Annotated in this window: 111 protein-coding genes, 2 tRNA genes, 1 other RNA gene, 1 pseudogene, 1 riboswitch and 5 other annotated features (2 of these 121 cut by a window edge); of the genes and pseudogenes, 9 read left to right on the top strand and 106 right to left on the bottom strand. The window is 39.1% G+C overall.

Annotated features, from left to right (window positions below):
- From BM098_RS00320 to cymR, 26 genes are all read right to left on the bottom strand, one after another.
- Nucleotides 1-583, bottom strand: the start of a protein-coding gene (locus BM098_RS00320; protein WP_089829218.1) for a DNA internalization-related competence protein ComEC/Rec2. The gene continues 1,670 nt to the left of window position 1, outside the view; the window shows 583 of its 2,253 coding nt (coding positions 1-583); its start codon is at nucleotides 581-583; its stop codon lies off the left edge, out of view.
- A gap of 36 nt (nucleotides 584-619) precedes the next feature.
- Nucleotides 620-1,081 (bottom strand): ComE operon protein 2, encoded by a 462-nt coding sequence (locus BM098_RS00325; protein WP_089829221.1) that lies wholly within the window; start codon nucleotides 1,079-1,081, stop codon nucleotides 620-622.
- Between the two features lie 27 nt (nucleotides 1,082-1,108).
- Complete coding sequence (locus BM098_RS00330; RefSeq protein ID WP_089829223.1) at nucleotides 1,109-1,741, bottom strand: helix-hairpin-helix domain-containing protein; 633 nt, start codon at nucleotides 1,739-1,741, stop codon at nucleotides 1,109-1,111.
- A 173-nt stretch (nucleotides 1,742-1,914) separates the two neighbouring features.
- The gene (locus tag BM098_RS00335) at nucleotides 1,915-2,652 is read right to left on the bottom strand and encodes a class I SAM-dependent DNA methyltransferase (protein WP_089829225.1); all 738 of its coding nucleotides are present in this window, start codon (nucleotides 2,650-2,652) and stop codon (nucleotides 1,915-1,917) included.
- A gap of 2 nt (nucleotides 2,653-2,654) precedes the next feature.
- Nucleotides 2,655-3,008 (bottom strand): ribosome silencing factor, encoded by a 354-nt coding sequence (gene rsfS / locus BM098_RS00340; protein ID WP_089829227.1) that lies wholly within the window; start codon nucleotides 3,006-3,008, stop codon nucleotides 2,655-2,657.
- 32 nt (nucleotides 3,009-3,040) lie between these two features.
- A complete protein-coding gene (gene yqeK / locus BM098_RS00345; RefSeq protein ID WP_089829229.1) occupies nucleotides 3,041-3,604 on the bottom strand; it encodes a bis(5'-nucleosyl)-tetraphosphatase (symmetrical) YqeK in 564 nt (187 codons plus the stop codon).
- A complete protein-coding gene (locus tag BM098_RS00350; protein ID WP_089829230.1) occupies nucleotides 3,597-4,160 on the bottom strand; it encodes a nicotinate-nucleotide adenylyltransferase in 564 nt (187 codons plus the stop codon). Before BM098_RS00350 ends, yqeK begins: the two co-directional genes overlap by 8 nt.
- A 12-nt stretch (nucleotides 4,161-4,172) precedes the next feature.
- On the bottom strand, nucleotides 4,173-4,463 hold the full coding sequence (gene yhbY, locus BM098_RS00355; RefSeq protein ID WP_089829233.1) for a ribosome assembly RNA-binding protein YhbY: 291 nt from the start codon (nucleotides 4,461-4,463) through the stop codon (nucleotides 4,173-4,175).
- 34 nt (nucleotides 4,464-4,497) lie between these two features.
- The gene (gene aroE / locus BM098_RS00360) at nucleotides 4,498-5,328 is read right to left on the bottom strand and encodes a shikimate dehydrogenase (RefSeq protein WP_089829236.1); all 831 of its coding nucleotides are present in this window, start codon (nucleotides 5,326-5,328) and stop codon (nucleotides 4,498-4,500) included.
- Nucleotides 5,329-5,340: 12 nt separating this feature from the next.
- Nucleotides 5,341-6,450 (bottom strand): ribosome biogenesis GTPase YqeH, encoded by a 1,110-nt coding sequence (yqeH, locus tag BM098_RS00365; RefSeq protein ID WP_089829238.1) that lies wholly within the window; start codon nucleotides 6,448-6,450, stop codon nucleotides 5,341-5,343.
- Complete coding sequence (locus BM098_RS00370; protein WP_089829240.1) at nucleotides 6,429-6,953, bottom strand: YqeG family HAD IIIA-type phosphatase; 525 nt, start codon at nucleotides 6,951-6,953, stop codon at nucleotides 6,429-6,431. Before BM098_RS00370 ends, yqeH begins: the two co-directional genes overlap by 22 nt.
- Nucleotides 6,954-7,246: 293 nt before the next feature.
- Nucleotides 7,247-7,939, bottom strand: coding sequence for a 5'-methylthioadenosine/S-adenosylhomocysteine nucleosidase (mtnN, locus tag BM098_RS00375; RefSeq protein WP_089829242.1), 693 nt, complete (start codon nucleotides 7,937-7,939; stop codon nucleotides 7,247-7,249).
- Nucleotides 7,940-7,961: 22 nt separating this feature from the next.
- Nucleotides 7,962-8,756 (bottom strand): YrrS family protein, encoded by a 795-nt coding sequence (locus BM098_RS00380; RefSeq protein WP_159430071.1) that lies wholly within the window; start codon nucleotides 8,754-8,756, stop codon nucleotides 7,962-7,964.
- A 155-nt stretch (nucleotides 8,757-8,911) separates the two neighbouring features.
- Entirely contained in the window at nucleotides 8,912-9,388 is a 477-nt protein-coding gene (gene greA, locus BM098_RS00385; RefSeq protein ID WP_089829246.1) for a transcription elongation factor GreA, read from the bottom strand.
- 164 nt (nucleotides 9,389-9,552) lie between these two features.
- Nucleotides 9,553-10,194 carry a uridine kinase gene (gene udk, locus BM098_RS00390; protein ID WP_089829248.1) on the bottom strand — a complete coding sequence of 214 codons (642 nt, stop codon included), beginning with the start codon at nucleotides 10,192-10,194 and terminating at the stop codon, nucleotides 9,553-9,555.
- A 39-nt stretch (nucleotides 10,195-10,233) separates the two neighbouring features.
- Nucleotides 10,234-10,878, bottom strand: coding sequence for an O-methyltransferase (locus BM098_RS00395; RefSeq protein ID WP_234987361.1), 645 nt, complete (start codon nucleotides 10,876-10,878; stop codon nucleotides 10,234-10,236).
- Between the two features lie 60 nt (nucleotides 10,879-10,938).
- A complete protein-coding gene (mltG, locus tag BM098_RS00400; RefSeq protein WP_234987362.1) occupies nucleotides 10,939-12,126 on the bottom strand; it encodes an endolytic transglycosylase MltG in 1,188 nt (395 codons plus the stop codon).
- A 225-nt stretch (nucleotides 12,127-12,351) separates the two neighbouring features.
- A complete protein-coding gene (locus BM098_RS00405; protein WP_089829253.1) occupies nucleotides 12,352-12,633 on the bottom strand; it encodes a DUF1292 domain-containing protein in 282 nt (93 codons plus the stop codon).
- Nucleotides 12,634-12,664: 31 nt separating this feature from the next.
- Nucleotides 12,665-13,078 carry a Holliday junction resolvase RuvX gene (ruvX, locus tag BM098_RS00410; RefSeq protein ID WP_089829254.1) on the bottom strand — a complete coding sequence of 138 codons (414 nt, stop codon included), beginning with the start codon at nucleotides 13,076-13,078 and terminating at the stop codon, nucleotides 12,665-12,667.
- Between the two features lies 1 nt (nucleotide 13,079).
- Nucleotides 13,080-13,346 carry an IreB family regulatory phosphoprotein gene (locus BM098_RS00415; protein WP_062319040.1) on the bottom strand — a complete coding sequence of 89 codons (267 nt, stop codon included), beginning with the start codon at nucleotides 13,344-13,346 and terminating at the stop codon, nucleotides 13,080-13,082.
- A gap of 88 nt (nucleotides 13,347-13,434) precedes the next feature.
- Nucleotides 13,435-16,068 (bottom strand): alanine--tRNA ligase, encoded by a 2,634-nt coding sequence (gene alaS / locus BM098_RS00420; protein ID WP_089829256.1) that lies wholly within the window; start codon nucleotides 16,066-16,068, stop codon nucleotides 13,435-13,437.
- An 88-nt stretch (nucleotides 16,069-16,156) separates the two neighbouring features.
- Nucleotides 16,157-16,364, bottom strand: a binding site (T-box leader).
- Nucleotides 16,365-16,475: 111 nt separating this feature from the next.
- Nucleotides 16,476-18,803: an SF1B family DNA helicase RecD2 gene (gene recD2, locus BM098_RS00425; RefSeq protein WP_234987363.1), complete on the bottom strand. Its 2,328-nt coding sequence runs from the start codon at nucleotides 18,801-18,803 to the stop codon at nucleotides 16,476-16,478.
- 17 nt (nucleotides 18,804-18,820) lie between these two features.
- The gene (locus BM098_RS00430) at nucleotides 18,821-19,483 is read right to left on the bottom strand and encodes a tetratricopeptide repeat protein (protein ID WP_089829260.1); all 663 of its coding nucleotides are present in this window, start codon (nucleotides 19,481-19,483) and stop codon (nucleotides 18,821-18,823) included.
- A 25-nt stretch (nucleotides 19,484-19,508) separates the two neighbouring features.
- Nucleotides 19,509-20,618 carry a tRNA 2-thiouridine(34) synthase MnmA gene (gene mnmA / locus BM098_RS00435; protein ID WP_089829262.1) on the bottom strand — a complete coding sequence of 370 codons (1,110 nt, stop codon included), beginning with the start codon at nucleotides 20,616-20,618 and terminating at the stop codon, nucleotides 19,509-19,511.
- Nucleotides 20,619-20,633: 15 nt separating this feature from the next.
- Entirely contained in the window at nucleotides 20,634-21,782 is a 1,149-nt protein-coding gene (locus BM098_RS00440) for a cysteine desulfurase family protein (protein WP_089829264.1), read from the bottom strand.
- A gap of 17 nt (nucleotides 21,783-21,799) precedes the next feature.
- Nucleotides 21,800-22,219, bottom strand: a complete 420-nt coding sequence (gene cymR / locus BM098_RS00445) for a cysteine metabolism transcriptional regulator CymR (RefSeq protein WP_089829266.1) — start codon at nucleotides 22,217-22,219, stop codon at nucleotides 21,800-21,802.
- A 193-nt stretch (nucleotides 22,220-22,412) separates the two neighbouring features.
- Between cymR and BM098_RS00450 the strand changes: the two genes are divergently transcribed.
- Nucleotides 22,413-23,699 carry a replication-associated recombination protein A gene (locus BM098_RS00450; protein WP_089829269.1) on the top strand — a complete coding sequence of 429 codons (1,287 nt, stop codon included), beginning with the start codon at nucleotides 22,413-22,415 and terminating at the stop codon, nucleotides 23,697-23,699.
- 197 nt (nucleotides 23,700-23,896) lie between these two features.
- Here the strand turns inward: BM098_RS00450 and ssrS are convergent.
- From ssrS to hisS, 3 genes are all read right to left on the bottom strand, one after another.
- Nucleotides 23,897-24,081, bottom strand: a non-coding RNA gene (gene ssrS, locus BM098_RS00455) — 6S RNA.
- 66 nt (nucleotides 24,082-24,147) lie between these two features.
- On the bottom strand, nucleotides 24,148-25,926 hold the full coding sequence (gene aspS / locus BM098_RS00460) for an aspartate--tRNA ligase (RefSeq protein WP_089829271.1): 1,779 nt from the start codon (nucleotides 25,924-25,926) through the stop codon (nucleotides 24,148-24,150).
- Nucleotides 25,927-25,938: 12 nt separating this feature from the next.
- A complete protein-coding gene (hisS, locus tag BM098_RS00465; RefSeq protein WP_089829273.1) occupies nucleotides 25,939-27,204 on the bottom strand; it encodes a histidine--tRNA ligase in 1,266 nt (421 codons plus the stop codon).
- Nucleotides 27,205-27,268: 64 nt separating this feature from the next.
- Nucleotides 27,269-27,490 (bottom strand) — a binding site (T-box leader).
- Between the two features lie 301 nt (nucleotides 27,491-27,791).
- Between hisS and BM098_RS00470 the strand changes: the two genes are divergently transcribed.
- Nucleotides 27,792-28,808 (top strand): N-acetylmuramoyl-L-alanine amidase family protein, encoded by a 1,017-nt coding sequence (locus BM098_RS00470; protein ID WP_234987364.1) that lies wholly within the window; start codon nucleotides 27,792-27,794, stop codon nucleotides 28,806-28,808.
- A 63-nt stretch (nucleotides 28,809-28,871) separates the two neighbouring features.
- Here the strand turns inward: BM098_RS00470 and phoU are convergent, their stop codons facing one another.
- The 22 genes from phoU to nadE form a co-directional block, all read right to left on the bottom strand.
- Nucleotides 28,872-29,531, bottom strand: coding sequence for a phosphate signaling complex protein PhoU (gene phoU, locus BM098_RS00475; protein ID WP_089829277.1), 660 nt, complete (start codon nucleotides 29,529-29,531; stop codon nucleotides 28,872-28,874).
- Between the two features lie 19 nt (nucleotides 29,532-29,550).
- Nucleotides 29,551-30,357 (bottom strand): phosphate ABC transporter ATP-binding protein PstB, encoded by an 807-nt coding sequence (gene pstB, locus BM098_RS00480; RefSeq protein ID WP_089829279.1) that lies wholly within the window; start codon nucleotides 30,355-30,357, stop codon nucleotides 29,551-29,553.
- Between the two features lie 14 nt (nucleotides 30,358-30,371).
- Nucleotides 30,372-31,259, bottom strand: coding sequence for a phosphate ABC transporter permease PstA (pstA, locus tag BM098_RS00485; RefSeq protein WP_089829281.1), 888 nt, complete (start codon nucleotides 31,257-31,259; stop codon nucleotides 30,372-30,374).
- Entirely contained in the window at nucleotides 31,259-32,164 is a 906-nt protein-coding gene (gene pstC / locus BM098_RS00490; RefSeq protein ID WP_234987369.1) for a phosphate ABC transporter permease subunit PstC, read from the bottom strand. The genes pstA and pstC overlap by 1 nt, the downstream gene beginning before the upstream one ends.
- Before the next feature lie 121 nt (nucleotides 32,165-32,285).
- A complete protein-coding gene (locus tag BM098_RS00495; protein ID WP_089829282.1) occupies nucleotides 32,286-33,260 on the bottom strand; it encodes a PstS family phosphate ABC transporter substrate-binding protein in 975 nt (324 codons plus the stop codon).
- A 356-nt stretch (nucleotides 33,261-33,616) separates the two neighbouring features.
- Entirely contained in the window at nucleotides 33,617-34,066 is a 450-nt protein-coding gene (dtd, locus tag BM098_RS00500; RefSeq protein WP_089829284.1) for a D-aminoacyl-tRNA deacylase, read from the bottom strand.
- 12 nt (nucleotides 34,067-34,078) lie between these two features.
- Nucleotides 34,079-36,274, bottom strand: a complete 2,196-nt coding sequence (locus tag BM098_RS00505; RefSeq protein ID WP_089829286.1) for a RelA/SpoT family protein — start codon at nucleotides 36,272-36,274, stop codon at nucleotides 34,079-34,081.
- A gap of 188 nt (nucleotides 36,275-36,462) precedes the next feature.
- Nucleotides 36,463-36,978, bottom strand: coding sequence for an adenine phosphoribosyltransferase (locus BM098_RS00510; protein ID WP_089829287.1), 516 nt, complete (start codon nucleotides 36,976-36,978; stop codon nucleotides 36,463-36,465).
- The gene (gene recJ, locus BM098_RS00515) at nucleotides 36,968-39,271 is read right to left on the bottom strand and encodes a single-stranded-DNA-specific exonuclease RecJ (RefSeq protein ID WP_089829289.1); all 2,304 of its coding nucleotides are present in this window, start codon (nucleotides 39,269-39,271) and stop codon (nucleotides 36,968-36,970) included. The genes BM098_RS00510 and recJ overlap by 11 nt, the downstream gene beginning before the upstream one ends.
- A gap of 60 nt (nucleotides 39,272-39,331) precedes the next feature.
- Nucleotides 39,332-39,655 (bottom strand): LapA family protein, encoded by a 324-nt coding sequence (locus BM098_RS00520; protein WP_089829291.1) that lies wholly within the window; start codon nucleotides 39,653-39,655, stop codon nucleotides 39,332-39,334.
- 74 nt (nucleotides 39,656-39,729) lie between these two features.
- Complete coding sequence (secDF, locus tag BM098_RS00525) at nucleotides 39,730-42,015, bottom strand: protein translocase subunit SecDF (RefSeq protein ID WP_089829292.1); 2,286 nt, start codon at nucleotides 42,013-42,015, stop codon at nucleotides 39,730-39,732.
- A 72-nt stretch (nucleotides 42,016-42,087) separates the two neighbouring features.
- Nucleotides 42,088-42,369, bottom strand: a complete 282-nt coding sequence (locus BM098_RS00530) for a post-transcriptional regulator (protein ID WP_089829293.1) — start codon at nucleotides 42,367-42,369, stop codon at nucleotides 42,088-42,090.
- A 564-nt stretch (nucleotides 42,370-42,933) separates the two neighbouring features.
- Nucleotides 42,934-44,142, bottom strand: coding sequence for an anti sigma factor C-terminal domain-containing protein (locus BM098_RS00535; RefSeq protein ID WP_159430072.1), 1,209 nt, complete (start codon nucleotides 44,140-44,142; stop codon nucleotides 42,934-42,936).
- A 15-nt stretch (nucleotides 44,143-44,157) separates the two neighbouring features.
- The gene (locus BM098_RS00540) at nucleotides 44,158-44,517 is read right to left on the bottom strand and encodes a sigma-70 family RNA polymerase sigma factor (RefSeq protein ID WP_089829297.1); all 360 of its coding nucleotides are present in this window, start codon (nucleotides 44,515-44,517) and stop codon (nucleotides 44,158-44,160) included.
- Between the two features lie 339 nt (nucleotides 44,518-44,856).
- Complete coding sequence (locus tag BM098_RS00545; RefSeq protein WP_089829299.1) at nucleotides 44,857-46,395, bottom strand: hypothetical protein; 1,539 nt, start codon at nucleotides 46,393-46,395, stop codon at nucleotides 44,857-44,859.
- A 228-nt stretch (nucleotides 46,396-46,623) separates the two neighbouring features.
- The gene (gene yajC / locus BM098_RS00550; protein WP_307725223.1) at nucleotides 46,624-46,905 is read right to left on the bottom strand and encodes a preprotein translocase subunit YajC; all 282 of its coding nucleotides are present in this window, start codon (nucleotides 46,903-46,905) and stop codon (nucleotides 46,624-46,626) included.
- A 22-nt stretch (nucleotides 46,906-46,927) separates the two neighbouring features.
- Nucleotides 46,928-48,067 carry a tRNA guanosine(34) transglycosylase Tgt gene (gene tgt / locus BM098_RS00555; RefSeq protein WP_089829300.1) on the bottom strand — a complete coding sequence of 380 codons (1,140 nt, stop codon included), beginning with the start codon at nucleotides 48,065-48,067 and terminating at the stop codon, nucleotides 46,928-46,930.
- Nucleotides 48,068-48,085: 18 nt separating this feature from the next.
- Nucleotides 48,086-49,114: a tRNA preQ1(34) S-adenosylmethionine ribosyltransferase-isomerase QueA gene (gene queA, locus BM098_RS00560; RefSeq protein ID WP_089829302.1), complete on the bottom strand. Its 1,029-nt coding sequence runs from the start codon at nucleotides 49,112-49,114 to the stop codon at nucleotides 48,086-48,088.
- A gap of 56 nt (nucleotides 49,115-49,170) precedes the next feature.
- On the bottom strand, nucleotides 49,171-50,175 hold the full coding sequence (gene ruvB, locus BM098_RS00565; RefSeq protein ID WP_089829304.1) for a Holliday junction branch migration DNA helicase RuvB: 1,005 nt from the start codon (nucleotides 50,173-50,175) through the stop codon (nucleotides 49,171-49,173).
- Nucleotides 50,176-50,188: 13 nt separating this feature from the next.
- Nucleotides 50,189-50,785, bottom strand: coding sequence for a Holliday junction branch migration protein RuvA (gene ruvA / locus BM098_RS00570; RefSeq protein ID WP_089829305.1), 597 nt, complete (start codon nucleotides 50,783-50,785; stop codon nucleotides 50,189-50,191).
- 236 nt (nucleotides 50,786-51,021) lie between these two features.
- Nucleotides 51,022-51,747, bottom strand: a complete 726-nt coding sequence (locus BM098_RS00575) for a YebC/PmpR family DNA-binding transcriptional regulator (RefSeq protein ID WP_089829307.1) — start codon at nucleotides 51,745-51,747, stop codon at nucleotides 51,022-51,024.
- Between the two features lie 73 nt (nucleotides 51,748-51,820).
- Nucleotides 51,821-52,570, bottom strand: a complete 750-nt coding sequence (gene nadE / locus BM098_RS00580; RefSeq protein WP_089829308.1) for an NAD(+) synthase — start codon at nucleotides 52,568-52,570, stop codon at nucleotides 51,821-51,823.
- 254 nt (nucleotides 52,571-52,824) lie between these two features.
- Between nadE and BM098_RS00585 the strand changes: the two genes are divergently transcribed.
- Entirely contained in the window at nucleotides 52,825-53,367 is a 543-nt protein-coding gene (locus BM098_RS00585) for a transcription repressor NadR (protein ID WP_089829310.1), read from the top strand.
- 93 nt (nucleotides 53,368-53,460) lie between these two features.
- Here the strand turns inward: BM098_RS00585 and pheA are convergent, their stop codons facing one another.
- The 30 genes and pseudogenes from pheA to hemA all read right to left on the bottom strand — a co-directional run bounded on the left by pheA (nucleotide 53,461) and on the right by hemA (nucleotide 83,049).
- Complete coding sequence (gene pheA / locus BM098_RS00590) at nucleotides 53,461-54,336, bottom strand: prephenate dehydratase (RefSeq protein WP_089829312.1); 876 nt, start codon at nucleotides 54,334-54,336, stop codon at nucleotides 53,461-53,463.
- 22 nt (nucleotides 54,337-54,358) lie between these two features.
- The gene (locus BM098_RS00595; protein ID WP_089829314.1) at nucleotides 54,359-54,808 is read right to left on the bottom strand and encodes an ACT domain-containing protein; all 450 of its coding nucleotides are present in this window, start codon (nucleotides 54,806-54,808) and stop codon (nucleotides 54,359-54,361) included.
- A gap of 25 nt (nucleotides 54,809-54,833) precedes the next feature.
- Nucleotides 54,834-56,114 carry a GTPase ObgE gene (gene obgE, locus BM098_RS00600; RefSeq protein ID WP_089829316.1) on the bottom strand — a complete coding sequence of 427 codons (1,281 nt, stop codon included), beginning with the start codon at nucleotides 56,112-56,114 and terminating at the stop codon, nucleotides 54,834-54,836.
- A gap of 214 nt (nucleotides 56,115-56,328) precedes the next feature.
- Nucleotides 56,329-56,619 (bottom strand): 50S ribosomal protein L27, encoded by a 291-nt coding sequence (gene rpmA, locus BM098_RS00605; protein WP_062319426.1) that lies wholly within the window; start codon nucleotides 56,617-56,619, stop codon nucleotides 56,329-56,331.
- A gap of 8 nt (nucleotides 56,620-56,627) precedes the next feature.
- Nucleotides 56,628-56,969 carry a ribosomal-processing cysteine protease Prp gene (locus BM098_RS00610; RefSeq protein WP_089829318.1) on the bottom strand — a complete coding sequence of 114 codons (342 nt, stop codon included), beginning with the start codon at nucleotides 56,967-56,969 and terminating at the stop codon, nucleotides 56,628-56,630.
- A gap of 13 nt (nucleotides 56,970-56,982) precedes the next feature.
- A complete protein-coding gene (rplU, locus tag BM098_RS00615; RefSeq protein WP_062318973.1) occupies nucleotides 56,983-57,291 on the bottom strand; it encodes a 50S ribosomal protein L21 in 309 nt (102 codons plus the stop codon).
- A gap of 14 nt (nucleotides 57,292-57,305) precedes the next feature.
- Nucleotides 57,306-57,377 (bottom strand) — a sequence feature (ribosomal protein L21 leader region).
- 43 nt (nucleotides 57,378-57,420) lie between these two features.
- A complete protein-coding gene (locus BM098_RS00620) occupies nucleotides 57,421-58,845 on the bottom strand; it encodes a ribonuclease E/G (protein WP_089829320.1) in 1,425 nt (474 codons plus the stop codon).
- A 235-nt stretch (nucleotides 58,846-59,080) separates the two neighbouring features.
- The gene (gene minD / locus BM098_RS00625) at nucleotides 59,081-59,881 is read right to left on the bottom strand and encodes a septum site-determining protein MinD (protein ID WP_089829322.1); all 801 of its coding nucleotides are present in this window, start codon (nucleotides 59,879-59,881) and stop codon (nucleotides 59,081-59,083) included.
- The gene (minC, locus tag BM098_RS00630) at nucleotides 59,874-60,551 is read right to left on the bottom strand and encodes a septum site-determining protein MinC (protein WP_089829327.1); all 678 of its coding nucleotides are present in this window, start codon (nucleotides 60,549-60,551) and stop codon (nucleotides 59,874-59,876) included. The genes minD and minC overlap by 8 nt, the downstream gene beginning before the upstream one ends.
- 16 nt (nucleotides 60,552-60,567) lie before the next feature.
- Nucleotides 60,568-61,098 (bottom strand): rod shape-determining protein MreD, encoded by a 531-nt coding sequence (mreD, locus tag BM098_RS00635; protein WP_089829328.1) that lies wholly within the window; start codon nucleotides 61,096-61,098, stop codon nucleotides 60,568-60,570.
- Nucleotides 61,098-61,973, bottom strand: a complete 876-nt coding sequence (gene mreC / locus BM098_RS00640; RefSeq protein ID WP_089829330.1) for a rod shape-determining protein MreC — start codon at nucleotides 61,971-61,973, stop codon at nucleotides 61,098-61,100. The genes mreD and mreC overlap by 1 nt, the downstream gene beginning before the upstream one ends.
- 20 nt (nucleotides 61,974-61,993) lie before the next feature.
- Entirely contained in the window at nucleotides 61,994-63,028 is a 1,035-nt protein-coding gene (locus BM098_RS00645; protein WP_089829332.1) for a rod shape-determining protein, read from the bottom strand.
- Between the two features lie 164 nt (nucleotides 63,029-63,192).
- Nucleotides 63,193-63,333, bottom strand: a pseudogene (locus tag BM098_RS13635) (JAB domain-containing protein); the annotation flags it as partial.
- Nucleotides 63,300-64,010, bottom strand: coding sequence for a group II intron reverse transcriptase/maturase (locus BM098_RS13910; protein ID WP_089829334.1), 711 nt, complete (start codon nucleotides 64,008-64,010; stop codon nucleotides 63,300-63,302). The pseudogene BM098_RS13635 and the gene BM098_RS13910, both read right to left, overlap by 34 nt.
- A gap of 424 nt (nucleotides 64,011-64,434) precedes the next feature.
- A complete protein-coding gene (gene radC, locus BM098_RS00660; protein ID WP_234987365.1) occupies nucleotides 64,435-65,004 on the bottom strand; it encodes a RadC family protein in 570 nt (189 codons plus the stop codon).
- Between the two features lie 224 nt (nucleotides 65,005-65,228).
- Nucleotides 65,229-65,786, bottom strand: a complete 558-nt coding sequence (locus BM098_RS00665; protein ID WP_089829336.1) for a hypothetical protein — start codon at nucleotides 65,784-65,786, stop codon at nucleotides 65,229-65,231.
- The gene (locus BM098_RS00670) at nucleotides 65,776-66,315 is read right to left on the bottom strand and encodes a hypothetical protein (protein ID WP_089829338.1); all 540 of its coding nucleotides are present in this window, start codon (nucleotides 66,313-66,315) and stop codon (nucleotides 65,776-65,778) included. The genes BM098_RS00665 and BM098_RS00670 overlap by 11 nt, the downstream gene beginning before the upstream one ends.
- 12 nt (nucleotides 66,316-66,327) lie before the next feature.
- A complete protein-coding gene (gene pilM, locus BM098_RS00675; protein WP_089829340.1) occupies nucleotides 66,328-67,428 on the bottom strand; it encodes a type IV pilus biogenesis protein PilM in 1,101 nt (366 codons plus the stop codon).
- A gap of 24 nt (nucleotides 67,429-67,452) precedes the next feature.
- A complete protein-coding gene (locus tag BM098_RS00680) occupies nucleotides 67,453-68,205 on the bottom strand; it encodes a prepilin peptidase (RefSeq protein WP_089829342.1) in 753 nt (250 codons plus the stop codon).
- 70 nt (nucleotides 68,206-68,275) lie between these two features.
- Nucleotides 68,276-68,620, bottom strand: a complete 345-nt coding sequence (locus BM098_RS00685; protein WP_089829343.1) for a competence type IV pilus major pilin ComGC — start codon at nucleotides 68,618-68,620, stop codon at nucleotides 68,276-68,278.
- A 75-nt stretch (nucleotides 68,621-68,695) separates the two neighbouring features.
- Nucleotides 68,696-68,779: riboswitch (cyclic di-GMP riboswitch) on the bottom strand.
- A gap of 119 nt (nucleotides 68,780-68,898) precedes the next feature.
- Nucleotides 68,899-70,101, bottom strand: a complete 1,203-nt coding sequence (locus tag BM098_RS00690) for a type II secretion system F family protein (RefSeq protein WP_089829345.1) — start codon at nucleotides 70,099-70,101, stop codon at nucleotides 68,899-68,901.
- Between the two features lie 12 nt (nucleotides 70,102-70,113).
- The gene (locus tag BM098_RS00695) at nucleotides 70,114-71,145 is read right to left on the bottom strand and encodes a type IV pilus twitching motility protein PilT (protein ID WP_089829346.1); all 1,032 of its coding nucleotides are present in this window, start codon (nucleotides 71,143-71,145) and stop codon (nucleotides 70,114-70,116) included.
- An 11-nt stretch (nucleotides 71,146-71,156) separates the two neighbouring features.
- Entirely contained in the window at nucleotides 71,157-72,779 is a 1,623-nt protein-coding gene (locus BM098_RS00700) for a GspE/PulE family protein (protein ID WP_089829348.1), read from the bottom strand.
- Between the two features lie 641 nt (nucleotides 72,780-73,420).
- A complete protein-coding gene (locus BM098_RS00705; RefSeq protein WP_089829350.1) occupies nucleotides 73,421-74,830 on the bottom strand; it encodes a PilX N-terminal domain-containing pilus assembly protein in 1,410 nt (469 codons plus the stop codon).
- 2 nt (nucleotides 74,831-74,832) lie between these two features.
- A complete protein-coding gene (locus BM098_RS00710) occupies nucleotides 74,833-75,267 on the bottom strand; it encodes a prepilin-type N-terminal cleavage/methylation domain-containing protein (RefSeq protein WP_089829352.1) in 435 nt (144 codons plus the stop codon).
- Nucleotides 75,260-75,706, bottom strand: a complete 447-nt coding sequence (locus BM098_RS00715) for a type IV pilus modification PilV family protein (protein ID WP_089829354.1) — start codon at nucleotides 75,704-75,706, stop codon at nucleotides 75,260-75,262. Before BM098_RS00715 ends, BM098_RS00710 begins: the two co-directional genes overlap by 8 nt.
- A 203-nt stretch (nucleotides 75,707-75,909) precedes the next feature.
- A complete protein-coding gene (locus BM098_RS00720) occupies nucleotides 75,910-77,187 on the bottom strand; it encodes a bifunctional folylpolyglutamate synthase/dihydrofolate synthase (RefSeq protein WP_089829356.1) in 1,278 nt (425 codons plus the stop codon).
- A 188-nt stretch (nucleotides 77,188-77,375) separates the two neighbouring features.
- Nucleotides 77,376-80,018 carry a valine--tRNA ligase gene (locus BM098_RS00725; protein WP_089829358.1) on the bottom strand — a complete coding sequence of 881 codons (2,643 nt, stop codon included), beginning with the start codon at nucleotides 80,016-80,018 and terminating at the stop codon, nucleotides 77,376-77,378.
- 48 nt (nucleotides 80,019-80,066) lie between these two features.
- Nucleotides 80,067-80,293, bottom strand: a binding site (T-box leader).
- A 265-nt stretch (nucleotides 80,294-80,558) separates the two neighbouring features.
- Nucleotides 80,559-81,857, bottom strand: coding sequence for a glutamate-1-semialdehyde 2,1-aminomutase (hemL, locus tag BM098_RS00730; protein ID WP_089829360.1), 1,299 nt, complete (start codon nucleotides 81,855-81,857; stop codon nucleotides 80,559-80,561).
- The gene (gene hemA, locus BM098_RS00735) at nucleotides 81,844-83,049 is read right to left on the bottom strand and encodes a glutamyl-tRNA reductase (RefSeq protein ID WP_089829363.1); all 1,206 of its coding nucleotides are present in this window, start codon (nucleotides 83,047-83,049) and stop codon (nucleotides 81,844-81,846) included. The genes hemL and hemA overlap by 14 nt, the downstream gene beginning before the upstream one ends.
- Before the next feature lie 186 nt (nucleotides 83,050-83,235).
- Here hemA and BM098_RS00740 point away from each other — a divergent pair, with 186 nt between their 5' ends.
- Nucleotides 83,236-83,718 carry a LiaF transmembrane domain-containing protein gene (locus BM098_RS00740; protein ID WP_089829365.1) on the top strand — a complete coding sequence of 161 codons (483 nt, stop codon included), beginning with the start codon at nucleotides 83,236-83,238 and terminating at the stop codon, nucleotides 83,716-83,718.
- 94 nt (nucleotides 83,719-83,812) lie between these two features.
- Here BM098_RS00740 and yihA read toward each other — a convergent pair whose 3' ends face one another.
- From yihA to BM098_RS00790, 10 genes are all read right to left on the bottom strand, one after another.
- Entirely contained in the window at nucleotides 83,813-84,394 is a 582-nt protein-coding gene (gene yihA, locus BM098_RS00745; protein WP_089829367.1) for a ribosome biogenesis GTP-binding protein YihA/YsxC, read from the bottom strand.
- Complete coding sequence (gene lon / locus BM098_RS00750; protein WP_089829369.1) at nucleotides 84,395-86,713, bottom strand: endopeptidase La; 2,319 nt, start codon at nucleotides 86,711-86,713, stop codon at nucleotides 84,395-84,397.
- Between the two features lie 128 nt (nucleotides 86,714-86,841).
- Nucleotides 86,842-88,089 (bottom strand): ATP-dependent protease ATP-binding subunit ClpX, encoded by a 1,248-nt coding sequence (gene clpX / locus BM098_RS00755; RefSeq protein ID WP_089829371.1) that lies wholly within the window; start codon nucleotides 88,087-88,089, stop codon nucleotides 86,842-86,844.
- Nucleotides 88,090-88,463: 374 nt separating this feature from the next.
- Nucleotides 88,464-89,750, bottom strand: a complete 1,287-nt coding sequence (gene tig, locus BM098_RS00760; protein ID WP_089829373.1) for a trigger factor — start codon at nucleotides 89,748-89,750, stop codon at nucleotides 88,464-88,466.
- Nucleotides 89,751-89,925: 175 nt separating this feature from the next.
- Nucleotides 89,926-90,900: a tetratricopeptide repeat protein gene (locus tag BM098_RS00765; protein ID WP_089829375.1), complete on the bottom strand. Its 975-nt coding sequence runs from the start codon at nucleotides 90,898-90,900 to the stop codon at nucleotides 89,926-89,928.
- A 133-nt stretch (nucleotides 90,901-91,033) separates the two neighbouring features.
- Nucleotides 91,034-91,273, bottom strand: a complete 240-nt coding sequence (locus tag BM098_RS00770) for a DUF2164 family protein (RefSeq protein WP_089829377.1) — start codon at nucleotides 91,271-91,273, stop codon at nucleotides 91,034-91,036.
- A 126-nt stretch (nucleotides 91,274-91,399) separates the two neighbouring features.
- Nucleotides 91,400-91,473, bottom strand: a tRNA-Arg gene (locus BM098_RS00775).
- 4 nt (nucleotides 91,474-91,477) lie between these two features.
- Nucleotides 91,478-91,551, bottom strand: a tRNA-Gly gene (locus tag BM098_RS00780).
- Between the two features lie 185 nt (nucleotides 91,552-91,736).
- A complete protein-coding gene (locus BM098_RS00785) occupies nucleotides 91,737-92,249 on the bottom strand; it encodes a YfcE family phosphodiesterase (RefSeq protein ID WP_089829379.1) in 513 nt (170 codons plus the stop codon).
- A gap of 15 nt (nucleotides 92,250-92,264) precedes the next feature.
- Nucleotides 92,265-92,855, bottom strand: coding sequence for an XTP/dITP diphosphatase (locus BM098_RS00790; protein ID WP_089829381.1), 591 nt, complete (start codon nucleotides 92,853-92,855; stop codon nucleotides 92,265-92,267).
- A gap of 208 nt (nucleotides 92,856-93,063) precedes the next feature.
- Between BM098_RS00790 and fic the strand changes: the two genes are divergently transcribed.
- Nucleotides 93,064-93,669, top strand: a complete 606-nt coding sequence (gene fic, locus BM098_RS00795) for a protein adenylyltransferase Fic (protein WP_089829384.1) — start codon at nucleotides 93,064-93,066, stop codon at nucleotides 93,667-93,669.
- A gap of 97 nt (nucleotides 93,670-93,766) precedes the next feature.
- Here fic and rph read toward each other — a convergent pair whose 3' ends face one another.
- The 3 genes from rph to BM098_RS00810 all read right to left on the bottom strand — a co-directional run bounded on the left by rph (nucleotide 93,767) and on the right by BM098_RS00810 (nucleotide 96,018).
- Entirely contained in the window at nucleotides 93,767-94,516 is a 750-nt protein-coding gene (rph, locus tag BM098_RS00800) for a ribonuclease PH (RefSeq protein ID WP_089829385.1), read from the bottom strand.
- Nucleotides 94,517-94,773: 257 nt separating this feature from the next.
- Nucleotides 94,774-95,601, bottom strand: a complete 828-nt coding sequence (gene racE, locus BM098_RS00805) for a glutamate racemase (protein ID WP_089829387.1) — start codon at nucleotides 95,599-95,601, stop codon at nucleotides 94,774-94,776.
- A 6-nt stretch (nucleotides 95,602-95,607) separates the two neighbouring features.
- Complete coding sequence (locus BM098_RS00810; protein ID WP_234987372.1) at nucleotides 95,608-96,018, bottom strand: MarR family winged helix-turn-helix transcriptional regulator; 411 nt, start codon at nucleotides 96,016-96,018, stop codon at nucleotides 95,608-95,610.
- Between the two features lie 264 nt (nucleotides 96,019-96,282).
- On the opposite strand from BM098_RS00810, the gene BM098_RS00815 reads away from it, so the two are divergent.
- Together BM098_RS00815 and BM098_RS00820 are read left to right on the top strand one after the other, a co-directional pair.
- Entirely contained in the window at nucleotides 96,283-97,200 is a 918-nt protein-coding gene (locus BM098_RS00815; protein ID WP_089829391.1) for an aldo/keto reductase, read from the top strand.
- Between the two features lie 314 nt (nucleotides 97,201-97,514).
- Entirely contained in the window at nucleotides 97,515-97,943 is a 429-nt protein-coding gene (locus BM098_RS00820; RefSeq protein ID WP_089829393.1) for a DUF2507 domain-containing protein, read from the top strand.
- Between the two features lie 67 nt (nucleotides 97,944-98,010).
- Here the strand turns inward: BM098_RS00820 and uvrC are convergent, their stop codons facing one another.
- The 7 genes from uvrC to zapA form a co-directional block, all read right to left on the bottom strand.
- Nucleotides 98,011-99,843: an excinuclease ABC subunit UvrC gene (uvrC, locus tag BM098_RS00825; protein WP_373863166.1), complete on the bottom strand. Its 1,833-nt coding sequence runs from the start codon at nucleotides 99,841-99,843 to the stop codon at nucleotides 98,011-98,013.
- Between the two features lie 116 nt (nucleotides 99,844-99,959).
- Nucleotides 99,960-101,648: a hypothetical protein gene (locus BM098_RS00830; protein WP_186819672.1), complete on the bottom strand. Its 1,689-nt coding sequence runs from the start codon at nucleotides 101,646-101,648 to the stop codon at nucleotides 99,960-99,962.
- A 123-nt stretch (nucleotides 101,649-101,771) separates the two neighbouring features.
- A complete protein-coding gene (gene trxA / locus BM098_RS00835) occupies nucleotides 101,772-102,086 on the bottom strand; it encodes a thioredoxin (protein ID WP_089829397.1) in 315 nt (104 codons plus the stop codon).
- A gap of 93 nt (nucleotides 102,087-102,179) precedes the next feature.
- Entirely contained in the window at nucleotides 102,180-104,522 is a 2,343-nt protein-coding gene (locus BM098_RS00840) for an endonuclease MutS2 (protein ID WP_089829399.1), read from the bottom strand.
- A 9-nt stretch (nucleotides 104,523-104,531) separates the two neighbouring features.
- A complete protein-coding gene (polX, locus tag BM098_RS00845) occupies nucleotides 104,532-106,265 on the bottom strand; it encodes a DNA polymerase/3'-5' exonuclease PolX (protein ID WP_089829401.1) in 1,734 nt (577 codons plus the stop codon).
- Between the two features lie 71 nt (nucleotides 106,266-106,336).
- Nucleotides 106,337-106,861, bottom strand: a complete 525-nt coding sequence (locus BM098_RS00850) for a CvpA family protein (protein ID WP_089829403.1) — start codon at nucleotides 106,859-106,861, stop codon at nucleotides 106,337-106,339.
- Nucleotides 106,862-106,868: 7 nt separating this feature from the next.
- The gene (zapA, locus tag BM098_RS00855; protein ID WP_089829405.1) at nucleotides 106,869-107,129 is read right to left on the bottom strand and encodes a cell division protein ZapA; all 261 of its coding nucleotides are present in this window, start codon (nucleotides 107,127-107,129) and stop codon (nucleotides 106,869-106,871) included.
- A gap of 122 nt (nucleotides 107,130-107,251) precedes the next feature.
- Between zapA and rnhC the strand changes: the two genes are divergently transcribed.
- Nucleotides 107,252-108,184 (top strand): ribonuclease HIII, encoded by a 933-nt coding sequence (gene rnhC / locus BM098_RS00860; protein WP_089829407.1) that lies wholly within the window; start codon nucleotides 107,252-107,254, stop codon nucleotides 108,182-108,184.
- Nucleotides 108,185-108,209: 25 nt separating this feature from the next.
- Here rnhC and pheT read toward each other — a convergent pair whose 3' ends face one another.
- The 3 genes from pheT to BM098_RS00875 all read right to left on the bottom strand — a co-directional run bounded on the left by pheT (nucleotide 108,210) and on the right by BM098_RS00875 (nucleotide 112,868).
- Nucleotides 108,210-110,636, bottom strand: coding sequence for a phenylalanine--tRNA ligase subunit beta (pheT, locus tag BM098_RS00865; RefSeq protein WP_089829409.1), 2,427 nt, complete (start codon nucleotides 110,634-110,636; stop codon nucleotides 108,210-108,212).
- Between the two features lie 19 nt (nucleotides 110,637-110,655).
- A complete protein-coding gene (gene pheS / locus BM098_RS00870) occupies nucleotides 110,656-111,690 on the bottom strand; it encodes a phenylalanine--tRNA ligase subunit alpha (protein ID WP_089829411.1) in 1,035 nt (344 codons plus the stop codon).
- 57 nt (nucleotides 111,691-111,747) lie between these two features.
- Nucleotides 111,748-111,992 (bottom strand) — a binding site (T-box leader).
- Nucleotides 111,993-112,133: 141 nt separating this feature from the next.
- Nucleotides 112,134-112,868 carry a TrmH family RNA methyltransferase gene (locus BM098_RS00875; protein WP_089829412.1) on the bottom strand — a complete coding sequence of 245 codons (735 nt, stop codon included), beginning with the start codon at nucleotides 112,866-112,868 and terminating at the stop codon, nucleotides 112,134-112,136.
- 345 nt (nucleotides 112,869-113,213) lie between these two features.
- Here BM098_RS00875 and BM098_RS00880 point away from each other — a divergent pair, with 345 nt between their 5' ends.
- Nucleotides 113,214-113,774 (top strand): lytic transglycosylase domain-containing protein, encoded by a 561-nt coding sequence (locus BM098_RS00880; protein WP_234987366.1) that lies wholly within the window; start codon nucleotides 113,214-113,216, stop codon nucleotides 113,772-113,774.
- A gap of 96 nt (nucleotides 113,775-113,870) precedes the next feature.
- On the opposite strand, the gene BM098_RS00885 is transcribed toward BM098_RS00880, so the two are convergent.
- Both BM098_RS00885 and BM098_RS00890 read right to left on the bottom strand, forming a co-directional pair.
- Nucleotides 113,871-114,947 (bottom strand): M42 family metallopeptidase, encoded by a 1,077-nt coding sequence (locus tag BM098_RS00885; RefSeq protein ID WP_089829416.1) that lies wholly within the window; start codon nucleotides 114,945-114,947, stop codon nucleotides 113,871-113,873.
- A gap of 54 nt (nucleotides 114,948-115,001) precedes the next feature.
- Nucleotides 115,002-115,343, bottom strand: the 3' portion of a protein-coding gene (locus tag BM098_RS00890) for a dUTP diphosphatase (protein WP_089829418.1). The gene runs 144 nt beyond the window's last position; 342 of the gene's 486 nt are visible here — the last part of the coding sequence; its start codon lies off the right edge, out of view; it ends in the stop codon at nucleotides 115,002-115,004.

Below are 115,343 nucleotides of genomic sequence, written 5' to 3' on the forward strand. Positions count from 1 at the left end.
TCTCACTTAGTCGACTCTGTAAATGATAGAGAAATTTTAGGCGGTACGTAAAAATGGGCGAAAATAAAGATTCTCCTTCATAATGAACCGTTTCAGCTACAGCTTGCGCTGCAACATTTTCTGTGAGTAAATAACGATCATAATCAAACATGCCAGGGTTTTGTGGTGATTCAGGCGGTTCAAATGATACATCTAGTCGCAGGTGTTGCCCCTTTACAAGGTCAAAATCTAAGGGATTAAAATGTGTGATTAAAACATTTGTGGGCTGATTGTCCGGTTGAATGATAAATCTTTGATAGGTGTCCGTTTGTTGTTTCACTTGTATAACCTTTCCCATCAGTTCACCTTGGTCAAATGACTCGATAGGCGTCTGATGTTCGTACATATCGGCAAATCGAAAGAAAACAACAAAAAAGACGCAAAGAAAGACGCTAACTTCAGTTACTGAAAGGGATTGTGTAAAAAGAAGCAACAGCAAAATGGCAAGAAACAAGCAGGAGACATAAAGCCATGAAACGGAGATATATGCTAAAAAAATAGCCGAGAGGCTAACAGGAACGAGGAAATAGAGACGATGTGTCATAAAGACACCTCACCTAAACAGATGAGGTGTCTATCATTATTCAAGTCTATGTACCAATTGAAGCGCGTCATCATCAAGTGGGATTTTTTGAGTCTCTACGCCAGCCTCTTCATACAATTCTATCGCATAGGGATTGTTTTTATAATCTTTGGCATAGTAAACTTTTTTTATCCCTGCTTGAATGATAGATTTCGTGCATTGCAGACACGGAAAATGTGTCACATAAATTTCCGCCCCATCTGTTGGTACACCAAATTTCGCACATTGTAATACAGCATTCATCTCTGCATGTACCGTTCTGACACAATGGTTTTCGATGACATAACAACCGACGTCGATGCAATGAGCACTACCTGAAACACTGCCATTATATCCTCCAGCAATAATCCGTTTATCTCTTACAATCGTCGCACCTACCGTGAGACGTTCACACGTACTTCTAAGCGCAATCAAATGCGTTTGGGCCATAAAATATTGATGCCAAGAAATTCGCTCCATCATATCTCTTCCTTTCTTGTAAATGCCTTAAGGCACTTGAATTTGATCTAAGAAATTAGCAACTGTTTTTTCACCAATACCCTCTACCTGCGTGAGGTCATCTGATGATTGAAAGGGACCATTTAACTCCATATACTTAAGAATGGCTTCTGCTTTCTTTTCACCAATGCCAGATAAAGTAGTCAACTCTTCTTTTGTCGCCATATTGATTCTTATTTTATCATGGTTTTGGTCTGGATAGAGGTCCAACTTCTTTTCTTGTTCTGTCTCATGTTGATTTGGTACATAAATCACCATCTCATCGTATACCTTCATCGCTAAATTTACTTGATCAACATCCGCTTGATCAGAAAAACCCCCTGCATCTTCAATAACGTCAAGAATCCGCATCGCTTCAGTGACACGGTAAACCCCGGGTTGGTGCACTTCACCTTTCACATCAACATACATTAAAGTTGAGTCTTCAGAGATTGGACTAGCCTCTATGGATACTGTTTCAGTGTTTAACTCGTTTTGTTCCAGGGACGTCGCTGTCATCGGCTCATTTACAAGCGGTGTTTCACTAAGTGGTTGGTCCTGTTTATTTAAGATAAGTAAAGTACCAAATAGTAAGATAAGCATTAAAGCCAGCACCCATTTATACTCTTTTAATCTTGACATAGATATCCGCCCCCTTTAAGCCGTGATCACTCGCTGATACTTTACTTATATCACACTTTAGCCCCTCACAAAAGACGTGCCATATTTAATAAATATCAAGATCAAAACAAAAAGGCGAGTGAAATAGAATTCCACTCGCCTTTTCGGCAAAAATCATCAGTCATTCGTCACGATTATTTTTTTGCGATAAAAAAGAGTCGTTCACTGTTTGGTTCATCCGCTAATGTGATTGGCGCCTTTTCAAAATCTTTGTACACCTTTACATCGCTAAAGCCAACTTGTTTTAGCCAATCGATATAACTGTCCATACTATACGTTTTTTGATGATGGATCTCATCATAACGTTGGTAACAGTCTCCTTCTTTAATATAGAAAGTCATCTCATGAAACATTTCGCCTGCGTCGTCACCTCGGTCACAAAACCAAATATAACTATAGTCATCCTGGACTTCTGAATAAATGTTATCACTCATCGCTTCTACATGCGCTAAACTATGAACATCAAACATAAATTGACCATCTGGCGCGAGACTATGATAAATCGCTCGAAACGTTTTTAAAACATCGTCTTGATCAGTGATATAATTGAGCACATCACAGAAGCTCACAATCAATTGTTGATTATGAAAACCAGTTAACGCTCGCATATCTTGTTTTACCCACTGAATACGGTTAGTTTCAGCACTAGGGTCATTAGCTGCCTCTACTAGCATGGCTTCCGATAAATCGACTCCGGTCATTTGAAAACCCTTTTCACTCAAACGACGCGTTATTTGACCGGTACCACAGCCAACATCCAAAATTGCCTGAGTAGATGATTCAAGCATCGACTCAGTAAATGTTACCCATTCATCGTAAGGTGCGTCTTGCATTAATTCATCATATAGTGCTGCTAAATGTTGATAAGACATAGCTACGCCTCTGAATTAGACAATCCAAGAACAGGTGCATCTCCCCAAAGACGCTCTAGGTTATAATAATTACGCTCTTCATGGTGGAACACATGACAGACAACGTCCCCTAAATCGACAAGAATCCAGCGTCCTTTATCAAATCCTTCAAGACGTTTAACGTTCACACCACTTTTTTCTGCTTGGTCTTTAATTTCACGAGCAATCGCTTGAACTTGACGTTCATTTGATCCGTCACAAATCAAGTAATAATCAGCAACCGTTGTTAATTCTCGCATATCTAACCCAATAATATCTTCAGCACGTTTGTCATCAGCCGCTGTCGCTGCTAATTCTAATAATGTTTGACTATCCAAAAAAAAACCTCCTAATTATGCTTCTGTTTATTCTAATTTTTACCGAGTAAATCATTATATAAATTTAATGTTTCTGGATATACTTTACGTGATTTACTGACTAGAAACCCAATCGAGTTTTTACACGCTAAAAAAACAGCATGGTCCAAATCATAGGCCGCTAGTCTTCTCACATGCTCAATGCCTGGAATAACACGACCAGGTTCAATATAGTCTGCTAAATAAACGATTTTTTCCAAATCTGTCATCTTCGCATGACCGGTCGTGTGCCAATAAATAGCTGACTGGATATCTTTATCGTGAATACCAAGTTCAGTTTCGACTAAAATAGATGCCACTGGGCCATGCCAAAGTTCATGATGAAAATCTAATAACTGGTTTGATAGCTGATCATATTGCTCAATCAATTGTCGCATATCAGCCAGATTTCGATATTTACAATAATCATGAAAAGCACTGGCGATCATCGCTTTTTCTGGGTCAACATGAAACCTTGCCGCCAAATCAAGTGCTGTTTCAACGACTCGTTCTGTATGAAGGTAACGCGTCTCTGTTAAATGTGGTTTAACAAGACCAAGCGCCTGTTGTTTATTCATATAATTTGTGCTCCTTTATATAGTGATACACAGCTTGTGGCAATAAATATTCATATGGACGGTTTGCCATAATCCGCTCTCTAATATGAGAAGAGGATACATCCATTTCTAAGCTATCAACAAATAAAACAGGATACGGTGTTTTTAACGTATATCCTGGCCTTTGTACTCCAACAAACTGCACCATCTGGACAAGCTCGTCAATCGCTTGCCAGTGCGGTAAATATTCAACCATATCGGCACCAATAATAAAATAAAAACTACACTCCGGATAAGTTTCATTGATCATCGTCATCGTATCAATCGTATAAGATCGCCCTGCGCGAGTCAGTTCAAAATCTTTCACTTTAAACTGTGCTCGATTTTCTGTGGCGAGTGTCACCATGTCCAATCGTTTGTCGCTAGAGACGTTCGCTTTGTTTTTGTGCGGCGGAATTTGCGAAGGAATAAACCAAACTTCATCTAATTCCAAGGCATGAAAGCAATCATCAGCAATAATCATATGCCCAATATGAGGCGGGTCAAATGTACCGCCGAGTAGACCAATTTTCTTCATCATATCAATCCCTTATGGTAATTGAATCGTTTTATTTTCTACAGACGGTTTATAGAGTACAATCGTATGCCCAATAACCTGGACGAGTTCGCTCTCTGTAGCTTCAACTAAAGCCGCAGCTACATCATCTGTTTCCTCTAAGCAATTTTGTAAGACAGCCACTTTAATTAATTCGCGTTTTTCAAGGGCCTCATTAATGGTTGTAATCATATTATCATTAACACCCTCTTTTCCTACTTGGAAAATTGGACGTAAATGATGTGCTTTTGAACGTAAAAATCGTTTTTGTTTACCTGTTAACATTGTTTTCCCTCGTTTCATTCTTATTGTCGTCGTTTTATAGTTTTAATTTCGTTTCAAATGCTTCAATAACCGGACGCGCGTCGACATTGTAACCTGTCCAGAGTTCGAAGGCTAAAGCCGCTTGGTAAACAAGCATTTCGTGCCCATGGTGAACGTCGGCACCTTTTGACATTGCTTCTCGTATTAAAGCCGTTACAAACGGCTTATAAACTATGTCACTGACAACGGCACCCTGTTTTAATCGGTTGAGATGAATCGCCTGAGTGTCTACGTTCGGTTCCATACCGAGCGATGTTGTATTAATGATCGCATCATATTGGTCAAGTGTCGCTTCAGCCTCACTAAAACTAATGGCTTGATAGTCTTTTTTAGGTGGCAATGCGTTAATGATTGTTGCCGCTTTTTCAACGGTACGATTACTGATCGTAATGGCTGCACACGTTTCATTATTTAATGCGTGAACAATACCGCGACTGGCCCCACCTGCACCTAAAACCAAGAACCGGCTGGATGGGCGAAATAGCTGCGGATAATGATACTTCAATGACTGAACATAACCTGCCCCGTCGGTATTATACCCAGTCCAGCAGCCATCCTTAATAACAACGGTATTGACAGCCCCTATCGCTTTTGCTTGTGGGTCGATGACATCCAAAAAAGGCATAATGTCAACCTTATATGGAATCGTAATATTAAAACCTGAGTAACCCGATTGTTTTAACGCACGGATTTGATCATTAAAAGTCTCTGGAATTAATTCTTTTAATTCATATGTGCCACGCTGGCCAATTTGGTCAAGAAATAAACCGTGCAGAAATGGCGACATTGAGTGACCGAGTGGATAGCCAATTAAGAAAAATCGCATCCCATCACCCACTTAAATAATTGCTGGACGGACACTGACAGGAACATCACTTGGTGAGGAAACGGTAATCGTTACCGGTTCACCTGAAAGCGTAATCCACCCTAGACCTGGTAAGACTATGTCCGTCTTCTCGCCCGAAATTTTGAAGGTACGTTCTTGTAACGGCGGATATTCAGCTTTTGAGCTTTCACTTGGTGGTTGTAACATGCCACCAAGGTGATCAACATACAATTGGTCCGCTTTTTCTAGCTTGGTCCGATGAATATCAAGTGCATTCGCAAAATGCAAGACAAACGGTTGACGCTCGCCTTTAATAAAGTCAATTCTGATTAAACCACCCACAAATAATGTTTGCTTATCATTGATTTGATACACACGTGGTTTAATCTCTTTCGTTGGTGTAATTGTTTTGATATCTTGTTTTGATAAATAATGTGTGAGTTGTTGTCGGTTAATGACACCTGGTGTATCGTATAGACTTGCATGATTGTCTAATGGAATATCAATAAACCCCAATGTCGTTCCTGGGAAGTAAGATGTCGTAATCGCCTCTTTTGTACCCGTTGACTCATTAATTAAGTAATTAATGAAGGTTGACTTACCAACATTTGTACACCCGACGACATAAACATCTTTCCCTTGTCGATAAGCGTTCATATTTGCTTTGACTTCATCAAAGCCTTTCCCTGTTTTAGATGATACTAAGAAAACATCTTTTACTGTTAAACCATAATCTTTGGCTGATTTTTTCATCCATTGTTTCAACCGATTTAAGTTCGTTGACTTTGGCAGTAAATCAATTTTATTACCTACAAGAATAATTGGGTTATTACCAGTGAGTCGATGTAAACTTTTAATAAAGCTACCATTAAAATCAAACACATCAACAATTTTGACAACTAAACTTTTCGTATCAGCAATCTGACTGATCATTTTTAAGAAGTCACCATCTGAATAACCAACATCTTGAACTTCATTATAGTGCTTTAGTCGAAAACAACGCTGACAAATTATTTCTTCATTTTCTAATGCGGATTGCGGAACAAAGCCCGGCTTCTCTTTATCTTCTGTTTGAATCGTAACACCACAACCTTGACAGGTTAATTTTTCTTCCCTTTCCATTCAATCCAACCTCTTTTCTCTAATTTATTTAAAATGTACCGTTCAATCTTACGATTGAACTTTGTCGCTTTATCATCTGTTTGCAGAATAGGCACAACTAAAATCGTATTGAATCCGGCCCGATTACCACCGAAAATATCGGTCATAATTTGATCACCAATGACCACCACTTCCGACTTTTTTAATTGCATCTCTTTCAATGACTTATAAAATGCCCCTTTTAAAGGTTTATTTGCCCGATGGATATAAGGGCGATTCAATGGGGTTGTAAAGTGTTTCACTCTTTTTCTATCATTATTAGATACAACACTGACTTTAATATCATTTACAGCCATTTGATTGAACCACTCTCTAATCGCTTCTGTCGCATCTGGCTCATTCCACGCAACAAGGGTATTGTCCAAGTCGGTAATAACACCCTTAATATTTTTGGCTTTTAGTGATTCGGGTGTTATTTCAAAAATATCAGTTACATGTTGATCAGGTAAAAATTTTTTTAACACAGTCTCACCTCAGTATTTTTATCCACTCATTTATTTTTGTACAACTTTCAAGTAAACGTTCGTCAAACTGACATTATTTTATCATAACACGATAAAAACCGTACGACAAATCGCTTGCTGATTCACTGCGAGCAGCTTTATCAACCATTTTTTACTGTTTTAATGCTCATTTTGTTCAAACATCCCAAATGCCTATCCTATTCAAACGGTTTAAAGACAATTAACAAGACCTTGACAGTTAGCGTACAGATTAAATGCCATGTAAAAGCACCTGCTTTCACACGGCATGTTTGTTACGCTATGTTGGTTATGACACGCATAATCATTTCAGCAGCATGTTTCGCTGCTTGGTCTAGGTATTGATCAAATGACACATTCGACTCTTTTCCTGCTATATCTGATAACGAGCGAATAATCACAAAAGGCACGTGATATTGATAACAGACTTGAGCAATCGCCGCTGCTTCCATCTCCACAGCCATCGTATCAGGTAAATGTTCTAACACGCCTGCCACCTGATCAGCGCGTTGCATAAAGCTGTCTCCTGTTGCTATTAAACCTTGCTTTGATTGAACTTCATTCTTCTCTTCAATCGCCATTTCAATTGCTTTAATTAACCCAGTATCAGCAAGATAGCGCTTGGGCATACCGGGTACTTGACCATAGTCATAATCAAAGGCACGCACATCAACATCATGATGCACGACCTCTCGGCCGATGACAATATCTCCAACAGATAATGTCTGATCTAATCCACCGGCAGAACCGGTGTTAACAACAGCGCGAATAGCAAATCGTTCCAATAAAATCGTTGTAGCAAGCGCTGCATTCACTTTTCCAATGCCCGACTTTAATAACACAACCGAAACGCCCTTTAGCATTCCAACGGTAAAATCACAGTTAGCGACGGTTAGTTCCTCTTTTATCGCCATATTTTCTTTTAATAAACGCACTTCCTCATCCATTGCTCCTATAATTCCTATCATTCATCCGTTCTCCTAACTCTTATTAAAGATTATCATCATCTGATGAATCAGTAACTGATGTATCATCTTCTGTTTCAGTTTCTGATGTTGTAGAAAAGCGTGACATTTGGTCATGTTCTTTTAATAGGTCCACCTGTGTTGGGGTGTAACCTTCACTTTCTACCCATTCAATATAAACGCGGAAATGTTCCTTTGAATCGCGATCTGTATAGGTGGTGATGACTTTATTTGGTCCATTTCCACTCACCCACAAATACTGCATTGCTTCACTGTCTATGCCTGTGGCGAGTGTCGCTGCTTCTAGCATTTCATTCCAATCATCAGTATCTTGTTCAAAACTAATCGTATGCGGTTGTGTTTGTGTTGTTGGCACCGCATCCCAATCCGCTTTGTATCTCGATAGGACGTTTTCGTCATCCGACTCACTAAACGTTAAATCGTAATCGTCAGGGTTCTTCGGTACATCTGTTGATTCATTACCGTCATCAGTTTGATCCGCGTCTTCTCCAACATCAGCACCCTTATCCTCATCAGCACCGGTTACCACATCAGGTTCTTCTTCAGTAGCTCCTTGGTCATCAGTGGTTTTATTAGCTTGGTCATCTTCAGTACTGTCGTCAGTAGATTCATCTACTGCTGAATTCATAGTTTCCTCAGTTGCTTCATCGTCACTAAACATTATCTGTGAGATAATAGGCGCACTGATAACGGATAATAAAAAGACCACCAAAATCCCGATTAAAATAACTAACCAGCGCTTATTTTTTCGTTTCTTATTGAGACGTCTCGTTCTGCTGAATACAATATCATCCTCCACAGTATGTAGCCTCCTCATCAATATTCTATTCTCTTAGTATACAATAGTTCTTAGGTGCGCGCTATAAAACAAAAGAAAAAGTGACTTTCTCATTCTTTCATAAACCAGCATCTGATGACTGTTTACTTAAGAAAGAGAAAGCCACTTACTTATGTTTATTTTACCTCAGTAATACGCACACGCATGTCGCCACCAGGTGTTGGTACGTTAACTTCTTGTCCAACTTCACAACCAAGTAAACTCTTAGCAATTGGTGAATCATTTGAAATCTTACCTTCAAACGGATCCGCTTCTGCGCTACCAACAATGATGTATTCTTCCTCGTCACCATCTGGTAATTCAATAAAAGTAACCGTACGGCCCATCTGAACGGTTGATTGGTCACTATCATTATTCTCAATAATTACAGCATTACGAATCATTGTTTCGACTTGCGTAATACGCGATTCTACAAAGGCTTGATCATCTTTTGCTGCATCGTATTCTGAGTTCTCAGACAAATCTCCAAAATCTCGTGCAATTTTAATACGTTCAACAACTTCTGGACGTCGAACGGTTTTTAAATGTTCTAATTCTTGTTCTAATTTCACTTTTCCTTCTTCTGTCATATAATAACTTTTCTCTGTAGCCATGACTAACTCTCCTTTTAATACCATTCACTTATTTGTCTCTATAAATTTATCCCCGTCTTTTATCATTTCTACACAAAAGACTATTAAAAATTATACTAACGGATTATGGTTGATATTTCAATAGTTTTTTACATTTCTTTCATAACTTTTGAAAGCGCTCAGCATTATTTTTGTTGTTTTGTCAAAATCGTTTCAATTTTAGTCGCCATAATATCAATTGCGACATGATTTTCGCCGCCTTCTGGAATAATTAAATCGGCATAGCGCTTTGTCGGTTCGGTAAATTGCAAGTGCATCGGTCTTACAACCGACAAGTATTGTTCAATGACTGAATCAATCGTACGCCCGCGTTCATTAATATCACGCAGCAACCGACGGATAATGCGTAAATCAGCGTCTGTATCAACAAAGACTTTAATATCCATTAAGTTTCTTAACCGTTCATCTTCTAAGACAAGAATGCCTTCTAAAATAATAACTTCTTTGGGCTCAACGAGCATTGTCTCATCTGAGCGGGTATGACGTTTAAAGTCATACATCGGTTTTTCAACCGGTTGATGTTTAAGTAAGTGATGTAAGTGTTCAACTAATAAATCATTATCAAATGCAAACGGGTGATCATAGTTCGTTTTTAAGCGCTCTTCAAATGGTAAATCAGATTGGTCTTTATAATAAAAGTCTTGTTCAATAACTAAAACAGACTTGTCTTCAAAGCGGTCACATATCGACCGGGTGACCGATGTCTTACCCGATCCCGAGCCTCCAGACACCCCAATAACAATCGGTTTTTTTCGTGTATTCTCCATATATTTAGACCCCTTTATTGAAATATATTCTCATGTTTGTTAATCATTCATTTGTCGCGTGGTGATAGCAACACCATCACCAACAGGTACAATCACCGTCTCAAATCCTTCTCGGTCCATTAACCACTGATTGTAGCGGTCAATCTTTTGAGACAGTTTAGCTAGACGTTTACTCGCCTCACTTGCATCTGACACATAACCTTTAAACAGGACATTGTCTGTAATAATCATCGCGTGCTCAGTCAGGTTAGTCGAAAACGTTTCAAAAAAACGTTGGTATTGACCTTTAGCTGCATCAATAAACACAACATCAAACGGTCCCTTATGGTTCAACTCATCGGCCAAGTCAAACGCATCGCCGTGTAACACTTCTACTTGTTGATGTTCGTCATACTGATTGATATTCGCCATCGCGGCCTCGAAACGGACGTCATCTCGTTCTACTGTCACCACTTGAATATTTGTATCCACACTAGCCATCTGTAGAGCTGAATAACCAATCGCCGCCCCAATTTCTAATATGCGAGTCGGTCGATGGAGACGAATTAACTGTTTTAAAAAGGCAATTCCGTCTTGCTCCATAATTGGAACATGCTGCTCTTTTGCTTGGTATTCCATTACATCAAACGGATAGCTTGAGGTTGTTGTTAAGCGTTTTATATAGTCAAAGACATGTGCGTCCATCATTTTCACCTTCCTTTTTACACAGAGAAAATCAGGGAACTCACTTCCCTGATTCTCTTTTTAAATATCACGATTTAAATATTCATTTGCTTTTCGTCGATGCTCTTCAAACGTTTCAGAGTAATAAATTTCACCATCAGCTGCGACAAAGTATAAATAATTTGTTTCGCTAGGATTAATCACTGCTTCTAGTGAGCTTTCACCAAAATTAGCAATAGGACCAATCGGCAATCCATATACTTGATACGTATTATATGGTGAGTCTGTTTCTAAATCAGAGAACAACACACGATCCTTGTGCGCTCCAAGCGCATAAAGGACGGTAGGGTCTGTTTCAAGTCGCATACCTTCTGCTAAACGGTTATAAAAAACACCGGCAATCATTTTACGTTCTTCTTCATTTCTCGCTTCACGCTCAACCAGTGAACTAAAGGTGAAAATTTCATGGATAGTGAATGCTTCTAATTCGTCAATTTCGGCAAAATAAGTAAGGAGTACATCTTCCGTTTTATCAAGCATTTGTTCGATAATCGTTTCCATTGCCGGTGTATCTTCATACATCGGATACGTCGCCGCAAACAAATAGCCTTCTAATGGGTAACGAATATCCTCATCTAAAATCGTCTCTGATAAAATACTTGGATATTTTTTAATTAATGATTCAATATAAGTTTCATCGGTCATTAATTCTAAGAAAGCTTCCGTATCAATGTTTGCTTTATTGCTGAGCAATTCGGCAATCTCTTCAATGGTACGTCCTTCTGGGATCGTCACAAAGTATTTTGCTTCTTCGACAATTCGACCAGATTGTAATGCCGTTGATACTTCGTCTAACGTCATACTTGGCGATAAAGTGTAATCCCCAGCTTGAAAATCGGTTACATTATTGACTTTAATGTAAATACGATACATTAAGTCATTATTAATGACACCACTTTCTTCCAAAAGGTTGGCAATGGTTGATGATGACGATCCTAAAGGAATCGTCACTTCTATTGTTTCAGTACTTGATGCATCGACTGGGCTTAACCCATCCGTAATATAGTCGTAGGCAAACTTCCCACCGAAACCGATGAGGATCATGAATACAATAATCGCAACTACAACAATTCGGCGGGTAATACTCGCCTCCTTGGCTCGGCTTAGAAAGTTATGGTGCATTTTTTGTTTTGTCTCTTCAAATGTATTCGCTTCGCTTTTATGTTCATCACTTAGTTCTTCTTGATTATGGTTTTTATCATTTGTCACATGCGTCCCTCCTCATCTGATACATTATACTAAAAGCCGACGTATTTTTCCACAGCTTTCTGTTATTTAACTGATTAAACTGTCGCCTCGTTATTACGCACACTATATTGTAGACGTTAAAGAAACGCTGTCTGTTACATATTAAAAGTAAATAGAGCCCAAAACAGCAAAAAACACACAAAGTCAGCGAACCGACTCTGTATGTTTTCACTTTCACCCTCTAATTTAGAGATCCATTTGATCAACAAGGGTATTAAAAGTTTCTTCAACGATATCCCATTCTTCATCTGATTCGATTGAGAATAACATTAAATCATCTTGGTTGTCTTTTTCTTCATAACGGAAGACAAATACTTCTTGTTCTTCATCCTCTGATTGTTCAACGGGAACAACCGCCACGTATGATTGATCGTTGTCCTCGATATCAAAAGTAAAAATCACCTCGTAAAGATTTTCTTCACCGTTTTCTCCAGGAATGATAATGCGTTCTTCTTCAATTAAAGCCATATGCTTTGACCTCCTTTATCTATATTTATTGTTACTTTGAGTCAAGGTAACCTTGTAAAATCATCACGGCTGCCATTTTATCAATGACTTTTTTCCGCTTCTTACGACTGACGTCAGCTTCTAATAAAACACGTTCAGCTGCCATTGTTGATAACCGTTCATCCCACATCACCGTCGGCAGGCCAAACGTCTTCTCAATATGCTTCTGATAGTGGAGTGCTTTTTCACCACGATCGCCGATATCATTATTCATATGTTTCGGCAGACCAATCACGACTTCAGAAATGTCATGTTCCTGTATGATTTGTCTTAACTCCTCATCAGCTGAGGTAATAGCTTCCTCTTCCCACCGAATTGTTTTAATCCCTTGTGCTGTCCATCCCAACATGTCACTCACAGCAACACCGATGGTTTTCGAGCCCACATCTAAACCCATTTTTTTCATATTATACCTCTTTATGTTGATCGATAAAATCTTTAACTAATACTTCGATGAGTTCATCACGGTCGAGGCGACGAATAAGGTTTCTCGCATCCTTATATCGCGGAATATAGGCTGGGTCACCAGAAAGTAAATAACCAACAATCTGATTAATCGGGTGATAACCTTTCTCCTCTAATGCGTGATAGACAGTTAATAAGACGTCTTTAACGTTTGTTTCAACTGGCTCCTCTGAGAAATTAAATTTCATCGTCTGATCCATATTCTCCATACTAACACCTCGTCCTTAACTGAAGTTTTCTTAATGACGTAATCCTTACTTACGACCATTATACCGTTAATGAGGGCTATTTAACAAGTTATCCGAGTGAAGAAATCATTGTTTTTACTTCTTGTAGAGCTGCGGATACTTTTTCAGGTTCTTTCCCACCTGCTTGTGCCATGTCTGGACGACCGCCACCACCGCCGCCACATACCGTTGCGGCTTGTTTAATTAGTTTACCAGCATGATACCCTTGGTCGACAAGATTTTTTGATACCCCGCTCGCAAATTGGACTTTACCATCATTCACAGCGGCTAGCAGAATAATGCCCGATGGTAGTTTTTGTTTTAAATCATCGACCATTGAACGGAGTTGATTCATGTCAGAAACATTGACTTGTTCGATTAAACAAGGCACCTCGTTAATATGTTCAACTTTATCTAGAATATTTTTTGCTTCATAGCTTGATAATTTTTGTTGTAAGGCATCGTATTCTTTTTGTACGTGTTTCAGCTCACTAAACAAATGATCAAGTTTTTCTGGTACGTTTAGTGGGTTCGCTTTTAATTTTTCAGCCGCTTGTTTTAAGGCCACTTCTTGATTATTAACAAATTGATAGGCCCCTTTTGCCGTAACAGCTTCAATTCGGCGTGTACCCGCCCCAATACCTGACTCTGAGACAATTTTAAACAAACCAATTTCTGCCGTGTTGAAAACATGACAGCCACCACAAAGTTCTAAGCTATAATCACCTACTTTAACAACACGTACGACGTCACCATACTTCTCACCAAAGAGTGCCATCGCACCCATTTGTTTTGCTTCTTCGATGGAACGATTCGTAATCTCAACCGGAAGTGAGGCCCAGATTTGTTCATTCACCTTTGTTTCAATGGCTAGAAGTTCTTCAGATGAAACAGCACTAAAATGTGAGAAGTCAAAACGTAAGCGACCATCACCAACAAGCGACCCCGCTTGATTGACATGCGTGCCTAACACATCTTTTAACGCTTGATGCAACAGATGCGTCGCGGTATGATTTTTCTCAATCAATAGGCGACGTTCACGGTCAATTTGTGCCGTAACGCTCTCGTTTAATTCAAGCTCACCTTTTGTGATTTCAATGCGGTGCAAGTGTTGGCCTTTCGGTGCTTTTGTTACTTCTTTAACCATCGCCTTAAAATGATCATTATAAATCATACCTAAGTCTGACTGTTGGCCACCACTTTCTGCATAAAATGGTGTTTCAGCTAAAATAACAAACGCCTCTTTGCTCGTAAGTTTTTCAACGAAGGTTTGATTTTCAATCATCGCCACCACGGTTGTATGAACGTCACGGGTCTTATAACCGACAAATGTACTATCTTTTGTTAAGTCACTAAAGACACTGTCTTGAACTTGCATCGAATCGACTTTTTGACGCGCATTACGCGCACGTGCTTTTTGTTTTTCCATTTCTGACAAGAAACCTGCTTTATCAATGGTAAAACCTTGTTCATGGGCGTATTCTTCTGTCAGTTCTTTCGGGAAACCGTAGGTATCGTATAGTTTAAATACGTATGCACCTGGCACCACAGTTTCATTGTTCTTCGTTTGTTGGTCAATAATATCAGACAGGATAACGAGTCCCTCATGCAATGTTTCATGGAATCGTTCTTCTTCTGTTTGAATCACATTCATAATAAAGTCTTGTTTTTGTTTTACCTCTGGATAGAAAGCTTCCATAATAGAAGCCACCGTTGGCACAAGTGACGCCATAAAGACTTTTTCAATCCCGAGTTGCTTACTAAAACGGACCGCGCGTCTTAATAATCGTCTTAACACATACCCACGACCCTCGTTAGAAGGTAAGGCCCCGTCACCGACCGCAAAACTAACCGTACGGATATGGTCACTGATCACTTTAAAGGCTGTGTCTGTTTCTTTTTTATCACCATAATTAACGGTTGTTAACTTTTCAACTTCTTTAATAATCGGTAAGAATAAATCTGTTTCAAAGTTTGTGTCTGTCCCTTGAATGACTGACACAATCCGTTCAAGTCCCATCCCCGTATCAATATTTTTCTTTGGTAGGGGGGTATAGGTACCATCAGGATTATGATTGTACTGAGAAAAGACGAGATTCCAAATTTCTAAATAACGGTCATTCTCGCCACCAGGGTAAAGTTCAGGATCATTTAAATCATTGCCATACACTTCCCCGCGGTCATAGAAAATCTCTGTATTCGGTCCACTTGGTCCTTCTCCGATATCCCAGAAGTTTTCTTCTAGACGAATGATGCGTTCTTCCGGAAGTTTAATCGTCTCTTTCCAATAGTTAAATGCTTCATCATCTTCTGGGTGGACAGTGACTGAAATTTTTTCCGGGTCAAAACCAATCCATTTATCACTCGTAAGGAATTCCCATGCGTACTCAATCGCGGCTTCTTTAAAGTAATCACCAATCGAAAAGTTCCCTAACATTTCAAAGAACGTATGGTGACGTGGGGTATAGCCGACATTTTCAATATCATTTGTTCGAATTGATTTTTGCGCATTAGCTAAACGCGGGTTATCTGGCACGACGCGGCCATCAAAATATTTCTTTAATGTTGCGACGCCAGAATTGATCCATAATAACGTCGGATCTTCTTGTGGGATGAGTGAGGCACTCGGTTCTATTCGGTGACCTTTTGATTCAAAGAAATCTAAAAACATTTGTCTTACTTCACTTGAGGTTAATGCTTTCATCTGTATTCGCTCCTTTATCTACCATGACTTATCTATAGTTTTATTGCTAACGATAGGCAATATAAAAACTCCCATCCCTGCAATATCTTGCAGGGACGAGAGTTATCTTCGCGGTACCACCCTGATTATAGCTAGCGCTATCACCTTTAATGAATGATAACGGCATTCAACCGGTAAATGGTTCATTTACACTCAAAACGAGCTTCCATACCTCTTCATTTCGCTCACCTTACAGCCTAGGGTGGGCGTCTCTTTAAAATGGGCTGATATGTACTCCTGTTTCTCAACGTTTTTTTCTATCGTTTCAACCGATATTATAGAGAATCTTTACGCCAAAGTCAATGAATAGTCTAGCTACTTTAGTCTGATGAGATCAAGGCAATAGTTTTACGTAATATCGCCTCACCTCACATAAAATCAAAAGGTGATACCTCTTCACCTTCTAATGCTTGTTCTTCTAAATCTTCTTCTAGCTGTTCACGATAATCCTCATCAGTGAAGACACCGGTTAATCGTTCAATAAGCGTCGTGTAACGTTCATTCGTATCAATCGTCGTGACCCCTTCTAAAAAGGCAGATTGATCGCCGCAAATAATTAATGATTGTTTCGCCCGGGTCATCGCGGTATAGAGTAAGTTTTTCCTAAGCATTCGCCGGTAAGCGCGGTCAACTGGCATAACAACGATGGGGAACTCACTGCCTTGTGACTTATGAATTGAAATACAATAAGCATGAGTAATATTCAATAAATCTTGTCTAGTATAAGTTACATCATCGTCCTCAAACGTCACAATCACTTGGTCTTCGCCTTCTACATTTTCTTTCTCCCAAAAAATAGCGGTGATTTTACCAATATCGCCATTAAACACATTGTCTTCTGGTTGATTCACAAGCTGAATCACTTTATCACCGGTTCTAAACACGGTATCTTTCGTATGAAGTTCACGTGCGCCTTTTCGCTTAGGATTCACGACCGATTGAATCCGGGTATTAATTTCATTAATACCGACATCCGTTTTATACATTGGTGCTAAAATTTGAATGTCTTGAATATCAAATCCACGTGCTATCGCTCGGGTCACAATCGTTTCAATAGAATGCAACAATTGATGGCGTTGACATGGGATAAAATTAAAATCACTTGCCTTTATTAAATCATCTGCTGTTAATTCATCATGTTTTATTCGATGCGCCAATGTAATAATTTTTGACCCTTCTTTTTGCCGGTACACTTCATCAAGTTTAATTTGTGTCACTTGCTGACTATGTAATAAATCACTTAACACTTGTCCGGGTCCAACAGATGGTAGCTGATCCTCATCACCTACAAGCAACACTTGCATTGTAGACGGAATCGCTTTAAACAATTGATTGGCTAAAAACACATCGACCATCGAAAATTCATCAATGATAATCATCTTGCCTTCTAATGGATTGTCTTGTGTTTTCTCAAAATGTTGATGGCCGTCCCATCCGAGTAAGCGGTGAATCGTGTAAGCAGGTAAGCCAGTTGATTCGGTAATCCGTTTTGCGGCTCTTCCGGTCGGGGCTGTCAGTATATAGGGAAACTCACTGCGTTTTGTGTAATCTTGTAATTTCATACTAACATCATTTAATTCGCTATAGGCTTTTAAAATCCCCTTAATCACCGTTGTCTTCCCGGTACCAGGACCACCGGTTAAAATCATCACTTTCGTCATAAGCGCTTGTTTGATCGCGTCGTACTGAACTTTGCCGTAAGTTAAATGTTCTTCTTCCTCAACTTCACCGACAACTTTAAGTAAGTCCGCCTCCACAACCGTCTCTTCAACTTCAAGTTCACTGATCCGCTTCAACTGTGTCGTCAGTCCAGCTTCCGCATAATAACTAACTGGCAGGTAAACGCGGTCATTTTCCTCAACTAGGTACTCTTCTTCTGCCATTTCGATTAATTCTTTCGTCAACATCTCATCAGTAATACCATACCGCCGTGCTTCCAATAAGCGATTGACCTTATCCTTTACCTTATCTACTGGCAAAAACACATGGCCATCATTTAATGATTCATTGAGGATATAAAGAATACCCGCCCGAATTCTTGACGGATGGTTTAAGCTAATGCCATAATCTGTCGCAATTAAATCCGCACGATGAAACCCGAACCCTTCAATATCAAATACGTATTGATACGGGTTTTCTTCTAAGATATTAATGGCCTCATCTTGATAATGTTGATAAATCTTTTGTGCAAGTTTTAGACCAATACCCACCTTTTGCAAGGCAACAACGATGGTATCAAACCCCTGATATGTCTTTAATCGCTCGACTAAAATCGTCCGACGTTCATCATTTAGTCCTTTAATATCTTTTAGCACATCAGGCTCTTTAATTATTTTATTAATTGCCCCGTCCCCAAGCGCCTCAACAATTCGGCTTGCTGTTTTCTTTCCAATTTTGGGGAAGAGGTCACTCGATAAATAACTGACAAGACCTTCTTCTGTCTTTGGAACATAGCGCTCATAGTGATCGACATGATACTGCTCACCAAATTTTTTATGATGGACAAACGTTCCGTAAAAGACATACGCCTCTCCGGGGAATATTTCACCAAAATAGCCCTTTACAACGAGTTCATCTTCATCAAATGCTTCGTTTGTCTTTAACACCTTTATTTTCGCAATAGAAAAGTGTTCGGCTTGATTGGTATAAATCGTATAAATCAATTCCCCACGAATATACTTCGTTTCTTCTGACACGTCCACCGCCCACTTTCTTACTGTTGGTCTAATATTTGTTCAATTTGCATCAGCGTTCCTTGTGCTAGGGTATGTTCCGGGTCTAAGTCAAGCACACAATTTAAATCTTTGATTGCTTCATCTGTCCGCTCTAAAAACAAATCACACAGAGCCCGGTTATAGAGTGCATCAGCATGTGTTGGGTAACTTTGATAGACGCCATCAAATACACGACGTGCTTCATCTAAATGCGATAGCTCAGCTAAAGCTAAACCGTACTGCATCGCTATATCCATGTCATCGGGATTCATTTCGCTTGCACGCATGAGAAATGGAAGGGCTAGTTTTATATCTTCACGTTTCACATGAGCTAAGCCAATCATAAAATAGACATCAGCCTCTGTTAACCCTAGATCAACTGCTTCTGTGTAGTGGCGAAGCGCTTGTTTATACTGTTGTTGTTCAAACGCAATATTACCTAAACCGTAATAAGCTGTGCCTGCTTTCGGATCAAGCTCTAGTGCTTTTTCGTAAAAACTAATGGCGCGTTCTGTATCATTTATATGTGCTAATACATGCCCAAAGTTAATGTAACCGACTGGATTGTCTGGTTCTGTTTCGATTGCGTCATTAAAAGCTTTCACAGCCATTTCATAGTTCTCATCTTGCATATATTTAATCCCTTGTTCGATGTAAGTCATTTCGGTCTCCTCTCTTTATGCTTTATTATCCTAAATAATCGAGACGCTCACCCTGTTTATACACCTCATCAATCGTCGCTCCACCTAAACACACCTCATCTTGATAAAAGACGACCGCTTGACCTGGGGTGACTGCCTTTTCTTCTTGGTCGAACATAACGTAAAGGGTACCATCTGGTCTTTGCGTAACCGTTACACCAGAATCTTTTTGACGGTATCTAAATTTTGCGGTGGCTTTAAATGTCATTTCCTCAATCGGATTAACAAAGTTAACATCAGACGCAAGTAAAGCATCTGATGCTAAATACGGATTATGTTCACCCGCTTCAACATAGAGCACATTGTCTTTTAAGTTTTTTCCAACGACAAACCACGGGCCGCCTGGACCACCAATACCGAGTCCTTGGCGTTGACCAATTGTGTAGTACATTAACCCATCATGTTCTCCTTTATCCACACCGTCCATCGTTTTGATTCGACCAGGTTGTGCAGGTAAATACTCACTTAAGAATGTTTTGAAATCACGCTCGCCGATAAAACAAATCCCCGTACTGTCTTTTTTCTTGGCCGTTGCTAAATCATGGTCTAAGGCAATCTTTCTGACTTCTTTTTTCGGTAAGTGACCGAGTGGAAACATGACTTTTTCTAACACATCTTTCGACAGTTGGTTTAAGAAATACGTTTGATCTTTATTATCATCGACACCACGCAATAATTCGATTTTACCGTTTTCTCGCCTTAGCTGAGCGTAATGACCTGTTGCGACATAATCCGCTCCGAGAGAAAGTGCATGGTCTAAAAACGCCTTAAATTTGATTTCTTTATTACACATCACATCAGGATTTGGGGTGCGACCTTTTTTATATTCATCTAGAAAATAGGTAAACACTTTATCCCAATATTGTTTTTCAAAGTTAACCGCAAAATACGGGATATCCAGTTGATTACAGACACGAATCACATCTTCATAATCTTCTGTCGCCGTACAAAAACCATCTTCATCAGTATCATCCCAGTTTTTCATAAAAATACCGATCACATCATAACCTTGTTGTTTCAGTAATAACGCTGTGACGGAAGAATCTACGCCTCCACTCATACCAACAACGACCCGGGTCTGTTTATTGTTACTCATAATTATCTGCTCCTTTTAATTCGCTAACGTTCTTAACCGTTCAATAGTTTGTTTGACACGCTTTACAACTTCAATCATTGCCTTTTCAGTATGATGAAGACCAAAACTAAACCGAATGGCACTCAACGTGCGCTCATCTTTTTCTCCGTACATCGCCTTTAACACATGTGAGGACGTCATCGATCCTGCTGTACATGCACTGCCCGATGAGACGAATACCCCGTCCAAATCTAAATTCATGAGTACTTGTTCAATTCGGGTACCTAAGAAACTTACATTACAAATCAATGGACTGACCTTATCCTCGTCCCCATTGATGGTAATGTTAGCGATTGTGTTTACTTCCTTTTCAAACGTTGTTTTTAACTGTTGGAAATGCGCTTGACGGTTTAATTCTTCACCTAAAAACAGTTCAACCGCCTGTTTAAATCCAATAATACCAGGTAAGTTTTCCGTTCCTGGACGACGCTTACGTTCCTGATCGCCCCCATAAAAGAGCGGCTGTATTTTTACTGCTTGCCGTTTATAAAGCGCCCCAATCCCTTTTGGGCCGTTAACTTTATGCGCGGTTACAGTTAATAAATCCACCTGTAAATCTTCTACATCAAGTGGCACTATGCCGTAGGCTTGAACGGCATCGGTATGAAATACCGCTTGGTGGTCTTTTAACAGCTCACCAATGGCCTGGATGGGTTGAATCGTACCGACTTCATTATTTATCATCATGATTGATACGAGAATCGTTTCATCTGTTAGGGCCATTTTTACAGTATCAATCCCGACAACACCGGTTTCATCTACCGGTAAATACGTCACCGTAAATCCTCGTGTTTCTAAGTAGTGACAACTATCTAGCACCGCATGGTGTTCAATCGAAGATGTGATAATGTGCTTCCCTTTGTCTTGATGTTTTAAAGCTGTACCAATGATGGCTAAATTATCTGCTTCTGTGCCACCACTTGTAAAGATAATGTCTTTATCATTCGCCCCAAGTGACTTGGCGATGACCGTTCTCGCTTCATCTACCGCTTTTCTTGACTGCCGGCCCGATTGGTGAATGCTTGACGGGTTACCGAAGTTTTCAGTTAAAGCAGTCGACATCATTTGTGAGACATCAGGATGAAGCGGCGTTGTCGCCGCATGGTCAAAATATAATGTGTCCATTTGTTTCATCCTCTCTTTTAAATATAGAACATATACGGTTCATTTTCTCCCGTTTCTTTATAGGTAGCTAAATCATCGAGTGTCGTTGTGTCTAACACATTTTTAACGGCATCACGTATTTGAATCCATAGGTGTTGTTTTTCTGGACTTTCATCTTCAATTCCTTCAACTGGGGTAATAGGGCCTTCTAATATCCGAATTACATCTCCGGCTGTAATTTCATGGGCTGGTTTTGCGAGTTTATAACCACCATAAGCACCTCTCACACTTTTCACAAGGCCAGCGTTACGTAGTGGTGGGACTAATTGTTCTAAATAATGCTCACTTAGGTTATGCTCTTCTGCAATCCTTTTTAAAGACACCGGGCCTTCACCGTAATGTTTACTCAGGACAATCATTACGGTTAGTCCGTAACGTCCTTTCGTTGATATCTTCATCGATTAACACTCCTAGTCGTTTGTTTCTGTTTCCATTATATCATGAAGACGCGTCGACTCGCTATGTCTCCGGACGCATTAAACAGTTCACTATATTAATTCCTACAAATGTAGTATATTTTATATGAAACCGTCATACGACGTCAAGTCATTCGAAATGAATCAGACAATTTTGCGTTAAAGGAGTTTTTACATGGCAAAACAACCGCTCGCATATCGATTAAGACCTGAACATATTGGAGATATTATAGGGCAACAACATTTGATTGGAGAAGGAAACATGATCCGGCGGATGATTGATGCCAATCGTTTAAGTTCAATGATTTTATACGGGCCACCTGGGACTGGTAAAACCTCCATGGCAATGGCACTATCGGCGACACTTGGATTACGTTTTAAAGTATTAAATGCCGTCATTGATAAAAAGAAGGAGATTGAAATTGCGATTGAAGAGGCTAAGATGCATGGCAACTTGGTCGTGATTATGGATGAGGTTCACCGACTAGATAAGGCAAAACAAGATTATTTACTGCCACATGTTGAAAGTAATCTTATTACGTTAATTGGCTGCACAACGAGTAATCCATACCATGCCATCAATCCAGCAATTAGAAGCCGGGTTCACTTATTTGAACTTCAAGCCTTAACAAAGACAGATATATTAGAGGCCTTAAACCGGGCGATTGGCGATGAGAAAAAAGGGTTAGGTGATATACCGATCCAAGTGACCGATGAGGCCCTTCAGCATTTTGCGGATAGTTCAAGGGGTGATTTGCGTGCCGCTTTAAACGGGTTAGAGCTGGCGGCTTATTCTACTGCTAAAAACAGTGAAGGCATTATCGTTATTGATTTACATGTTGCCGAACAGTGCATGCAGAAAAAAAGCTTTACCCATGACAAAGGCGGGGATCATCATTATGATGTTCTCTCCGCCCTGCAGAAATCTATTCGCGGCAGTGATGTAGATGCTGCTCTCCACTATTTGGCGCGTCTAATTGAAGCAGGCGACTTAGATAGTATCGCTCGGCGTTTAACCGTCATTGCCTATGAAGATATTGGTCTCGGTAACCCGCAAGCAGGACCACGGACACTTCATGCGATTGAAGCCGCTGAACGGGTTGGTTTTCCAGAAGCACGTATTCCGCTTGCATCTATTACAGTAGAACTCGCCCTGTCACCAAAATCTAACGCTGCTTATAAAGCACTCGATCATGCCTTAAAGGATATTAGGTCGATGAATACTGGTGACGTACCTGATCATTTAAAAGATGCGCACTATCAAGGAGCAAAAGACATGGGGCATGGTACCGGCTATAAATATCCGCATGACTTTCCTGGTGCACGTGTGAAGCAGCAATACTTACCGGATAAAATTAGACATAAACAGTATTACCAACCAGTTGAAACTGGTAAATTTGAACGCGCCTTAAAACAAATGCATGAACAAATTAAAACGTTGAATAAAAATGAGTCATCGTAAACACATGAGACGGTTCACTGAACCCAGTCGCTTATGATTGCCGTTTGAATAACGGTATCGGTATCTAAGTAAAAGACACGCCACACTTACAAGTGACGTGTCTTTTTATGTTTAATTCATAAATCCAAACAGAACCTACACGTATCTATCGTAAAAAAGCTCACCCCTTGGGTGAGCTTTTAATCATCATGTATAAAGATAATCCCAATCGTGCCGTCTCAATAGAAAGTTTTGAACCCGCTCTAGGCAGGTGGGTGCCCTGTCCCTTGACTTTTAAGTCCTCAAACAAGTGGGGCATGTAATCCTCAAGAAAACATTGGGCTCCCGACTTTGAAATGTTCGGTCAAAACATTTGGATTTTCAACGAACACATCAGGATTAACTTGTAAAATCATTTTAGCATAGTTCACTTTGAAATTCAACCCTCTTTGTAAGGGATTACATCCGGCTATTCTGCTGAATTTTTCGTTCGATGATCTAAATGTAATTCTTGCATTTGAGCTTCACTAACGTTACCTGGTGCGTTGGTTAACGGATCGGATGCCGATGCTGTTTTCGGGAACAGAATCGTATCACGCAGATTCGTCTTACCAGCCAGTAACATCACTAAGCGGTCAAAACCAAGCGCAATCCCGCCGTGTGGTGGGGCACCATACTCAAGTGCTTGCATTAAGAAGGCAAATTGTTCATTGGCTTCTTCTTTTGTAAAGCCGAGTACTTCAAACATCTTTTCTTGTAAATCTTTCTTATAAATACGGAGTGAGCCACCGCCGAGTTCAAAGCCATTTAAAACTAAATCATATGCTGACGCTTTGACTTGTTCTGGTGCTGATGAGAGCTTATCAATATCTTGTTTTTGCGGCAGTGTGAATGGATGGTGCGCCGCAAAATAACGCCCTAAATCTTCATCGTATTCAAGTAATGGCCAATCAGTCACCCATAAGAAGTTAAAGATGGATTCATCAATCAAACCAAGATCTTTCGCTATTTTTTGACGTAATGCACCTAAGCTATCATAGACGACCGATGTTTTATCAGCTACAAATAATAATAAGTCATTATCTTTCGCTTCAAGCGCAGTTTGAAGCGCTTGTTGTTCATCCGCTTCAAAGAATTTCGCAATCGGACCGGTTAGCCCTTCATCTGTCACTTTAAGCCAAGCTAATCCTTTGGCACCGTAAATTTTTACAAAATCAGTTAGTTTATCAATGTCTTTACGTGAGAACTTATCTGCGAAACCACTGACATTAATTGCATTAACTTTACCACCACCAGCAACCGCATCTTTAAATACTTTAAATCCAGCATTTTTCACCGTTTCTGATAAATCAACAAGTTCTAAACCAAAACGCGTATCAGGTTTATCTGAACCGAAACGACTCATTGCTTCATCATAGGTAAGACGTGGCAGTGGTAATGTTAACTCTATACCCTTTACTTCTTTCATGACGCGCGCCATCATACGTTCTGTCATCGCCATAATCTCTTCTTCGGTCATAAAGCTTGTTTCAATATCGATTTGAGTGAATTCAGGCTGACGGTCTGCCCGTAAATCTTCATCACGAAAACAACGAGCGAATTGGAAGTAACGTTCAAAACCAGCAACCATTATTAACTGCTTAAATAATTGTGGTGATTGTGGTAACGCATAGAAATGTCCTTCATGAATCCGTGAAGGAACAAGGTAATCCCTCGCACCTTCAGGTGTACTTTTAGTCAACATGGGTGTTTCCATTTCTAAATAACCTTCATCATTTAAGAAAGAACGCATGACTTGAGACGCCTGGTGACGCAATTTAAACGTCTTTTGCATCGACTCACGTCGTAAATCAAGGTAGCGGTATTTTAATCGCACGTCCTCTGATACATCTTCACCGTCTAGTACAGTAAACGGTGGGTTTTTCGCTTCGTTTAATACCGTTACCGCTTCAACTAAAACCTCAATCTCTCCGGTAGCCATACGGTCATTAATTGTCGCATCATCACGCTTAACGACTTCACCTTGTACTTCAATAACATACTCACTGCGAACAGCCTCAGCAATCTGAAGTGCTGTTTCACTTTTCGCCGGTGTAAATACCGCTTGAGCGACACCACTGCGATCACGTAAATCAATAAAAATAAGTCCACCTAAATCACGGCGCTTTTGCACCCATCCTTTTAGTACAACGTGTTGACCTGCATCCGTAAGCCTAAGCTCCCCGGCAAGTTGTCTTTTCTCTGTCATCTTTTTATCCCCCTAGCGTTTTGATTGAATATGATTAACTACTGTATCAAAAGCGACCATTTCTTGTTCGCCTGTTGTCATATCTTTGACTGCTGCTTGCTTTAGATTTACTTCCTCTTCACCGAGGACCACGACAAATTTTGCTTCATTTCGGTCAGCATCTTTAAATTGAGCTTTCATTTTTCGGCCTAAATAATCTTTATCTACAGATAGACCACTCTTTCGTAATTGTTGCGTTAAGGTATACGCTGGTACTTTGGCGATATCCCCTAAACTCACGACATACACGTCCAATCCTTCGTTAACAGGCAGCGTAACCCCTTCATTTTCAAGTGCCATCAAGAGACGCTCGACACTTAAAGCAAATCCAATCCCTGGTGTCGCTGGTCCGTCTAAGTCTTCAACTAAACCATTGTAGCGTCCACCACCTGATAAGGTCGTAATTGCGCCAAAACCTTCTGCAGCACTCATAATCTCAAACGCCGTGTGATTATAATAATCTAATCCACGCACAAGGTTACTATCGACTTCATAGTCAATACCTGAGGCATCGAGATAAGCTTTTAAGTCTTCAAAGTATAAACGCGCTTCCTCAGTTAAATAATCTAATATTTTAGGCGCATCCACCATAGCATGGTGGTCACGATCTTTTTTACAATCAAGCACCCGCAGCGGGTTTTGGTCGAGTCGTGTTTGACAGTCTGAACATAGCTCCGCCCGGTAAGGATTAAAGTGTTCAACGAGAGCTTGACGATGATTTTCACGGCTTTCTTTATCACCCAATGAATTGATTACCAGTTTTAATGACTGTAGCCCGAGTGATTGATAGAACGTCATAGCTAAGGCGATCACTTCTGCATCAATGGCTGGGTCTTTACTACCGAGTGCCTCAACACCTAATTGAACGAATTGACGCATTCGACCTTGTTGCGGACGCTCATAACGGAACATTGGCCCGTTATAAAACAGTTTTTGTGGTTGTTTTGCTGAACCATAAAGCTTATTTTGTACAAAAGCACGTACAACAGAGGCCGTTCCTTCTGGGCGAAGGGTTAAACTTCTATTTCCTCGGTCTTCAAATGTGTACATCTCTTTTTGGACGATATCCGTCGTATCACCTACACCGCGCTGGAACAGCTCGGTATGTTCAAAAATAGGTGTTCTAATCTCTTGGTAATTAAATCGTCGACATATATCAATAAATGTCGATTCAATATATTGCCATTTTTCTGATTGTCCTGGCAGAATATCTTGCGTTCCTCGTGGTAAACGAATCATGTGAATCTCCCCTAATAAAATAGAATATTTTTACAAATTAGACATAAAAAAAACGCCTCCCTATAAAAGGGACGAGCGATTACCCGTGTTGCCACCCTAGTTGAATACAAAATAAACGTATTCCACTTATCACAATAACGCCTGCTCGCGACTATATTTACTGTTAGTTCAATATAGTACCTTAGAGATGTCCTTCATTAAAACGCTAAATAGGAATTGTTTCAGCCGAGGCAATTCCCTCTCTTGATCCGCTTATCTTAACTACTGTTCTCATCATAGGTGATTTTCGATCAAATTGTTTGAATTGTTTATAATATTACTGATAAAAAACAGGAATGTCAAGTAAGTTTTATATCTTTTGTAATTTTTACATACGCTTGACGTTTTATCACGTAAAATTAAGTGATTGTTGATCGAAATCTTTTGACTCACCTAACGTTTACACGTAAGATAGGGATTGATACAAGCACTGAAGGGAGTGAACGGTTGCTTTGTGGCAACTTATTATACTTATGAGAAGATACTTAAAACATCTACTATACACATTATTTGTCATTGGACTGAGCGTCATACTATTCAATCCATTAATGACTTTTGCTGAAATGGCCGTCATTGATGCTGATGATTTACTCGTCAGAAGTGGTCCTGGTACATCGTTTGAATCGATTGGGCACGTCAATACAGGTGAGGAATTTAATGTTGAAGCGACGGAATCACCTTGGTTACAGATTACCTACAACAATACAACTGGATGGGTACACGAAGATTATGTGACACTGTCAGCTGAACTGCTGCTTGATGAATCAGATGAGGAAATAGAAAGTGACATACCACCAAATTATAGCTTTCCTCATGAGACACGGATATCCTTACCTATTGTCCATGTGAGACAAGATGCATCACTTACAAGTGAGATTATTATTAAATTAAATAAAAATGATCACGTCACGATTATGAATGAACAAGGTGACTGGTACCAAGTAAAGATTGACAATACAACAGGCTATATAAAAAAACAGGTCCTTGACTTAACTTTAACAAAACCAGTGGGTCAATCACCTTTACTCAACAAAACAATTGTCATAGATCCTGGACACGGAGGAATTGATGTCGGGGCAATCAGTTTACATGATGAATATGAAAGTCAATTCGCGATGCAAACAGGACGTGTACTTGAACGTTACTTAGTGAGACAAGGTGCTAACGTCACTTTTACGCGAGAGGATGATTATTACTACAGTTTAACATCACGGGCGACACTTAGTAACTACCTACAAGCTGATATGTTTTTAAGCTTACATTACAACAGTGAACCCGCTTATCCATCCGCTAATGGTATTAATACCTATTACCGTGAGGCTGGCTTTAAAGTACTTGCTGAGACTGTTCATGCCTCACTTCTAACCGAAACATCAGCCAACGACCGCGGCGTAGCATCAGGTAATTATAGTGTGCTTAGAAACAATCGTCGCCCCAGCTTATTGTTAGAACTTGGTTTCTTATCTAATCAGACAGAAGAGCAACAGATTAAACAAACAAGCTATCATGAAAAATTAGCTGAAGCTATCACTAATGGCCTCATCGACTACTTTGAAATGAGATAATGACATCTAACTAAAAGACCCAATCCCTTACCATAAACGCGTAAGAAGAATTGGGTCTTTTAGTTATTTGTTTAAGTCGTAAATTTCACCTTTCACAAGGTACATAATGTTTTCAGCGACGTTCGTTAAGTGATCGCCAAAACGTTCAATATACCGGGTACTAAAGGCAACTTGCATGATCAGTTGAATTTCATCTTTTTCTGTCGCTTTATTTGACAGCATATCTTTTAATACTTGTCCAAATAACGCATCAATTGCGTCATCCTTTTCAGATAATTGTTTCGCTTTTATAATATCTTCTTCCTCATACGCTTCAATCGCAAGATCAATCATGTTATTTGCGATTGTCGTCATTTGATTTAGACGCGAATCGATGGTTAATTGATGCGCGTTGCCTAAGTGAATCGTCGAACGAGCAATATTTTTCGCATTATCAGCCATCCGCTCAATGTCAGTCGCTAAACGAATCGCCACAATCAGCCGGCGCAAATCAGTTGCGACAGGCTGTTGTTTAGCAATCATTAAAATCGCCATATTATTAATTTCTAAATCCAATTCATCTAATGATTTGTCATCTTCAATCACTTGTTTTGCTTCTATTACATCAGCTTCATACAAAGCTTTAACAGAGCGATTTAATTGTTCTCTACTTGCTTCTAATAACGCGATGACGCGTCGTTTAACTTGCAGTAACTCATCTTCAAATTGTTGTCTACGTACCATAAGTATAGCCTCCTCTTAATTAGCCGAAACGTCCTGTAATATAGTCTTCTGTTCGTTCATCTTTTGGATGTTGGAAAATATCATCTGTATAATCGTATTCAATTAACTCACCATTTAACATAAAGGCGGTACGGTCAGAAATACGCGCCGCTTGTTGCATATTATGCGTCACGATAACAATTGAGAAATCTTTTTTTAATTCTTGAATTAATTCTTCTACTTTCAAGGTTGATTTAGGGTCAAGCGCAGAAGTTGGCTCATCCATTAAGATCACGTCAGGTTCAATCGCTAAGGCACGAGCAATACAAAGACGTTGTTGTTGTCCACCAGACATGCCATAAGCGTTTTCTTTCAAGCGATCTTTGACTTCATTCCAAATCGCTGCTCCGCGTAAACTTGTTTCAACAATTTCGTCTAGAATTTTGCGATCTTTGATGCCGTGAATACGGGGACCGTAAGCAATGTTATCATAAATTGATTTTGGGAATGGGTTTGGCTTTTGGAAGACCATTCCTACTTTGGTACGTAGATCTTCTACCATAAAGTCAGGGGCAAGAATATTTTCACCACGATATTCAATTGTTCCTGATGTGTGTACACTTGGTACAAGTTCAACCATACGGTTTAGTGTTTTTAAAAATGTTGATTTACCACAACCGGATGGACCGATAATAGCGGTCACTTCTTGTTCATAAATTGGAAAGTTCACATTTTTTAAAGCATGGGTGTTACCATACCAAAGATTTAAATCTTTTGTCTCATAGACTTTTGTCGTTTGTTGCTTCTCTTCTTGTCGTGTATTTTTAATATCGGTCACAAATTTCATAATAAAGTCTCCTTTTAATAGCGGCGTTGGAATTTATTTCGGATCACAATCGCCGTTCCATTTAAAATAAAGAGCATCGCAAGTAAGACGATGATCGTTGCTGAAGCTAAGAATTGATATTCTGCCACTAATGATGCATCCAGTGTCCAGTAATAAATTTGCATTGGCAACACGGTAAATCGGTCAAATAACCCACCTGGGAATGGCAAAAGTAACGCTGGAATTCCCAGTACAACAAGCGGTGCCGTCTCACCAATTGCCCGAGACAAGGCTAGAATAGCTCCTGTTAAGATACCAGGTAAAGCTGCCGGTAAAATAATATTTTTAATCGTTTGCCATTTTGTCGCGCCTAAACCGATGGATGCTTCACTTAAATAACTAGGAACGGCTCTTAAAGCTTCTTGACTTGAAACAATCACAATCGGTAATACAAGTAATGACATTGTTAAACCACCAGCTAATACAACACTACCTAATTTCAGAAGACTTGCAAAAATTGTCATCCCAAGAATACCATATACGATTGATGGTACCCCGGAAAGATTCGAAATATTTGTTTGAATGATATTTTGAAGTTTCCCTTCTTTGGCATATAACTCGTTATAGATCGCTGTTCCAACACCTAGCACAATCGTCACCGGGATAACAACAGCCATAAGCCATAGTGTTCCTAAAATCGCGCCCATAATACCTGCACGTTCAGGCATTGTTGATAATTTTCCTGTTAAGAAATCTAAATTAATATATGGCATACCTTCTGTTAGTATTTGATAAAATAACACTGCTAATACAAAAACACCAAACATTGTCGCGAGTAAAAATACGCCACTTAACCCTTTATTTAAAGCTACGCGACGTTTCATACGATTGCGCACTTTTTCTGATTGTATATGTGTCGTCATTAATATTCCTCCCTAAACCGGCGTGCAATATAACGCGCTAAAATATTCATCAGCAAAGTAAACATAAAGAGTGTCATAGCGACAGCGTATAAACTGTAATAAATCGTTGAGCCTGGACTCGCATCCCCACCAGCAACTTCTACAACATAAGCCGTCATCGTTTGCATCGACTGGGTGATATCAAACGTGAAGTTCTTCGAACTTCCACTAGCAATTGCCACAATCATTGTCTCACCAACGGCACGTGAAATCCCTAATACAAACGCTGCGACAATACCAGAAAAAGCGGCGGGAATAATGACCTTAAATGTCACTTCTAATTTCGTTGAGCCAAGAGCTAAAGCCCCTTCTCGCATCGCATTTGGTACACTGCTCATCGCATCTTCTGATAAAGATGCAATCATTGGAATAATCATCACGCCCATGACAAGACCTGGCGCTAAAATATTTGTCGCACTCATCTCAGGGATAAATTGACGTAAAAATGGTGTTACAAACGTAAAAGCAAAAAAACCGTAGACAATTGTTGGAATACCTGCAAGTAACTCTAATACAGGCTTAAGTACACGACGTGCTTTATCTGAAGCGTACTCACTTAAATAAATCGCCGTCATCATCCCAATCGGACCAGCAACAAACATCGCAATAGCCGATGAAATAATCGTCCCATTAATCAGTGGTAAAATACCGAATTTGGGATCCTGACTTAGTGGTCGTAATACTGTGCCTGTAAAAAATTCGACAAGTGACACACGGTTAAAAAACTCAAATGTTTCCGTAATTAACACAAACACAATGCCAATCGTTGTTAAAATTGAAATAAGCGCAATCACGAGTAGTACAGTTGGCACAGCTTTTTCGCTTACGGCACGGAAAGATTGTCTTTGTCGATTCTGTTCAATCATACTTTTTACACGCACAGTAGATGTGCTTTCTTTATTATTTTCTATCACGTTAAACCCACCTTTTTCAAGCCAATAAGTTGAGCCCTTAGGCTCAACTTTACTGACTATCATGATCTATAAATTATAATCCTTTTAATTCATCCACCATCGCTTGTACTTCTTCGTCTGGAAGTGGAGCAAAGCCAGTTTCACCTGCGAATGTGTTAATATGCTCCATCAAGTAAACTGCATAGTCTTTTACTTGTGGTTTTTCTTTTGCCATACCAACATTTAAATAGGTGAATACCGGACGAGTAAATGGTGCGTAAGCCCCGTCTTCAGCAATTGTGTCTAGTGAAGGTTCAACTGGTCCATCACCAAAGTTGACATTGACTGCACCTAATTGATCTTGGTTATTTACATAGTAACCAAATCCGAAGAATCCAATACCGTTAACATCTTCACTTACTAATGTTACAAGTGTTGAGTAATCTTGTTGTAAGTTAACATCTGCCTTTAAATCTTGTTCTTCTAAAATTGTTTCATAGAAGAATTCATAAGTTCCGTGGTTTTCATTCGGACCGTAAGTGTTAATTTTTTCATCTGGGAAATCAGGGTTAATATCTGACCAATTTACAATATCACTATCTGCTTTAAAAATATCAATAACATCTTGTTCTGTTAATTCTGTCGCCCAATCATTATCTGGGTGGAGTACGAAAGTAAGACCATCAAGCGCCACTTTTAATTCTTTCACTTCGATGCCTAAGTCATCCGCCATTTGTTGTTCTTCTTCTTTAATGTGACGAGAAGCATCGTTAAAGTCTGTACCGTCTTCTACTAAGAATTTTTTAAAACCAGCACTTGTACCAGAGCGAGCAACTTCAACTGACACGTTTTCTTCTTCAGTTAACATATACTCTTCAGCGATACGCGCCATCAAAGGATACACAGTACCTGAACCATCAACGGCTACACTACCCGATAACTCTTCTGTTTCTGAACCTGAGTCACCGTTTGATTCTGCACCACTTGATGTATCATCGCCACATGCAGCTAGAACACCTAACAATAAAACGAATGTAAATAGCACCCATACTTTTTTCATTTTTAGCATTTCTTTCGTCCTCCTTATTGGTATCTCTTTTTTTATGACATATCTCTTTGCCACAACTACATCATAACGAACGGTTGTGAAGCTATCGTTAATCGGATGTAAAGAAGTTGTAAAGTTCTAAATCCTATATCATCTTTTTTAGTTAAAGCCCTGGTATATCGACATTATTATTCCTTGATCTTTTCTCACTCTACTAATTCTCACTTGAAAACACCTATTTCTTTGCTTTTTAAGTGAAATAAGTCTCTCACTGTTCTAGCTCTCCAACACTCTCCCATCAAAATTTAGACAACAACATAAAAAAGATGTAAACATCCTCATCACAAGGACACTTACATCTTTTTCTATTGTTTAAATTATTTACGATCATCGGTATCTAAGATTAACGTGACTGGGCCATCATTAGTCAAAGATACATCCATCATTTCACCGAATACACCTGTTTCTACGTGAACACCCGATTCAATTAATCGTTGATTGAACTGATTGTAGAGTACTTCAGCTTGGACGGGTTTTGCGGCTGTCATAAAGTTTGGACGCCGGCCTTTTCTCGTGTCGCCATAGAGAGTAAATTGTGAAATTGATAAGATTGAACCACCGACATCTAATAGACTATCATTCATCTTACCCGACGCATCTTCAAATATACGTAAATGTGGTATTTTCTTCACTAAATATTCAATATCTTCGGCAGCATCTTCGTGGGTGATGCCAATGAGGAGAACAATGCCAAAGGCAATTTGTCCTGTCACTTGATCATCAACGACCACTTGAGCTTCTTTACTTCTTTGTAATACTACTCTCAAATGAAAACTCCTTTACTGTACAATTCTTTCAACGGTATAGACATCTTTGATTTGTTTCAATTTATCAACGACCTTACGTAAGTGTTGCACATTATGAATCAAAATCGTTAAATGAATCACGACCATCTTATTACGATCAGATTTACCACTAACGGCAATAATATTTGTCCCCATTTCATTAATATTGTGTAAGACGTCGTTTAACAAACCACGTCGGTCATAGCCTGAAATTTCAATATCAACATGATATTGCTTCGTCACACTGTCATGATTTTCCCATTCAACATCTAAAGATTTATCCTTCATTTCTTGACTATTTACATTCGGACAATCTTTTCTATGGACAGATACGCCACGACCTTTCGTGACAATCCCAACAATCTCATCTCCCGGAACAGGGTTACAACACTTGGCGAGCCTAACAAGCAGGTTATCAACCCCTTCTACTTTTACGCCGGATGATTTTGCTTTTGTCGGTTTTGTCTTTTGTTTTTGTTGAACTTTTTCAATACTTTCTTGTAGTTCTTGTTTATCCTCTTTTTTGCGGAACTTATCCGTCAAACGTGTCGCAATCTGGGTGGCATTAATACCTTGATAACCAACAGCTGCATACATATCATCGATGCTAATAAAATTAAACCGATCAGCCACTTTCTGTAAGTTATCATGAGACAACACAACTTTCGGATCAAACCCAGTTGAACGTACTTCTCGATCAACAAGTTCTCGGCCTTTTACAACATTTTCTTCTCGCTGTTGTTTCTTAAAGAATTGCTTGATTTTATTTTTTGCTTGTGACGTGGTTGTCATCTTCAGCCAATCTCGTGATGGACCGTAAGAATGTTTCGAGGTCATCATTTCAACAATATCACCATTTTTCAATCGAAAATCAAGTGGCTCCATTTTACCATTAACTCGGGCCCCAATAGTATGATTACCAACTTCGGTATGAATTTTATAGGCAAAGTCAATCGGCACCGCCCCTTTTGGCAGTTCAATAACATCCCCTTTAGGTGTAAAGACGTAAACTAAGTCAGCGAATAACTCAACTTTTAACGACTCCATAAACTCCTCAGCATCATTTGTATCTGATTGCGATTCAAGAATTTCTCTAAACCAGGCAAGTTTTTCTTCAGAGTTCGGTTTCTTGGTAAGTGTCTTACCTTCTTTGTACGCCCAGTGCGCGGCAATCCCGTACTCAGCTATTTCATGCATTTCTTTTGTTCGAATTTGCACTTCTAATGGTGAACCCATTGGACCTATGACCGTCGTGTGCAGTGACTGATAAAGGTTAGGTTTTGGCATTGCAATATAATCTTTAAACCGGCCTGGCATTGGCTTCCAACACGTATGAATAATACCAAGTACCGCGTAACAATCTTTAATACTGTCGACAATGATTCTCACCGCTAATAAGTCATAAATTTCATTGAACTGCTTATTTTGAAGCACCATCTTACGATAAATACTATAAAGGTGTTTTGGTCGGCCTGAGAATTCGGCTTTAATATTTACATCATCTAGCTGGCGTTTAACTTCGCCAATCACATCATCTAAATAATGTTCCCGCTCTTCACGCTTTTGTTTCATTAAATTAACAATCCGGTAATACTGTTGCGGATTGAGGTAACGTAAGCTTGCATCTTCTAATTCCCATTTAATTGTAGAAATACCAAGTCGATGCGCTAAGGGCGCAAAAATTTCTAACGTTTCATTTGCAATCCGGCGCTGTTTTTCTGCTGGTACATGTTTTAGCGTGCGCATGTTATGGAGACGATCGGCCAGTTTAATCATGATGACACGAATATCTTTTGACATGGCGATAAACATTTTGCGATGGTTTTCAGCTTGTTGAGCCTCTTTTGATTTATATTTAATTTTACCTAGTTTAGTGACGCCATCGACTAGCATCGCCACTTCTTCACCAAATACCTCTGTCAAATCTTCTAGAGTGATCGATGTATCTTCGACTACATCATGTAAAAAGCCTGCGGCAATCGTTTCCTTATCTAAACCAAGTGACACGATAATACTCGCCACTTGAACTGGGTGGATAATATATGGTTCGCCTGATTGTCTGAATTGACCTTCATGGGCCTGTTCGGCATAATCGTATGCTCGGCGAATAAACGCTATATCAGCTTCATCTAAATATCGCGAGGCTTCTTCAATCACCTCATCAATGGTTAATACTAAATCTCTTGCCATGTTTATCACCTAAATCCTTTAGTCTGTGTCTCGCTCGTTACTTCCTACCATCATAACATGGATTCCCTCTATTTTATAATAAGTTAGACAGAATTATCAATGTATGCTTATTTTAACGTTGCTAATCTATTTTAGTGTCGTATATGTCAAAAAAAGTAGTAAAAAACGCGCCCAACGGCGCGTCATGTTTACTCGTAATGCATTAATGTTAAAACATCGTATCCTTCCAACTTATCACGACCATTTAAATAATCCAGTTCAATTAAGAACGCACAGCCAACGACTTCGCCACCAAGCTCTTCTACTAACTTGATTGTCGCTTCGATTGTTCCACCCGTTGCGAGTAAGTCGTCAGTAATTAGTACGCGTTGACCTGGTTTAATCGCATCTTTATGAATAGTTAAAACATCTTTACCATATTCTAAACCGTAATCGACTTTAATGACATCACGTGGTAATTTACCTTCTTTACGCACAGGCGCAAAACCAATTTCCAGTGCATAAGAAACTGGACAACCGACAATAAAGCCACGCGCTTCTGGTCCAACAACGATATCAACGTCACGTTCTTTCGCATACATCACAATTTCATCTACTGCTTTTTTATAGGCAGGACCGTTATCCATGAGTGGGGTAATATCCTTAAACTGTACCCCTTCTTTCGGCCAATCTTCTACTAATGCGATGTGTTTTTTATAATCCATTTACCTTTTCCTCCTCTAATGAGCCAGTCGACTCTAATCCAGCAAGTATCCATGAGACTAATCCTTGATAACTTGAATAATATAAGATTGATTCCATTTCAATTTTTGACTGTTGGCGTTGATAATGTTTGGCCGTTTCTAGCGGCCGTTTGTCAACAGACGGATTGGGCGTTAGAACCCCATTCGTTATTTTAACAAATTCCAGCTCAGAAAACACCTGAATCATGAATTTAATTTTATTAATTTTCCATCCTTTATGTTTGGCGACACGCGTACTGTCACGTTCAATATAAAATTGACCTTGTTTAATGATGAACGCATACAACCATTTAAAATCATCCCGAGACGGCAACACTTGCAGTGTGGCTTCGTCCCCTTGATAACATAAATAAATATTTTCAGGTAATGTTTGTTTAATCAGCGTAAGAAACTCATCAAGTGATTCAGGTAAGTCGGTGACAATTAAGTTTTTAACAGTCTGACTTTGATTGATCCACTTGGCACTTGGTTCACTTTGCTTTTCTCCAACAGTTATTGGTTGATTGAAATGCACCATAAGCGTATCATCACCCACATGAGGCAGCACGTCTTTATACCAAAACTTACGTCCCCGGAAATCAAACACTTGTTGATTAAGGATGCGTCGGTCTTCTAACATTAATTGCACCGAGCGCATATTGTTCCATTCATTCACTGATAAATAACCAATTACTTCAACCATTTGATCTTGATTCAAATGATAATAATTTTGACCAAAACCGAAACCAATCACATTCACTTGGAATTGGTTTTGTTCCAAACTGAATTTCAAATGGGTTTGATCAGCCCCAATTTTACGTATATCTTTCGGTACGCCTGTGACATAAAAGAGTGGCTTAGGATTTGCCATACCAAACGGCGCTAACCTTTTTAGGGTGCTTATTAAATCAAGTGTTAACTGACTGACATCAACAGCTAAATCAATTTGTTTATGCTCTTTATAATCTTCAGCTTTAAGTGTTTGTTCAGCAATTCTGTTCAGCGCTATTCTCAGTTCGGTTAATTTCGTTAAATCAACCGTCATACCAGCTGCTTGACTGTGCCCACCAAAATGAATAAATAAGTCTCTTACTGACATACCGTGTTCAAATAAGTTAAAGGCCTCAATACTACGAGCAGAACCCTTCGCAATCCCCTGACCTGGTTTAATCGCAAGACAAAGAACCGGCCGATTATAGGTTCGAACCAGGCGACTAGCGACGATACCTAAAACCCCTTCATTCCAGCCTTCTTTAGCTACAACAATGACACGTGCATGTTCTTCTGGATTATTTTCAACGAGCTCAATCGCTTCTGCAGCGATCGTTTTCACAATCTCTTGCCGCTCTTGATTGATGTTGTTAATGTTCTCAGCCAGTTGATTTGCCTCGACTGGATCTGTTGCCATGAGCAACTCAACCGCAGGCAATGCACTTCCAAGCCTTCCAACCGCATTCAGTCTTGGTCCAATACCAAACCCGATATCTTCTTCATCAACATCATCTTTAATGCCTGCGACATGTTTTAAAGCAATGAGACCGGTCCGCGTTGTTTGCTTGAGTTTTTTTAAACCCAGTGTCGTAAGGACACGATTTTCACCAATTAACGGGACTAAATCACTAACCGTTCCTATTGCGACTAAATCTAGAAATTGTTCTGGAAAATAGCCAAGTAAGTATTGACTCAACTTAAACGCAACCCCTACACCCGCAAGTACTTTAAAGGCATAATCATCTGATACTTTCGGATGAATCACGGCATAAGCTTCTGGTAAAACTTCTTGCACTTCATGGTGATCCGTGATAATCACGTCTAACCCAATATCATTTGCAACCTCAACCGAATCAAAAGCAGCGATACCGGTATCAACGGTAATGACAAGACTAAAGCCATCCGCCTTAATTTTGCGCATCGCATCAGGATTTGGGCCGTATCCTTCGGTAAAACGATTCGGAATATAACAATCACACACCGCACCGAGTTCGGTTAACGTCTCCATCATTACAACGGTCGATGTGACACCATCCGCGTCATAATCACCTAAGATCATAATCGGTTCACCCGCTTCAATCGCGTCTAAAATACGTCCCTTTACTTTTTCAATATTTGCTAAACAACTCGGGTCAATTAACTCATCAATTGTTGGAGACAAGAACGCTGCTTGTTGTTTGTCCGTTGTAACCCCGCGTTTTTCTAATAAGTGTGTAATAATCGTTTGTGCTTCATCTACTGGTTCTAGTGAATCAAACGACCATTTCATTTTACTCTCTAACATAAATTCACCCCTGACTTGTCTATTATACTAGACAATATCAGGGGGTTCAATTAAACGTGATTAATTATTTTCTGAATCAATCACTTCGACTTCTGCAGCTGATTCGTTTTCATTTGAGACATTAACAGCTGTTGATGCCCGAAGTTGTTGATTTTCTGATTCCAATTGGCGAATTTTTTTCTTTGCACCCATTAGATGTGCAATCCCAAAGCCACTCGTAATCAAGCCACCTAAGAGTGTTGAGACTAAGATGACAAGAATCAGTGGCGATTCACTCGTAAAGAATAAATAATTGACTTCTACCGGCTCCACATTAATAACCGCAAACGTTGCGACAATAAGTGCAAATAAAAGTGCAGCTATTGTATACGTTTGTCCTTTCATGACGTCACCTCATTTACTATATTTAAAGATACTTTCTTTTACCACATTTGGTAACTTTCTAAACCTGTTGAAGTTTAGACTTGTGGCCCATCATTACGTTTTTTCTCAACAAAGACAATTGGTTTTTCTTTAATGTTACGTCCACGTAACACCAGCCATAGTTGAGCCGCAATGAAGTTTGATGAATACATACCGGCAAATAGCCCAATCACTAAAGCAAATGAGAAGTTAGTAATTGCTGGCGCACCAAAGATCCATAAGAATATCGCTGCAACAATAACCGTCACGACAGTATTAATACTTCTTGCAAGTGTTTGAATTAAACTATCATTAACAATACGCGCTAACTGATCGTATGAGCGGATCGTCTTTTTCTTTCGAATATTTTCTCTGATTCGATCAAAGTTAACAATCGTATCATTAATCGAATACCCGACAATTGTTAACACGGCTGCGACAATTGTTATATTAAACTCAACTTGCGTAATACTAAAGACGGCTAAGATAAAGAACGCATCATGCAGTAAGGCAACAATAGCCGCAATCGCAAAGTTAAACTCAAAGCGAATGGTCACGTAGATGACAATAAAGACAGAAGCAATCGCGACGGCCATCATCGCATTGCGTGCCAGCTGTTGACCAACGACTGGACTCACCGTACTAATGCTTGCTTCTGTTCCATATAATTCATTAAAGTACGTACGGACTTCAGCAACTTGTTCTTGGTTTAATTGATCACTTAAGCGCACAACCGCAATTTCGTTGTTCTCACCAGCAAATGTAACGGTATCTGCTTCATAGCTAAGTGTATCAAACAGATCAATAACTTCATCTTCTGTGATACTTTCAACCGTATTTACTTCTACTCGTGTCCCGCTCGTAAAATCAATGCTAAGGTTAAGGCCTGCAATGAGCATTGAAATAAGGCCAGCTACAATTAATGCGCCACTAACAAGGAAGTACTTTTTACGGTGTTTAACAAAATCAATCCGTTTGTTAAAGAACGTTGGCTCAATTTCTGTTGTATCACTCAGATCTTTAATTTGGTCTTGTTTGACCCCAATCCAATGTGGACGTTTATTTAAAGCCCGACTCTTGATCCATAACCCCATAAGGAAGCGAGAAATAAAGACCGTGGTAATAAAACTTAAGATGATACTAACAATCAGCAAGGTCGCAAAACCTTTAACTGAACTCGTTCCATAGATGAATAGGACAGTCGCCGCAATTAGCGTCGTAATATTTGCATCAAGAATCGTTGATAATGAATTCTTATTTGCAGAATCAAAAGCCGCAATCATCGACTTTCCTTCCCTTAACTCCTCTTTCATCCGTTCAAACGTTATGATATTGGCATCAACTGCCATACCTACACCCAAGATAAGGGCAGCAATACCAGGTAAAGTTAAGACACCATTCATCAGTTCAAACACTAAAACAACTAAATAAATATATAAACTTAAAGTAATAATAGAAATAACGCCGCCGAAACGATAAATAGCAAGCATAAAGAGGAAGATAAAGACAATCCCTAATGCCCCGGCGAAAAGCGTTTCATTTAAGGCATCAACACCAAATTGAGCTGAGACTGACGTCGTATAGACCTCAGTTAAATCAACCGGTAATGACCCGGCATTTAACAAATCAGCCAATTGCTGAGCTTCATCAATAGTAAAGTTACCATTAATCACGACTTGTGGTGAATTAATGACTTTATCTATGGACGGTGCTGAAATATATTTCGGTTCACCGTCTAATTTGTCTTCACCCATATAATACGGTTCTTTTTTAAATTCTTCTTGGTACGAATCCCCTTCAGCATAATCCAACCAAATAACAAGGGTGTTTTGTACATCGCTCTCTAAAATTTCTCTGGTGACATCACCAAACTTGGCCCCATCTTTTAATTCTAACGTAACAATCGGTTGATTCGTGTTCGGATCAAAATCTTGACGAGCTGCACCTTCAACTAAGTCAGCTCCCGACAGCATCAAGTCATCTTCAGCTGTTCTAAAGCTTAATTGGGCTGTAGTTTGTAAGACTTCTCTTGCTTCATCTTCATTTTGAATCCCTGCCAGTTGGACACGGACACGGTTTGGTTCTTCAATCGTGAAGCTAGGTTCACTCACCCCTAGCACATCGACGCGCTGACGTAACGATTCCACCGTCGCATCAAGCATATCATCGGTTATCTCTTGAGTGTCGTCTAACGGTTCCACGTCATATAAAATCTCAACTCCACCCTGTAATTCAAGACCGAGTTTTACATCTTCACTAATTCCAAATACAGTTGTTGAAATAACGGCTATTAATGTGACCAGCACAATAAAAAAGCCGATAATACGGTTTTTCTTAATCATATGTAACGTTCCCTCTCATCTCTGTAGTTTCTTCATGGCGTTTTGTACGGCATGTTTCTTTCATTGATCTCCTTATGACCCGAGCACGCCTTCAATCGCACCAGATAAATCATCGGTTTGATAGGCCATTTGCGTCATATAGCTCATAAAAAGATGCGGTTTTAAATGTAAGATATCTTCAACGACTTGATGTAGCGGTAGTTGTTTGTCTTTTTTCCAGACTTTTTTCACCAAACATTGCCATACGTTAGTCGCATTCGCTTCATCATACCCTAAGTAAATCAACTCATTCACTTTACTATCGATCACATTACCGAGCGACAGTTTCCATTCGGATGCTAATTTAGGTTCCATCAGACTTCCTCCTCTCCCTTAGAATGTCTTCGGTCTATTGTTTATTCGATTATTAGCTCATTGATAGTCTAGGATGAAGATTTGTAACATATCTATTGTAGCGGAAGATTCATTATTTGGAAAGGGAGGAATTTCAGATGTTCAAACTAATAAGTTCTATTAATGGTATCCCAACACTCATTCTGATTGGATTCGTTGTTGTCGTATCAACAAAACAACATGTGAAAACAATGATTTTTACATGTTAAATCAGTCTCTTCAATCAAATTCATACTTAACTTGAACCATCCACTATTAGCTTCTTTCATGAGCCAAAAGACCATAATCATCGTTAAATATGAAATCACCCTTAGTCTCATTACATATCAACTTCAAATTCACTGATGATGCATAGCTATAAGCCAATTAAATGATAGATAGAACCATATAAAAGTAAAAGACCCTATTTATTTTTTTCACAAAAAAGAGCCCATGTTGAGGCTCCTTTAATTTTTACATCTGCTATTCACTTATTTCCACTTCTTCAAAGTGATACGTGTACAATCGGTGAGTGATACGACAATGTCAATAATATATTGAACCTGATGTCGGAGCACTATTCCAATTATAAAAATCAACTTCACCCACAACGGCATAAGTAATAGCTTCATTTTCCTGAAGTTTAAATAATTCTTTGGTTGGACCTGTTACAACAACGCCATAACTTTTAACCCCATGCGTTTCTGCATATCGATACCTCTCGGTCAGGCTTATGTTGTCATCGATAAAAGGCATATAACTTTTTGTCATTTGCTCATTTTCAGCTAGAAATTTTAGCCCCTTTTTAAATGCTTCCTCACGCTTACCATCTCCTCCACTATCCGTTAAGCCGCCTTCGATGTAATCAAATACCGCATAATCATGTATACCAAAAAGGTCATCACCTGCTGTCAAATAGGGTGAGCCATATCCTGTACCATCTTTTTCTGTCCCTGTATTAATCGCATACCAAACAATGTCAAGATCATAATCTGACAGTAAGTCATTGACCTCTTGAATGTCATATTGTTCATCAAAAGACACGACAAGTTCGGCAACTGTCCCTTCTGGAAGCATTTCTAATGTGCCCCACGTTTCATGTAATGTTCTTTCTAAATCTATTTGTTCTTCTAATTGATTTGATGAAAAGTATGGGTGTATAAAGGATAAGTTCAAATCATATTGTCCATCATACCAATCCCGATTAACCGTCAGTTTATTTAAAAGCATGTTTCCTTCTAATTGACCAATTGTCTTACTATTCCCACCTAATTGCTTTTTAATAGACATCTGTATTTCCGCTGTAAAATAAGCCTTTATATTTATTGTACTATCAAAGAGATAGACATTAGGCATTGTCATTTCAGTCGCCGTTTTTACCACTTGCGTGGCTTGGTGGGCTTTTCCGTCTTCTCCACCAAAACCATAATAGAGTCCCGTTAGTAAACCTGATATTAATGTTGTAAAGATAAATAAGAAAAAGATAGTAAAGGCGTTTGTAAATCTATTTTTCCATTTAGCCCGTCGCAATAATTGTTTCTGTTTTTTTATCGGTAACCCATTCACCCTACTTTTATGCTCTATCCGGCTTTTTTCTTTTATAGCCTGACTCTCTTGCTGGCCTATCTCCATTTGAAGTCTGTGTTGGCATTGCTCACAACTGTTTAAATGTTCATCAATCAATTGTTCATCTTCCTCAGAACATGTACCGTCAAAATACGCTTGCCATTTATTTTCAACGTCCTTACACTCCACTTGACTCATCTCCTTTTATGAATAATCGTCTAGCCACTTCTTTTCGATTTCTTTTCGCCCACGATAAATACTCACTTTTACCTTACTTAGTGATAAGTTTAATATGTCAGCTATTTCTTGATAGGATAATTGATAATAATCTCTTAGTAAGAGTGCGTTTCTTTTTGATACCGTCAGCTGATTTACGGCAATATACCAATTATTCAATTGGTCTTTAATTACATATTCATCCTCGGCACTTTTCGCTTGATTTTGATCGAGTAAATGATTTAACACTTCACTATCCTTGACTTGTATTAAGTGTTTGTCTTTTCTTAAAACATCAATGAACGTATGATAGGCTACTTTAAATAACCACGGTTTAATCTTCTCTATGTTATCCGTTTCTAAGTATAGACAGGCTCTATAAAAGGTCTATTGAACAATGTCTTCAGCAAGTGATTTATTTTTACATAAAGAAAATATGTAGGTATACAAATCATTTATATAGAGTAAATAGATGTCTTCTAAATCTAGATGCTTTTCCATCGAAATCTCCTTTCACTCTATCCACGGATTAGTCGAGAAAAAGTTACACCTTTTTTCTAAAAAATAACCATAATTGTAAAGTCTAACATATGTAAGGTGAAAGTGTGATAAAAAAACGACCAACATGGTAACACCACCTGTTGGTCGTTCATAATAATCATGTAAACTATACATTTAATTGTGTTTTTATAAAAAGATAATCGAACCGACGATTCCAATAAAACCGACAATACTTAAAATATACACCGGTAATTTTGGCATCTCTTCATTGTTCTCCATCGCCTTACCAAACATAAAGAACACGAATGGGTGCACTAAGAAGGTCATAGAGAAGGTAAAGGTTATTAATCCTGCTGCTTCAGAGCCAAACATACCTTCTTGAATCGCCGCAAACAGACCGAAGTGTGAAATCGCACTCGCTTTTGCCATTGCCGCAAAGTCAAGACTCATAGAGCTAAAACTCAGCATGATTAATCCCCCAAAAATGGCGATTAACTGCCAACCAAACCCGAATTGTAGTAAGGCGGCCATTTCTTTTTTATCATCGTTGCCTGGTTTTTTTATGTTTTTCAATCCAAGAATAAGTAAGCCAAAACCAATGATAGACGCAATAATAGCAGGAATCATTAAGAGTGATCCCTTCTCAGAGCTCATCGCTAAAATTGAAAAGACAAAGATATGCATCGCAAAGGGAATATTGACAAGCATTGGTGCACGATTTGCAGCACGTTTCCCTAAATCCCCCGCCGTACATGCTCCTGTTAAACCAGTATGTGATAGGGCACCGGCCATACCTGGTGCTAAATTTCTCACTGCTTGTGTTTTACCGAAGTACATTAGCAGGGCCATCCCACCAAACATCCAGAAGACTTGACCAAAGAAGCCATATCCTAACACACTTGCGGCACCTTCCATGTCAAACACTTCAATAATCCGTGAACCACCAACTGTAAAGTTACCAGCAAGAACGACAGGGATTCCGGCAAAGAGTAATGCTTTTATCGTTGGGCCAAAGACATAGTCGTAGCAAACCAACCCTAAGACTGTCGCAATTACCATCGCAAAGAAAATCGATGGCAAGGCAACGAGATCATTAACAAAGACGGATAAATGGTATGCAAAAATAAGAATACCCGTAATCACGATGATTTCTAGTACCCCTTTTCTAATATAAAGAGGTTTCTCTAAAATCTTCGCTTTACTATCAATCAATATGATCGAGCCTACTAATCCTAAGTAAGCCATAATCGGGTAATAGTTTGATAATGGACTTGAGTTAAGATCAAGGATAATTCGACTTAATGCTTCCATCCCAATCAATAAGAAGAATGAGCGGACGATTAAGACCATTTGTGTCCGGGTGGTTCCTAACACCGCTTCCTCTTCATTATGTATGAGTAAATCTTTTGTTGCACCTTCTTTGTTGCCAAAAATCTTTCTGATTTCTTGACCGCCCACAAAGAAAGTCACAATCAAGGCAATACTGGTTGTTTTTGAAATAAGTTCAACGACCGGAAATTGTTTTAATCCCGGTTCTGCCACGCCGCTCGATACGAGCACAAAGCCCATAGCCAAACCAAAAATAACGATAATTAAAATTGGTGAGTACCTCGTACCAGCGACCACGGTCCTGGCAATGAGTACCATAGGAATAATAATAAACAACGATAACAAAAAGTGATTAAGTAGTTGCAAGCTTTCTACTTGTTGTAGCAATTGTTCCATGTTTTTTTCCCCTTTCAAATTTAAGCGTTTACATAATCTGTTTCATTGTATGATTAATACATGAATGAGTAAACAGATTTCCTGCTTTGTTCACAAAATATTCATGTTTATAGCCTCGTTTTCCAGACTCATTGCTATTGTTTATGCGAATTTATAAAAAGACGGCAAAGAAAAATGAGAAGTACGGATGTTTGATTAAACATCCGTACTTCTCATGCGTAAATGCTTTTATGCCTGTTCTTGTTGTGTAGTTGAACGAATCGATGAACGATCAAAACGCAGACGACTGTTTTCGTTGACTTTAATCACAACAGTATCTTCATCAATTGCATCAACCATACCGTGGAGACCACCAATCGTAATGATTTGATCACCTTTAGCTAAATTTTGTTGCATTTGACTGACTTGTTTTTGGCGCTTTTGCTGTGGACGAATTAAGAAAAAGTAAAACACCACAACCATCACCAGGATAGGTGATACGCCGATTAACATACTTATAATATCTTGCATACTATTTCCTCCCTTCTCTTATTTAAAAGTTTTTCGCATTCGGTTTGTTAAAACCGTATTGTTCAAAGAATTCCTCACGGAAGTCACCTAAACGATCTTCTCTAATCGCTTGTCGAACTTGCTCCATCAATTTTACCAGAAAATATAGATTATGATAAGAGGTTAATCTTAATCCGAATGTTTCATCTGTTTTAATTAAATGACGGACATAGGCCCGAGTATAGTTTTTACACGTATAACAATCACAGTTGGGATCAATTGGTGAAAAGTCACGGGCATATTTGGCGTTTCTTACGACAAGACGCCCCTGTGAGGTCATGAGTGTACCGTTACGCGCAATCCGGGTTGGTAAGACACAGTCAAACATATCTACCCCGCGAATCGCCCCATCAATGAGTGAATCAGGTGAGCCAACGCCCATCAGGTAACGAGGCTTTTCATTTGGTAAGAGTGGCGTTGTGAATTCCAACACACGGTTCATAACATCTTTTGGTTCACCAACAGACAGACCGCCAATCGCATAGCCTGGAAAATCAAGCGATGTTAAATCTTTTGCACTTTGACGACGAAGATCCTCATATTCACCACCTTGAACGATTCCAAATAGTCCTTGGTCTTGTGGACGTTTGTGTGCTTCTAAACAACGTTCAGCCCAGCGGCTCGTTCGTTCTACTGAATTTTTCATGTACTTATGTTCTGCTGGATACGGGGGACATTCATCAAAGGCCATCATAATATCTGACCCAAGTGAGTTTTGAATATGCATGGCTTTTTCAGGTGATAAGAACAATTTCTCACCACTGATGTGATTTCTAAAGTGGACCCCTTCTTCCTCAATCTTACGTAAGTCACTTAAACTAAAGACTTGGAACCCACCAGAATCAGTTAAAATTGAACCGTCCCAGTTCATGAACTTATGGAGACCACCAGCTTCTTCGATAATGTCTTCACCTGGTCGTAACCATAAATGATAGGTATTAGATAAAATAATCCCAGCACCAATATCGGTTAGTTCTTCTGGGCTCATTGTTTTCACCGTCGCAAGCGTCCCGACCGGCATGAAGACAGGAGTCTCGAATGAACCGTGCGGTGTATGGACACGGCCAAGTCTTGCACCTGTTTGTTTACAAGTTTTTATTAATTCATAGCGTACTGCTGTCATACATCATCCTACTTTCTATTATTGGATAAACATAGCGTCACCAAAACTAAAGAATCGGTAACGTTCATTGATTGCGGCATGATAAGCTTCCATTATGAAGTCACGATCACTAAAGGCACTCACTAACATGACTAACGTTGATTTAGGTAAATGGAAATTCGTAATCAAGCCATCAATTGCTTTAAACTGATAACCTGGGTAAATAAAGATATTGGTCCAACCAGAAGCTGCTGTGATTGTCCCACCATGGTCTCTAGCGATCGTCTCTAGCGTTCTAGTTGACGTTGTCCCAACAGAAATAATCCGACCACCTGCTTGTTTTACCCGATTGATTTTTTCAGCTTCTGTTTCTGATAAAACATAAAACTCACTGTGCATATCATGGTCTTCTATTGAATCTACACTCACCGGACGAAACGTTCCAAGTCCAACGTGCAAGGTCACAAAACAAATCTCAACACCTTTTTGTTTTGCTTCTTCTAGCAAAGCTTCAGTAAAGTGAAGACCTGCTGTTGGTGCGGCAGCTGAACCTTGTTCTTTAGCATAAACCGTTTGGTAGCGGCTCTGGTCATCCAACGTCTCTTTAATGTAAGGTGGAAGTGGCATCTCACCTAACGTTGTCAAGACTTCTAAAAAGATGCCGTCATAACTAAATTCTACTAAGCGACCACCATGGTCTAATAACTTGGCACATGTGGCTTTTAACTTACCATCACCAAAGCTGACAACCGTGCCTTCTTTCACTTTCTTTGCTGGTTTAGCAAGCACTTCCCACGTATCCCCTTCGTGCTGGGTTAAAAGCAGCATTTCAATGTTGGCCCCGGTGTCTTCTTTTGTACCAAATACACGTGCTGGTAATACTTTTGTATTATTTAATACAAGGGCATCCCCTTTATTTAAGTAAGTTAAAATATCTTTAAAATGATGGTGCTCAATTTTTCGTGTCTGTCGGTTCATTACGAGTAGCCGAGAAGACGATCGGTCTTGTAGCGGTGTTTGCGCAATTAATTCGTCTGGCAAATCAAAATCAAAATCTTCTATATTCATATCGATCACCTCTTAATTATTCTCATTAAAACAGGTCACTTATTATAACCGCTTTATTATTCTGTGCTATTTTTATACGGACGATTAAAGTGTAGATAGGTTTGTTCCGTAGCAATCCGACCGCGCGGCGTCCGTTGAATAAATCCTTTTTGTAGTAAGAACGGTTCGTACACATCTTCAATTGTTTGTGATTCTTCACCGATGGTCGCTGATAAAGTATCCAAACCCACAGGTCCTCCGTTAAATTGATCCAAAATCGACAGTAATAGTTTATGATCAATATGATCGAGCCCTATTTTATCGACTTGTAACATATCTAACGCAACACGAGCCGTTGACAGACTAATCGCTGACTCTCCTTTGACTTGTGAAATATCACGGACACGCTTTAATAAACGATTGGCAATCCTCGGGGTCCCACGCGACCGTTTGGCAAGTTCAATCGCGGCTTGAGTATTTATGCCGACATTAAACACTTCAGCACTGCGAATAATGATTTCTGTCAGCGCTTCTGGATAGTAATAGTCTAATCGACTTAAAACACCAAAACGATCTCTTAGAGGCGCAGTTAAAAGCCCCGCACGTGTCGTTGCCCCGACTAAAGTAAACGGAGGTAAATCAAGTCTGACTGAACGCGCCGTTGACCCAGTGCCAATGACAATATCTAAACAAAAGTCTTCCATTGCTGGATACAGAATTTCTTCTACAGCGCGTGGCAATCGGTGAATTTCATCAATAAAGAGCACATCTCCCGCTTCAAGTGAAGATAAAATAGCAGCTAAATCGCCTGCCTTTTCAATTGCTGGACCTGACGTTGTACGAAACTCAACCTGCATTTCATTGGCAATAATATGCGCTAACGTTGTTTTACCTAAACCCGGAGGGCCATACAATAAGACATGGTCGAGTGGTTCTTCTCGCATTTTTGCTGCCTCAATAAAAATAGCTAAATTTTCTTTCGCTTTTGTCTGACCAATATATTGCTTCAATGTTTGCGGTCTAAGGCTTAATTCCTCTTCTTCACCAACCAACGATTCACCTTGAATAACTCTCTCTTCCACGTAATCGCCTCCTTTACTGTGTCAAATACATCAGACCTTTACGAATAAGCGCATCAGTCGTTTGTTCCTTTGCTTGTTTTAATTGCGGCTCAATGGCTTTAATTTCACGGTCTTTATAACCGAGTGCTTTGAGCGCTTCTTTCGCTTCTACAAGCGCATTCGGATTTGCTTCACCGGTTGGCTTACTGTCTTTGACTGATTGTGTGAGAATAAACGGTAGTTTCCCTTTTAGATCAAGAATCATTTGCCGTGCAGTTTTCTTACCTACACCTGGAAACCCGGTGAGATATTTTTCGTTCTCTTCTTCAATTGCTTGAACAAATAAATCAACGTCACCCTGCCCGACAATAGATAAGGCACCTTTAGGTCCAATTCCTGACACATTTAAAATTTTTTTGAATAATGTCTTTTCATCACGACTTTTAAAGCCATAGAGAATTTGTGCATCCTCTCTGACATGAAAGTGCGTATAAATTTTTACTGACTCACCAATCAATCGTTCAAAATCAAATGGATTAGCACAAATGATATCATATCCAACACCATTTATATCAATAATTGCTGACACTTCCGTCATTTCAACAAGTGTCCCTTTTATATAATCAAACATAACGTCACTCCATCCGTTGTCTTACTCCTAATGCTTAGGTGCATACAATACACCATTATAACATTTTTTTAGTCATTTTTGGTTAGGATCGTTCGACTTTTTATACGAAATCCCATAAAAAACGGTCAAATGATTAAAAAGACAACCATTCTTTGCTTCTTTTTATGTAAATCAATCTCATACTTTTTTTCCATAAGAAAAACCCAGTAAGATTGACTCATCTCACTGGGTATCTTTTATGACGCCGCATTGTGATACACATCTTGAACATCTTCTAAATCTTCTAACGCATCAATTAATTTATCGAATTGTTGTTGGTCTTCATCTGACAAGTCACTATCTGTTGTCGGAATAAATGTTACTTCAGCTTCTTCAAACTCATACCCTTGTGCTTCTAATGCTTGTTTCACTGACTTAAAGTTTTCAGGTTCAGTATAAATCTCAAAAACTTCCTCAGACGTTTCCATTTCTTCCGCTCCCGCTTCAATTAACGTCAACATGAGCGTATCTTCATCTGCGTCTGTTGTCTCGCGGTCAATTAGTAAATAGCCTTTACGGTGAAACATAAAGCTGACACAACCATTTTCGCCAAGGTTACCGCCGTATTTTGAAAAAGCGTGACGGACATCAGACGCGGTTCTATTTTTATTGTCGGTTAAAATTTCAACCATGACAGCCGTACCTGCCGGTCCATAACCTTCATAAAAACCATCTTCATATGTGACCCCGTCTAAATTACCGGTCGCTTTTTTAATCGCACGGTCAATATTGTCATTTGGCATATTGTTAGCCTTCGCCTTATCAACGGCTAAGCGTAAGCCTGGATTCATTTCTGGGTCTGCGCCACCTTCTTTAGCAGCTACATAAATGTCTTTTGCTAATTTCATAAAGATTTTTCCGCGTTTTTGATCTTGTGCATTTTTTCGCTTCTGAATATTTTTCCACTTAGAGTGTCCAGCCATTCATATGACCCCTTTCATATCGTGAATGTTTCTCTTATCCTAACATGAAAAGGGCCCGTTTGAAAAATCTTCTCTATGCCTCTTCGAACGGTGGAGGGAAAGCAATCCCATCTCGTTTATGATGTGACCGCGCATGCATACGATCAATGATGGCTTGATCTTTTTCGGGAATGGCTTCGCCTTTTAGATAGCGATCAATCATATTATAAGTTGTGCCCATCTCATTTTCATCAGTTTGACCTTCCCAAAGACCAGCACTTGGTTTTTTATCGATTACGGTTGTTGGTACACCTAAGAAACGTGCCATCTCTCTTACTTCACCTTTTGTCAAGTGAACAAGCGGCGCAATGTCGACTCCTCCATCGCCGTATTTGGTAAAGTAACCCGTATGCCATTCGGCTTTATTGTCGGTTCCTACTACAAGATATTGATGATTAGTCGCAATGGTATACAGTGTGCTCATACGTAACCGGGCACGTAAATTAGCATCTGCGAGTTGATCATTTTCTGGTTGATGCATATTTTCTTCTGTTAAAACGTTTGTAATGGTACCAAATAGGGTGTTGTGGGTGTCGGTTAAGTCAACGGTAATGGCTGTTAAATCCGCAGATTCAATGACACTGGTCGCGTCATCAAAGTCACCTGGATGACTTTTACACGGTAACATCACACCTAAGCTCGTTTCTGGCATGGCACGTTTAATTAAATGAGCAACGACGGCCGAATCAATGCCACCACTGACACCAACAACTAATCCTTTTACATTTGCTTCTGATACTTTCTGTTGTAACCACGATACTAAATATTCGACTTTTTTCTCCATGAGTACTATCGCTCCTTCTGTTCATCTGTTTCTATTATTCCTTAAAATGATAAAAGTTTCAATCGAAACACGCGATGAGTTTTATCTCTTCATTAACGACTCGCTGTATTACTAGTTTAATCAACGCTTATGCTAAAGAATAATTTACTTTGATCTCATTTAACTAAAAATCACAACGAGAAACCGTTGCATTCTCAGCTATAAACACATACACTAACATTAAGACAACGATAACGAATGAAGGATGAGAAACTATGGCAGAACAAAAAATGGCAGGCACCGACCGACGCGACTATTTGTTGAAGGTACTTAATCAAGCCACAGAACCCCTTACCGGCAATGCACTTGCTAAAAAAACGGGCGTAAGCCGACAAGTCATTGTACAAGATATCTCTTTACTTAAAGCTACCGGTGAACAAATTATGGCGACGAGTCAAGGATATTTATTATTAAAACATACGAAAAATGACCGGACTTTTAAGCGTCTCATTGTGTGTCAACATACACCTGAGGAAACAGCCGAAGAACTCTATCTCATGGTAGACCAAGGGGTGATGGTAAGAAATGTTGTGATTGAACATCCTGTCTATGGTGATTTAGAAGCGATGTTAATGTTAAAAGACCGTCATGATGTTAATGAGTTTCTAACAAAAATAAAAACGACAAACGCGCCTTATTTAGCCGAATTAACTGATGGCGTTCATATTCACACATTAGAAAGCGATCGTGAAGAAAAGATTGAGAGTTGTATTGACGCGCTTGAAGCACGCGGACTCATCTTCCATTCTGAAAGCTAACACTAAAAAGCGTCACTTAAACGAACAGATATACTTAATACCAAAAGGCCAAAACGAGTGTATCCGTTTTGGCCTTTTTTTATCGTCATGTTTCTATAAATCATCAAGTGCCTCTGTTACGCGATAGTATGGATAACTACCGAGCACTTCAACTTGACAGCCGATTGCTTCTAGCTCTTGAATTGTATTTGGAATAAGAATATCATCCATTTTTTGTTCAATATCAATAAAGAAATAATATTGCCCAAGCGCTGTTTTCATCGGACGTGATTCAATTTTAGATAAGTTAATTCGGCGCCACGCAAAAGCCGACAGTACTTGATGTAACGCTCCGGCATGGTCTGTCGGCAAAGCGATCATAAAGGTTGTTTTAAACCCTTTGACTGGTAAGCTTTTTGATCTTAGCGCCGTATCATTTTTATGCAAGACGACAAAACGGGTATGATTGTTCTCAATATCATGAATGTCTGGTTTCACAATCGTTAAGTCATAGGTCTCGGCCGCTTTTTCATTCGCAATCGCCCCAATAGATAATTCTGGGTGTTCACTAACGAACTGTGCGGCAGCACCGGTTGAATTAAACGTTTCTTTTTTCGCCGGTCGCATGTCTTGTGTTAAAAACTGGTGGCACTGCGCGAGTGCGTGCGGATGTGAATAAACGACATCAGGCTCTTTCCAGCGGGAAACATTTTGTTTATGTACCATGAAATGTTGCCTAATTGGAACAACAATTTCATTGACGATTTTAAGTTGTTTTGATTCGATTAAATAGTCTAACGTTAAGTTTACTGTTCCCTCTAGCGTATTTTCTAGCGGAACGACCACATATTTTACATGCCCAAACTTCACCGCATCAAAGCAGTCAGGAATGGTTTGATAAGGCATGTGTTGCTCACTTTTAAATAAAGCATCTACCGCCATACTTGTAAACGTGCCTTTGGGCCCTAAATAACCTACTGAATAACTCATCCCTTACCTCCATTCTAACGTTTCAGGCACCTGAACCTAAAACATCGACCTTTTCAATAAATTGATGTTGCTTAAGTCTTTTTAATAACTCATCTAGATCCATTTTTAGATTTTCGATGTCAAGTGACAAGGTCACATTAGCTTTTCCATTTAGCGGAATCGATTGATGAATCGTTAATATATTCCCACCAGTCTTGGCCACCATATCAAGTAAATGTGACAACGTACCCGATCTGTCCTCTAAGTGAAAAAACAAGGTAATGATTTTCGTCTGTTGAATCGCTTGGAAAGGGAAAACAGCGTCTCGATATTTATAAAAAGCACTGCGTGACAATCCAACTTTTTGTACTGCTTCATAGATTGATGTTGCTTTGCCACGTTCCATATCTTTTTTGACTTGAAGTGTCTTTTTCATTGCTTCTGGTAAAAAATCACCCCGCACAAGATAAAAGGTGTCTTTTTCATCCTTCATTCTCTGCTTCCCCCTCACTTACAACTTATTCAATAAATTCAAATTCATATTTCATTAAGCGCACCACGTCGCCATCTTTGGCACCACGTTCACGCAAGGCTTCATCGATCCCCATCGAACGCATCTGTCTTGAAAAACGCTGAATTGACTCGTCTCGCGTTAGATCTGTCATTTTAAAGAGTTTCTCAATCTTCGCACCTGATATGACATACGCTCCATCATCATCACGGCTAATAACAAACGGAATTTCTTCTGGTTGATGTTTGTAGACAATGTGTTCTGGCGCTTCTTCAACCGGTGTAATCCGGTGTGGTGTCTCATCAAGTGTGTCGGCAATCGCAAATAACAATTCTCTCAAACCTTCACGCGTTACCGCGGATAACGAATAGATTGGATAATCTTCAGTCAGCTGTTCTTTAAAGAAGGCTAATTGTTCTTCGGCCTCTGGAATATCCATCTTATTTGCGACAATAATTTGCGGACGTTCGAGCAGTGTCTTATCATACGCTCTTAATTCTTCATTAATTGTCACAAAATCTTCATAAGGATCGCGTCCTTCTGTCGATGCCATATCAATAATATGAACAATCACACGTGTTCGTTCAATATGACGTAAAAATTGATGTCCGAGTCCAATTCCTTCACTTGCTCCCTCAATCAGACCTGGTAAATCGGCCATCACAAAGCTGCGGTGGTCTTCTGTTTCTACCATTCCTAAATTCGGTTGTAGCGTGGTAAAGTGATAATCAGCAATTTTAGGTCTCGCGGCACTAACAACGGATAGTAAAGTCGACTTTCCAACACTTGGAAATCCGACAAGACCAACATCCGCCATCACTTTTAGTTCAATAACGATATCTCGTTCAATACCCGGTTCTCCGTTTTCAGCAATCTCTGGTGCCGGGTTTTTAGCTGAGGCAAATCGAATGTTCCCGCGACCACCACGACCACCTTTACAAACAATCGCCTGCTGTTCATGTTCAGTTAAATCTCCTAGAACTTCACCTGTCACAACATCTTTAATCGTCGTACCGGGTGGTACTTTTAATACCATTGGCGCCGAATTTTTACCATGTTGCCCTTTACTCATTCCGTTTTCCCCACGTTTGGCTTTAAAGTGACGTTGATAACGGAAGTCCATTAACGTGCTAAGTCCTTCATCTACTTCAAAGACAACATCTGCACCATTTCCACCATCACCACCGGATGGTCCACCAAATGGGACATATTTTTCGCGACGGAAGGATGCTAAACCATTCCCACCATCACCAGCTTTTACGTATACTTTGACCTGATCGACAAACATAACCTCACCTCTTTTTCAATCTATTCTCGTTAGTATTTACATGTTTATGTTGTAATATTATCAATCTTTATAACCTTATTTGACCGCTTCGATAATTGTAAGAAAATTATAACAAATATCACACGCGCTGTACATTGATTCTAAAAAAATAATCAAATAAAAAAACGCGCCTCCTAAGAAAACTCTAAAGAGACACGCTTGTTATTCTAACGTCCTATGCTTCCTGTGCGACAGGATACACACTTACGCGTTTGCGATTACGGCCAACGCGCTCGAAACGTACGATACCGTCTGTTTTAGCGTAAAGAGTATCATCTCCACCACGACCAACGTTTGTACCAGGATAAATCTTAGTACCACGTTGACGGTAAAGAATAGATCCGCCAGTAACCATTTGTCCATCAGCACGCTTGGCGCCTAGACGTTTTGATTCTGAATCACGACCGTTCTTTGAGCTACCTACACCTTTTTTAGATGCGAAAAATTGTAAGTCTAAACGTAACATCATCGGTTTCAACCTCCTTGTTTTTCAAAGATAGTTATATACTGACCATAGTCATGTTCGATTGTTTCTAAAGTTGTCACCATACCTTCTAACAACAAACTTGCTGCACTCAGTGCTTCTACATTTGCTTCATTCGGTAAGGTCACCTTTAAATAACCACCATCTGTGCCTTGGTCAATTATAGGTTCAATTCCACTATGTTTCATGACTGCATTGGTCATACCGAAAGTAACGGCTGATACCGCAGCACAAACTAGATCGTGACCATGAGGGCCACTGTCCGCATGCCCACTTAATTCAAACCCGTTAATGGCTTGATCGGGCAAACGATAAATAATCGCTTTAATCATTTTTCATCCAACCTTAAGCGTTGATCTTTTCGATAACCACTTTTGTATATGGCTGACGGTGACCTTGCTTACGGTGATAGTTTTTCTTAGGCTTAAACTTGTAAATTGTTACTTTCTTTTGACGACCGTGTTTTTCAACTTTCGCCTCAACAGAAGCACCTTCTACTAATGGCGCGCCAACTTTTACGTCGTCACCACTTACAAAAAGAACTTTGTCAAATGTAACTGTTTCACCAGCTTCAGCAGCTAACTTTTCAATGTAGATTTCTTGACCTTCTTCTACTTTGATTTGTTTACCACCTGTTTCGATAATTGCGTACATCCTACTGCACCTCCTTAAAGACTCAGACTCGCCATCACAGGCGCATTTACATGCTTAAAACCTGGTCAGTGCGGTTGTAGCAACGGGTGCTACATAACTTGCATAACGAACAAATCATACCACGGCGCACTATAACTTGTCAATAGTTTTTGATTGGTTTTCTAAAAGGAACGCATCGATTAAAGCTTGAGTTCCACTCCGCAAAAGAGAAAAACTTGATGTTGATTCATCTTGTGAAAAGTAAAGATTCGCTGAAGTTCTCTCCGATAAGACATTCTGGTCAACGTATTGACAAAAGGCCAGATAAAAGCTCGGTGAAACAGCGATAATTGCCGCATCACTTTTGAGTGATACAAGTCTGCGTTCAAGTTCATAACATTGCGTCTCCAGCTTATATGATAGAGCCGACACGCCTTGGTCAAATAACGTATACATGACACTGGTTGCTTCACGTTTACGGGTGAGTTCATATAGTCCCAGGCGGGTGAATCCGTACAATTTTACCGGTTGTTTGTCTTGTTCGGTTGCTTTTTTTAGCGTATCCATCACGGCTTGTTGGTCTCTCTTAGACGTCATCCGGATAAAATCTATCACAATCATACCTGATAAATTACGCTGGCGTATTACTTTGGCCACTTGATTAGCTGCTTGTTTATTAATGGCGACAACAGAACGCGCACGCGATTGATTGGACGTGTAACTGTGTGAATTTACATCAATAACTGTCATCGCCTCTGTTTGTTCAACAACAAGCTCCACGCCTAATCCGGCAGCTATCACAGGTGTTGATAACCGTTCAATATAGTCCGTTATCTCAGGCGCAAGTGTCTGTATCACTGACTGTTTCACTTGGACCTTAACCTTGTCTTTATAAGTTGCCTCAATCTGACGCTTCAGCTTCACATCATCTACAATAATATGATCAACAGCAGCTAGATCATTATTTTCTAAATAACGCATATGAATTTCACTTTTTTGGGATAACTGTCCTGGCTTTTTCTGTTCATTTGCCTGTGTTAGATAGTCCTGAAATCGTGTGTATAATGTTTCTAACTGACTCAGTAAGGTTTGATCAGACATTGTGTCAGCCTTCGTCCGCACGACAACACCACCTGCCTGCAGTTGAGGATCTAATAAAGCATAAAGGGCGCTTCTTCTTTCATCAGATAATTTGCGCGAGACATTCACATGTGTGTCATATGGTAAATAGACGAGTGCCCCCTCCGTTAGATTGATTTTTCTCGATAATCGTGCACCTTTTGTTAAATAGGGTGATTTTGTTACTTGAACGATGATATATTGTCCTTCGGTTAAACCGGACTTTACATCAGCTTTATTATAATCACGATGGTCTAAATAAGCCGGCGTACTAAGTCCGATATCAACAAAACTCGCTTGTAACTGATGATCAACATCAGTGATACGCCCATAAAAAATAGCCCCGACTACCACTTCTTCATTTGGTCGAATAAATTGAAGATCCGTTATAGATGCTTCCGTCGTTGTCATATGTAATTTTTCCGTTAATTGTGTCAAGAGATAAATCGTTGTCATGATACTCACCTATTTCTAAAAAGTATTGTACGAGCTTACTTCTTTAAATTTCCATCGTTTACGGAATAAATTTCAGCAATTCGTTTACATATGAAAATACTGATTTGGGTATTTTATCCGCTTATTTTGGTCTGCCTCTATGTCCGCTAAAGCAAAAGATCCGTTTATCAGAGAATTCAACACAACAAAAGCACCCATCTCTAAAAAAGTCATGTAAGATCGGTGCTTCTGCTATTTATTTTTCGCGCATACCGAAGAATTTTTTCACCTTTGTCATCAAAGTTTGTTCTTGAACAAAAGATTGCAGTGGAACAGATTCTCCTAAAATACGGCGCGCAATATTACGGTAACTAATTGATGACTTGATATTTGGATTCAACGCTACCGGCTCCCCGTGATTCGAAGCTTTAATCACTTCATCATCATCTTGGACGATTCCAAGTAAATCAATCGATAAAACTTGAATAATTTCATCAATGGTCATCATATCGCCACTTTCCATCATATGATTTCTAATCCGATTAATAATGAGTTTCGGTGCCGTCACCTCTTCTTGTTCTAAGAGTCCGATAATACGATCAGCATCGCGCACGCTTGATTTCTCTGGTGTGGTTACCACAATCGCGTGATCCGCACCGGCCACAGCATTTTTATACCCCTGTTCGATTCCAGCTGGGCAGTCAATTAATATATAATCAAATTCTTGTTTTAATTCATTGACCATCTCAACCATCGCTTCAGGTGATAAATCGTGTTTGTCACTTGTTTGTGCCGCAGGTAGGAGGAATAAATAATCGAATCGTTTATCTTTGATTAGCGCTTGTTTCAACTTACAACGCCCTTGAGCCACATCGATAATATCATAAATTATTCGATTCTCCAGTCCCATCACAACATCTAAGTTGCGCAGACCAATATCTGTATCCATTAAACAAACTTTTTTATCCATTAATGCCAAGGCAGTTCCGAGATTGGCTGTTGTCGTTGTTTTACCAACGCCACCTTTCCCTGAGGTAATTACAATCGCTTCAGACATTTAAAACACTCCTTTCAAACCCGTTTATTACAGGACACTTTTTCATTACTTGCTGTAGGCGATCCATCACAATTTGACCTTTTTCTATATAAGCACATTCCATATATACACCATCCGTTTCATAATCAGGTGCGCGTGAATAAAATTCGGCAATCCTTAATTGAACGGGATTCATAAGCGATGCCACAATCACGACGTCTTTATTCCCTTCATACCCCGCATGGGCAATCCCTCTGAGGGCGCCTAAAATAAACACATTCCCCGTCGCCTTCACTGTCCCACCGGGATTCACATCTCCAATCACTAGCACATCACCAACGATATCCACCACTTGACCTGAACGGACCGGGCGCATGTGCAAATGGATATCAGACGCTTTTTTTAAAGCGAGTGCCTCTTGTTTTGTTATGACATTTGAGACGATATCTTGAACAACGAGACGGCGTTTAGATTGAATTAACGTTTTTAATTCTTCTCTTTCATCCGTATGTAATAGGCGGTTTCCTAGTTCGACTTTAATTGTTATCAGTGAATCAACTTCATCAAAATCATCTTGATTTAACATATCCACCAGTTGTTCTTTTACGTCATGAAATGATGCATCATCACTTAAAAATAATGTTAAACCATCTCTTGTTCCTTTAATCATCACCAATGGTTTCTGAGACATATCTCCACCTCCATCCTTACTTTTGTTCAAATCGTTCAAATGAATAACGTGCGAGTAAACGTTTAAATAAAACGAATTGAATTAGAAAAACGACATAATTGATGGCAAGCGTCATTAATAGACGCTGCTCGATGTAACTTTGTAAATGAAGTGCCGTCACACCAATTAATTGATAGACCCAGTAAATTATTACATCTACTAAAGTTATTGATAAAAAGAAAACAAAACTCGCGACATAAAAATTTACATGCAATACTTTTCTTAAGTGATGGACAACGTACATCACAACAGCATAACTAAACATATACACACCAATAACAGGACTATAAACAATATCAAGCACAAGCCCACTGATGATTGCGTATAAGAAGCTATAATATGATGTCTCTTCATCATAATATAACGCAATCATTATTAGAAAAATAAATACCCCATGAATGGTCACAATAAAACCATTCGCCTCAAAACTATTCGGGATAAATAAGAAATTAATCCCTTGAAAAATAATTAGCACAAACAGCATCAACAGCGGGAACAAACGCGACATTACTCATCCCCGCTTTCTTCAACCTCATCAATTGATGTGAGTAAGCGATCAACGACAATGACATGGTTCAACTCTTTAATATCGGCTGATAGCTTCACGTAAGCAATCTGAGTTAAGCCGTACTGATCTGTTGTGACTTCTTCGATCGAGCCAATTTCTAAACCTTTAGGAAACACTCCGCCTAAACCAGAAGAAAATACCGTTGTTTCAAGTGCAATGTCCTCATAGCTATCGGTAAATTCAAGTAACAGTTGTTCACGCGCGTCGTCATAACCTAAAATAAATCCTTTCGCATCAGAATCCGTCTCCGGTAAATCAACATTTACTGAGATCCGATTCGATCGATCGAAACCATTTAGTAAAAGTACAGTCGAGGTAAACTGTGCCGATGATTGAATTTTTCCAATCATCCCACTAGCTGTAATAACAGCCATATCTTTTTCCACACCATGTTGTTTCCCTTTATTGATTGTCACTTGATTGAACCACTGTTCTGGGCTACGTGCAATAACGGTCGCCTGAATTGGTTGATAATCAGTGAGTGCTTCCGTTTTATCTAAAACTGCTTGTAATGCTTCGTTTTCTTTCGTCAATTCTTGTACTTCATATAACTTTTGTTGATACGTTGAGAGGTTCTCTTTTAACTGCTGGTTCTCTTCATACACATGCTTCATTTCATCGATATTACCGACAATATCTCTAACGTAATAGACTGGTCTGAGCAGCACATTTTGAAACGAACCAACGGTATCTTGGATAAACTCTTCTACGGAAGAAAGCTCTTCACGATCACGTAATGAAAAACCAATCAGTCCAACAAGAATAATCAAACTGATTAAAATCGTGAATAGCCGTTTTCTTCTAAAAAACGACATAATGAAACCTCCAATAAGCGTTAGTTGTTTCTACTAGCAACATTAGGATGCGATTTAAAATGTTCGATATACTCTAAAGCTTTCCCTGTCCCAATCGCCACCGAGTCGAGTGGTGATTCTGCAATAAAGACCGGCATTTTTGTCTCATCAGAAATGACGTCATCTAATCCTTTAAGTAATGCCCCACCACCTGAAAGGACGATGCCACGTTCCATAATATCGGCTGATAATTCTGGCGGTGTTTTTTCTAAGGTCACTTTCACTGCTTCGACAATGGCTGTGACGGTATCACTAAGTGCATCAGCAATTTCAGTTGACGTAACGGTGATTGTTTTTGGTAGTCCCGTGAGTAAATCACGACCGCGCAGGTCAATCGAGGTTTCTTCCTCTGTCACATGCGCTTGTCCAATTTCCATTTTGACAGTTTCCGCTGAACGAACGCCAATCATCAAGCTGTATTTCTTGCGAATATATTGAATAATCGCTTCATCCATATCGTCACCTGCCGTACGAATGGACTGGCTCGTTACCACACCACCAAGTGAGATAACAGCCACTTCCGTCGTACCACCACCGATATCAACAATCATACTACCGGTTGGTTCCCATACAGGTAAGCCGGCCCCAATCGCTGCCGCAAACGGTTCAGATACAGGAAAAGCCTCTCGTGCTCCTGCTTGTTTTGTCGCATCAATAACGGCACGTTCTTCAACCATCGTAATACCCGATGGGACACACACCATCACATTCGGCTTACGCGCAAAGGGTGAGCGCTTCTTTTGAGCTAACCGGATATAATACTTCATCATCGCAGCCGTCGTATCATAATCAGCAATCACACCGTCTTTCATTGGACGAACGACTGAAATGTTGCCTGGCGTACGTCCGATCATATTACGCGCGTCACTCCCAACAGATTCAATCATTCCAGTCGTATTATTTTTGGCTACAACAGAGGGTTCTCTTACGACAATCCCTTTTCCTTTAATATATACGAGCGTATTGGCCGTCCCTAAGTCAATCCCTAAATCTTGCGTAAAACTAAATTTCCCCACGTTCATCTTCCTTCCTTATTTACACGTCTCTATTTATCTCTGATATGTGTTTATTCATAGTCGTAACAGTAAACACCTAACACAAGTCACTCACCTCGTGTTAGGTGTTTAGTTTTTAACTTGCTTATTCAATTATACGAGAATTTGAAAAAAATAGATAGGGGTTAGACGTACCCTTTTTCTTTTAATGATACAAATTTGTGGTCACCAATAATGATATGGTCAAGTAACGAGATACCAATCAGTTCACCACATTCTACTAAACGTTTTGTCACTTGAATATCTTCTTGAGATGGTGATGGGTCGTAGGGTCGGTAGTAAGAAGCGAATCTACCTCCCTCAGAACCGTACGTACTCCTTTCAAAGTATACGGCTCGCCAGTGTGAGGTAATCGATAAGTCAGAGGAGAAAATGAATGAAAACCATGCCGGTTCAGTTTTAAACGCGCACACTTTTTCGTCAAACGATATTTATGCGCGACGGTACAGACTAGACTTTCATATGCAAAGTAAGTCATTTTAGCTAAGGCTTTTTTATCGGAGAGATACCTGTAGTAGTTATAAATTGCTATTAATTCTTCATTATAACAATTATATATGCGCTCAATTGATTGATAGACAAGGTTACCACGACTTTCCGGACGATGGTGATTATATGCGCCGTACTTAAAACAATGGGCTAAATAGGTTAACTGTGCAGGTGGCATCGTTAACATGAGGGACTGATTTTGTCTAGATAGCTGATAGCCTTTATAAATCAATGTATTAAATCGGGCTAGTTTAAGCTCAACGCCCTGATTAAGACTTTTCCTGTTAATTTTTGACAACGGACCATTCACTGTAAAAATGATGTGATAATTTTTTCTATCTTTCACTTCGATATATGTTAGCTCTAGTTTTTTGAAAACATCGATCACACCCGCAATTTTTGTGTGATCACTCAGAGATAGTATAAAAAGCGGGGTACCCATCCGACTATTCATTTCTAGCTGCCTCCTTTCCTTATACTTTTCACACCTGTCTTCCTTTTCCGTGCTAAACAGATTACCTGCAAACGTTGAATACTATGAAGACTCCGTTACCTTATAACTTGCGTTACTTAGGTAATCCCTACCTTACTAATCAATCAAGAAACGTCATACTTAGGTACTCCTTTCGACTATTGCTTTCCGGCGGGAAAGCGAAGGGAATAAGCTTATCATACGTCGCGTCTGACGCGCACAACGCATTTATTCCAAATACGTATCCTTCACGTCTTTAAGTCTAGAGTTCAGGCAGTTTAGCTTTTACCATATATGACTTAACACAGCGTTCATGCGATGGTCCCGCAGCTTATTTCTAATTAACGGTAAGAACACTTGTTACTGAAAGTGATAAGCATTTCAGGGTGAGTAACCACTTGATTGATTAACTGTATAGGCGCACGCCAGAAGGATGATTGTGCAAACAAACAATCGAGGCACATGATCGCTTAATCGCTTCGCGGAAAATTTCACGCGGATGTGAGATCGAAGCATTTAGGCTGCCAATAAAGATGGTTTGTTGGTGGATAATTTGGTTCTTCGTATCGAGGAATAAACAAATAAAGTGTTCTTGTTTTAATAGGCGCATATCTTCCATAACATAGTTAGCCCCGTCTTCAGGACAACGAATAACATAACGGTCTGTCTTTTTAAATCGCCCCATCCGGTTACCTAGTTCAATCGCTGCTAAAATACTTACAGCTTTTACTTGCCCAATGCCTTTAATTTGAATGAGTTCTTCAAGTGTGGCTTCTCTTAAACATTCAACCCCGTCAAAATGTTGATACAAGCGAATGGCTAAATCATGAACACTTTCTTCTCGGGTCCCAGAACCAATCACAATCGCGAGTAATTCTTGGTCCGATAAATGGCTAGCGCCTTTGTTAATAAGGCGTTCTCTTGGCCGGTCTTGTTTTGGGATATCTTTCATTCGGACATGGAGTTCCTTCAACATGCGTAAACCTCCTTTCTATCAGCATGCCTTTAGTTTATTCTTTTTGACCCGGGATGCAAGTAGACATAGAAAAGTGATTAAGTTAATTAGTCTTCAATCATTGTATGAAAACAATTAAACATTGTTCAAATTTAAAATTCTATAGATTTTTGCCCATTAAAAAAAGATTGACACAAATGTGTCAATCCCAATTAATACGTTGATTAGTTAATATACCACGCTTTCTATTCGATTAAGATACTTTCGTTATAAAACGCACGTACTGTCAACGTTGCTTCCGTTTGTGTTTCTCCTTGTTTTAGAATATCTAATTCCGTTATTTCTACAAGACGATTAACTTCTTCTAAACGTTGAATATAAGACTCAATCTGTGTGATATCATCACTAGATAACAAAACTTGATAGTGAATCGCGCTCACACCTGCTGGATAAAATGCTGCATCTTCAGTAAAGCCAGTCCCATTAAGATTAATCGAGGCAATCGAAACACCTGTCGCTGTTTCTAAATCGAACAGTGTCTCAACGATTTGATCGACAGATTCTTCAGTAGGTAAGTTATTTCTAACGGTTTCAGCTTCTTGTTTTAACGCATTCTCTGACTGTTCATTTATTGCTGCTTGTTGTAACACAAGTCGGTGTTCAGATAGCGTTTGTTCAGTTGCTTCTAGTTCTTCATTTAATGGTTCTATTAAATAATCCGAGCCATAATAAAACACAAAACCAAAAACCGCTACAATGATTAAAACAATCAAAGTTTCATTTTTACCCCATTTAATTTTCATCACTTAACACCTCACTTACTTGTGCTCGGTCAATCATTAAAGTGAATTGTGTTACATACACCGTCTCATTAACTTCAATTGTTTCTAACGTTACGCTTGTCACATATGGCAAATTCACCAGATTACGATGCATATTAACGACGTGTTGATCATTATCAAAGGTGATTTCCAGTTGAACATTACCGTCAATAGTGAAAAAGAACCGTTCAACAGTAGCTGTGTTACTCGGTATTTGACTTAACAAATCATGGTAAAGTGTATCTACCGGAAACTGATTTTGTTTCAATGTGTCTCGTTGATTAACTAATGTTGAGACTTGTTCACCAATGAGGTTAACTCGTTGTAATTCACTGATTTCATTCGCTTGATTATTAATCATTTCTATATTACGTGAAGTCTCTGTTTTAATAGAATCAGTCAGCCACCAAAAATAACCCCCAAGCAAACCAAACAAAAGCAAGGCAATAAAAATGATTAAAAATGGCGTGAAGTTGTTTTTTTTCTTTTCAAAGAAATTAATATTTACCATGTTTAGCCTCCTCTATTGTTCAGTATGGTTTGAATTTTGATGAGAATCTGTTGACTCTTCTTTTAGTGACGGTTCAGTTGATTGTTCATCTACATGCTTATGTTGTTTTTTTGAACGTATTTTAGTCATTCGTTTTGGTGGTTTTACTCGTTTCTTTTTAGATGGCGTCTCTTTATAACTGAGACCGATGAGCGCGCCGTAACCGTTAGGCAACTCATTAGGTAACGAGAGTGTTTTGACACTAATATCAAAACGCTCAACCATTGTTTCTTTTAATTCAATAAGGGCAGGATGATTACCTAAGAAAGCTACATCAGTCACACCAATACTCCCGTCTAAAACGGAATATTGATAAAAGTCCATAAAACGTTCAATCGTGATCAACGTGTTATCTCGTTCATCTTCTAACTCCTCTTTTGGTAAGGTAGAAACAAGTTCGTTCCCTTGGCTATCCAACTCCCAAGCTTGATAAGCATTTGAAGTGTGAATATGACGATTAAATCTTGGTTTATTATTGTGGAAAACCGTTAAGGTCAAATCAAGTTTATCCCATTGTATCATTAATAAATGATTGTCTGTTGATGTATCTTGAAGCGATTGATACGTACGGTAGGCGCTTAAGTACGAAATATCTGCGACAATCGGATTTAAGCCTACGTCATCAAATAACTTTTCAAACGGTTTTAAACGCTCTTTTGGATAGGCAAATAAAAGCACCTCATTTTTTTCTTCCCCATAGTTTAAAATATCAAAATCTAAAACTGGATCCTTAAATGGTAGACGAATGCTGCCCTCGAGCTGCAAACGAATATACTGTTTTGCTTCATCAATGGATAATTGATTCGGAATTTCTTCTGTACGCATTGTCACAAAACTATCAGGAACAAGAAAAGAGATGTGAGCACGCTTCCATTTTTTCTGTTCTACTAACGTACGTAAATGACGCTTTAATTGTGATTCATTTACAATACGACCATCTTCCATCACAAGTTGGTCAAAAAAAACTTCACCGTAATCTATATGTTCATTCGCTTTCTGTCTTGGATAAACAAGGTAGCGAATACTCCGGTCATTGATTGATATAAAGATATGTTCCTTCTTAAAGAGTCCCATGTATTGTCATCCTTTATAAATAGATTAGAAAAAGCTAAAATACCAAGTTAATATACTCTCACCAAAAAAGATAACCGTAAGGGCTGCCATACTAATGTATGGACCAAATGGCACTTTAGTCTTCCTTGTTACTTTCCCTCGCAACAATAATACTATATTAATTAACGTACCATACAATGTCGATAATAAAAAGATAAGTAATACACCGCCAATACCAAATAAATAACCAAGCACAAAGAAATACTTCATATCTCCCGCACCCATACCACCTTGACTTAACAAAATAACGACAAAAATTAAGCCAAAACCAATTAAGGCACCAACAAGTGATGAATACCAAGGATCTAGTGGCTCAATAAAGCGTAAAATAACAATTAGTGGAAAGAAAAACAATAAAATTTTATTCGGTATTAAAAAATATGTAAGATCAGTCACGATGATAATTACTGAAAGAGACACGGCAACAACCGCAATCACTGCCTCCATTGTTAAACCATACACAAGGTAGCTAAATAGAAAACCAACCCCCGTTAATAACTCGATTAATGGGTACATCGCGCTAATTTTTGCCCCACACCCTCGGCACTTACCTCGCTGACTAACGTATGAGACAACTGGAATCAGTTCTATAGCACTTAACTGTTTATGACAAGTCGGACAATATGAACGGTCATTTGATAAAAAGTTATTCTTTGGCACACGTAAACCAACCACATTATAAAAGGATCCAAGTACAAGACCAAAGATAAAGAAGGTGATGCTGTAAAAAATCGTCATAACAACACTCCTAGATAGAAATAAAGACCCCTCTTTGGGAGGAGTCATTAATCTTTATTTAATAAGTAAATCAATCAAGCCCATCAACTTCGTATTGATTTTCAGCATCCACTGTGATTTTTACGGTAGTAGGATCGTAATCAGTTGATCTAGTGTCTAAATATCCAGCATCTATTAAATCTTGTGCGGTTATTCCTTCAGTGGGAATTTCATTTTGGACATCATACAGTCTTGCTGCATCCTGTACTAATGCTACTTCCGATTTTGCGGCATTATTCTCTGCATCATTGATAATATTCCCTATCGCAGGTACCGCAATTGCAACGATAATACCTAAAATAACAATAACAGCTAAGAGTTCAACTAACGTAAAACCTTTTTCTTTCTTGAGTAATGTTTTGAATTTGTTAACCATAATAATTCCTCCTCTTAATATGTTTAATGGATGACTTATGGTGATAAAAAAAGACTCACAACATAAATAAACCATTATGATGTCAGCCGGTTGCACTACTTGCTCTTGTTTATCCAAGTGCCCAAATAAGGATAAACCGTCAACGCATCTGAGGTATTTATTAATACTATTATACTACAAATTGGTAACATGTCTACTATTTAATTTAAATTTTATGAACTTTTTTGAATCTTATTATAATATTTTAACAGATACATTCGACTTACGCTCAACTCATTCTAAATACCTTCAAACAGGCTAAACATAGGAATAACTATCGCTAACACAATCGCACCAACAACAACTGCCAAGAAAATAATCATGATGGGTTCGATCAAAGCTTTAAGTTTATCTGCTGCTTCTTCTAACTCTTCTTCATAAAATTGAGCGACTTTTAAAAGCATTTCATCCATCGAACCGGTGGCTTCACCAACCGCAATCATTTGCGTGATTAATTTTGGAAAAACCCAATGGTCTTTCATTGGGGAAGCCAATGACTCCCCTTCTTCTAACGACTTATGACTATCTCTTAGTACTTTTTTAATAACCCGATTTTCTACAACACGTTCTGTAATCATAACCGCCTCTAGAATCGGGACCGAACTATTTAGTAAGGAGCTAAGTGTTTGTGTCATTCTTGCAAGGGCAGCTTTTTGAATAAACAAACCGAAAATCGGGACCTTTAATTTAATTGTATCAAAAATAAAAGCAAACTTTTCTTGTTTATTAAGTGTTCGTACAACCATCACAGCAATTATAATAAGGAGCAACAACACCCACCAGATTGAACCAATTGATTCACTTATATTAAGAACCAGTTGGGTGTATGCCGGTAGCTCTTGATCAAATGATATAAACATATCAGAAAATACTGGGACTAGAAAGACCATTAAGAAAATTGTAATAAAAACGGCTAAGACGCCAATAACCGCAGGATAAGTAAGGGCTGTAATAACCTTTTGTTTCAGTTGGTATTGCTTCTCATAATAGGTAGCCATACGGTCAAGAATGTCATCTAATCGACCACTTACTTCACCCGCATTGATCATACTGACAAGTAATTCTGGGAATAATTTTGGATAACGGCTTAAGGCATCTGATAAAGGTTCCCCCTCTTCAATATGCTCTTTTACTTCTTCTAACGCCTCAGTTAGTGCCTTACTATTGGATTGTTCAGCAAGGATCTCGGTCGCATCAACAAGTGAAATCCCCGCATCAATAAGGGTAGAAAATTGTCTTAAGAAAATAACAAAGTCTTTATTTTTAATCGGATTTCCAATATAAATATCTTTATGTAAGACAGGATTTAAACGTTTAATATCAAATACTACTAATCCAAGTTGTTTTAATTCAAGCAACGCTTCTTTCTCATTTTCACTTTCTAACCTACCCGATGATAACTTTCCTTCAAATGTTCGCGCTTGATAACGATAAATAGCCATCTGTCTACCTCCTTAGGCTTGCCCAATATATGGATCGGCATCACGTTGAGATATTAATCCATCTCTAACCTTTCTGGTGATATCCATTTCCATCGTATGCATACCTAAATCTTTTGATGTTTGCATTGTATTTGGAATCTGATGCATTTTTTCATTTCTTATCAGATTTTTTACTGCTGGTGTGTTTATCAAAATCTCAGTAGCCGCAATCCGACCACTTTCTAATGCTTTAGGGAACAAGCGCTGAGAGATAATAGATTCAAGTACGTTCGCAAGTAACACTCGGATTTGATCTTTTTGATGAGACGGAAACACATCAATAATTCGGTCCATCGTCGAACTCGCACTCTGAGTATGTAGCGTCCCTAACACTAAGTGACCTGTTTCAGCCGCTGTAATAGCTGTTTGAATTGTTTCAAGGTCACGCATCTCACCAACGAGGATTACATCAGGGTCTTGTCTTAAACACGCACGTAAGCCGTTTTGAAAAGACATCGTATCAAAACCTACTTCGCGTTGATCAATAATTGATTGTTTGTGTTTATGCAAGTACTCTATTGGGTCTTCAAGCGTAATAATATGTTTGTTTAAATGTTCATTCATATAATCAATCATAGACGCTAGTGTCGTACTTTTACCACTCCCAGTCGGACCGGTTACTAATACTAAACCGTGCGGTTTAGTTGCAATCTCCTTTAAGACACTTGGCAATTGTAAATCATCAATTTTCGGGATTTTTGTAGGGATGACCCGAAAAGCAATCGAGATATTGTTACGCTGATAAAACATGTTAACACGAAAACGAGACACACCTTCAATGCCGTGTGATAAATCCAGTTCTTTTTCACGCAAAAATCTTTCCCACATATCATCCGTCACAATTGAACGCGCGAGGCGTTTCGTATCGGTTGGAGATAACACGTCACCTTTATGCGGGACCAGGCGTCCGTCAATTCGAAAGATGGGTACAGAACCAACGGTAATATGAATATCTGATGCATTCTTTCTGAATGCAAATGTTAATAGTTCTTTTAAATCCTCCACAAAACAACCTCCTACGAATCAATCGCCACACGCATAACTTCTTCAATCGTTGTTAGTCCTTCTTTCACTTTAAGCAGACCATCATCTACTAAGAAATGCATACCTTGATCTTTAACATAATCTTTAATTTCACGCATACTGGCATTGTTCATCATCAGTTTTTTCACTTGATCATCAATCACCATTAACTCATGAATCGCCATGCGTCCCCGATAACCCGTTCCACGGCAACTGTCACAACCAGCCCCTTCTGTTACTTCATTGATGTCAATCTGGTGCTTCTCAAATAATTCTTGTTCCATGTTTGTCACAGGACGAGTGGTTTTACAGTCTTTACAGACGCGTTTAACTAAGCGCTGAGCCATAACGCCTGTCAGTGATGATATGACAAGGTAAGGTTCAACCCCCATATCAAATAAACGCGGAATGGCATCAACAGCACTATTTGTGTGCAGCGTTGAAAATACGACGTGACCCGTTAGAGATGACCGAATAGCAATTTCTGCTGTTTCACGGTCACGAATCTCACCAACCATGATAATATTTGGATCCTGACGTAAAATCGATCGTAATCCTGCCGCAAAAGTTAAGCCAACAGCACTATTCACTTGAACTTGGTTAACCCCTTCTAGTTGATATTCAACTGGGTCCTCAACCGTGATGATATTTACATCTTCTTGATTCAGTTCATTAATCGATGAATATAACGTTGTTGTTTTCCCAGAACCAGTTGGTCCCGTTAGCAATACAAGACCTGATGGTCGACTAATAACATCGCGGTATTGTTTCAATGTATCTGGATGCAAGTCAATTTCTGTTAACTTTTTGAAAATATTTGTTAAATCTAGAATACGGATAACGACTTTTTCTCCGAATACAGTAGGAAGGGTAGACACCCGTAAATCAATTGGCTTAGCATCTATCACTAATCGAATACGACCATCTTGTGGCATACGTGTTTCAGTAATATTTAAATTAGCTAAAATCTTCACCCGCGCAATGAGCGCGTTTTGAATGCGTTTAGGTAACGTTCGATCATTTCGAAGCATGCCGTCAATACGGTAACGCACCGCAATCTTTCCTTCACTTGGGTCTAAGTGAACATCACTTGCTCTTAACGTGACCCCTGTCTGCAAGATTTGATCTAATAATTTAACAGCTGGCGCATCCGCACCCTCACCTTCCATAGAAAAATCAGCTTCCATATCATAATATTTATTGATGGCTTGTAAAATATCTTCCTTGGTCGCAATAACGGGTTTCACTTCAAACCCGGTTGATAATTCAATATCATCAATGGCGTAGTAATCAAGTGGATCGTTCATCGCAATCGTTAAGATATTTTCATGTTGTTCAATAGGGATTAGAATATTTTCCCGCGCTAATTCTTTTGGCACTAACTCCATTAACTGTTCATTAATTGGGAAACGATATAAAGAGACACTCGAAATATTTAATTGGATTTCTAACACTTCAATTAACTGTTTTTCCGTGATATAACCTTGTTCTACAAGCGCATCCCCTAGCTTTTGACGTGGCTTCTTCTGTTCTAATGCTGAGACAATTTCTTCTTCAGTAATCAAACCTTCCTCTTTTAATACCTCACCTAATTTACGCTTCAATCTTACCGCCATAACCAACCTCCTCTATTTTTTACAAGTAGATCACACTTGTTTAATTACATAATACCGGAGGTTCGCTAGAAACCTCCACATGATTACCAGTATTACTGCCACTACTACTTCTATCACCAAACAGGAAATCACTCGTGTCAATCTTTCCACCGAAGGCATTGTCCCAACTTGAATGTTGACAAGATAACCCCTGAATATAAGAGGCCGATGAAAAAGCGACTAAAAATTTGAATTTAAAAATCCGGAAATTCTTTCCCCACTTTCGTGGGCGAAAACATTTATAATAAGCATAAATCCCACCACTTTATTAGATAAAATAACCTCTTTTTGGGGAATGAGTTTTTATAGAATTTTCATTTTCGGGAAAATCGGACTTTTTCAGTGGCCTCGGATACAAAGGTTATATCTTTTTATTACCACTACCTTCAATTCATTGAACAGTAATTGTAGCATAAGGAAATTCATTAGAAATCGATGAATAATTAGAATAAATATTTTTATAAATTTCCGCGATTAAATCATCAATTAACTAGTTAAAAAAGCCATTCAATTAATTAAACCTTTCACTTTTTGTGTCAATCAATATAAGTGATTCAAGATATGATCAATTAAGACCCGCTTTTGTAGGTGAGTCAAACACTTCATTCGCTCTCAGATACAGGATTTTTAATAATTAAGTCTACATCACTTGCATTACCAAACGGAAATGTGATGTCAGATAGATTTTGGAACTGAATACTTGTACCACCACTCCCAGCATATGTTTTTGCAAGCATGGCTCCGTTAATTTTTGCACCACCAGTGACTGATACATCCGCCTTAGGAGCAATCACTATCATCTCACTAAAAGTACCTCCAGAGAAACTGACTGAGTTTGAATTTGCAGCTAGATATCCACCATAAAAACCTCCTCCACCTGTTAATTCAATAGGCGCCTGCTTCACATAAACAGAGCCTTTTATCTTTTGAGCACCTGAAATAGCAAACTTATTACTACCATAGTAATAAAGATTCATTCTATCTACTAAGCCACCAGAATTGATTGTACTACCTGAACCTATATTAAAATAATCCTTAACATAGAGATTGAGTATGCCATTACCTTGTATGATAATATGACCGTTGCTTAAATCTAAAGTATCTACTATTAAATTACTGACGCCAGGTCCAATTTCGAGATTCAAAGTGGTCTCACTATTCAAAGATACGTTATCAATAAATATATCCCCATCAATTCTAACGCTTTTGATATCACTACCTTTTAAGCTAATATTTGAGAGGACAATATCATAATCCGGTGATTCGGGAATACTATCTATAAGTGATTCATATACAGAATAATCAAATTCAGAAGACTGATGTACTTTGGGAACTTCGTTACCGCTATAGTAGCTTGGTATATCTAACAAGTCATTGCTTATTGAATTATTCACAAAAATATGACCTTGATCGCTCGAGATACTAGATATTTTAGCTCCACCATCAATTTTAAAAGATTGTTCTGACGGTTGTTCCATATATACGTCTCCATTAATAGTTGCTCCTCCTGTTATTGAAACTTGATTCTTTACTAAGAGCGAAGCATCAACAGGAAAAGGAGGGGAATTACCACCTTTTGGTGACCAATTCACCTCAATATTATTACTGACGTTTCTAATTTTGTCATTTACATTACCTTCTGAATTAATCATTACATTATCATGATTATTAATAATTTCAACTGAAGCCGTTTTTTGATACCTCGTATCGCTATAATCGTAAACAACGTTATCAAAAGCAGCTAGTTTACTACTTAATTGATCAAAAAATGATTTCTTACTTTGAGTGTTTCCATATGTTTCGAGAATCATCTCTTCAATTTTTAAATAAGCCTCATTCACCCCAGCCTCCGCAATATAATAGGCCGCCTGATAGTCACGTTCATTCTCCGTTAAATTAACATTCGCCATTGCTACAGTACCAACGGATGCTCCCAGCACACTGAGGACAACTAACACCATTAACGTAAAAACTAATGCCACACCTGATTCATTCTTCATTGATCGTTTCATCGTTACCTCCTAAAGTAAAGCATTGTCTGAAGACTCGTCTGTTTACCCTTATCATCCGGCACACTCACAATTTTAATTTCATTAGCTGCTTCATTGGTTAACCACTCAAATGTACTGATATGCTCACTTAATATAACCCCATTACGCTTAATTGTTGTTCCTTGATGTGTATACGTATTTGCACCTAATGTGAGTGTAAATACACCACCACTATCTGATGTTGTTGCCCCTTCATTGACTGTTACTTTTCGAACATCCGTTGTTAGTTGACTCATGATGAGCCTAACATCTCCTTGATGGTCAATAGTTTCAGTTTGTTCAAAGTATTGACGTTGGCCAAAGATATGGGTTGAGCCTACTAATAAGAGAATAATAAATAAGATAGCTAAGACGGCTAATAGTTCGACTAAGGTGATGCCCCGTTCATCTTTAAACACCTGTATCGACCTCCCCATAAATCATTCGCGTTTCGAGTTTCGCATCTTTTCCATCTGGTACGCGAAAAGTAACAACGACTTTTAGTAACCGATCAATTTCTTGATTACTTTCATCCTTCGCTTGTTCAATCGTGATAGTGCCCGTTCCTCTTAGATCAGTGATTTTATAAGTTGTCAAACTTATTGCTGAAACAGGGTCTAACGCCTTGATATTTGATCGAATTGACTCAAGCGTTGGATTGTCTGTGACGATATTATAAACTTCTTCCATATATTCTTGTGCAATAAAACTAGCATTTAAATTTTCCTCAGATATTTCTGTTGTACGGGCAGAGTTAATAAAAAATGCTAAAAAAGTGACAACAATTAATGACAAAATGACTATCGACGCCAGTACTTCAACTAGTGTCAATCCTTTCTCATTGCAATATTTTTTCATCACACTCATCTCCCCCTCAACCGATAACCATTATGTATTATGTGCCGTTGGACCCTTATGTTATATGCTGGCCTTCATGTTCAATTTACTTTTAAAGAAAGAGTTAACGCGCACGTTAACTCTTCAATTGATATTCTATGATGTTATCTTTGATGTTTTTTGTGATTATTATCCATTGACTCTTCTAGTATAAGCCTAACTAACTATTTCTGCAAGACTCTACACTTAATATTTTGGCGGACTTTACCAATAAAGTCTAACGAACCTACGACATATGTCACTTGTTCTGCCTTTGTCATTTTTTCTATAAAGACTTGCCAATCTGGTGCTTCTTTAATTTTAAGACCTTTAGGTGCCAGTTTCTTTAATTCTTCGATAGAAGCAGCTCTTGGATGATTAAAAGTTGTGAAGATGATATTATCCGTCACTGTGCGAATAACTTCAAGCATCTGTTTGATTGGTTTGTCTTTAAAGGCTGCAAATAACACCTGAATCTCTTGATTATCCTCTTGTGTTTCTTTGATTGTATCAACAAACACCTGCATGGCTTCTGTATTATGAGCCCCGTCAATAATAATATCAGGCGCTGTTGATATTTGTTCAAACCGGCCTTTGATTGCCGCTTCTTTAATCCCACGTTTAATTTGTCCAAGACTGACATTATCATGATCTTGATTTAACACAAATAATGTTTTAATCGCTACCGCCGCATTACGCGCTTGATGTGTCCCTTTCATTTTGAGTGAAAAGGCAAGTTTTAGATTCATCGATTGATACGTCCATTCATCTTCTGCTTGTTTCACACTAAAACTCTCGCCATAAAAATAAAACGGTGACCGTTTTTGATTCGCTTCTTTTCGTATGACTTGTCTAGCCACATCAGATACATCACCAACAATGACAGGTATCTCTTCTTTAATAATGCCTGCTTTTTGTTTTGTGATTTCAGGTAATGTGGTTCCTAAAAACTGCATATGATCATAACCAATCGATGTAATCACAGAAGCGATGGGTGTAAACACATTCGTCGCATCATCACGACCACCAAGGCCTGCTTCAATGATTGAAACATCAGCATAGTCTTGAAAATATTTCAATGCAATCACCACCATAATCTCAAACGAACTTGGTGGATCTTGTTCTTTATCTAATTGATCGATCATCGGTTTGACTTGATTAAAATAATTGACATAGAAGGTTTCATCAATCGGTTCCAAATTCATTTTAATCATCTCTTGTCGGTCCGTTAACGAAGGTGACATGAATGTTCCAACTTGTTTCTCACACGCCCTGTAACAAGAGGCTAAATACGTGACCGTTGACCCTTTTCCATTGGTCCCAGCGACATGGATACCTTTAAAAGATTGCTCATAAAAATTAACAGACTTAAGTAGTCGAATGACACGATCAAGTCCAGGTTTAATACCAACTTTCTCACGTTTATCTAAATATTGATTAACACTTATACAAGTTGTAAACATACAACAAACCCCCTTCGTTTTCTCTTTATCATGACTAACATTGTAGCCGTTTTTACTACGTTTGAAAAGCCTCTTTTTAAAACTCTAGTAAAACTCTTAGAAAAGTCCTGTTTTTTGGTTGTGGCATAGAAAAAGGATATAAGCGCGTGCTTATATCCTTTCGCTATGACAATACGGTTATATCATACTTATTTCGTTAATTCGCTAATGCGTGCGGTTACTTTCTCCCGCTTATCCATATAATCTAACTTTTTACGCTGTTCTTCTTGAACAACATTATCAGGCGCTTTATTCACAAAGCCTGGATTGGATAATTTCTTTTCAACGCGTTCAACTTCTTTATTTAACTTAGCTAATTCTTGATTTAAACGTTCGATTTCTTTATCTACATCAATCAAACCTTCAAGTGGCAAGAACAGTTCCGCACCCGTAATAACCGCAGACATCGCTTTTTCTGGGACACTCACTTCAGTATCAATAGTTAAGTGTTCTGTGTGACAGAACTTTTCGATATAATGTGATTGAGTTTCCAGTGCTGTTTTCACTTCAGCATTATCGACTTGAATCAATAAGTCGATTGGTTTTGACATCGGCGTATCGACTTCTGAACGAATATTACGCACAGAACGAATGATGCTAATCAGACGCTTCATTTCTTCTGCGGCTGTTGGGTTCATATCTTGTTCATTCACCTCTGGCCACTTGGCAACTGTGATTGACTCACCTTCATGAGGGAGGTGTTGCCAAATTTCTTCTGTGACAAATGGCATCATTGGATGCAACATCCGTAGGATTTGATCCAGTACATAGACTAACACCGACCGGGTTGTTTGTTTTGCTTGTTCGTCTTCACCAAAGAGTGGAAGTTTTGCCATTTCAATGTACCAATCACAAAACTCATCCCAAATAAAGTTATATAAATGACGACCCGCTTCACCAAAGTCGTAACGATCTGTATGTTTGTTTACGAGCGCAATCGTTTCATTTAGACGCGTCAGAATCCACTCATCACTCACGTTACGGTGCTCACTAAAGTCAATGTCTTTTACTGTCATGCCTTCGGCATGCATTAATACGAAACGCGATGCATTCCAAATCTTATTAATGAAGTTCCAAGTTGATTCAACCTTCTCCCACTGGAAACGCAAATCTTGGCCTGGTGTTGAGCCAGTCGCTAGGAAGTAACGCAAAGAGTCAGCCCCGTATTTTTCAATGACATCCATTGGATCGACTCCGTTACCGAGTGATTTACTCATTTTACGACCATCCCCATCACGCACAAGACCATGAATCAGTACGTCATCAAATGGACGCTCATCAGTGAAGTGTTTCGATTGGAAGATCATTCGCGCAACCCAGAAGAAGATAATGTCGTATCCAGTCACGAGCGCATTGGTTGGGAAGTAACGCTTAAATTCTTCATCTTCAATGTCTGGCCAGTTTAAAGTTGAAAACGGCCACAAGGCAGATGAAAACCATGTATCTAATACATCGTTATCTTGCTCCCAGTTCTCAATGTCAGTTGGTGCTTCTTTACCGACATAGACTTCACCGGTTTCTTTATGGTACCAAGCCGGAATACGATGTCCCCACCATAGTTGACGTGAAATACACCAGTCACGAATATTATCCATCCAACGTAAGAAAGTGCCTTCAAAACGTTCTGGGACAAAGTTTACCTTCTCATCGTCATTCGCTTGTGATTTCATCGCTTCTTCTGCGAGTGGTTGCATTTTAACGAACCATTGTGTAGAAAGATAAGGCTCTACAACGGCCCCGCTTCGCTCCGAGTGACCGACCGCATGCATATGTTCTTCTATCTTAAATAACACACCCGCATCTTGTAAGTCTTTCACGATTTGTTTACGACACGCAAAACGATCGAGTCCTTCGTATTTGCCGGCGCGTTCATTCATCGTACCGTCTTCATGCATGACGAGTACGCGTTCTAAGTTATGACGATTTCCAATTTCAAAGTCATTTGGATCATGGGCTGGGGTGATTTTCACCGCGCCAGAACCGAATTCCATGTCAACGTAATCATCTGCAACAATCTCGATTTCACGACCCACAATCGGCAAGATCACCTTTTTACCGATCAGGTGTTGGTAGCGTTCATCTTTTGGATGTACCGCAACGGCCGTATCTCCTAGCATCGTTTCTGGACGAGTTGTCGCAATTTCAATGTGACCAGATCCATCTTTTAATGGGTATTTCATGTGATAGAAGTGTCCCATCACATCTTCGTGAATAACTTCGATATCTGATAACGCTGTTTTTGTTTGTGGATCCCAGTTAATAATATATTCCCCGCGGTAAATTAAACCTTCTTCGTATAACTTCACAAAGACTTCTTTGACCGCTTCTGATAGTCCTTCGTCTAAGGTAAAGCGTTCACGTGAATAATCGAGACCAAGCCCCATCTTTTCCCACTGCGTGCGAATAAACGAGGCATATTCTTCTTTCCAATCCCAAGCTTTTTCTAAGAATTTTTCTCGGCCTAAGTCATAACGACTAACGCCTGTCTCTTTTAGTTTTGCTTCAACTTTTGCCTGTGTGGCAATACCAGCATGGTCCATCCCTGGTAAATATAAAACATCATAGCCTTGCATTCTTTTCATCCGCGTAACAATGTCTTGCAGCGTCGTATCCCACGCATGACCGATGTGTAATTTCCCGGTCACGTTTGGCGGGGGAATAACAATCGTATAAGGTTGTTTCGTTTTATCATTTTTCGCTTCAAAGAATTTACCGTCTACCCAGTACTTATAGCGGCCTTGTTCTACAGCCGTTGAATCGTACTTTGGCGGTAAGTTGTGTGTGTTTTCCATCTGTTTTGCCTCCCTTAAATATAAAAAACTCAAATCATCCCTTTAATAATAAAGGACGAATTGAGTTACATTTCCGTGGTACCACCTTTGTTTATAGCACAATTGCTATACACTTCATGCATTGATAACGGTATGTGACCGGCTTAACCTACTTGTTGTTCAATTAAGCTACATCCGAGGCTACCTTCAGTGTATTAATGACTTAAGAGTTTTTCAGCCATGAACTCTCTCTCTGTAAAGATTAATACCTTACTCTTCCTCATCATCGTATCGCTATTCTTCTGTTCTTTATTTTAGCGAATAACATGAATAAAATCAACATATCTTTTTATTTAGTTAGAATAATTGGCCGTTTCCGCTTATCATCATTGCTAAACCCATCTGAGAGCGTCTGATGGCTTGGGTTAGCTGTCTTAACAACAAGACCGGCGGGATAACTAACCTTTTCTCTGCGATTTTGTTGTAAACACCATCCCCTTATATCAACACTGTGTCACTTCGTTTCGTCACGATCTAAGGGGATGATGAAAGTTATCTGATCTATACGTGTGCTTGGAGCGCTTTAAAACTTACATCAATAGCTTCAATCGTGCGGTCAATATCTGCTTTTGTATGTGCTGTTGATAAAAAGACCCCTTCATATGGTGAAGGTGGAAGTAAAATACCTTCTGTCAACATCGTCTGATAATAATGATTAAATAAATCATGGCGGCTATTTTTAGCCGTTTCATAGTTATAAACTGGCGTATCACTAAAGTAAATCCCAATCATAGACCCGGCAACATTGACTTGGAGCGGAATGTTGTACTGTTCTTTTTTCTCTAAAAAGCCCTGCTTTAATTGATTAAGCCGCTCGTTTAATTGTTGATAACTTGTTTCCGTTAGATTGTCTAACGTAGATAAGCCGGCCGTCATCGCAAGGGGATTACCAGACAGTGTGCCAGCTTGATAAATATTACCACTCGGAGCAATCTCTGACATATAGATTTTCTTTCCACCGTAACACCCAACCGGTAATCCCCCACCAATCACTTTACCAAGACACGTCAAATCAGGTGTCACACCAAAATGGCCCTGGGCACCGTAGTAACCGACCCGAAACCCTGTCATCACTTCATCAAAAATGAGTAAACTCCCGTAGTCTTCGGTCAATTCACGTAACGTTTCTAAAAAGCCAGCAACCGGTGGCACGACCCCCATATTACCAGCAACTGGCTCAACGATGACACATGCTAGTTCGTTACCGTACTCTTTAAAAGCAAGTTTTACGCTTTCAATATCGTTATAAGGAACGGTAATCGTATCTTTTGCTAGGGCGTCTGTTACGCCGGGTGAATCTGGTAAGCCAAGGGTCGCGACACCAGAGCCTGCTTTAATGAGTAAGGAATCACCATGACCGTGATAACACCCTTCAAACTTCAAAATTTTATTCCGGTTCGTTACCCCACGTGCCAGTCTTAAGGCACTCATCGTCGCCTCTGTTCCTGAGTTTACCATCCGAACCATCTCCATTGATGGGACACGTTCAATCACAGCTTGCGCCAGTTGATTTTCTTTTTCTGTCGGTAAGCCAAAGCTAGTGCCTTTCATTAATGTTTCGGAGAGCTGCTTAACAACAGCTGGGTGCCGGTGACCTAGGATGAGCGGCCCCCAACTTAAAATATAATCAATATACCGATTGCCATCGACATCGGTTAAATAAGCACCCTCACCTGCTTCAGCAAATACAGGCGTCAAATCGACAGAACGAAAAGCGCGCGCGGGTGAATTGACACCACCTGGCATGAGTTCAGCGGCTTTTAGAAACAATTGGTTAGCTTTTGGTCTAGTGTTGGTCATGGTCTCTCTCCTTTGTATTAAAAAATGCATTAGCTGAAACAGCTTCACTATTATTTGACATAAGCGCCTCTGTCACGGCTTGTTTGACGTGATGCTTGATGATGGTCCGCTGCTTCTGTTTAAGGTCTGGTAGGTGACGATCAATATCTGCCATTGTCTCAGTTAATAATTGATCCCGAAAAAGAAACTGTGTACGCCGTTTATCATCAAAGCGTTGTTGATATAGTGTTTGCTTTAGCCTTTCAACTTCAGCTGTGATCTGATTCATAATGACGGTTGCTTTTTGTCGACGCACAAAGTGATGTTTATCGATGATCTCACCTAATTGGTCTAAATCAAACAGTTCAATGCCAGGTAGCATTTGCGTCTTTGATTCAATACTTCTAGGCAGCGCTAAGTCAAGCAACAATAAACGCTTAATTTCCTTGTCTTCTAAATCCTGATAAGTAATGAGTGGTGACTCTAGTTCAAGCGATGAGACGACGATATCTACTGATGCAATATAAGCGCTCCAGTCGGCTAACGCCCCCCTTATCACTGCTTCAGGTAAGTGTGATAACTTCGATTGATCACGATTTAAAACGATCAGCTTATGTTCGCTTTTAACCGCATAATCAATAAACAATCGCCCCATCTTACCAGCACCAAGAACTAAAATGGTTTGCGGTGTCGTCACTTTTGATGCAATAAACTGATAAGCACTATAGCTAAGTGAAACAGGATGATCATTGATCCCTGTTTGTTTATGCATCTGTTTACTAAAGCGAAACACTGATTGAAAAATCGTGTGAAACGATTTAGTAACTGTTTCATATGTAACGGCTTCTTGATAAGCTGTCTTTACTTGGCCTAACACTTGCGTTTCTCCTAACACGTGTGCGAGTAATCCTGTAGACACTTGTAGTAGATGAGTAAGAGCAGCATCACTTGAGTATTCAACAAACTGATGCTGAAAGACAGCCGGTGTCAAGCCAAAAAAGGCACGTAAGATCTCTTTTACTTGAGTTTGTATGGCACCGGTGGCTTCGATATAAACTTCAAACCGTTGACAGGTTGATAAGATGACAACTTGTGTGGCGGTTTCCTGTGATAGTTGCTGGTAAAGGACCGCTTTTTCGGATTCACTTAAGACGTATTGTTCACGCTCATCAAGTGATACGGCTTGATTATTAATGGAGAAAACATGTAGCATGCGTCGGGTCACCTCCTGCAGTATAATAATATGTACTTACTTGACTTTATGATAAGTGATAGAGTTCTATGTCATAACGTGATAAAATAATGATACGTTTCATGAGTATGTAACCTTTTACACGGTATCATAGTTTTAAATGAAAAATCAACTCATGTCGCGGGAAAGAGAGGAGTGGAACAATTATTGAAAAAACATCATCACTTAGCTGCCTATTTATTGATTGGTTTAGGTCTATATTTTTTGAGTCAACAAATCTACATACCGATGATCAGTGATTTAGCAACTTGGCCAATACTACTCATCATTGTTGGAGGGATTTTTCTATTTACCGGCTATAATCATCGTGATTACGACAAATTATTACCTGGCGGTATTTTACTTCTACTTGGTCTTCATTTTTATCTTAATCAATTTTATCCAACCTGGGTCGATGAGCGGAGCGTTTATTTCATTATTGTCGGCCTTGCCTTTTTACTTCGTTACCAACAAACAAAACAAGGCTTATGGGTAAGTTTCATTTTAATTGGGATTGGTTTATTTACACTATTATCTAAAAGTGATACCGCTTTTCAATATTACATTGAATCATTTATGTCATTACTAGAGATATACTGGCCAGTCGGACTAATTATTTTTGGGATTTACTTACTTGTCAAACGAAAATAATAAGGATGACATCGCTCATTTAGATTAATAATGTTCATTCATTTTACAGAAAGAACCACCTTTTGAGTCACAGACTAAAAGGTGGTTTCTTTGATTAAAGAAAGCGTTCTATTTCTCGCCAAGCGTCATCTTTACCTTGTCCAGTTTCACTCGAGAACGGAACAACAACATCGCCTGCTTCTAACTGAAGTGTATCCTTGACACGTTTAATATGTTTATGAATTTGCGATTTCTTTAACTTATCAAGTTTCGTCGCCACAACAATGACCGGCAACTCATAATGTTTGAGAAATTCATACATTGAAATATCATCTTTTGATGGCTCATGGCGTAAGTCAACGACAAGAACGGTTGCCTTTAAATTTTCACGTTCAGAGAAATAGGTCTCCAGCATCCGACCCCACGCCTCACGTTCTGTCTTTGAAACTTTCGCATAGCCGTAACCTGGCACATCAACAAAGTGAAAGAATTCATTGATCAAGTAAAAATTCAACGTTTGAGTCTTTCCTGGCTTTGATGACGTTCGTGCAAGTGCCTTACGGTTAATCATTTTATTAATAAATGAGGATTTCCCAACATTTGACCGACCCGCTAAAGCGATCTCAGGGTATCCCTCACTAGGGTATTGTTTTGGGGCAACAGCACTAATTGTAATATCAGATTTTGTTACTTTCATTTACTTCACCTCCACTAATGCATATTTGAGGACATCATCCATATGTTCAACCGGAATAAAAGTCATATGATTTTTAACACTCTGAGGAATGTCTTCAAGATCCTTTTCGTTATCCTTTGGAAATAGAATCGTCGTGATGCCACTTCTATGGGCACTCAATGATTTTTCTTTTAATCCGCCAATTGGTAACACCCGACCCCGTAGCGTAATCTCACCCGTCATACCAACTTCTTTTTTGATTGGCCGTTTCGTAAGGGCAGAAATCAAAGCAGTCGCCATCGTAATCCCGGCAGATGGGCCATCTTTTGGGGTGGCACCTTCAGGCACATGAATATGAACATCATTTTTCTCATAGAAATCAGGTTCAAGCTCTAACACGTCTTGTCTTGAGCGAACATAACTCATCGCTGCTTGAGCTGATTCTTGCATGACATCGCCTAACTTACCAGTTAATTGTAACTTACCTTTCCCAGGAACAACGCTGACTTCAATGCTTAAAATATCGCCACCAAAGGCCGTGTATGCAAGTCCTGTCGCTGTTCCAATTAAATCTTCTGATTCACGCTCGCCGTAGCGATACGGGGGATGTCCTAGAAAATCGACTAATTTATTTTTCGTCATGACAATCCGCGTTTCAGGTGCATCAAGATGTTGCCGAGCTGCTTTTCTAACGAGACTCGCAATTTGACGCTCAAGTTGTCTTACGCCCGCTTCTCTCGTATAGCGCCGGACAAGTTCTAAAATGGCATCTTTTCGAATTTGTAGATGATTGCCATCTAAACCATGTTTTTTTACTTGTTTAGGTACAAGATAGTTTTTGGCGATAAATTGCTTTTCAATTTCTGTATACCCTGATAATTGGATCACTTCCATCCGGTCTAAGAGTGGTGCAGGAATACCATCACGCTGGTTAGCCGTTGCAAGAAAAAGTACTTGACTTAAGTCATACGGTTCCTCGATAAAGTGATCACTAAATTGATGATTTTGTTCTGGGTCAAGCACTTCAAGCATAGCTGAAGCTGGGTCACCCCTGAAATCATTGGCCATTTTATCTATCTCATCTAACAGAATAACTGGATTAACTGTTCCGACCTTTTTCATTGCTTGCATCATACGACCCGGCATCGCCCCAACATATGTCCGGCGGTGGCCTCTAATTTCTGACTCATCTTTAACACCACCTAGTGAGACACGCGTGAACCGGCGCCCCATCGCCCGGGCAATAGACTGAGCGAGCGAAGTTTTCCCAACCCCCGGTGGACCGACAAGACATAAAATGGGGCCACTTAAATCATGGGTTAGTTGTTGTACCGCAATAAATTCTAAGATTCGGGCTTTAATTTTTTCTAAACCAAAGTGATCTTGATCAAGTACTTTTTCAGCTTTATGAATATCTAACATATCAGGCGTCATCTCTTGCCAAGGCAACTGAATTAACCAGTCTAGATAATTTCTTATAATACCAGATTCGGCTGACGTTTGTGGAATCCGCTCAAACCGGTCCAATTCACTTTTGGCCAGTTGTTTAATCCTATCTGTCATATCACTAGCTTCAATTTTCTTAAGTAAATCACTCACATCTTTTTGTTTACCATCTTTATCGCCGAGTTCTTTTTGAATGACCTTTACTTGTTCACGAAGATAAAATTCTTTTTGTGATTGTTCAATTGTCTTTTTCACTTTTTGATTGATTTGTTTTTCAAGCTTTAGTAATTCTTGTTCATTTGACAACATCTGAATCAGTACTTTAGCCCGCTCTTCCAAATCAATCAGATCAATCAACAGTTGTTTTTGACTCACTTTGATATTTAAATACGAACTCACCACGTCACTAACATGGGAGAGGTCATCAATGTCCATAATATCTTGATACGTTTCTTTTGATAATTTTGGTGATAAGTCAACATAACGTTTGAACCCATCTGAAATTGACCGAATATACGCATCTTCTTTTAATTCACTTTCTGGCTTGACTTCAGATAACTTATCAACATCTGCGATATAATAGTCATCATGTTTCGTCATAGCTGACGTTTCAGCCCGGTAGAGTCCTTCAACTAAGATACGAAACGTGCCGTTTGGTAATTTCAACATTTGTTTGATATAGCCAACAACACCTGTTGTAAACAATTCTTCTTGTTTTGGTACCTTCACACTTGTATCACGCTGGGCAACAAAAATCACGCGTCTATCCCCAGCCATTGCTTTCTCAACCGCATCAATCGATACTTTGCGACCAATATCTAAATGCATGACGACGTTCGGAAATACAACTGTGCCTTTTAGTGGTACGAGTGGTATATGTGGTTTTTTCGCCATCCCATCCCTCTTCTCTTAAAACTCAATACGTATCCGCACGTATTGATGGTTAGTATTTATCATATATTAGATAAGGAATAGAAAATCCCTTGTGAGACACAAGGGATTCATAGTTCCTATCCTTTTCATTAAGCAAGCTCTGAGCCATCTTCAAGTAACAATTTCGGATGATTTGCTTCATCTTCAACTGTTGCTTTTGTGATGACACATGTCTTAATATCTTCACGTGACGGTAATTCATACATCACATCAAGCATAATCCCTTCAAGGATCGAACGAAGACCACGGGCACCTGTATTTCGTTCCATCGCCTTATGAGCAATAGCAACAAGGGCATCGTCTTCAAATTCTAAATCAACGCTATCCATTTCAAATAAACGTTTATATTGTTTAACGAGTGCATTTTTCGGTTGCGTTAAAATTTGTACGAGCGCATCTTGGTCAAGTGGTTCAAGAGCTCCAATAATCGGTAAACGACCGATGAATTCTGGAATCAAACCAAACTTGAGTAAATCCTCTGGTAAAACTTTTTGTAAGAGTTGTGCTTTGTCCATATCATTAATGTCCGTTTCAGCGCCAAACCCAATCACACGCTTACCTAAGCGACTCTTAATGATTTGGTCAATGCCGTCGAAAGCTCCCCCAACGATGAATAATACGTTGGTCGTATCGATTTGAATAAACTCTTGATGTGGGTGCTTACGCCCCCCTTGTGGTGGTACACTTGCGACAGTACCTTCTAAAATTTTAAGTAACGCTTGTTGTACACCTTCACCACTAACATCACGTGTAATTGATGGATTTTCTGATTTACGTGCGACTTTATCAATCTCATCGATATAGATAATCCCTTTTTCAGCTTTTTCGACATCGTAATCCGCTGCTTGAAGTAGCTTAAGTAAGATATTCTCAACATCTTCCCCAACGTAGCCTGCTTCAGTCAGAGATGTCGCATCGGCAATCGCAAATGGTACATTCAAAATACGCGCAAGAGTTTGAGCAAGCAATGTTTTACCACTACCTGTCGGTCCAATCATGGCGATATTACTTTTTTGAAGTTCGACATCACCGGTTGTTTTTGGCGCGTTAACGCGTTTGTAGTGATTATACACCGCAACAGAAAGGTTGCGTTTTGCTTTTGTTTGACCGATGACATAATCATCTAAAATTTGATTGATTTCTTGAGGCTTTGGTACTTCAGTAAAGCTCATTTCCTCATCTGTACCTAATTCTTCTTCCACAATCTCAGCACATAGGTCGATACATTCATCACAAATATATACCCCAGGACCTGCGACTAATTTCCTTACTTGATCTTGACTTTTACCACAAAAAGAACATTTTAACTGTCCTTTTTCTTCGTTAGATTTATACATTCAGTTCACCTCTCTATAATAACACCATCATATTGATTGATTTTGTTTACTTTCATTATCATATCAAAGAATCTTAAAGAATTAAAATAATAGCCCTTATCCCGCTTCAAATCTTCTCTAATCGCCAAATATTTTACTTTTTAATTACAAAAGCATATGTATTCTATCATAAGTCACAACCGATGTCTTTTAAAAAGATGCCCTATACCTGATATTTTAATTTTAAGTAGGCCATTAAAAAAGACCAAAAAAAATATGTTGGGTTTTTCTATGTCAACATAGCATCATTCGATTTGCGTGTAGCACACTTTAAATGGTAGAAAACAAGGCGATCTTAGATCGCCTTGTTTTACTCCATCATATAATCAGTGAACTTACTTCGTTACGCTATTGTCTACTAAGAAGTCAATTGCTTTTTTGAATTTAAGGTCATCTTTAATCGCGTCTGTGTTACCACCTAGCATTTGTGTTAGTTGTTCCATTTCTAGGTTGTACATTTCAGCCATTGATTGAAGTTCTTCTTGTACGTCTTCATCTGTTGCTTCAAGGTTTTCAACTTGAGCAATTGCTTCAAGAACAAGATTTGTTTGAACGCGTTTGTCAGCATCACCTTTCATTTGGTCTTTCAGTTGATCTTCTGTTTGACCTGAGAATTGTGTATACATTTCAAGCGTCATACCTTGTTGTTGTAAGCGTTGTTCAAACTCACGTACCATACGGTCTAACTCTGAATCAACCATTGCTTCTGGAATGTCAATATCAGCATTTTCAGTCGCTTGGTTAATCAGTGATTCACGCACAGCTGCGTCCGCTTCGTTTTGTTGTTGTTCTTCAAGACGTTTCTTTGTTTTCTCTTTAAGTTCAGCAAGTGTTTCCACTTCATCATCCACATCTTTAGCAAACTCATCATCCATTTCTGGTAATTCTTTTGCTTTTACCTCATGGATTTTAACTTTGAACGTTGCTGGTTGACCTGCAAGGTTTTCAGCATGGTATTCTTCTGGGAAAGTAACTTCTACTTCTGTTTCTTCGCCCGTTGTTTTACCAATTAATTGTTCTTCAAATCCAGGAATAAATGAATCTGAACCAATTTCTAATGAATGGTTTTCAGCTGCGCCACCTTCAAATGCTTCGCCATCAACGAAACCTTCGAAATCTATAACAACAGTGTCGCCATTTTCAATTGCGCCTTCTTCTTTTACCACTAATTCAGCAAGTGATTGACGTTGGTTACCTAAGTCATTTTCGACATCTTCATCTGTTACGTTAACATCTACAGATTCTACTTCTAACCCTTTGTAGTCACCAAGTGCAACTTCTGGCTTCACTGTTACTTTTGCTGTAAAGTGTAGTGCTTCACCTTTTTCGATTTGTGTAATATCGATTTCTGGTTGATCAACTGGTTCAATACCTGCTTCGTCAACTGCGTTAGAATAAGCTTCTGGTAGAACGATATCTACTGCATCTTGATAAAGTGACTCTACACCAAAGCGTTGTTCGAACATGCCGCGAGGAATGCGTCCTTTACGGAACCCTGGTAATTGTACGTCTTTTACGACTTTTTTGAAGGCTTCATCAAGCGCTTCGTTGAATTGTTCTGCTGATACTTCTACGGTAAGAAGACCTTCATTGCCTTCTTTTTTTTCCCATTTAGCTGTCATTAAAATTCCCTCCATCATTACATATATATTAATATTATTTGCCGTTCATCTATGATACTTTAGCTCTGTTTCACAACCGAACGCAAACTACAACCACTACATTATAACATAAACCTTTTCTGTTTCAAGATTTAGTGTTCAAGTGATGACAAATTTCTTAAACAATTGACCGCTTCTATTCTTCTAGTAGTGAAAAATAGAGTTGTTCTGTCTCCATTAACTGTATCATTTTGTCTTCTGCTTCTTTTGAAACAGCATGTTTAGGATCATGAAAAGCTTGATTAACTATGGAAACAATCGCTTCTTTAAGAAGACCGGCATCTTCATCTTCTATGAAAGGATAACGCACATAAATATAGCGTTCAAGAATTTGCATGGCTAGTCGGTAAAAAGAAGGATTGTTCTCCTCCAAATCGTGCAACATCGTTTGTACTGCCTTATAAATCGGGTGATCGGTAAAATACGGATATATCTTTGGATTTAGCATCATCTCTTGATTAAATTTATGTATCGCAACCACCTCATCAATCCGATTTGCCTGCATCAGACTGATAATCACCGACTGAACAACTGGATGAGTCTCACTTGTTAGTAACGTTTTAAATATTTCTAAATAAGGTGTAATATCAGATTGTTGTAGATGATTAATCAAATGCCACTGAGCGAGGGTATTGTGATGATTAATCGCATCATTTAGTTCTCGTTTAGTTACATTAATTTCTGAGCTGACTTCTTCATCAACAAGTGGCTCATTAATTTCTAGTAAATTTTCAAATTGATGACGATATGTCGCATCAGTCACGTCAACGAGTACCGTTTCTAATAATTCTTTTACTTTTTTATGTTTGTGAAATTGAAACAGCAGCGTCGCATAAATATGTATGTATGTCAGATAATCGTCTGTATGTTGGTCAATTAATTCTTCTAAAAATCGTTCGGCTTCTTTTAAATCTCCTAATTCAGCTAAACAGGTTACTTTTGCGACCATGATGTCAACATCATGAATACCGTAGTCAATTAGCTCTTCAAAGACGGGTAAAGCTCTTTTATACTGATGGCTTTTAAAGTAGTCGAAGGCTTCTTTCTCAAGCCGCGTTTGTTCTTTCGGGAACAAGACAAGCTTACCTGAATCTTGATTTTTTCTTTTCATTTCTTCACCTCCTAGCATTGGCTATATTCGTTATATCTCCACAATCATGAATCTATGTATTTTATCCTAGTTACAAGGATACCCTAAAAAATAAAAAAGTAAACAGGACTTTCAAACATTTATGACTGTTCATTTATTTATTTTTCATCCCTTTTAGTGCGCGTATATCTTCATCAACTGACCACGCTTTTTCTTCCACTAACTGGCGTACGTCTTCAATCGCTTGATCTTCATATAAATGAATCACGTTCTCTTCTAGAAACTTCACAAATTGATCCGCAGCAACACTACCGATTTCTAAATCAAATTCTGTCTCTAAATAACCTCTGATTGCATCTGTCGCTTTTACATACTCATCTCTATTTAAAGTCATAGTTTTCACCTCATTTCGCTAAAGTATTAAAAAGACTACTCACCCATTATAACGTAAAATGCTTATAGCTGCAGGAACATCATAACGAAAAACCTCGTAACCATATGGTTACGAGGTTTTAAAAAGCATCCCAGGAGAGATTCGAACTCCCGACCCACGGCTTAGAAGGCCGTTGCTCTATCCAGCTGAGCTACTGGGACATAATGGAGCGGGTGAAGGGAATCGAACCCTCATCATCAGCTCGGAAGGCTGAGGTTTTACCACTAAACTACACCCGCATGGATTAATTAATGTCAATTATTTCTCTAACAGACAAATTATATTATAGTTTTTTTGACGGTCAATGTCAATATCTTTTCAGTATTTTTGTATTTTACTTAGGCGTATCGCTAACATGATATAGGTCAATAATGCCTATACTTTTATATTGACCTTAAGACAAAGGGCCTCTGGCCCATTGTCATTACAAGGTATATTCTGTGGCTAACTCTTTTACTTCTTTGCCGTTTAATTGATAAAAATTAATCTTATAAGTGTGATCATCCCAAGACAAAATTGCGTACGTTTCTTCGCGTCTCCCGCGCGGTAGACGAATACTTCCTGGATTAATAACGATTTGATCCCCCATCTTTGTCGCATGCGCCAAATGTGAGTGGCCATGACAAACAACTGTCGCTTGTTGCTCTGATGCTTGATAGGTGATTGGGTCAAGTGTCATCTTCACGTTATGATGATGACCGTGCGCTACAAAAAAGCGCGTGCCTTTAATATCTACCGTTAAATCTTCAGGGTACTCTGAATCATAATCACAGTTACCTGTTACCTTCAAAAAATCAACCATAGCTGGATGATTGTAATCGAGTTCTGAGTCACCACAGTGAATCATCCCATCAACTTTATCTTGATACTGATCTTTTAATTGTTGAACTTCATCTGTAAATCCGTGACTGTCACTTGTAATTAATACTGTTGGCATTTGTTCATCTCCTTGTTATTGCTGTTCTATCCAATCAGCAAGTTTTCTTAATGCATTTCCTCGGTGGCTGATTGCTGCTTTTTCTTTATGATTGAGTTCAGCCATTGATCGCATTTCGCCATCCGGCTGAAAAATCGGATCATATCCAAAACCATTTTCCCCACGTCTCTCACATAAAATCTTGCCCTCACAATATCCATGCTCGACGATTGTTTCTTTTCCTGGCTCACTGACTGCAATCGCACAAACAAACCGAGCGGTACGGTCTTTTTCTGCTACACCTTTTAAATTTTCAAGTACTTTATCGATGTTTTTCTCATCATCTTTTTCAAGTCCCGCATAACGCGCTGAATACACACCCGGTTCTTTGTTTAAAGCATCGATCTCTAAACCTGAATCATCACTAATCACTGGCATATTTAATAATGTGGCAATCGCTTCTGATTTCAATGTGGCGTTTTCACTAAATGTTGTGCCCGTTTCTTCGACATCCTCAATCGGGTCTAAGTCTAACAGCGAGATTACTTTTATGCCCTTAGGTTCAAATAAGACTTTAAAGTCACTCACTTTTCCTTGGTTTTTCGTCGCAATTAATATTTTATCCATTTTTTAACTCCTATAATTATTAGAATATTTAATATCATATTTCTTATCCATAGTGACATCTTATCACTATTATTTCAACTATTTCAATAATCTTGTCGCCTTATATTTTAAGTTTGATGTTGCATCTGTTTTTTGACGCCAGAGGTAGACTCCAGTAAAATGATTATATAATCATAATTTACACACATACAAATAGAGGTGAATAATCATGGTATTAGATAATAAATTAGGATTATCAGACCAAGTAGCGCTGGCCAAAGCAGAAGAAAAAATCAGTAAACAAAAGGCAAAAGATTTACATGATACAGGAAAAATCAACGAGATGGCGATTGGTACATTTAAAGGACTAGCAGACATTCATAGGTACTTATTTTCTGATGTTTACAATTTTGCAGGGGAAATTCGTCAAGTAAATATCGCGAAAGGCAACTTTAGATTTGCGCCAGTCATGTATCTCGAGGCATCTCTTGACTATATAGAAAGCATGCCACAAAACACTTATAAAGACATCATCAAGAAATACGTCGAAATGAACATTGCTCATCCATTTCGCGAGGGTAATGGACGTAGCACGAGAATCTGGTTAGATTTAATTTTGAAAACGGAATTAAATAAAGTGATCAATTGGAATTTGGTGGATAAAGAAAAATATTTATCAGCTATGGAACGCAGTCCTGTTAATGACTTAGAGATTAGATACTTACTGTTGGATGCTTTGACAGATAAAGTAGATGACCGAGAGCTTTACTTGAAAGGCATTGATGTCAGTTATTATTATGAGGGATATTCGGAGTATACAACTGAAGATTTATAATTGACATACCTCTATCTAGAACACGTAATCAAATAATTAGAAACACCGCTAAATCAACAATCAAGTTGGTTTAGCGGTGTTTTTGATTTTTGTTATCTTACTTTACTTCCGTGTTTATTAATTCCGCATAAGCGCCAATCGCTTCTTTTTGGTATTCAAACAAATCATTAATGCCTTTCTCTGCTAGAGCTAACATATCAAGTAATTGTTGGTGAGTGAAAGTTGATTCTTCGCCAGTACCTTGTACTTCAACAAACTCACCCTTACCTGTCATAACGATATTCATATCAACAGCCGCTTCAGCGTCTTCAACATATTCAAGGTCTAAAATACTTTCACCGTCCGGCATGACGCCAACAGAAATCGCCGCTAAATAATCAGTGAGTGGGATGGTTTCAAGGACGTTGTTGTCCACAAGTTTACCTAAGGCTAGCACCATCGCAACAAATGCGCCCGTAATTGATGCGGTACGTGTTCCACCGTCTGCTTGAATGACATCACAATCAACCCAAATCGTGCGTTCGCCTAATTTGTCTAAGTCAACAACGGCTCTAAGCGCGCGTCCAATTAAGCGCTGGATTTCCATTGTGCGACCACTTATTTTTCCTTTAGCGGCTTCACGAATATTTCTTTGTTGGGTGGCACGTGGCAACATTTGGTATTCTGCTGTAATCCAACCCTTCCCTTGATTACGCATAAATGGTGGGACGCGCTCTTCAATCGACGCATTACAAATGACTTTTGTATCGCCCACACTAATAAGAACAGATCCCTCTGGGTATTTAACGTAGTCTGTTTCAATCGTAATATTTCTTAGTTCATTGTTTAATCGGTTATTTGGTCTCAAAATTAGTTCCCCCTTTAATTATCTTCCTTATCGTAACACATTTTCGGCTACTCGCGCGCGTTTTATTCTGCATTATTTTTGATTTTTACTCACCCAACCTTTTTAATTATATTAACCACTTATAATCTAAGATAGAACTAGAAACAGCAAGCACATCATTTCAAAATATCACACAGGCGAATGGCCAAATCCATTAAAAAATCAATTGGTTTATCAACACAAAAAACTACTCACATAAGGAGTAGCTTTAATGTCTGTTAATTCGAATTATCGTCAATGACCACTTGTTCAATGTGTTCAATCGGTTGGTCCATCCATCTATTCGCAATTTGCTTAAAGATTTCTTCAGAACCTGTTGTGTAAAATTCATGAGGAAGCGTTTTGTGTGATTCATTATGCAACCTTTGATAACTTAAAATCGCACTCACTTCTCGTGCTGTTTCTTCACCCGAGGAAATAATATTCACCTGTTCCCCCATCACCTTTTGAATTGGCTCATGAAGGATTGGATAGTGCGTGCAACCTAAAATAAGTGTATCAAGATCTTGATACACTTTTAGTGGTTCAAGTGCATGTCTTACAACATCTTCACTCGCTTCAACAGAAAAATTCCCACTCTCAACAAGTGGTACAAATTGCGGACAACTTAGACCATGCACCGTTAAATCATTAGAAATATTATGTAGCGCATTTGGATATGCGTCTGATTCAATTGTTCCAACGGTACCAATGACACCAATATCTTTTGTTTCTGTCACTTTAATCGCCGCTCTTGCCCCTGGTTGAATAACACCAAGAACGGGAATAGACAATGTTTCTTTTAATAAATCTAGCGTAAACGCTGTTGCCGTATTACAGGCAATCACTAGAAGTTTAATGTCTTTTTTTAATAAAAAACGGACCATTTGTTTGGTAAAGGTGATGACTTCTTCTTTCGGTCGTGGACCGTATGGACAACGGACGGTATCACCTAAATAAATCAATTGTTCTTTTGGTAATTGACGCATCAATTCTCGTGCCACTGTTAAACCACCGACACCTGAGTCAATAACCCCGATTGGTCGATTCACTTCTACATCCCTCATTTTCGATCAGTTGTTTTGTTCTTTTTGCCACTGCATCTTTTCAAGTAGTACCCGCATCGTTTCATCGAGACCATTTATATCTGCCGTTGACATGTCATATAAAACTTCTGCCAAATACTGTTGACGCTTTTCTATTACTTCTTGAATAATTTCTTTTCCTTTAATTAACAGGTGGATCCTCACAACACGACGGTCTTTTGTATCGCGCTTACGTTCAACTAATGTGTTTTTTTCCATCCGATCAACTAAATCTGTTGTTGTGCTAAAAGCTAAATTTATTTTATTTGATAGCTCACCAATGGTTAAGTCGCCCTCTTCTAATAACCACTGCAAAGCAATAAACTGCGGGGTCGTAATACAATAGTTTTTTAAGATCTCACGACCTTTATGCTTGATGATGCCGTTAATGTAACGCATGTTTTTTTCGATTCGCACAATTGCATCTATTGACTCCGTCTCCACCGATTGATCCCTTCTTTCTAAAAAGATTCCATTAACTCTAAATTCCATCATAACATTTTTTCATGTCAGACGGTAAAGTTATTATTAAAATTTAATATGAAGTTAAACACATCCTTATTCAATATTCTAAAGGTATATGATTATCGTTTTAAAACTAAACCTGTTATGATAGACAATGTAAGTCCTTAATAAAGTGAGGCATTTATGGGAGGAATACATATGAAAACATTACAACTAGGTACCAGTGATTTACAAGCAAAAGAGATTGGTTTAGGTTTGATGCGCTTAAGCGAAAAGTCACCAAAAGAAGCCGAAGTCATTATTCAAAACGCGTTAGATTTAGGTGTGAACTTCTTTGATCATGCCGACATCTATGGCGGCGGTAAGTCAGAAGAAGTCTTTAGAGAAGCTTTTAAACACGTCTCAGCTAAGCGTGAGGATATTCTAATTCAATCAAAATGTGGGATTAGAAAAGGCTTTTTTGATTTTTCTAAAGAACATATCCTAGCGTCAACAGAAGGAATTTTAAAACGGCTTGATACGGATTATTTAGATGTATTACTGTTACATCGTCCCGATGCATTAGTAGAACCTGAAGAAGTAGCTGAAGCTTTTACTCAGTTAAAACAACAAGGAAAAGTTAAATATTTTGGTGTCAGTAATCAACACCCGATGCAAATTGAGTTATTGAAAAAATATTTAAAAGAAGACCTTATTATCAACCAAGTCCAATTTTCTCTCATGCATACACCGATGATTGATTTTGGACTAAATGTGAATATGACAAATGAAAACGGACAAAACCGTGATCAAGCCATTATCGAGTATAGCCGGTTAAATGATATGACTATCCAGTCCTGGTCACCGTTCCAATACGGTCTCATTAAAGGTACATTCTTAAATAACCCTGATTTCCCTGAGATTAATCAAGCATTAGACGAAATGGCTGAAGCAAAAGGCGTATCAAATACTACCCTTGCAACAGCTTGGATTCTGCGCCACCCAGCTAACATTCAACCGATTGTTGGTACGATGAATACCGATCGTTTAAAACAAATTACCAAAGCAAGTGAAATCAAGCTCACACGAGAAGAATGGTATCACCTCTATCAAAAAGCTGGCAACACGTTGCCTTAATCATCTAGATAAAAAGTGGCACCTGCGGGTGTCACTTTTGTCATTAGTGAGTCGTTAATTCGTTCATCTTCACTTGATAAACAAGAGGCTCGTGTTCTCACTTCGTTAAAGGCCGTGTATATTTGCCTGTCATCTAAAATCACCTTTTTAAGTGTAACACCACCTTAGTTATAAAATATGTCAGACTACTATATTAGTGAGCTAATGGTTAGTGGAACATCCACCATATCCTTTCTCATTTTCAGCTCTATAACAGAAAAAGATTGCAGAACACTTAAAAAAACGTGATAATAACTACCAAGGGGGCACATTCGATGAAAAAAATAGACCAACTACAAACAATGTACGAAACCACTGGCATTCACCCAGGCTATGATTTATTACGATATATGGCATTACCTGATTTACTTGGAAAGGACCAAGACACTGTCCTTTATATTTTAGGTAAAAATATGAGTCGGGCACTTGAGGTTACTACCATTGAAGAACTTATTGCTGCCTTTAACGTTATCGGCTTAGGTGACTTAGCTCATGTAAAAGAAAAGCGTAGTGAAGATCTGTTTACCTTAACGTCATCATTCATTGATGCACGAAAACAAGCGGAGATTAATCAGACATATCATTTTGAAGCAGGACTCATTAGCGGTGCGATGGAGACGGTGCGTGGTTTCCAATGTGAAGCAGAAGAAACCGTTAAAGCAAAAAAATCGCTGGTTGAATTTACCGTTAAGCACTATCGTTAGAAATGAAAAGTAAAAGATCCGTGGCTGAATGTGTCGTTCATTTAGCCATGGATCTTTTTGTATAGTTTCACTCGTTTGTATCTTTCTTACCTTCTGTATCGGCTTCTTCTGCATCAGCTAACTCATCTTTTTCTTGATTCAAATGATATAGAATTGTCTCAGCTGTTGGTTTAGGTATTCCGAGTCGAGTCATTGTCTCAAGATCTGCTTGTTTAATTTCCGTGATTGATTTGAAATGAGATAAGAGTAAACGACGGCGCTTTTCACCGACACCTGGTATTTGATCGAGCTCTGAGCGAATCGCATTCTTCCCGCGTAAACTACGGTGAAACGTAATCGCAAAGCGGTGAACTTCATCCTGAATCCGTTGAATCAAATAAAAACTTTGTGATTTGCGTCCTAAATTAACAACAGCTGGCGGATTACCATATAACAATTCACTCGTTTTATGTTTATCATCCTTTGCGAGTCCTGCAAGAGGTATATCTAAGCCCAGTTCATTCTCAAGCACATCCCGGGCCGCAGACATTTGCCCTTTGCTCCCGTCAACAAGAATCAAGTCAGGTAGTGGTAAACCATCTTTTAATACCCTTGTATAACGGCGACGAACGACTTCACGCATTGTATCATAGTCATCCGGACCTTTGACATCACGTATTTTATATTTGCGGTACTCTTTTTTATCTGGCTTACCGTCTATAAAGACAACCATCGCACTCACAGGATCGGTTCCCTGGATATTTGAATTATCAAAGGCTTCAATCCGGTGGGGCGTATCAATGTGAAGGATTTCCCCTAGCGTTTCTACCGCCTTGATTGTTCGCTCTTCATTGCGTTCAATGAGCTGGAATTTTTCAGATAAAGCGATTTCTGCATTTTTACCTGCCAAATCAATCAGTTCTTTCTTTCTCCCACGATAGGGAATGGTTACATCCATCTTCAATAATTCTTTTAATAAGTTAAACTCAATCGGTGCTGGCACGAGAATTTGTTTTGGTTTTAAATGATTTTGATGCAAGTAAAACCGACCAACGAAAGTGGTGAAGACATCTGTCGGTTCATCAAAGAACGGAAAAATCGACACATCGCGCTCAATAAGCTTTCCTTGTCGGATGAAAAAGACTTGAACGCACATCCAACCTTTATCATAACTAAAGTTAAAGATATCACGATCCGTTCGATCTTCTAACGTCATTTTTTGTTGTTCCATAACTGAATCAATATGAGTGAGTTGATCCCGTAATTCTTTCGCACGCTCAAAGTTTAAATCTTCACTCGCTTGATACATTTTTCCTTGAATCGTTTGTTTAATAGCTTGATGCCCCCCTTTTAAAAACCGTGAGATTTCTTGGGTGATCTCTTTATAAAAGTCTCGACTAGGCGGGTCGTCACTACAAGCGAGACATTGACCTAAATGATAATATAAGCAATACTTTCCAGGTGGATTATTACACTTTCTAAGCGGATACAACCGGTCTAATAACTTTTTTGTTTCTCTTGCGGCTAATACGTTTGGATAAGGGCCAAAGTAACGCGCCTTATCTTTCAAGACTTTTCTTGTGGTAATAAGCCGTGGATGGCGTTCATTCGTAATTTTTAAATAGGGATATGATTTATCATCTTTCAACAAAATATTATATTTCGGATCATATTTTTTAATTAAATTCATCTCTAAAATAAGTGCTTCCATTTCTGATGATGTCACGATATATTCAAAATCAACAATCTCTTGAACAAGTCGCTGGGTTTTTTGATCATTAGCACCGGTGAAGTAGCTCCGCACTCGATTTTTTAACATTTTTGATTTACCGACGTAAATAACCGTACCATGTTTATCCTTCATCAAATAACAACCAGGCTCAGCCGGTAATACTTTTAATTTTTCTTCAATTTGACTCATCACTTCACCTCTTTTACAATAACTCTATTATAGCACATACGTTCTCTTTAAAAAAACTAAGAAGCACACCCACCTCTGTGAGTATGCCTCCTTTGTTGATGAATCTTATTCACCTTTTATTCTTCTGTGTTCTCTTTTGGTGGTGTTTCATCTGTTTCGGTATCTTCTGATGCATCTGGGTCTGTATTTGTCGAGTTCTCTTCCACTGCTGGTTGTTCCAACAGTTCAAACACACGAAATTCTAAATCTTCATTGACCGCTCCTTGGACTTCTGAACCGACACCGACAAATGGTAACCTATCACTTAATGATATATCAGCTTTATAAATCGTCCCATCAATCATAAAGTAATACACCGTATTACCTTCGACAACAACTTGAGCAATATCTTCAACACGTCCGGTTAAGGCCGTTAATTCTTCATCTGTTTCAATATCGTCAACAATACTGTCGTCACCCGTCTCACCGGTCACTTGTCTAATTAAACCATCAACCGTTTCAGCGGTTTTAACTTTTTGGTAATCAACCGCATCGACTAAGGCGTATGAACGAACAAGGCCTGAATCATCTTTTAAAGATGAAATATAGTAAGGCTTATTCTCAAGACTAATGAGCAGTGGAAAAGTAGAAGTAAAGCGCATTTGTTGCAAGCTACCTTCAGCTGAGTCCATTGCCGAGAATTCATCTGCGGATGTGACGGGATAATACGATGCTTCTTTCGTTCGTAAATTCACTAAATAAAAGCCGATATTTGACGCGTCACGATTGACACTTGTCACACCGGTATAAAGATAAACATCATCTTGCATCGGGATATAGTTATACCCGTTGGTTGTTTGGGTCACCCCCCGTTTTTGGAAGACACTGTTCCAAAAACCATTCACGTAAAGCCCGCGATAATTCAGTTGTTGAATCATCAAATCGGCTGAATAAATCCGGTCAACCCAATCAGGCATATCTCCTAATGAATAAGCAGCGGTTTCTCCTGTGACTGCATCAAGGACAATCACACCATTTGGCTCTTGTTGAGTGAAGAGAAACTTATTTTCATACGTCGTCGCAATATAATGTGGGTGTCCTTCATCATCGACTTCAAATGATGGGTTTTGGAACATCTTGGTTGGATAGTTAAAACGCAAGTACCTTTTTACATTACGATTAAAGAGTTCTGCGTCGGAATATTTAATCCCTTCTTCAACATCTTCTACTGTCACTTCTCCAGAAACCATGTCAACCGTTAAGTAATTGGGCAATCCTTCATTACGGTTATTGAGCCACTGCATAAAACCTGCATATTTTAATGGTGTTACGCGATAAGGTTCATTCGCAATATTGATTTGTGTATACGTTTCTGCCGGTACAAATTGAGAAACGAGCTCAGTTAAAGAGCCAATTCGGCGATCGCCTAAACGTTTGGCTGTATCGCGGTCCAGCATCGGAATTTGATCGGTTGATAACGTCGGAAAATCCGCTTCAAAATCCTTTTCTTCTACCTCAATTAACGCCGCATAGTCTTTCGCACGAAAGATGGGACCATTAAAGAGTTGCATAATAAAACTTAAACCAATAAAAATCAACACAAAACCAAACAGATAATACTTTTTACTTAATTTCCTGAGCGCTTGGGGCGAAAAGACAGAATCAGCAACGATTTCAATAAACATAGCCACTAAGATAATGACAGCCAGATAACCTCTAAAGCCGGGCGACTGAATGTTTAGTGGCGGTAAAACGAAATAATAACTCAGTCCGATACCAAGTAAAAACAAGGCATACAGTATTATTTTAGCACGAGATTTTTTCATAAAAATGAGACTCCTTCTTAAAACATGATATGTAAATTGTTACATATTCAGCATATCACAAGGACAAGTTAAAAACAAAAATAACCCACTAAAAAAAGGAGCCGGAAGGCTCCTTTTTTAATCTTATGCGTGATGGTTAATACGTGCTTCTAATGCTTCTTTTGGTTGGAATCCAACAACTTGGTCAACGACTTCTCCGTCTTTAAAGAATAGTAATGTCGGAATACTCATCACACCATATTGACCTGCCGTTTGTTGGTTTTCATCAACATTTAATTTTGCGATTGTTACTTTATCAGCCATTTCATCAGAAATTTCTTCTAATACAGGTCCGATCATTTTACAAGGTCCGCACCATGGTGCCCAGAAGTCTACTAATACTAATCCTTTTGCTGTTTGTTCTTTGAATGATTGATCTGTTACTTTTACAGTTGCCATTATATAATTCCTCCTAAAAAATTGTTCTCAATGATTTCTACAATGCCAAGTATACCACCCAGGGGTTTTTTTTGGCTAGTGTTCTGCTCACACTTACTTAAACTCAAAAATCGTGACGCCACTGCCGCCTTCTTGCGCACTTCCGGCGGTTGCGGATTTAATATGGCGGTGACGTTTAGCGTATTCTTGTACACCTTTTCTTAAAGCGCCTGTCCCTTTACCATGAATAATTGTCACTCGCGGATAACCTTGAAGTAAAGCGTCATCGATATATTTTTCTAATTGTTGCAGTGCATCTTCATATCGTTCTCCGCGCAAATCTAACTCCGGCTTGGTATGAGAGCCTTTATTTTTAACAGTCGCAACTGGTCTTGTCACTGTTTCTTTTTTTGGCGCTAACTTTTCAAGTTGATTTTTCTTCACCTTTATTTTCATCATACCGACTTGTACTTGAAATTCTTTATCTGAAATTTCTTCAACAATCGTTCCGTTCTGATTAAGCGTGACTAAATGTACATCATCTCCAACTGCTAACGTTTCTGCTTTTACTTTCTTCTCTACTTGTTTTTGTTGTTTTTTCGTTAAGGTTGGCTTTGCTTCATCGAAAAGTTTACGCGCTTCAATCCACTCATGTTCTTTTAATTCATGCTGGTTTTTCATCTCACGCATCGTTTGAACAACAGCTTCTGCTTCCACTCGTGCTTTTTCAACCGCTTTCTCAGCCTTTTGTTCAGCTTTTTCAAGCAAGCGGTCCCGTTCTTGTGCAAACTCATGCCACTTCCGTTCTAAATCGCGCTTCAATTCTGCCGCTTCTTCAACATACGTTTCTGCTTTTAAATAGTCATCTTCTGCTTGACGTCTCGCTGTGTCAAGAGAAGCAATCATATGGTCCACACTCTTTGTATCTGTGCCAATTAATTCTTTGGCATTAAGGATCAACGATTCGTCTAGTCCCAGACGACGAGAAATATCAAAAGCATTACTACGACCTGGTATCCCAATTAATAACCGGTAAGTTGGTCGTAAGGTTTCAACGTTAAATTCCACTGACGCATTAATAACCCCATCACGGTTATAGCCATACGCTTTTAATTCAGGGTAGTGGGTTGTCGCAATAACCCGTGCTTTTCTTTCAACAACTTCATCTAAAATCGCCATCGCAAGAGCTGCCCCTTCTTGCGGGTCTGTTCCTGCCCCTAACTCATCAAATAACACTAAGGTCTTGTCATTAACGTGCGCAAGAATATCAACGATGTTCGTCATATGTGAAGAAAAGGTACTTAAGCTTTGTTCAATTGACTGTTCATCACCAATATCCGCAAACACATCTTCAAACACTGCGAGTTCACAACCATCTTGGGCCGGAACTTGCAAGCCTGATTGAGCCATTAGTGTGAGTAAACCGACCAGTTTTAATGTGACGGTTTTACCACCCGTGTTCGGTCCAGTTATGACAATCGCATGATAATCATCACCAAGTGCAACGTCATTGGCGACCACTTCGTCATCTGTTAAGAGTGGATGACGGGCTTGTTTCATCTCAATCACACCACGGTCATTCATTTCAGGCATCGCCGCATGCATCGTTTGTGATAATTTACCCCGTGCAAAGATAAAATCTAAACCACTTAACACATCAATATTATGTCTTAAAGCCACATGTTCTTCGGCAATTTTTAGTGATAACGCTTTTAAGATTTTTTCGATTTCCACCTGTTCTTTTGCCCGAGCTTCTGATAATTGATTGTTCACTTCAACCACGCCTTGAGGTTCCATAAATAAGGTTTGCCCTGAGGCTGATTGATCATGGACAATTCCACCAATCGCTTGACGATATTCTTGTTTAACCGGAAGGACATAACGGTCGTTACGAATGGTCACAATCGCATCAGACAACATATTCGACTTCGTGCGAGTCAATGTTTCAAGCCGTTCTCTAATTCTTGATTCACTTGTTCTAATCTTCGTCCGAATCTGACGCAGGACATCTGAGGCTGCATCCATCACGTGCCCGTGTTCATCAATACACGACTTAATTTCTCGTTCAAGTTGTGAAAGTGGTTCAAGTTCTTCCGTTAGTGCCCGAATCAGTGGGGCTTCTGGTTCTTCCATTTGATCCATAAAGCGTTTAATATTTTTTGTTCCGTATAACGTGCTCTGTACTTGCAGACACTCACCCGCACTTAATATCCCACCAATTTCTGCTCGTTTTACAGCCGGGCGAATATCACTTACCCCGCCAAAGGGGAGTGTTTGATTTAAGCGTAAGATTTGAACTGCCTGATCGGTTTCTGCTTGTAAGTGCAAGACCGTTTCAAGGTCTGTTTTTGGTTTTATTGTTTTTGCGAGTGTTTTACCGAGTGATGTATCAGCTTTCTCTATTAACTTATCGATAATTTTATTAAACTCTAACACCCGAAATATTCTTTCATTCATCGAATCACCTTATTCTTGTTTTTTCTTCCAAAATGCTTGCAGTTCTTCTAATGTCCACGTATTAACGACCGTTTCTTTTTTCAACCAACCACGTCTCGCAACACCTACGCCTTCTTTCATAAACTCAAGCGTTTCTTTACTATGGGCATCGGTATTGATTGTCACCTTCACATCATGGTCTTGGCATACTTTAATCCAATCACTATTTAAATCAAAGCGTTTTGGATTGGCATTAAGTTCTAATATTGTATGTGTTTCCTTCGCTTTTTGAATCAATTGTTCCATATTCACCTTATACCCGTCTCGCTTACCAATAATGCGTCCAGTCGGGTGTGCGATATGTTTGACGTATGGATTCTCCATCGCATTAAACAAACGTGTCATGATCTCTTCTTCTGTCTGACTAAACGAGGAATGAATTGCCCCGATGACATAGTCAAGCCCTTGTAAGAAATCATCCTCAAAGTCAAGCGAACCATCTGGTAAAATATCCATCTCCACGCCAGCTAGTATCGTAAGATCTGGAAACAGTTGTCTTACTCGTTCAATCTCTTCGCGTTGTTCTCTTAAGCGGGCTTCATTTAAACCATTTGCGACGCGTAAGAATTTTGAGTGGTCAGTAATCGCAATATATGCATAACCTTTATCACGAGCAAACCGAGCCATCTCCTCAATCGACTGGGCACCATCACTCCAGGTTGTGTGCATGTGTAAGTCGCCTTTGATCTCATCAAGTGTTACGAGTGGATATGGCTGTTTAAATGCCTCAATCTCACCTTTTGCTTCTCTTACCTCAGGTGGAATCTCATATAAGTTAAAATGGTTAAAAAAAGCTGCTTCTGACTCAAAAGTTGTTACTTCTCCTGTTTTAACATTTTCAACCCCATATTCACTGATCTTTTCACCCCGGGTTTTAGCAAGCTGACGCATGGCCACGTTATGATCCTTTGAACCCGTAAAATGGTGGAGCGTTGTCGCAAATGCATCATCGCGAATCATGCGAAAATCGACACTCACGTCGTAATGATCTTGAATAATAACCGATACTTTTGTATCTCCACTCGCAATCACTTCTTTTATATCCGCTAACTGAAGCAAGTGTTCTTTAACAACTTGTGGTTGGTCTGTTGCGATAATAAAATCTAAGTCTTTCACCGTCTCGCGCATTCGGCGCATACTGCCAGCGATACTAAACCGTTTAACACCGTTCATTGAGCTTAGAGCAGTTTCAATCTTATGTCGTACCCCGCGAACGGCATCAAATGGCAACCTGTCAGGTTGAACGTTTAACTTTAAAAGTCCCACTAAGATTTTTTCTTCTGACTTTTTACCAAAGCCTTTTAAATCAGCGACCTGATGATTTTCACAAGCCATTTGTAAATCGGCTTCATTCTCGATTTTTAGCTCTTGATAGAGCTTCGCTAACTTCTTACCACCAAGACCTGGTATATCAAGTAATGGGATCAATCCCTCTGGTACTTCTTGTTTTAATACGTTGAGGGTTTCAGATTCCCCGCTATTTAAAAATTCCGTAATCACGCCCTGTGTCCCTTTACCAATCCCTTTAATTGATGACCAATCATCAATCTCACTCAAAGCTCTGGTGTCTGTCTCTAAGGCTTGGGCAGCTTTTCTGTAAGCCGAAATTTTAAATGAGTTTTCTCCTTTTAGTTCTAAATAAATTGCAATCTCTTCAAGTAAATGAATAATGTCTTTTTTATTTATTGCTTCTTTATTTGTCATTACAAGCACCTCCTATTCGTAAGGAAAGACCCTTGCACAAAATACAAGGGTCTGTCATCGTTATTCATCCATTAAAACCATAAAGTCATGATACGATTTGAGAAAATCGGGGTCTGTTCAATCATAAACCGAGCAACGTTTGATTCGGCAATCATCGCTTGTATTTGTTCTACAGGTAATAACGATAAAACAAACACAAAAATAAACAAGACTAAGTATTGTTCAAAAAAACCAAACACGGCACCTAGTCCTTTATTTGCGACATTAAGAAGTGGCAGTTCGGCAACAAAATCAAGCATCGCGGTAATAATTGATAAAATAATTTTGGTGACAAAAAATAAAACAACAAAAGCAATCATATAGTAATAGGCTGCCTCTAAATTAAACGTTGCTTCAAAAAATGCCCACGTCTCCCCTTCAAGAGGAGGATACGGAATATACATTTCTAACATGTTACCAAACGCTTTGTAAAAACGCGATGCAACAATAAACGCAATAAAGAAGCTAACAAAATGAAACACTTGGACAATTAAGCCCCGCTTCATTCCGCGTAAAATACCAAAAATTAGTAGTAACAATAATATTAAATCCATCATGTTCGTTTTAGTCCTCTTTCTTATTCAGTTTTTGTTCAAGGGCATCATAGGCTTCTTTTAACTTTAAATAATCATTCATCGTATTCACGGCTGTTAAAACAGCTAACCGTGTCGTATCTAAACTTTTATTTGCTTGATAGATTTCACGCATTTTATCATCCACAACACTTGCAATCATGCGCATATGATGAAGATCTTCATCACCGACAAGTGTGTAATTTTTACCATATATATCGACGTTGGCACGTGTCTTTTTCACCTGGGTCACCTGTATACCCCCTTTAATAAAATCCTAATATTTATCTTAACATGAAGTGTGTGATTTAGGAAACTATTCTATCGCTATTTTCTCTGATATAATGACACCATACCAATGAAAGAGGAGTGCTTATGGGACATATTGTACACTATGTATCTGATGATACGTTAAAAGAAATGACCACTTATTATCAACCTTATCAAACGAAAACACCTCAACATGCAGTGTTTCAAGCAAAGAAAAATGGCGTGACCATTACTGGCTATCGCTCAAAAAAAGTTATGTTTCAAGGGCAAAACCCAGAAGTAGAAGCGGGTCGCTGGGAGGCTTTAAAAGCGGCTAAAGGTTCAACAAAAAAGACCGTCAATCAACACGATTATATGCCAAATGCGTCACTCTACAACCAAAATACGATCGGCTCCGACGAGACCGGAACAGGAGACTATTTCGGGCCAATCACCGTATGTAGTTGTTATGTCACGAATGAACAGATTCCCTTGCTAAAAGAACTCGGCGTAAAAGACTCGAAAAACTTGACCGATGAAACAATTCAGTCATTAGCCAAAACGATTTTACAATTAAAGATTCCGTATTCGCTTGTGATTTTACATAATGAAAAATATAATCGCCTGCAGAAAAAAGGTTGGTCCCAGGGCAAGATGAAGACGATGCTGCATCATGTGGCAATCACAAAATTGCTTAAAAAAATCGCACCGACTAAGCCAGATGGGATTATTATTGATCAATTTGCGACACCGAATGTCTACATCAATCATTTACAATCTGAAGGAAAAACCTTACCAGCCAGTACGTACTTTGTCACAAAAGCGGAATCTCATGCCATCAGCGTTGCTTGTGCGTCTATATTAGCGCGTTATAGCTTTGTGAAGGAAATGGATAAGCTTAGTAAAACAGCTGGTTTTACGTTACCTAAAGGAGCATCGAGTAAAGTTGACCAAGCCGCAAGTTATCTTGTAAAAAAACAAGGGTATGCTTGCCTCGATCAATTCGCAAAAGTACACTTTAAAAACACAGAAAAAATAGCGACTTACTTGAGAAAATAAGTCGCTATTTTTCTTTATTTCATTTTTATGCGCGTAAAACAGCCCCGTGTGTTGATTTAACGGCAGCTAATACAGCTTCATAACTCGTTTCAACTTCATCATCTGTCAACGTACGCGTTGGATCAAGGTAGCGCAAGTTAAACGCAAGTGATTTCTTACCCGCTGGTAAATGTTCGCCTTGATACACATCAAAGACATGTAAACTAAAGAGATGTTCACCAGCCGCTTGTTTAATCGTTGCTAACACATCACCACTTGGCACCATCTCATCTATCACTAACGCAATATCACGAGACATTGACGGGAAGCGTGGAATTTGATTAAAGTTCGGTTCAAGATCAACATGCTCATATAAATATTCTAAATCTAGATCAAAGACATAAGCAGCCTTTAGGTCATAGGACTTCGCTAAGGTTGGGTGCACTTGACCAATGAAACCAATCGATTGACCCTCATGGTAAAATTCAGCTGTTCGCCCTGGGTGCATGCCATCAATCTCCGCTTTAGCAAAAGTAACATCCATACCTAAACGACTGACCAATGTTTCCACAATGCCTTTAGCAACGTAGAAATCAACGGCTTTATGTTCTTGTTGGAATGGATGTGTCAGCCATTGACCATTTAGAACACCCGCTAAGCGGTTTAATTCTTTTGGTTGTTTCGTGATTTCTTTTTCATCCGAAACAAAGACAGTTCCTACTTCATAAAGCGCAAGATCTTTTTCTTTACGGGCTTGGTTATAGCTTGCGACAGCTAAGAGTTCCGGTAAGAGACTTAAACGTAACGTCGAGTGTTCTTCACTCATCGGCATCGCTAAGCGGACCGGGCTGATGACTTGCTTTTTAATGTCAGGGGCCATTAACATAGTTGCTCGCTCTGTCGTTGTTAGTGAGTAAGTAATTGCCTCAGATAGTCCAGCACCTTCCATCACTTGCTTCACAAAGCGTTTTAACGCTTGACGTTCACTTAATTTACCGGCAAACTGTCCACCCTCTGGTAGCGTGTAATCTAAGTAATCATATCCGTAGATTCTTGCGACTTCTTCTAACATATCTTCAAAAATCGTAATATCTTGACGACGCGTTGGGACATGAACCGTGAAGGTTGACTGATCTTGATCGTATGTGAATTGTAATTTATCTAAAATGACCGCAATCTCATAATCTGTAATGGTTGTACCTAGACGATCATTAATCCGTTCAGTCGTTATGACGACATCTTTTTCACTGTAATCAAGTGCGTCTATTTCACTTACGCCGACACAAATCTTAGCATCAGCATATTTTTCTAGTAAGTGCAAGGCACGATGCCCCGCCCGTTTAACGCGATTAGGATCGACTCCTTTTTCAAACCGCGTACTTGATTCACTGCGTAAGCCATGATCTTTTACTGCTTGACGCACAACTTTTCCGTCGAAGTAAGCGGCTTCTAGTAAAACCGTTGACGTCTCATTGTTTACCTCTGATTCAAAACCACCCATCACACCCGCAAGAGCTTGCGGCGTTTGTCCATTTGTAATGACTAAGTGTTCGGTATTTAATGTGCGGGTTTCTTCATCAAGCGTGACAAAGGTTTCATTAGCTACTGCTCGTCTTATGACAATCTGATTAGATCCAAATCTATCAAAATCAAACGCATGCAGTGGTTGACCATATTCAAGTAGAACGTAGTTTGTAATATCAACGACGTTGTTAATTGGACGAATGCCTGCCGCCATTAAATAATTACGCATCCAGAGTGGTGCAGGTTTAATCGTCACATTCTTTGCGACAAACGCCCCGTAGTAAGGATTGTCATCTGTTGCTTCAACTTTCACTGAAACAAGGTCCGTCGCTTGTTCATCTGTTGTCGTATACGATTCATCTGGTAAGATGACTTCTTCATTTAAAATAGCGGCCACCTCATAGGCTACACCCAACATACTTAAAGCATCCGAGCGGTTTGGCGTTAAACCAAGTTCTAAAATCGCATCATCTAAATTTAAGTAGTCTGTCACGTCACGCCCTATTTGAACTGACTCACTAAAGACAAAAATACCATCTGCTAAGTCTTTCGGTACATATTGTTCCTGAATACCAAGTTCTTGTAAGGAACAAATCATACCATTTGATTCGACCCCGCGTAGTTTCGCTTGCTTAATTTTAAAGTTACCTGGAAGCACGGCGCCAACTTTGGCGACAACAACATGTTGCCCTGTTTCGACATTTGGTGCCCCGCAAACGATTTGAAGTACCTCATCACCGACATTAACCTTTGTAACGTTTAATTTGTCCGCATCCGGATGTTTTTCACATGATTCAACGTAACCGACCACCACGTGGTCTAATCGTTCTGAAACATAGTCAATACCTTCAACTTCAATCCCTGTTTTTGTGATTTTATCTGCGAGTGATTCAGGTGTTTCGCTACCCAAATCAACATATTGTTTTAACCAATTTAATGATACTAACACAGCTTTTCCTCCTCATTCATTATGCTTTATGATATTGCGCTAAGAATCGTTGATCGTTCGTGTAGAAATGGCGGATGTCATCGACGCCGTACTTCAACATCGCAATCCGCTCAGGTCCCATACCAAAGGCAAAGCCACTGTAAATCTCAGGGTCATAGCCTGCCATTTTTAATACGTCAGGATGAACCATGCCTCCACCTAAGATTTCAATCCAACCTGTTTGTTTACAGACCGAACAACCTTTTCCGTGACAAACTTTACATGAAATATCCATCTCAACCGACGGTTCTGTGAACGGGAAGAAACTTGGACGTAAACGAATCTCACGTTCTTCTCCGAAGAATTGTTTCGCAAATTGGTTGAGGACACCTTTTAAATCACTCATGCGCACATTTTTATCGACATAAAGACCTTCGACTTGCGTGAACTGGTGTGAGTGAGTCGCATCATCCGTATCACGACGATACACTTTACCAGGACAAATCATTTTTACTGGCTTATTACCTTTATACTCACCCATTGTTCGTGCTTGCACTGGTGAGGTATGTGTACGCATCAATAATTCTTCTGTCACATAAAAAGAATCTTGCATATCACGAGCTGGATGATTTTTTGGTAAATTTAGCGCCTCAAAGTTATAGTAATCTGTTTCAACTTCTGGCCCTTCTTTTACTTCAAAGCCCATCCCAATGAAGAGATCCTCAATCTCTGTCACAATGGATGTAAGTAGATGTGGACCACCTAGTGTGACCGGACGACCTGGTAAGGTCACGTCAATGGCTTCTTTTTTTAATTGTTCATTCAGTGCTTCAGTTTCAAAAACTTGTTTCTTCACTTCGAGTGCTTCGGTGATTGCCGCTCTAACGGTATTTGCTAATTCACCTACAACCGGTCGTTCCTCAGCTGAAAGTTTCCCCATACCGCGTAACACTTCGGTGATGGGCCCTTTTTTACCAAGGTACCCTACGCGCACTGCTTCAAGTGCTTTTAAATCATCTGCTTCAGTAATTTTTACGAGCGCTTCTTCTTTTAATGCTTGTAATTTTTCTTGCATCTTTATATCCTCCCTCTCATCGTTTCCTTTTTTGACAATATAAAAAGCCCCATCCCAAAAAGGGACGAGGCTAAAAGTCGCGGTACCACCCTTGTTGATAAAGCATGCACTTTATCCACTTATATTTGTTAACGAACAGTGTTGTCCGGCATCATTTTACTTTTTAATCACTTAAAAAGGTCCCATGAACAGCTCCCGAGTGAATTCAGTTCTACATTTCACGTGTTTTGCTTCCAGTCTAGACAAAACATCCCTCATCATGAAACGGTGTAAAACTTACTTGGCTCGTTCGTCGCTTTTTATATCGTCATATTGTTTTGTTTGTACATATATTCTTTAGTATAGTGAAAAATCAGTGGTCTTGCAATGGTTGAATTGAAAATACAATGTTTCTTCATTACTTTTTTGATTAACAGTGAAAAATAAGTCGCTTTTTATGACCATCACTGAAAATAGTACAGCAATATACCTGCGGCCACACCGACATTAAGTGATTCTGCTTTACCAGTAATGGGGATCTTTACTTTCATATCACTTAACTGTTGCAGTTCTTTTTGAACACCGCTACCCTCATTACCAACAATCACCGCACAACTTTCAAAAACCTTTACCTCAGCAAGCGGGATCGCTTCTTCAAGTGTTGAGGCAATCAACTGAACGCCACGCGCCTGCAAATCTGGAAGCAGTATATTTAGATCAGCTTTTACAACAGGTAAATGAAACAGCGAACCTTGCGTTGACCGAATTACTTTATCATTAAATAAATCCACCGTCCCCTCGCCTAAAATAATACCGTCATAGTTAAACGCATCCGCTGTACGAATCATTGTACCGACATTTCCCGGGTCTTGAACATTATCTAAAACGAGTATTTTTTTAAAACGATCCGCCCGATACGTCTTTATGTTTACCACTGCCATCACACCTTGTGGTGATGGTGTATTAGCAAGAGCCTTAAAAACCTGATCTGTGACCACTGTCGTTCGGTAATCCTTAAACCACGTATCAATTTGTCTATCTTCTCGCACAATTAACTGTTCGATCTCCCAGTCACTTCCTATGACCTCTTCAACGAGATGATCGCCTTCAAGTAGAAATTGACCCATTTGTTCGCGATATTTTTTCTTATGCAATTTCATCCATTGTTTGATTGTGTCATTTTTTGTTGATGTAATCATCGTGTCACCCTTTATCTACGTTCAATTTTAAAATATCTCCTCTATCATACATAACTTGGCTAAGTTTGGTCAAACTATATTTATCAACAGTTGTTAAAGCCTGTTAGGGAAATAATGTGTTCTAGAAGTACTATTTCCTTTTGTCAAAACGTACTGTCTGCTAAAACGAGGTCTATCGAAAGACAGGACACACGCCATTACGCTTACTTGGCTCGTTCACTAGCAATCATTATTTTAGCACTTTACTTTTCATAAGGCCCACGCTAAAATGTAGTATAGATATGTAAATATTAGCAGAGATACACCTAAGGGGTGAGCAAAATCGAGATTCAACTCATGCAAGCGATGATGAAATTACAATCGACCAGTCAATTTAGTCAAACCAAACAAAATCAGGCACCCACATTTGACTTTTCTAGTATCATTAGTCAAATAGATACGTCAGATCATACCCGTATCCGCGATCTTGTTGAAAATCCATCAGTGATAGGACAAGTGATGTCATCATCGCCTGTTAAGGTCAACTACTCCGATGATTCGATCAACACGATCATTAGTGATGCTAGCACGAAATATGGTGTTAGTGAACAATTGATTCGAGCTGTCATTCAAACAGAATCAAACTTCAATCCGGATGTTGTAAGTCACGCCGGGGCAGCTGGGTTAATGCAGCTCATGCCAAAAACAGCAGAAGGCCTAGGAGTAACGGATCGGTTTGATCCTTATCAAAATATCATGGGCGGAACGAAATATTTAAACCAAATGTTGCAACGCTATGACGGCAATGAAACACTTGCCCTTGCTGCTTATAACGCCGGTCCTGGTAATGTCGACCGCTATGGCGGCGTGCCACCATTTACCGAGACAACGCGTTATGTTGAAAAAGTGACTCAGTTACTCGGTTAACGAACGTCTTCTTATCATCTTCCAGATATAGCTACACAGAAAGGATGGCCAATTGGCCATCCTTTTTTATGATAGATTCATATTTTCCCCTTATTTTTAACCAAAGGTAATCGTCTTCACTGTCTCTTCATCTAACTGTTTGATAACTTCAACAATTAATTTCACCGCATTGTCCAAATCATCTTGATGAATAATTGCCGCATGTGAGTGGATGTAGCGCGTTGCGACCCCAATCGATAGCGTTGGTACACCGTTTGCTGTTAAGTGAATCGAACCACTGTCTGTCCCACCCATCGCAATTGTTGCGTACTGGTAAGGAATCTCGTTTTTATCTGCTGTTTCTACGACTAGATCACGCACACCTTTATGCGAAATCATTGACGCATCATAAATAATAATTTGTGGTCCCTCACCAATTTTACTATCGGCTTCATTTGCTGAAATCCCTGGCGTATCCCCTGCAATGCCTGTATCAACCGCAAAAGCAATATCCGGTTGGATCGTATTCGCTGCTGTCTTCGCACCGCGCAGACCCACCTCTTCTTGAACGGTACCAACACCGTACACCACGTTTGGATGATCCGTGTCTTTTAATGCTTTTAATACTTCAATCGCAATCGCACAACCAACGCGGTTATCCCATGCTTTAGCGAGTAATAATTTTTCATTTTTCATCGGTTGGAATTCAAAATATGGTACAACCGAGTCACCTGGTTTTATCCCGAATTTTTGAGCTTCTTCTTTACTTGAAGCGCCAATGTCAATAAACATATCTTTGATATCATATGGTTTTTTACGCGCATCGGCTGACATGATATGCGGTGGTTTTGAGCCAATAATGCCGGTGACATCACCAGTTGCTGTCATAACTGTCACACGCTGAGCAAGCATCACTTGTGACCACCAACCACCGATTGTTTGGAAATAAACGAACCCTTTATCATCAATACGGGTAACCATCATACCAATTTCATCTAAGTGACCCGCAACCATAACTTTCGGTCCACCTTCTTTTCCAACTTTCTTTGCGATTAAACTACCAATACGGTCGGTTGATACTTCTGTCGCAAAGGGGCGAATATAGCGGTCCATAACTTCACGTGCTTCTTTTTCATTGCCTGAAATCCCTTTTGCTTCTGTTAGTTCTTTTAACATCGTTAATTTCTCATTCATTTATATGACCTCCTAAAGTTGATCTAGCTATCTAGCAACCATGGCTAGTTAAAATTAATAATTACTATCTTGGCGCTTAAAGTTAACATCGTTTTTTTCATGATAAGCTGTTAAAATATCGTCATCAGTGAATCCAAGTTGGCGGGCTAACTTTAAATATAATTCAAAGACAATCAGATACGTCTCTACATCTTGTTGGTCTTTAAAGTAATCGATTGCCCGGTACATTTGATTAAAAAGCGACGTTGTCGTTGTCTCTTGTTCAAATGGTTCAGCTTGTGCTGGAGTTAGGTCACGGGTGAGACCAAGTGATAATAAGAAGTGAATCCCATCAACGTACTCTTCTAAAATGACGTGCTTCGGACTCGGTTCTTTTACACTCCAAAATTTGAAACA

This window comes from Halolactibacillus halophilus (assembly GCF_900115605.1).
In the GTDB taxonomy this organism is placed as follows: domain Bacteria; phylum Bacillota; class Bacilli; order Bacillales; family Amphibacillaceae; genus Halolactibacillus; species Halolactibacillus halophilus.

What these genes read in the sequence shown, in the direction of transcription:
- pstA (WP_089829281.1), bottom strand. Translation starts at nt 31,259, where the DNA reads ATGACGACACATATACAATCAGAAAAAGTGCGCAATCGTATGAAACGT.
- BM098_RS00785 (WP_089829379.1), bottom strand. Translation starts at nt 92,249, where the DNA reads ATGCCAACAGTATTAATTACAAGTGACAGTCACGGATTTACAGATGAA.
- recJ (WP_089829289.1), bottom strand. Translation starts at nt 39,271, where the DNA reads ATGTTAGAGAGTAAAATGAAATGGTCGTTTGATTCACTAGAACCAGTA.
- BM098_RS00770 (WP_089829377.1), bottom strand. Translation starts at nt 91,273, where the DNA reads ATGACTTTAAATAGAGATGAGTATGTAAAAGCGACAGATGCAATCAGA.
- pilM (WP_089829340.1), bottom strand. Translation starts at nt 67,428, where the DNA reads ATGGGACTCTTTAAGAAGGAACATATCTTTATATCAATCAATGACCGG.
- yhbY (WP_089829233.1), bottom strand. Translation starts at nt 4,463, where the DNA reads ATGTTAACAGGTAAACAAAAACGATTTTTACGTTCAAAAGCACATCAT.
- hisS (WP_089829273.1), bottom strand. Translation starts at nt 27,204, where the DNA reads ATGATTCGTTTACCACGAGGAACGCAAGATATTCTGCCAGGACAATCA.
- BM098_RS00505 (WP_089829286.1), bottom strand. Translation starts at nt 36,274, where the DNA reads ATGGCAAGAGATTTAGTATTAACCATTGATGAGGTGATTGAAGAAGCC.
- yqeK (WP_089829229.1), bottom strand. Translation starts at nt 3,604, where the DNA reads ATGAATAAACAACAGGCGCTTGGTCTTGTTAAACCACATTTAACAGAG.
- hemA (WP_089829363.1), bottom strand. Translation starts at nt 83,049, where the DNA reads ATGCTACATGTTTTCTCCATTAATAATCAAGCCGTATCACTTGATGAG.
- phoU (WP_089829277.1), bottom strand. Translation starts at nt 29,531, where the DNA reads ATGGTACGTAGACAACAATTTGAAGATGAGTTACTGCAAGTTAAACGA.
- BM098_RS00705 (WP_089829350.1), bottom strand. Translation starts at nt 74,830, where the DNA reads ATGAAACGATCAATGAAGAATGAATCAGGTGTGGCATTAGTTTTTACG.
- BM098_RS00765 (WP_089829375.1), bottom strand. Translation starts at nt 90,900, where the DNA reads ATGAAAAGAAAAAATCAAGATTCAGGTAAGCTTGTCTTGTTCCCGAAA.
- BM098_RS00510 (WP_089829287.1), bottom strand. Translation starts at nt 36,978, where the DNA reads ATGGATTATAAAAAACACATCGCATTAGTAGAAGATTGGCCGAAAGAA.
- radC (WP_234987365.1), bottom strand. Translation starts at nt 65,004, where the DNA reads ATGTTGAAGGAACTCCATGTCCGAATGAAAGATATCCCAAAACAAGAC.
- polX (WP_089829401.1), bottom strand. Translation starts at nt 106,265, where the DNA reads ATGACAAATAAAGAAGCAATAAATAAAAAAGACATTATTCATTTACTT.
- pstB (WP_089829279.1), bottom strand. Translation starts at nt 30,357, where the DNA reads ATGAAATTTGTGACCGATATTAAAAATACACGACAAGAAGAGAAGCAA.
- udk (WP_089829248.1), bottom strand. Translation starts at nt 10,194, where the DNA reads ATGGAGAATACACGAAAAAAACCGATTGTTATTGGGGTGTCTGGAGGC.
- yihA (WP_089829367.1), bottom strand. Translation starts at nt 84,394, where the DNA reads ATGAAAGTAACAAAATCTGATATTACAATTAGTGCTGTTGCCCCAAAA.
- BM098_RS13910 (WP_089829334.1), bottom strand. Translation starts at nt 64,010, where the DNA reads ATGAATAGTCGGATGGGTACCCCGCTTTTTATACTATCTCTGAGTGAT.
- BM098_RS00415 (WP_062319040.1), bottom strand. Translation starts at nt 13,346, where the DNA reads ATGGAGAATATGGATCAGACGATGAAATTTAATTTCTCAGAGGAGCCA.
- rpmA (WP_062319426.1), bottom strand. Translation starts at nt 56,619, where the DNA reads ATGTTACGTTTAGACTTACAATTTTTCGCATCTAAAAAAGGTGTAGGT.
- BM098_RS00585 (WP_089829310.1), top strand. Translation starts at nt 52,825, where the DNA reads ATGGCAGAACAAAAAATGGCAGGCACCGACCGACGCGACTATTTGTTG.
- pheS (WP_089829411.1), bottom strand. Translation starts at nt 111,690, where the DNA reads ATGCAAGAAAAATTACAAGCATTAAAAGAAGAAGCGCTCGTAAAAATT.
- trxA (WP_089829397.1), bottom strand. Translation starts at nt 102,086, where the DNA reads ATGGCAACTGTAAAAGTAACAGATCAATCATTCAAAGAACAAACAGCA.
- hemL (WP_089829360.1), bottom strand. Translation starts at nt 81,857, where the DNA reads ATGACCAACACTAGACCAAAAGCTAACCAATTGTTTCTAAAAGCCGCT.
- BM098_RS00620 (WP_089829320.1), bottom strand. Translation starts at nt 58,845, where the DNA reads ATGACAACGATTTATCTCTTGACACAATTAACGGAAAAATTACATATG.
- BM098_RS00790 (WP_089829381.1), bottom strand. Translation starts at nt 92,855, where the DNA reads ATGGATAAAATATTAATTGCGACGAAAAACCAAGGAAAAGTGAGTGAC.
- mnmA (WP_089829262.1), bottom strand. Translation starts at nt 20,618, where the DNA reads ATGAGTAACAATAAACAGACCCGGGTCGTTGTTGGTATGAGTGGAGGC.
- BM098_RS00880 (WP_234987366.1), top strand. Translation starts at nt 113,214, where the DNA reads ATGATGAAATTACAATCGACCAGTCAATTTAGTCAAACCAAACAAAAT.
- BM098_RS00440 (WP_089829264.1), bottom strand. Translation starts at nt 21,782, where the DNA reads ATGGACACATTATATTTTGACCATGCGGCGACAACGCCGCTTCATCCT.
- pheA (WP_089829312.1), bottom strand. Translation starts at nt 54,336, where the DNA reads ATGAGTTATTCAGTAGGTTATTTAGGGCCCAAAGGCACGTTTACAAGT.
- BM098_RS00405 (WP_089829253.1), bottom strand. Translation starts at nt 12,633, where the DNA reads ATGGCTTTAATTGAAGAAGAACGCATTATCATTCCTGGAGAAAACGGT.
- BM098_RS00495 (WP_089829282.1), bottom strand. Translation starts at nt 33,260, where the DNA reads ATGCTAAAAATGAAAAAAGTATGGGTGCTATTTACATTCGTTTTATTG.
- yqeH (WP_089829238.1), bottom strand. Translation starts at nt 6,450, where the DNA reads ATGGAAAGGGAAGAAAAATTAACCTGTCAAGGTTGTGGTGTTACGATT.
- BM098_RS00725 (WP_089829358.1), bottom strand. Translation starts at nt 80,018, where the DNA reads ATGGAAAACACACACAACTTACCGCCAAAGTACGATTCAACGGCTGTA.
- BM098_RS00670 (WP_089829338.1), bottom strand. Translation starts at nt 66,315, where the DNA reads ATGGTAAATATTAATTTCTTTGAAAAGAAAAAAAACAACTTCACGCCA.
- greA (WP_089829246.1), bottom strand. Translation starts at nt 9,388, where the DNA reads ATGGCTACAGAGAAAAGTTATTATATGACAGAAGAAGGAAAAGTGAAA.
- tig (WP_089829373.1), bottom strand. Translation starts at nt 89,750, where the DNA reads ATGACAGCTAAATGGGAAAAAAAAGAAGGCAATGAAGGTCTTCTTACC.
- pstC (WP_234987369.1), bottom strand. Translation starts at nt 32,164, where the DNA reads ATGATTGAACAGAATCGACAAAGACAATCTTTCCGTGCCGTAAGCGAA.
- aspS (WP_089829271.1), bottom strand. Translation starts at nt 25,926, where the DNA reads ATGACAGAGAAAAGACAACTTGCCGGGGAGCTTAGGCTTACGGATGCA.
- BM098_RS00720 (WP_089829356.1), bottom strand. Translation starts at nt 77,187, where the DNA reads ATGTTTACAACTTGTATAAGTGTTAATCAATATTTAGATAAACGTGAG.
- BM098_RS00395 (WP_234987361.1), bottom strand. Translation starts at nt 10,878, where the DNA reads ATGGACGCACATGTCTTTGACTATATAAAACGCTTAACAACAACCTCA.
- BM098_RS00875 (WP_089829412.1), bottom strand. Translation starts at nt 112,868, where the DNA reads ATGATTACATCAACAAAAAATGACACAATCAAACAATGGATGAAATTG.
- BM098_RS00610 (WP_089829318.1), bottom strand. Translation starts at nt 56,969, where the DNA reads ATGATTAAAGCGATTATTTATCGTTTGCCCGATCAAGCCATTAACGGG.
- obgE (WP_089829316.1), bottom strand. Translation starts at nt 56,114, where the DNA reads ATGTTTGTCGATCAGGTCAAAGTATACGTAAAAGCTGGTGATGGTGGG.
- BM098_RS00520 (WP_089829291.1), bottom strand. Translation starts at nt 39,655, where the DNA reads ATGAAAGGACAAACGTATACAATAGCTGCACTTTTATTTGCACTTATT.
- BM098_RS00330 (WP_089829223.1), bottom strand. Translation starts at nt 1,741, where the DNA reads ATGTCAAGATTAAAAGAGTATAAATGGGTGCTGGCTTTAATGCTTATC.
- clpX (WP_089829371.1), bottom strand. Translation starts at nt 88,089, where the DNA reads ATGTATAAATCTAACGAAGAAAAAGGACAGTTAAAATGTTCTTTTTGT.
- BM098_RS00680 (WP_089829342.1), bottom strand. Translation starts at nt 68,205, where the DNA reads ATGACGATTTTTTACAGCATCACCTTCTTTATCTTTGGTCTTGTACTT.
- BM098_RS00690 (WP_089829345.1), bottom strand. Translation starts at nt 70,101, where the DNA reads ATGGCTATTTATCGTTATCAAGCGCGAACATTTGAAGGAAAGTTATCA.
- BM098_RS00685 (WP_089829343.1), bottom strand. Translation starts at nt 68,620, where the DNA reads ATGGTTAACAAATTCAAAACATTACTCAAGAAAGAAAAAGGTTTTACG.
- BM098_RS00335 (WP_089829225.1), bottom strand. Translation starts at nt 2,652, where the DNA reads ATGTCTTATCAACATTTAGCAGCACTATATGATGAATTAATGCAAGAC.
- BM098_RS00885 (WP_089829416.1), bottom strand. Translation starts at nt 114,947, where the DNA reads ATGAATGAGAAATTAACGATGTTAAAAGAACTAACAGAAGCAAAAGGG.
- aroE (WP_089829236.1), bottom strand. Translation starts at nt 5,328, where the DNA reads ATGCGATTTTTCTTAATTGGCTATCCACTCGGTCACTCAATGTCGCCA.
- BM098_RS00530 (WP_089829293.1), bottom strand. Translation starts at nt 42,369, where the DNA reads ATGGAACCTAAATTAGCATCCGAATGGAAACTGTCGCTCGGTAATGTG.
- fic (WP_089829384.1), top strand. Translation starts at nt 93,064, where the DNA reads ATGGTATTAGATAATAAATTAGGATTATCAGACCAAGTAGCGCTGGCC.
- rplU (WP_062318973.1), bottom strand. Translation starts at nt 57,291, where the DNA reads ATGTACGCAATTATCGAAACAGGTGGTAAACAAATCAAAGTAGAAGAA.
- BM098_RS00810 (WP_234987372.1), bottom strand. Translation starts at nt 96,018, where the DNA reads ATGCGTTACATTAACGGCATCATCAAGCATAAAGGTCGTGAGATCTTA.
- BM098_RS00850 (WP_089829403.1), bottom strand. Translation starts at nt 106,861, where the DNA reads ATGATGGATTTAATATTATTGTTACTACTAATTTTTGGTATTTTACGC.
- mtnN (WP_089829242.1), bottom strand. Translation starts at nt 7,939, where the DNA reads ATGATAGGAATTATAGGAGCAATGGATGAGGAAGTGCGTTTATTAAAA.
- alaS (WP_089829256.1), bottom strand. Translation starts at nt 16,068, where the DNA reads ATGAAAGCATTAACCTCAAGTGAAGTAAGACAAATGTTTTTAGATTTC.
- BM098_RS00595 (WP_089829314.1), bottom strand. Translation starts at nt 54,808, where the DNA reads ATGAAGGATGAAAAAGACACCTTTTATCTTGTGCGGGGTGATTTTTTA.
- BM098_RS00700 (WP_089829348.1), bottom strand. Translation starts at nt 72,779, where the DNA reads ATGGCGGTAAGATTGAAGCGTAAATTAGGTGAGGTATTAAAAGAGGAA.
- cymR (WP_089829266.1), bottom strand. Translation starts at nt 22,219, where the DNA reads ATGAAGATATCAACGAAAGGACGTTACGGACTAACCGTAATGATTGTC.
- ruvA (WP_089829305.1), bottom strand. Translation starts at nt 50,785, where the DNA reads ATGTTTGATTATATAAAAGGGACACTTGTTGAAATGACGGAAGTGTCA.
- ruvX (WP_089829254.1), bottom strand. Translation starts at nt 13,078, where the DNA reads ATGAAAAAAATGGGTTTAGATGTGGGCTCGAAAACCATCGGTGTTGCT.
- lon (WP_089829369.1), bottom strand. Translation starts at nt 86,713, where the DNA reads ATGGCGAAAAAACCACATATACCACTCGTACCACTAAAAGGCACAGTT.
- BM098_RS00575 (WP_089829307.1), bottom strand. Translation starts at nt 51,747, where the DNA reads ATGGCTGGACACTCTAAGTGGAAAAATATTCAGAAGCGAAAAAATGCA.
- BM098_RS00665 (WP_089829336.1), bottom strand. Translation starts at nt 65,786, where the DNA reads ATGAAAATTAAATGGGGTAAAAATGAAACTTTGATTGTTTTAATCATT.
- minD (WP_089829322.1), bottom strand. Translation starts at nt 59,881, where the DNA reads ATGTCTGAAGCGATTGTAATTACCTCAGGGAAAGGTGGCGTTGGTAAA.
- BM098_RS00715 (WP_089829354.1), bottom strand. Translation starts at nt 75,706, where the DNA reads ATGAAAAAATATTGCAATGAGAAAGGATTGACACTAGTTGAAGTACTG.
- uvrC (WP_373863166.1), bottom strand. Translation starts at nt 99,843, where the DNA reads ATGAGTCAAATTGAAGAAAAATTAAAAGTATTACCGGCTGAGCCTGGT.
- BM098_RS00820 (WP_089829393.1), top strand. Translation starts at nt 97,515, where the DNA reads ATGAAAAAAATAGACCAACTACAAACAATGTACGAAACCACTGGCATT.
- BM098_RS00830 (WP_186819672.1), bottom strand. Translation starts at nt 101,648, where the DNA reads ATGAAAAAATCTCGTGCTAAAATAATACTGTATGCCTTGTTTTTACTT.
- yajC (WP_307725223.1), bottom strand. Translation starts at nt 46,905, where the DNA reads ATGCAAGATATTATAAGTATGTTAATCGGCGTATCACCTATCCTGGTG.
- BM098_RS00470 (WP_234987364.1), top strand. Translation starts at nt 27,792, where the DNA reads ATGACTTTTGCTGAAATGGCCGTCATTGATGCTGATGATTTACTCGTC.
- BM098_RS00350 (WP_089829230.1), bottom strand. Translation starts at nt 4,160, where the DNA reads ATGAAGAAAATTGGTCTACTCGGCGGTACATTTGACCCGCCTCATATT.
- racE (WP_089829387.1), bottom strand. Translation starts at nt 95,601, where the DNA reads ATGAGGGATGTAGAAGTGAATCGACCAATCGGGGTTATTGACTCAGGT.
- BM098_RS00840 (WP_089829399.1), bottom strand. Translation starts at nt 104,522, where the DNA reads ATGAATGAAAGAATATTTCGGGTGTTAGAGTTTAATAAAATTATCGAT.
- mreD (WP_089829328.1), bottom strand. Translation starts at nt 61,098, where the DNA reads ATGTCGCGTTTGTTCCCGCTGTTGATGCTGTTTGTGCTAATTATTTTT.
- secDF (WP_089829292.1), bottom strand. Translation starts at nt 42,015, where the DNA reads ATGATTAAGAAAAACCGTATTATCGGCTTTTTTATTGTGCTGGTCACA.
- BM098_RS00430 (WP_089829260.1), bottom strand. Translation starts at nt 19,483, where the DNA reads ATGACTTACATCGAACAAGGGATTAAATATATGCAAGATGAGAACTAT.
- BM098_RS00815 (WP_089829391.1), top strand. Translation starts at nt 96,283, where the DNA reads ATGAAAACATTACAACTAGGTACCAGTGATTTACAAGCAAAAGAGATT.
- BM098_RS00545 (WP_089829299.1), bottom strand. Translation starts at nt 46,395, where the DNA reads ATGGAACAATTGCTACAACAAGTAGAAAGCTTGCAACTACTTAATCAC.
- minC (WP_089829327.1), bottom strand. Translation starts at nt 60,551, where the DNA reads ATGTCTCAGAAACCATTGGTGATGATTAAAGGAACAAGAGATGGTTTA.
- queA (WP_089829302.1), bottom strand. Translation starts at nt 49,114, where the DNA reads ATGAATATAGAAGATTTTGATTTTGATTTGCCAGACGAATTAATTGCG.
- tgt (WP_089829300.1), bottom strand. Translation starts at nt 48,067, where the DNA reads ATGACAGCAGTACGCTATGAATTAATAAAAACTTGTAAACAAACAGGT.
- BM098_RS00450 (WP_089829269.1), top strand. Translation starts at nt 22,413, where the DNA reads ATGGCAAAACAACCGCTCGCATATCGATTAAGACCTGAACATATTGGA.
- BM098_RS00325 (WP_089829221.1), bottom strand. Translation starts at nt 1,081, where the DNA reads ATGGAGCGAATTTCTTGGCATCAATATTTTATGGCCCAAACGCATTTG.
- mreC (WP_089829330.1), bottom strand. Translation starts at nt 61,973, where the DNA reads ATGTCGTTTTTTAGAAGAAAACGGCTATTCACGATTTTAATCAGTTTG.
- nadE (WP_089829308.1), bottom strand. Translation starts at nt 52,570, where the DNA reads ATGGAGAAAAAAGTCGAATATTTAGTATCGTGGTTACAACAGAAAGTA.
- rnhC (WP_089829407.1), top strand. Translation starts at nt 107,252, where the DNA reads ATGGGACATATTGTACACTATGTATCTGATGATACGTTAAAAGAAATG.